Origin of the sequence: Flavobacterium sp., from assembly GCF_040402835.1 — a bacterium.
GTDB lineage: Bacteria > Bacteroidota > Bacteroidia > Flavobacteriales > Flavobacteriaceae > Flavobacterium.
On record NZ_JBBALW010000011.1, the window covers coordinates 1 to 88805 of the forward strand.

Sequence of the window (88805 nt, forward strand, 5' to 3'; positions counted from 1 at the left end):
TTAATTTATCTATTTTTGTCTAATAATCTGTATCGATTATTTAGGACTAGTCAATAGTATGATTATTTCTTAATCACTCTAACCGTTTTCATTGCATTTTCTGTTGTCACTTGAATAAAGTAAGCACCATTTGCATATCTAGACATATCTATTTGGGTTGTACTAGCATTTATTTCTTTGCTCATCAATTGTTGACCAACCATATTGAACACTTTCACACTAGTCATGTCTTGAGAATAAGAGATATTCAACAAGTTAATGACCGGGTTTGGATAATAATTGAATTTTGTCATATCAAAATCTTGATTAGCCAAAGTTGTTATAGTTACTGCCAAGCTTGTTGCACTTGTACAACCACCTATAGTTTGAGTAGCATAATAAGTAGTATTTGCCAGTAGCGTACTATTAGGCAATGGATTGACTCCAGCTGCTGCATTAGCACTTGTTGCATACCAAACCACATTAGTACCCGTTACCACTATAGAACTTAGCGTTAGTGTAGAAGATATCGATTGTGTCGCAGCTCCTGTTGGCGCTGATACCGCATTTACAGTTACTGAAACAGCTGTTCTAGGGCTTTCACAACCACCAGCTGTTTGAGAAACATAATACGTACCCGATGAAAGTGCTGCAGTTGAAACTAATGCTGTACCACCTGTAGCAACTGTATACCATTTAATTCCAGTTCCATTAGCAGTTAAACTAGCTACAGTCGCACTGTTACAGAATTGTTGTGAAGGACTACTAGACGGAGCAGCTGTTGCATTAGAAATTGCAAAAACTAGAAATCTCGATGGACTTTCGCAACCATTTGCAGTTTGAGATGCCCAGAAATAACCTTGAGTTAATGGCGTAGTTGAAGCCAATACAGTTCCTCCTGTTGAAACAGAGTACCATTTAATGTTAGTTCCAGTTACTGCAGTTGTCATACTGCTTACTGTAGCGCCACTTGTAGGACAGAATTGATAGAATTGAAGTCCTGTTGGTGCAGGAGTTAGATAAACCGTTACAGGTACAGTTGCGACTCTAGCACATCCTAATGGTGAAGTTGCTGTTGCGGTATAGGTAACTGCTGTAGATGAACTGCTCGTTTTAAAATAAACTGCTGACAAATTTTGCCCCGTATATGGAGTAGTAGCTGCAGCATCTGTATACAAATTAGTTGTTGGAGACCATACCATTGAGGCAACTTGGGTACCTGCTATAGAAACGTTATCAATTGCCCAGAACCAACCATAAGAAGAAGTGTATTTGAATCTTAATTGAACTGATGGTTGATTAAGTGCAGCAGCTGGTATAGGTAATATTGCATTTGTAAATGCAGCAACAGCTCCCTGAGTTCCAGTATAAGTTTGTAATGTTACCCAGGTAGTTCCACCATCTAAAGTATAATCAACAGTTGAATTATTTGTCGAATATAAGTAATGATAGAAACTAAGATTCGCGTCGGAGAAACCTACAGTACTAAATACAGGAGATTTTAATTCGGTTGAAGTAGATCCTCCAGAACCTTGTGCGTCACTATTTGACATGTAAAATTGAGAACTATCATTTGAAATGAAGGGACCATAAAAACCATAAACATATCCATTAGGTTGCATCGTCCAATCTGCTAATGCAGGAGTTCCACCAGTTGAATTATTTACAGTAGTCCAGTTATTTGGACCATTAAAGTTTTGAGTTAACAAAGTCATATTGTTTAATGTCCCACCTGCTGAAACTAAAGGCAAGATAGAATCCGCACAGGTTGAAGCAGAAGCAGGAGCTATAGTCAACACACTTGGAGTAGGATTAACAGTTACTGTTATACTTGCTGTTGTAGCACAAGGAGTTGCTCCTGATGTTTGAGCAGCAGCCAATGTATAAGTAGTGGTTGTTAATGGATTGAATACCCATCCATTTGTTAAATTACCTGTAACCGTAGTTGGAGTCCATACATAACTAGTGTAATTAGAACCACCTGTTGTTACCGTTACAGCAGCTGAATTAGATTCAGCACAAATAGTTGAAGGATTTCCACTTAAAGCTATTGAAGGCGGTGTAGTTACTGTTACAACTACTGGAACTCTAACTGAAGAACAAACTACTTGACCATTAATGGTAAACCTTGGTCTGTAAGTTGTAACTGTTCCGGTTGTAGCGGCTAACATTGTTGCTGGATCTAAATTGTCAGCTAAATAATATGCTGTAGAATTAAAGTTGACATTATCTACTTTCATAGTGGTTGGTACTGAAGTTGTAGCAGCAGGAACAGATGTTCTAGCTATAGAAACTAAGATATTTGAACTACCATCCCAATTGAATGTGGAAGCAGAACCCGTTCCAATTCCAAAAGTTAAATTGTTCACTGTATTTGCTACAGGTGTAAATCCAGTATCAGCAAGCGTACCTGCATATACCTGGCTCAATCCAGCAGCTATAAAAGCTGTAGTCATCACTGAAGCAGTAACGGGGGCTAACGAAACAGAGAATCCTTGATAGGTTTGACCAGAATCTGTAGGCTCAAATCCTAAACTTGTAATGTTACCAGCACCAATTCCGGCAGCTAGTAATTCATCTGCTTTAATAATGTATTGTGTTTTAGATCCTCCCCAGTAACCCGGCAAGAACGACTGACCTGAGTTTGCAGAGTTTGTAGCTCCTAAACCAACTGGTAAAGCACCTGCTACATACGTCTCAGCACCTGCATAATAAGTTGTAGTTGCTGTTATAGATGGTGTTACAAATGAAGTACCTGTTCCAAGAGCAGCACCACCTGAAGCATTCGCATACCATTTAATAGTTGTACCTGCAGAACCAGTAGCAACTGCCGTTGCAGTACCTGTTCCACAACGCAATCCTGGAGTTGAAGATAGTATTGAATTCGCAAATCCAATTGTTGTTGCATTTGTATATCCAGGAACCCCACTACAAGCAACCAATTTACATCTGTATTTGGTTGGAATAGTTGGAATAGTAGAGTACGTTAAAGTATTTGCTGAAGTGATATCTACCCATGTAGCGCCACCATCAGTAGAATTTTGCCATTGGAAAACCATACCATCTGTAATTCCAGTAAAGCTTGTGCTAAAGTTAACGGTTTGACCGGTACAAATAGTAGTTGCACTAGCATTCGTAGTTAAACCGGCAGGAATTGTATTTCCAAGAACAGCCATCGATACTTGAGCAGAACCTGCAGCATTAGAACAACCAGTAGTTTGGTTCACATAAGTAATAGAATAAGTAGTTGTAGCAGCTGGTGCAACAGATAAGTTAAATACGTTTGTACCAGGATTTACAAATCCTGTAGCAGCCGGAATTAAAACACTATTTGCATACCAACTTGTAGTATAATTTGAAGGTGGAGCAAAACGCCATGCTTCAGGTGTTGTAATAGTAGAAGTAAATGCTTGACGACCTGGAGCTACGGCACCTATGGTTTTAGTAGCATCTTGAAGTCCAACAGTAGAAGCCGCTGTACCTGTTTTAGATACAATAGCAATATCAACCGTTCCTAGCGTTTCGTATAAACGAGCTTGAGCTGTGAAACCAAGTGCACTATCAGAACAACAAGGATCCACTTTACTATATTCAATTACGAAAATTCTATTTGGAGCATATCCTTGCGTCCAATAAGTTAATGTACTTGATGAAGAGCCAGCGGTTCCACTACCAAAATATTGATCGGCAGCCATCAATGCAATTACATTTCCTGGATTTAATGCATTTGGAAATACACCACCTGTGGTATTAAAACTATATTGACCTAAATTACCTGCTGCTGTGGTATAACCTGGAGGTGTACCAAACATTAATAATCCATTGGTTCCTGCAGAAATTGTACTAAAACTTGTTCCAAAGAAATTAAAATTAAATCCAATTGGAAGTCCAGACCAACCACCATCATCAAGAGTTCCTCCCGATAGCGGAACGTTTGGCACTCCATTTGTACAAACAACAACCGCATTAGTTGGTGCTAAATATTCTAAATAAGGCACTGAAGTTACAGCAAAATTACCTGCAACTAATCCGGAACCAATAGTAGCACTGGTACCTGGGCAAACTCCCTGAGCAGTTGTAGTAACTGTTGCAGATGGTAAAGCATAAACCCCAATTGATATATTAGTTACTGCAGTACACGTTCCTTTAGTAGCTGTTAATCTGAAATCAGAAGTTTGACTTAAAGTTGAAGTTACCGAAGTTCCTCCAGTTGCAGGTGCAACTGTTGCAGGTGCAGTTAAAGAAGTCCAAGAATAGGTTATTGAAGCATCTGTTGGTGAAGCTGAAAGTGTTACTGGACTACCAGTCCCACAAAATGAAGTAGCAGTAGTTACTATAGCTGTTGGCGCTGTAGTAATAGTAACCATAGTTCTTAAACCTTCACATGACCCATTATCAAGACCAACCCATATATTTCCAGAACAAACTGGGGCACTAAAAGTAGGACCTGTGTATAAAAGAGTACCTCCACTTACGGCATCATACCATTTGAAAGTACCAGAACCACCTGAGGCAGTAACTGTAACTGTACCACCTAAATTAATACTAACCGCGGCTGTGGTAACTGAAGGAGCGCTTGGCGAAGGTGTAATTGTAATATTTTCAATTCCAGTAACGGTAAGACCATTTTTAGTAATTGAGATATTTCCAGAAGTTCCTGGTCCAGCATAACCTGTAATAGTGGTAGCATTCACAACGGTGAAAGACAATACCGCAGTACCTCCAATTTTCACAGAAGTTACTCCTGAAAAATTAGTACCTGTTATAGAGAAAAAACCTGAGTTAGCACAAAGTACAGTAGGTATTACCCCTGCTATAGTTGGTGCACCAGTACCCCAAGCATAAAAATTTCCACTTGCATAAACTACAGGGCCAGGAGCAACAACACTTGTTGTAGCGTTACCAGTTGCGGCTAAAGCACCTGATGCACCGACTCCAGCACTTCGAACATTCCAAGCACCATTTAATGAGGAAGCCTCGACTACAAAAGTTTGATCTTGTGAAGATATTAATGCATCAAGAGAATTATAATTTAATTTTACTGTTGAATTAGTACCTCCAGTAAGTAAAGCTGAAGATGTCGGTGTTCCTAAAGTTGAAGCAGTATCAATTTTAAAAGCACGAGATCCTAAAGCAATTCCGGTACCCCCAGCAACTGTATTTCCTGGAGTACCTACTTCTGTAACTTTTACAGTTAATATATCGGTACCAGCAGTAACTGCAGTAGAACCAGATCCACCAGTAAAAGTGGTAACCGTTCCGCTAAAAGGGAAATTAAAAGTAGAACCCGTAATTCCTCCTCCTCTACCCGTTAAGGTCATAGAGCCATTTTTAATAAATGTATTAGAAGTTCCAAATGTAGAAGCCGTAGATCCAGCATATCCATTCCAAGTAAATAAAAGATTGTATCCGCCTAAATCTAATATGTTACCCGGAGTATTAGCACTCGCGGTTAAAGATAGTGGAGCAGTTCCAAATAAAGTAAGATTATTAGTTAAGTTTAAGCCATTTCCAGAACCTGATAGAGAAAGTGTATTCATTTTTCTATTGGTCGGTATCGATGCATCATCAGTCGCAACAACAGCTGTAACCGCTGGAGCAAAAAAGTTTAATGTTAAGTTATACAAAGCAATACGAGCAGTAGGAGCTGTTGCAAGAGTGGTAAAGGTACCACCTACCGAATTTCCAGAAGTTGTACCCACTCCAACTGTTGGCGCAGCAGCATAACCAAAACCAGCATTGGTCATGGTAAAACTTGTAATTTGACCATTGCTTCCTAAATTAGCAGTGGCAGAAGGCCAACATCCCGTAGGGAAAGCCAGAGTTGCAGTACCTGCTGAAAAAGTCAACGTTGGAGGCACTGAATAAGTAGCTGATGTTGCTGTATTTAAATACACAGAAACCACTTTACCTTGATTCATTGTTATCGTAAAGTTAGTAGTTGCTAATGCTGTACCGGAGATCAATGTACCACCTGTTAAAACAACTGTAGGTGCAATAGTATATCCAGAACCCGCATTGGTTACAAGATTTAAAGTTGGTGGCCCAGCAAAACCTACTAAAGGCACCCCAGTATAGTTAAGCCCACCATTGATAGTAGAAATATTACCAACACCTGAAGAAGCTTGTACATCCGTAGAAGCAATGCTTGCTCCTTGATCACTATTGATAGTTAAACCACCTGTTATAGCAGTAGCGCCACTTTTTTGAGTTGTAAAACTTGTAGGACCAGCAATTAGTTGAAACAAAACTGCGGTTGCAGTAGCACCAGATCCTGTTCCAGCTAAGTTACCCACACTAAAAGCTATTGAAGGAGCTGTTGAAAAACCAGAACCCGCTTGTGTTAAATTCAAGCTTCTTACTGTACCAGTAACTGAATCAAAATTAACAGAAGCTTTGGCAACAGGTCCTAAATAACGAAACTGACCCACAGTACCAGAAGTGTGCACTGGCATTGTAGTTGTAGCAGTGGCTAAAATGGCTTGATACACATTTTCTCCATAGAAATATTGAGTAGTAAGTGATAATGTTCCATTATAAGGAACATTAGTTCCTAAAGTTCCTGAAGTTCCTATCCATATTAATGTAGGACCACTTGTAGTAAAAGTAGTCGCTGCAGTAGAAGTTGGCGGAGTAGCATTAAATGTTCCTGCTGTAGTACATAAGTAAACATTGTTTCCACTTACGTATCTTGTTCCTAGTATGGCAACTAGTAAATCAGCATATTGAACAACTGCTTGCCCAAAAACAACTGGAGCTGCAGTGTAAAGAGAACCCATATTCGTTACTGCTACGCTTGCCACTTGTAAATTTAAGGCTTGACCGTAAATTTGGGCTGTGTTGTCAATTTTTACTTTACCGTTCGTATTTAGAGATCCCGCAGTAATTGTAAAACCAGCAGTTACCGTTAAATTTTGGGAAGTAGCAATAGAATTGCTCCCTAAATTTTGAAAAACTAAAGATCTAATAATTCCTCGAGTTCCATCACCTTCAAAAAAACCCGTTCCACTTAATGTAGAACCTGAGCCATTAAAATTCAAAGTACCAAGAGCAAAATTAGCATATCCATTATTTTGGAAATTACCTCCTATGTTTGTAGTTGTTCCTGCAGAGGCAGTAGTATAAGCTAAATATTTACCTCCTGAATTTATTGTTAAATTACCACCAACTGTAAGAGCGTTAGCTGTTGCATTCCATTGAACAGTTCCTGAAATATTCAAAGTTGAAACAGACACAGCCTGATCTACAGTAACTATAGAACCTGAAGGAATTGTTGCTATTAATTCAGGTAAAACTCCACCCACCCATGTTGCAGGGTTACTCCATAAACCTCCAATTGCTGTTGCAGTTCCAGATAAACCTTCTCTAATTTGAACATTATCAACAAAAACATCATAACTTCCATAGGTAGAGACCATTTGCAATCCTATTCTTGCGTTAGCAACCCTAAACGAAGCAGGTATCGCAACAGTTCTAGAAGCCCATGCACCTGAAGTTGTTGAAGATAAAGCTCCAAAACTTGTCCAAGTAACTCCTCCGTCAAGTGAACCAACTACTGTAACGGAAGTTGAATTGGCTGCATAACTAAATGAACATGAAAATACCGGGGCAATAGAAGCCGATAAATCTATTGCTGGAGAATATACTATTCTGGTTACCGTTCCTGATGTATTCCCATCATAAAACCATAACGATTTTGTACCGTCTGGAGGAGTTGTTGGAGAACCTCCATAAGGAGAACAACCTGTTGGGTAAGAAGAACTAGACAACCAAGTTGTACCAGCACTCCATGTAGATTGAGACCAGTCATGACTTCCTCCTAAACATGCTACTGGAACAACATCTACAGTCATTCTTTTTTGACCCCAACCCGCTGGCGCATTAGGCCCAGCATTTGTAGCAGGTGTAGTAATATTTCCGTTTAAGTACCAAGATCCTTCAAAAGACTCTGTAAAATAAGTCTGTCCTTGAACAGAAAAATTTGCAAAAAATGCAAATGCAATTAGCAGCAAAAGGCTCTTAAAAGAGGTGCTTTTTTTAGCGGCTAAATTTTCATTTCTAGTGTTTGATTCCTGTGAAAACAAGCCTCGAACAAAATTGTAATTTTGATTCATATTTAGTTATTATAGGTTAGGGTAATTTTATTGCTAATAAATTGTTAAATAATTATTGATAAAAATAAGAAAAAAAACAAAACAACAACTTTTTAAATTGTTTTTTTTTTAATTATTTGGTAATTTTAACATCCAAAGATGAAATACAGCAGGAAACAGCTCCTAAAAAAATAGGAAAGGAAAAATTGATTGTGAAAAAAATCCCGTTTGATAATTCAAACGGGATTTTTAATTTATGCTTGACCAGCAGGTCCAAAATTCAAGGGAATTGAGGGTTGCTCGGTGTCTTTTATTTCGCCGTGGGCAACTTCAAAACGGTGGACATTTTCTGCCAATGCTTTTACTAATCTTTTAGCGTGTTGTGGCGTCAAAACTATTCTTGACTTCACTTTTGCCTTAGGAGTTCCAGGCATTATACAGACAAAATCCAATACAAATTCTGATGCCGAATGATTGATAATGGCTAAGTTGGAATAAATTCCTTCGGCCATATTTTCATCTAATTCAATGTTGATTTGTCCTTGTTGCTCACTCATTGTAAATATACTTTAATTGTTTTCGCTTAATTGTTTTATCAAATTAACGACAAAACAATTAAACGATTAAACAATGAATTAATAATTGTATTCTTCTTTACTTGTCATCATATCATTGAATTCTTCTTTTGAACCTACAATGGTGTGATCGTATTCTCTCATACCTGTACCGGCTGGGATTCTATGACCTACAATTACATTTTCTTTCAATCCTTCTAAGTAATCAATTTTACCAGCTACTGCCGCTTCGTTTAATACTTTTGTAGTTTCTTGGAAAGATGCTGCAGAAATGAATGATTTCGTTTGAAGTGACGCTCTTGTGATACCTTGTAAAACTGGTGTTGCAGTTGCTGTGATTACGTCACGTGCTACAACCAAATTCTTGTCATTACGTTTCAATAGTGAGTTTTCATCACGCAATTCACGAGGAGAAACAATTTGTCCTGCTTTTAGGTTTTGAGAATCCCCTGCATCTTCAACCACTTTCATACCGTATAATTTATCATTTTCAACGATAAAGTCTTTTGTATGTATTAATTGGTCTTCTAAGAATAAGGTATCTCCTGGATCTTGAACTCTAACTTTACGCATCATTTGACGTATTACTACTTCAAAGTGTTTGTCGTTGATTTTTACCCCTTGCAAACGATATACTTCCTGAATTTCATTAACCAAATACTGTTGAACAGCTGCTGGCCCTTTAATTCTTAAAATGTCTTCTGGGGTAATTGCTCCGTCAGACAATGGCACACCTGCGCGTACAAAGTCATTTTCTTGAACTAAGATTTGGCTTGAAAGTTTAACTAAATACTTCTTAACCTCTCCGAATTTAGATTCGATAACAATTTCACGGTTTCCTCTTTTCACTTTTCCGAAAGTAACCACTCCGTCAATTTCTGAAACTACTGCTGGATTCGATGGATTACGAGCTTCTAACAACTCTGTAATTCTTGGTAAACCTCCTGTGATATCTCCAGATTTTGAAGAACGACGTGGAATTTTTACTAAAATCTTACCTGCTTTAATTTTCTCACCGTTGTCAACCATCAAGTGGGCACCAACTGGTAAGTTATACGAACGGATTAATTCGTTGTCTTTACCGTAAATCAATAAAGTTGGAATTAATTTTTTGTTTCTTCCTTCAGAAATTACTTTTTCTTGGAAACCAGTTTGCTCATCGATTTCAACCATGAACGATTGTCCTTGTTCTAAATCTTCGTAAGCAATTTTACCAGTAAATTCAGAAATAATAACTCCATTATAGGGATCCCATTTACAGATAGTATCTCCCTTAGCAACTTCTTGACCGTCTTTTACATAAATGCTTGAACCGTAAGGAATATTATTGGTAGCTAACAGAATACCTGTTTTAACATCTATTAATTTTAATTCAGTAGAACGAGAGATTACAATATCAACAGCTTGTCCGTCTGCATCTTCTCCTTTAACCGTTTTTAAATCTTCTATTTCTAAACGACCGTTGAATTTTGCAGGAATGCTTGATTCTTCAGAAATACCACCCGCAACCCCACCAACGTGGAATGTACGAAGTGTTAACTGTGTACCTGGCTCTCCAATAGATTGTGCGGCAATTACACCAACAGCTTCACCTCTTTGTGTCATTTTTCCAGTAGCTAAGTTTCTACCGTAACATTTAGCACAAATTCCTTTAGTAGCTTCACAAACTAATGGCGAACGAACCTCTACTTTCTCGATTGGAGAAGCTTCAATTAAACGCATAGTTGCTTCTACAATTTGTTGTCCACCGTAAACTATAACTTCATTTGTTAGAGGATTTATAACATCTTGCAAAGCAACACGTCCTAAAATTCTTTCTCCTAAAGTTTCTACTATTTCCTCATTCTTTTTCAATGCTGAAACTTCAACACCTCTAAGCGTTCCACAGTCTTCAATATTTACGATAACGTCTTGAGAAACGTCGTGTAGTCTTCTTGTTAAGTACCCCGCATCGGCAGTTTTCAAAGCCGTATCTGCTAGTCCTTTACGCGCACCGTGAGTAGAAATGAAATATTCTAAAATCGATAGTCCTTCTTTAAAGTTAGAAAGAATTGGATTTTCAATAATTTCACCACCACCAGCGGTAGATTTTTTAGGCTTAGCCATCAATCCACGCATACCTGTTAACTGACGAATTTGCTCTTTAGAACCCCTTGCTCCAGAGTCAAGCATCATATACACCGAGTTGAAACCTTGTTGGTCTTCTCTGATGTTTTTCATTGCTAATTCTGTTAGTTGGGCATTTGCAGAAGTCCAAACATCAATAACTTGGTTGTAACGTTCGTTATTGGTAATAAGTCCCATATTATAATTGGCAGAGATACCGTCAACTTGTTCTCTGGCATCTGCAATTAATTTAGGTTTTTGTTCTGGTATTCTAATATCACCAAGAGAGAATGACAATCCACCGCTGAAGGCGAATTTGTAACCCATATCTTTCATATTATCTAAGAAGGCAGCCGTTGTAGGTACATTAGTCACACTTAATACGTGACCGATAATATCTCTAAGGTTTTTCTTAGTCAATACATCATTGATATATCCAGCTGCTTCCGGTACTACTTCATTAAATAATACACGACCAGCAGTTGTTTGAATAATTTTATATACTAATTCTCCAGCTTCATTGAAATCTTTTGCACGAATTTTCACACGAGCATTCAATTCTAATTTACCTTCGTTTAATGCAATATTTACTTCTTCCGCAGAATAAAAAGTTAAGTCTTGACCTAAAATTATGTGTTCTGGAGTCGAGATACGTTCTTTGGTCATATAATATAGACCCAAAACCATATCCTGAGAAGGTACAGTAATTGGCGCACCATTGGCAGGATTCAAGATATTATGAGAAGCCAACATTAATAACTGTGCTTCCAAAATAGCCTCTGGTCCTAACGGTAAGTGAACTGCCATTTGATCCCCATCAAAATCCGCATTAAATGCAGTACAAACTAAAGGGTGCAATTGAATTGCTTTTCCTTCTATTAATTTTGGTTGGAATGCTTGAATACCCAATCTGTGCAAAGTAGGAGCACGATTCAGTAAGATTGGATGTCCTTTAATTACATTTTCAAGGATGTCCCAAACTACAGGCTCTTTTTTGTCTATTATTTTCTTAGCTGATTTTACTGTTTTTACAATTCCTCTTTCTATCAATTTACGGATAACGAAAGGTTTGTATAGTTCGGCTGCCATATCTTTTGGGATACCACATTCAAACAATTTCAATTCAGGTCCAACAACAATTACCGAACGAGCAGAATAATCCACACGTTTTCCAAGTAAATTTTGACGGAAACGTCCTTGTTTACCTTTTAAAGAATCTGATAAAGATTTCAAAGGTCTGTTTGATTCTGTTTTAACAGCAGATGCTTTACGCGTATTATCGAAAAGTGAATCTACCGATTCTTGCAACATACGTTTTTCGTTTCTCAAGATAACTTCTGGAGCTTTAATCTCCATTAATCTTTTCAAACGGTTGTTCCGTATAATTACACGACGGTATAAATCATTTAAATCTGAAGTTGCAAAACGACCACCATCAAGTGGCACAAGCGGACGTAATTCTGGTGGAATAACAGGAACCACTTTCATAATCATCCATTCAGGACGGTTTTCACGGTTCAAGTTAGATTCACGAAAAGACTCTACTACTTGTAATCTTTTTAATGCTTCTGTTTTACGTTGTTTAGATGTTTCGTTGTTTGCTTTATGTCTTAAATCATAAGATAATTCATCAAGATTGATACGCGCTAACAAGTCCATAATACACTCTGCTCCCATTTTGGCAACAAATTTATTAGGGTCAAAATCATCTAAATATTGGTTATCGGCAGGCAAAGTATCTAAAATATTTAGATATTCTTCTTCTGTCAAAAAGTCTAATCTTTGTACTGATTCTCCTTCAGCATTTTGAGCAATACCAGCTTGGATTACTACGTATCTTTCGTAGTAAATAATCATATCTAATTTCTTAGATGGCAATCCAAGGATATATCCAATTTTGTTTGGTAGCGAACGGAAATACCAGATATGAGCAATTGGCACCACCAAATTGATGTGACCTACTCTATCTCTACGTACTTTTTTCTCAGTAACTTCAACCCCACAACGGTCACAAACAATCCCTTTATAACGGATTCTTTTGTATTTTCCACAAGCACATTCGAAATCCTTTACAGGTCCAAATATTCTTTCGCAGAAAAGTCCATCTCGTTCTGGTTTATGGGTTCTATAATTGATAGTTTCAGGCTTCAAAACCTCACCTCTTGACTCCGCCAAGATAGATTCTGGAGACGCTAAACCAATCGAAATTTTGTTAAACTTTTTAACTACAGGGTTATTATCTCTGTTGTTGTTATTTCTATTATTCATCATAGTCATAAAAATTTTAAGTTGTTGGTTGTTAGTTGTTGGTTGATAGTTTTGGATTTTTTACCAATAACCATCAACCGCCAACCATCAACTATATTATTCTTCCAAACGAATGTCTAATCCAAGACCTTTCAATTCATGCATTAATACATTGAAAGATTCTGGCAATCCTGGTTCTGGCATTGCTTCTCCTTTAACGATTGCTTCGTAAGTTTTAGCTCTACCTATTACATCATCTGATTTTACTGTCAAGATTTCTCTTAATGTGCTTGATGCGCCATACGCTTCCAATGCCCAAACTTCCATCTCTCCAAAACGCTGACCTCCAAATTGAGCTTTACCACCCAATGGTTGTTGTGTAATTAATGAGTACGGTCCGATTGAACGGGCGTGCATTTTATCATCAACCATGTGACCCAATTTCAACATATAGATAACTCCAACTGTTGCAGCTTGGTGAAAACGTTCTCCTGTTCCACCATCATAAAGATAGGTGTGACCGAATCGTGGAATTCCAGCTTCGTCAGTCAATTCATTAATTTGATCTAAAGTCGCACCGTCAAAAATTGGAGTAGCATATTTTCTGCCTAATTTTTGTCCAGCCCATCCTAATACCGTTTCATAAATTTGACCAATGTTCATACGTGAAGGTACACCAAGTGGGTTCAACACGATATCAACAGGCGTTCCATCTTCAAGGAAAGGCATGTCTTCATGACGAACGATACGAGCAACAATACCTTTGTTACCGTGACGTCCCGCCATTTTATCCCCAACTTTCAATTTACGTTTTTTAGCGATATAAACTTTAGCTAATTTCAAGATTCCAGCTGGTAATTCATCACCAACAGTAATTGTGAATTTCTCTCTTCTTAAACCACCTTGTAAATCGTTCAACTTAATTTTATAGTTATGGATCAAATCATTTACCATTTTATTGGTGTCATCATCAGAAACCCATTGTCCTTTATTTAAGTGAGCAAAATCTTCTACAGAATTCAACATTTTAAGAGAGTATTTTTTACCTTTTGGCAATACTTCTTCTCCTAAATCATTCATGACCCCTTGTGAGGTTTTTCCGTTTACAATATTGAAAAGTTTCTCAATTAATTTGTCTTTTAATTCAACAAATTTGGTTTCATATTCCATTTCCAAAGCAGCCAAAGCATCTTTATCTTGCGTACGTTTGCGTTTGTCTTTTACAGCTCTTGCAAACAATTTTTTATCTAAAACAACACCGTGTAATGAAGGTGACGCTTTCAATGAAGCATCTTTTACATCTCCTGCTTTGTCCCCGAAGATGGCACGAAGCAATTTCTCTTCTGGAGTAGGATCTGATTCTCCTTTAGGTGTAATTTTTCCAATTAGGATGTCGCCAGGTTTAACTTCGGCACCAATTCTAATCATACCATTTTCATCTAAATCTTTAGTAGCTTCTTCACTAACGTTTGGAATATCATTCGTTAATTCTTCGTTACCCAATTTAGTATCTCTAACTTCTAATGAATAATCATCAATATGTATAGAAGTAAAAATATCGTCACGAACTACTTTTTCAGAAATTACAATTGCATCCTCGAAGTTGTACCCTTTCCATGGCATAAATGCAACTTTAAGGTTTCTACCTAAAGCCAATTCACCATTTTGAGTTGCATATCCTTCAGACAATACTTGACCAAGAACTACTCTGTCCCCTTTTCTTACGATAGGTTTTAGGTTGATACTTGAACTTTGATTAGTTTTTCTGAATTTTATTAAATTGTATGTTTTTTCATCTTCTTCAAAACTAACCATACGTTCTGCATCAGAACGGTCATATTTGATTGTGATGATATTGGCATCAACATAAATTACCGTACCATCACCTTCAGCATTAATCAATACTCTAGAATCAGAGGCAACTTGGCGCTCTAAACCTGTACCAACAATTGGTGCTTCAGGACGTAATAACGGAACTGCTTGACGCATCATGTTAGATCCCATCAAGGCTCTATTCGCATCATCATGTTCCAAGAAAGGAATTAATGAAGCAGAAATTGAAGCAATTTGATTAGGAGCAACATCAGTATAATCCACTTTTGAGGGGTGAATAACTGGGAAGTCACCTTCTTGACGTGCAATAACGTTATCGGCAGTAATTTTTCCAGTTGCGTCCATTTGGATATTTGCCTGAGCAATCATTTTTCCTTCTTCTTCTTCTGCACTTAAATATACAGGAGTAGCGTTTAGATCAATTTTTCCGTCTTTTACTACACGGTAAGGCGTTTCGATGAAACCCATTCCGTTTACTTTTGCATAAACTCCAAGTGAAGAAATCAAACCAATGTTTGGTCCCTCAGGAGTTTCAATTGGACATAAACGTCCGTAATGCGTATAGTGAACGTCACGAACCTCAAACCCAGCTCTTTCTCTTGAAAGTCCACCTGGTCCTAGCGCAGATAATCTTCTTTTGTGTGTAATCTCAGCTAATGGATTGGTTTGATCCATAAATTGAGACAATTGGTTGGTACCAAAGAAAGAGTTAATAACCGATGATAATGTTTTGGCATTAATCAAATCAATTGGTGTGAACACCTCGTTATCTCTAACGTTCATTCTCTCTCTAATAGTTCTAGCCATACGCGCTAAACCTACACCGAATTGTTGAGAAAGTTGTTCACCAACAGTTCTAACACGACGGTTTGATAAGTGATCAATATCATCAATCTCAGCTTTAGAGTTGATTAATTCGATCAAATATTTCACGATAGTTATGATGTCCTCTTTGGTCAAGACTTGCTTTTCCATAGGGATATTTAAACCTAATTTTTTGTTCATTCTATAACGACCAACTTCACCTAAGTTATAACGTTGATCTGAAAAGAATAATTTATCAATAATACCACGAGCAGTTTCTTCATCAGGCGGTTCTGCGTTACGCAATTGTCTGTAGATGTGCTCAACAGCTTCTTTTTCAGAGTTTGTTGGATCTTTTTGTAACGTATTGTGAATAATAGAATAGTCAACTACATTAGTATCTTCTTTATGTAACAAAATAGATTTCACATTAGATTCAACGATTTCCTCAACATTTTCTTTGTCAAGAACAGTATCTCTGTCTAATATAATTTCATTTCGTTCGATAGAAACTACTTCACCAGTGTCTTCATCTACGAAATCTTCGTGCCATGTATTCAATACACGAGCAGCCAATTTTCTTCCAATATATTTTTTAAGGCCGGCTTTAGAAACCTTAATTTCTTCGGCGAGGTCAAATATTTCAAGAATGTCCTTATCTCTTTCAAAACCGATTGCACGGAAAAGAGTAGTAACAGGTAATTTTTTCTTTCTATCGATATAAGCATACATTACGCTATTGATATCCGTAGAAAATTCTATCCAAGAACCTTTGAAAGGGATTACTCTGGCAGAATACAATTTTGTTCCATTGGCATGGAAGGATTGACCAAAGAAAACACCTGGAGATCTGTGCAATTGAGAAACAACAACACGTTCGGCGCCATTTATTACAAAAGTACCGCTTGGCGTCATATAAGGAATTGTACCTAGATAAACATCTTGTACAATTGTTTCAAAATCTTCATGCTCTGGATCTGTGCAATACAGTTTTAACCTTGCTTTAAGGGGTACACTATAGGTAAGACCTCTTTCTATACATTCTTGAATGGTATAACGAGGTGGATCTACAAAATAATCTAGGAATTCCAATACAAAGTTATTTCTTGTATCTGTAATTGGGAAATTTTCCATGAAGGTGTTGTATAAACCTTCGTCGCCTCTTTCGTCAGTTTTAGTTTCTAATTGAAAGAAATCTTTAAACGACTTAACCTGAACATCTAGAAAATCTGGATAGTCAGGAATATTTTTTGTTGAGGCAAAATTCAATCTTTCAGTCTGATTTGTTATCATCAATGAACAAAATTTTGATTAAAAAAGTAATTTTTTGTGTAAAACACTATTTATTTTATAAAACAATAAATACTTTCTTTTTATAATCAATACCTCTTTAAAAATAATTTGAAAGTTTTACCCTTCTCCTTGATTTTCTTTCATCGTATTGATTTAAAAACCTTTTCGTATTTTATACTATTTTATACTATTTTATAATAAAATTTGTAATAATTTTATTATACGAAAAAGGGTTTAGGTCATTGGAACGAATCCAAGACCTAAACCTAATTCTCTAAAGCGAGTGAATTATTTTAATTCAACTTCAGCTCCAGCTTCTTCTAGTGCTTTCTTAAGACCTTCAGCTTCTTCTTTAGAAACTCCTTCCTTAACAGGACTTGGAGCACTATCAACTACGTCTTTAGCTTCTTTAAGACCTAAACCAGTAAGTTCTTTAACTAATTTTACAACTGCTAATTTAGAAGCACCTGCTGCTTTCAAAATAACTGTAAATTCAGTTTGAACTTCCTCAGCAGCAGCTTCGCCACCACCAGAAACTACTGCAGCTGCAGCAGCTGGTTCGATTCCATAATCGTCTTTTAATATTGTTGCTAAATCGTTAACTTCTTTTACAGTTAAGTTAACCAATTGTTCTGCGAATTGTTTCAAATCTGCCATTTTTTCTATCGTTTTAAAATGATTTGTAAAATATTATTGTTTATTATGCGCGTTTTTTTTCGTTATAAATTATACGTCAAGAGTTATACGTTTTGCAAAACTCTGAACTTTTAACTTTTAACTTTTTATGCTTCTAAAGCCTCTTCGCTTTTGGCGAATTGGTTTAAAAGAGCTGAAATAACTCTTTGAGCTGGAGATTGAAGTAATCCAATGATTTCTCCAATAACTTCTTCTTTAGATTTAAGCGATGCTAATGAATCTAATAAGTTATCTCCAATGTAAATTTCAGAATTAATATAAGCTCCTTTTAATACAGGCTTATCTGATTTTCTACGGAAATCTTTCATAATTTTTGCAGGAGCATTTGCTACATCTGCAAGAAAAATTGAAGTATTACCCGTTAATGTTTCAGATAATTCACCGTAGTTATTTACCGAAGCCTCCATTGCTTTTGCAAGCAAAGAGTTTTTTACTACTTCTAATTTAATACCTGCTTTATGGCAAGCTCTTCTTAGATTTGAAGTTACATCTGCATTTAAGCCTGAAATATCTGCTAAATAAACAATATTTGAACCAGCTAACTGTGCAGTTAAATTTTCAATCGCGATTGATTTTTCTTCTCTAGTCATACTAAAAGTTTTTTAACTACTTATACTGCTTTAGGATCCAATGCAATTGCAGGACTCATTGTGCTTGTAAGGTAAATACTTTTGATGTACGTTCCTTTAGCAGCAGTTGGCTTAAGTTTGATTAATGTTTGAATAATTTCGTGAGCGTTATCTACAATTTTATCAGCATCGAAAGAAATTTTTCCAATACCTGCATGTATGATACCAGTTTTATCAACTTTAAAGTCGATTTTACCCGCTTTCACTTCTTGAACTGCTTTTGCAACATCCATAGTTACCGTTCCAGTCTTAGGGTTAGGCATTAAACCACGGGGTCCTAAAATACGACCCAATGGACCTAATTTACCCATAACACTCGGCATTGTGATAATTACATCAACATCTGTCCAACCGTCTTTGATTTTTTGTAAATAATCGTCAAGACCTACATAGTCTGCACCAGCTGCTAAAGCTTCCGCTTCTTTATCTGGAGTAACCAATGCTAATACTTTAACGTCTTTACCAGTTCCGTGAGGCAATGTTACTACACCTCTTACCATTTGATTCGCTTTTCTTGGATCTACACCCAAACGTACTGCGATATCAACCGACTCATCAAATTTTGCAGAAGCAATTACTTTTATCAATGCCGCAGCATCTTTTAAAGAGTATAGTTTGTTCTTGTCAATTTTTGAAGCAGCCTCTTTTTGCTTTTTTGTCAATTTTGCCATGTCTTTTTTTAATTAAAAAGGAGCGTCTCCTGTTACAGTTATACCCATAGATCTAGCTGTTCCCGCGATCATGCTCATAGCAGACTCGATAGTGAATGCATTTAAATCAACCATTTTGTCTTCTGCGATAGTTCTAATCACGTCCCAAGTAACATTTGCTACTTTTTTACGATTAGGCTCTGCAGATCCAGACTTTAGCTTTGTAGCATCCATTAATTGGATAGCAGCAGGTGGTGTTTTAATAACAAAATCAAAAGATTTGTCTTTATACACTGTAATTTGCACTGGGCAAACTTTGCCGGCTTTATCTTGTGTTCTCGCATTGAACTGCTTACAGAACTCCATGATATTAACGCCCGCAGCACCTAAAGCAGGTCCAACCGGTGGCGACGGATTCGCAGCACCTCCCTTAACTTGTAGTTTTACTACTTTACTAATCTCTTTAGCCATTTTTTTAAAATTTAACACATCATCATTGGAAGCGATTAATGTGGTTTATTATAGTTGTAACAAAAATTATACTTTTTCAACTTGCATAAAACTCAATTCCAATGGGGTTTTTCTTCCGAAAATTTTAACCATTACTTCTAGTTTACGCTTTTCGTTATTGATTTTCTCAACAGTTCCATTGAAACCATTAAAAGGACCATCAATAACTTTGATTGTTTCACCAATATTGAACGGTATAGAATGAGTATCTGTTTTTACAGCTAACTCATCTACTTTACCTAACATTCTATTTACTTCGGAAAGTCTCAATGGCACAGGATCTCCACCCTTAACTTCTCCAAGGAATCCAATAACTCCAGAGATAGATTTTATAATATGTGGGATTTCGCCTGCAAGATTAGCTTCTATCATTACATAACCAGAAAAATAGACTTTGTCTTTAATGATTTTTTTTCCATCTTTGACAGTTACTACTTTTTCAGTAGGTACAAGAACCTGAGAAATATAGTCTCCCATTCCCAACCTGTTGATTTCGTTTTCGATGTAGGCTTTAACTTTGTTTTCTTGACCGCTTACCGCTCTAACAACATACCATTTTTTCACATTATTATCTGTCATCTCAGGGTATTTACGCTTTTATCCAATTAAAAAAACCTTCCAAAGATTTTGCAAAAATCTGGTCTACTCCCCAAGTTGCCATAGCAAATATAATAGAGAAAACTGCAACTACAATTGTAAGACGTTGTACTTCTGCCCATTCTGGCCAAGTTACGTTTAACTTTAATTCATCAAACGCTTCGTTTATATAATTAAAAACTTTTGTCATTGTACATATTTTTTTTAGTGGCACGGGCGGAGGGATTCGAACCCCCATCAACGGTTTTGGAGACCGCTATTCTACCCTTGAACTACGCCCGTATAAAAAAGTCAGTAGGATTATTAAATACCAACTGACTTTAATATTAATTAGACAATTACTCTACTATCTCAGTAACCTGACCTGCACCTACAGTTCTACCACCTTCACGGATAGCAAAACGAAGTCCTAAGCTTAAAGCGATAGGGCTTAACAAGGCAACGTTGATAGTTAAGTTATCTCCTGGCATAACCATCTCTACACCTGCTGGTAAAGTGATAACACCTGTTACATCCGTTGTACGAACGTAAAATTGTGGACGATAATTATTGTGAAATGGAGTATGACGTCCACCTTCTTCTTTTTTCAAAATATAAACCTCTGCTTTGAATACAGCGTGTGGTTTTACTGAACCTGGCTTAATAATAACCATACCTCTTTTGATATCCGCTTTATCTATACCTCTTAACAATAAACCTACGTTGTCTCCAGCTTCTCCTCTATCAAGGATTTTACGGAACATTTCAACTCCTGTAATAGTAGAAGTTAATTTTTCAGCTCCCATTCCAATGATTTCAACTGGATCACCTGTATTAGCAATACCTGTTTCAATACGACCTGTAGCAACAGTTCCACGACCAGTAATGGTAAATGAATCTTCTACAGGCATCAAGAATGGTTTTGCAATATCACGAACTGGTTCTTCAATCCAGCTATCAACAGCGGCCATTAATTCAATAATTTTTGGCGTCCAAACTGGATCGTTATTCAATCCACCTAAAGCTGAACCTTGAATTACAGGGCAATTATCTCCATCATATTCGTAGAAAGACAATAATTCTCTAATTTCCATTTCAACTAATTCCAATAATTCTTCATCGTCAACCATATCCACTTTATTCATGAATACTACCATTCTAGGAATACCAACTTGGCGACCTAAAAGGATGTGTTCCCGTGTTTGTGGCATTGGTCCGTCTGTAGCAGCTACAACAAGAATAGCACCATCCATTTGAGCAGCACCAGTAACCATGTTCTTTACGTAATCCGCGTGACCAGGACAGTCAACGTGAGCGTAATGACGATTAGCAGTTTCGTACTCAACGTGAGATGTATTAATTGTAATACCTCTTTCTTTTTCTTCTGGAGCATTATCGATTTGATCAAACGATTTTGCTTGACAGTAACCTGCATCAGACAATACTTTAGTAATTGCCGCAGTTAATGTAGTTTTTCCGTGATCCACGTGACCAATTGTACCTATATTAAGGTGGGGTTTGTTACGGTTAAAATTTTCTTTTGCCATTTTACTTAATTTTTAATCTTAGTTATATATTCGTGTTCAAATTATACTTTTTTGAGCCAACTACGGGAATTGAACCCGTGACCTCTTCCTTACCAAGGAAGCACTCTACCTCTGAGCTAAGTCGGCAGAGAATTTATTTGTAAATTTTTGACTTCAGATTTTGAATCATCTGGAATCAGAAATCTAAAATTTCTTCTTGTGGGGAGAGCAGGATTCGAACCTGCGAAGTTCACACAGCAGATTTACAGTCTGCCCTCGTTGGCCGCTTGAGTATCTCCCCAATTATTTATGATTTTAGATTTTTGATATTTTGATTGCTACCTAAAACCTTCATTAATTAACCTAAAACCCTTCTTTTTTTAATACAAATAAAGTCGGAAATTTATTCAAAATCTCCCCTATTTATAGAGCCGGTGGAGGGACTCGAACCCACGACCTGCTGATTACAAATCAGCTGCTCTAGCCAACTGAGCTACACTGGCGTTAAATATAAAAAAAGCCCGCTATTTCTAACGGACTGCAAATGTATATTAATTTGTTTTTTAATCAAAACATTTTTACCACTATTTTTAAATTATATATGATGTTTTACTTTTTCTTTCCTTTTTGTTAACAATCGCTCCAAAGATTCGGATGATTGCTCCATTGCCTCCTCAAATGTTTTGCATTGTTTTTTTACCATAAACTCGTCTCCAGGAACTAGCATTTTAATTTCAACAATCTTGTTCTCTTTCTCACTGGTTTTTTCAACTTTTAGAAAAACATCAGACGAAACAACTTTGTCATAATACTTCTCCAACCTGTCCATTCTTTCTTGAATAAAACCTACTAATTTTCCGTCAACATTAAAGTTAACTGCATGAACATTTACCTTCATAATCAAATTTTTATTGGTTAAACACTATTTATTTTTTATTTCTTGGATGCGCATCTCCATAAACTTTTTTCAGCTCGTACAAACTGCTTTGCGTATATATTTGAGTCGATGCTAGACTTGAATGCCCTAACAATTCTTTAACCGAATTCAAATCAGCTCCATTGTTTAAAAGATGCGTTGCAAAAGTATGTCTAAGAATATGCGGACTCTTTTTTACCTTCTCGGAAACAGTACTAAAGTAGTGATTTATTAAACGATATACTAAAGAATCATTCATTTTAACACCTTTTAACGTTAAGAAAAAATACTCATTATCGGTAATTCGTTCTAAATAAGCCCGTTCCGTTAAATACAATTTAAATTGATTTGTTATTATTGGCAATAAAGGCAAAATTCTTTCCTTATTTCTCTTTCCCAAAACCTTTAAAGTAGCGTTTGAAAGATCGATATTTATCATTTTTAGATGAATTAATTCCGTTCTTCGAATTCCTGTTGAATAAAACAAGTCAATAATCAGTTTGTCTCGAACGCCCTCAAATCCGTCAGGGTATTTTATTTGATGCAAAACTTCGTCTAATTCTTTTTCAGAAAAAGGTATTTGAAGTGTTTTTGGTGTTTTTAATGATTTGTGTTTTAATAAAGGACTACCTCCTATTTGCTTGGTTTTTAATAGAAATTTATAATATGATTTTAAGGACGCTATTTTTCTATTTACGGAAGTGTTGGAAATTCCATTATTAACCAAAGCAACAATCCAACTTCGGATCAAACTGTAATTGACTTCCTCTAAATCGCCCAAATCAAATTCGGTTTTTATGAAAGCTTCAAAAGTAATGACATCATTTACATAAGCAATTACCGTATGTGGCGAAAACTTTTTCTCTAATTGCAAATAATCTTGAAATGCCGCTTTGCTATTTTCCATAAAAAAACCGTTAGCATCAAAGTTATAAAACTTAAATGACTAACGGTAGTATTTGTTGAAGTTATTTACTAACTCTCTAAACCATCTTTCATGTTTTGAATGTAGGCCGCTTTTTGGATTTTCATTCTGTTTGTAACAGAAGGCTTAATAAAAGCTGTACGTGAACGTAATTGACGAACAGTTCCTGTTTTATCAAATTTTCTTTTGTAACGTTTTAACGCCCTATCGATATTTTCTCCGTCTTTAATTGGTATAATTAACATAATATAGACACCCCCTTTCTTTAAGTCTGCAAAAGTAATTATTAATTATGAATTATGAGTTATGAATTGTGTTTTTTTTTTGAGATGAAAGATTATAGACGAAGAGATGAAAGACAAAAAAAAAGCCAAGATACAATTTCTTGATTCTTGGCTCTTTTATCTATTATCTATTATCTATAAGTCTAATATCTATCAGTCTTTTATCTATAAGTCTCTTATCTCCTAGTCTATTTCAATATATTCCTCGCAATAACTACTTTTTGAATTTCTGTTGTTCCTTCGCCAATAGTACATAATTTAGAATCTCTATAGAATTTTTCTACTGGATAATCCTTTGTATAACCGTAACCGCCGTGAATTTGAACCGCTTCATTAGACACTTTTACACAAACTTCCGAAGAATACATTTTTGCCATTGCGCCCAATGTAGTAACCGGACGGTGTTGCTCTTTTAAAAACGCTGCTTTATGCAATAACAATTCTGAAGCTTCAATTTCTGTAGCCATATCAGCCAACTTAAATGAAATTCCTTGAAAACTACTAATTGGTTGCCCAAATTGATGTCTTTCTTTTGAATATTTCAATGCCGCTTCATACGCACCTTTTGCAATTCCTAATGACAAGGCGCCAATTGAGATTCTTCCACCGTCTAAAATTTTCATTGCTTGAATAAAACCTTGTCCAACATCCCCTAATCTATTGGCATCTGGAATACGACACGTATCAAAAATCAATTCTGCTGTTTCGCTGGCGCGCATTCCTAATTTATTTTCTTTTTTTCCTGACGTAAATCCAGGCGTTCCTTTTTCAATAACAAAAGCTGTCATTCCTTTAGAATCTCCTTTTTCGCCAGTTCGAACAATTACAACCGCAATATCTCCTGAAATAGCGTGGGTAATAAAGTTTTTCGCACCATTTAAAATCCAAGAATCACCGTCTTTTACCGCGGTTGTATTCATTCCACCAGCGTCAGAACCTGTATTGTGCTCGGTTAAACCCCAAGCGCCAATATGTTCTGCTGTAGCTAATTTAGGAATCCATCGTTTCTTTTGTTCTTCATTTCCAAAAGTCAAAATATGATTGGTACAAAGTGAATTATGAGCTGCAACAGAAAGACCGATTGAAGGATCTACTTTAGAAATTTCCTCAACTATTGTAATATATTCATGGTAACTTAAACCCGAACCACCCAATTCTTCAGGAACTAAAATACCCATAAAGCCCATTTCCCCTAATTTTTTAAATAAAGGAATTGGAAATATTTGTGCTTCGTCCCATTCCATTATAAAAGGGCGTATGTTTATTTCCGCAAAATCTCGGATAGATTGCGCAATCATTGCTTGCGTTTCGCTGTAATCAAAATTCATAAAAATTGTTTTTTATTTTAAAAATACAAATATAAACCAATAATATTTATTTTATCATCGGGAAAACCGTTTATTTTTATCAAATCCGCATTTTCTTTAAAATCGCCATTCATACTTCTATAGGTGACAATTGCTTTCGCCAAAGCGTATTTAAAATAAGGGAAAAGCATTAACTCTTTAATAGTTGCATTATTAATATCAACCTTTCTTACTTTAGGAAGTGCGGCAACTTTAAAATTTTTATTCAAATTTTCTATAACTTCTGGCGATAATCCCCAAACATCATTCATTTGCTCCATACTTACAAAACCTCCTAAAAGGTCTTTCAGCTTCAAAATTCTATCTGACAATGCAGAACCAATTCCATATACTTTAATCAAATCTTCTTTTGTGGCAAGATTTATATCTAAAATTATGATTTTTACTTTCCTCTTTTCAAATGGAATATAATTGGATTTATACTCTTTTTTATTGATAACCCAATCCGGAAATTTAAAATAAGGCGACATCGTATTTAACAATGAATCCGATACTTTCGTGACCTTTTGAAAATCTTCAACCGAATTTACATACTTATTTGTTTTTCTGAAATTCAAAAGCCTATCAATTTCAGCAACTGACATTCCTAATTTATAGCCTTTGAAATCAGTAATAAAATTGGGGTTAAATGGATATATTTTTGGAATATAATCCCTTTTAATTTGCTTTAAAGAGTCAATTTCTGTTTGAAAAGCAAGCCATTCTTGTTTTTCTTTGCTGTTATTTATTACTGTTTTAAAATCAATAAAGAAATAGACCAATTGGAGAGTTACACAAAGCAACACTAACAAAATAATCCCACTTCTTTGTGATTTAGTAAATTGGAAGTAGGATTTAAAAGTCATAATTTTGAATGGTTTATAGGTCGAAAACAGAACTCCGTTTTGCACGAATTAAATCTTTAAGCCGCCACCAAAATGCCAAAGTGAGATACACTCCAAACCATAATCCGGCGGTTACAAATGATATATAAATAAAAAATAATCTCACACTATTGGCACGCATCCCCAAGACATCTGCCAATCGGGAGGAAACGTGAAAACCGTATTTCTCAAAAAAATATTTAAGACGAAGTATGAGTTTCATTTACATTAAATTTATAAATCTCTACAAATTTAAAACAATAACTTCATATTTCCTCATTAATTAATGCCTCATTCTTTCAACAATTCAATTCCAATTGCGCATTCTAAGCACCTCCTTTTATTACAATACTCATTTTTAAGTTGTAATAAAGATTGGGATTCAAAAGCGTTTTTAGCTTTAATTCCAAACGAAGAAAACTTATCCATAACAGCGTTATTTTCAGGAGAAACTTGATTTAATAACGAAATTAAATTTTCTGAAATTTCCTTACCTTGGCTTTTTGAATAGGCAAATTGCAATGGAATAATTGTATTTATTATTAACAAATCGATGAATGCTTTCGATAATGCTTTCTTTTTTTTCGGACTTACTTTGTCAAATTGATAATGCATTTCCCAATATTCAGAAACCGAAACATTGAATATTTTATAAATGTTTTTCACCGAATCTTCCTCAATTATTTTAGAGAAAAGCTGTTGTTGCTGATTATAAACATTTGCTAATTGTGATAATCGAATGGTTGGAAAATTATCTGGTCGATGTTTGAAAAACTGCAACGGATTAATGTGAGCAGGTTCTAACTGGTATTTATGAATCAAATAATCAAAATTTGATTTAAGATTTTTGTAATAAACGTCTTCTTTTTCGATTTCTAATAATCCTGAAATTCCAAAAATCAAACTTTCTAAATTTTGTAAATCGTTACCTTCTTTTCTGATAATTGAAAACGGAATAGAATTTGCCGCTTTCAAAAAAGATTCTCCATTGGTATTCAATCCAAAGTTTTTTGCTAACAGGCAAAACAAAACCGCTTCCCAATCTTGTTTTGTGCTTTCTAAAAGTTCGTTTATAGGTTTTGATTTTCGTTCCAGTCGTTCAAAAAACAAACGCTCTTGCCAATTCAAAAGAATAAAGCTATCAATTGAAACCAATTGTTTTTCGCAATAAATCCAAGATTTTGGAGCGATTAAGGAATTGTAATTATTTAAAGTTTCCTTTGATACTAAATCTTTCAAAATCAAAACAGGGATTTCGGTATTGTTTTTTCTATAAATTTCGGAGTCGTGTTCCCAAACAACGTGAAGAATTACGCTATCATAATTTGAGTCACGCTCGTGATGGTGTACATACCAATCGGAAGATTTGAGGTGAATTTCAACATTTCCTGCCCATTTCTGGTTGTCGATTGTGATTTGAGAATTGAAAAAATCAGGTCCTGCCAATTGCAAATAAAGTCCTGCATTTTCTATGGTGAGTTTTTCTCCATTGGAAGTAGTCAAATTCGAAGTATCAAATTTTTTAAATTTCCAGAGATAATGGAGGAATTCTTCTTTCATTTTTTGGCGTATAAATTAAGACTTGTAAACTTTGTCTAATGTAGTCAAAAAACAAACACGTGAAACATAATTCATCATTAATGCCTGACAAAAAACTTATAAAATAGGGCAATCCCAACAAGTATAGTCCCTATGGGACATTTTTAAAGGATCACTTCTTATTATTTTACCAACATTTAACTCCTAACGGAGTATATCTCGTAGAGATTATATGTTGGTAAAAATAGTAGTGAAGTTTCTTTTTGTCCCGTAGGGACTATACATTTTTTTTAGGTCGGAAATGATAATTTATTTAATAAAAAAAGAAGTGGAATTACCGCAACAAATACAATTTGGCACAAGCCCGAGCATCCGACAACGCTTCGTGATGGTTCAGTTGGATTTTCATTTCACGACAACAATCACTAAGTTTTGTAGGTCTTAAACCTTTGGCTTTGTAAATTTTAACGGTACATTCCCAACGAGAACCAATGTTCAATTTATCGTAATCTAAACCGTAAAGTGCCATTGATTTGGAAAGCACATTTCTGTCAAAACTTTCATTATGAGCTACCACTACTCTATTTTGCAGTCGTTTTTGTATCTCGGGAAATACTTGAGCAAACGACTTTGCATTTACTGTATCGCGTGGATAAATTCCATGAACTTGAATGGTAAAAGGCGAATAGAGATTGTTTGGAGGTTTTATCAACGTAACAAATTCATCCACAATTATTCCGTTTTCCACGGTGACAATCCCCACAGAACAAGGGTGAAATGCAGTTGCTGTTTCGAAATCTATTGCAGTGAAGCTCATATAATTAAAGATTTCTGATATTAGATTTTTGAAATCAACGTTTAAAAAATAAAAGTAATATCGCCAATAGTTGTCAATATCACTTTTATTTACAATTTTGAATTATTTTATAGAACCAATAATATCGTATTTGGTAATAATATGGTGTTTTCCGTTTCCTAAATCCAATATTACCGCAGCATTTTCTCTGGTAAATAGTTTTGAAACTTCCTCAATAGGCGTTCCTAATTGTACAATTGGATAGGGTTTTCCCATCACTTCACGAATGGGTTTGTCGGCAGCATTTTTGTCGTGAACATAACTTTGAAACAAATCCGATTCATCAACGGAACCAACAAAACCTGTAACATCTATTACTGGAATTTGAGAAATTTTATATTTTCGCATTCGATCGATAGCGTGAGAAACCAATTCTTCGGTACGCACAATTATCAATTCTTTGTCGATGTGGTCTTTGATAACGTCTTCGGCTTTGGTTACTTCATCTTCAAGAAATCCACGTTCACGCATCCAATCGTCATTGAACATCTTGCCGATATAACGGCTTCCAGAATCGTGAAATAAAACTACGACTACATCTTCTGGTTTGAAGTGTTCCTTGAGTTGCAACAAGCCTTTTATTACTGCTCCCGCAGAATTTCCAACAAAAATTCCTTCTTCCAAAGCAATTTTCCGAGTGTAAACGGCAGCATCTTTATCGGTTACTTTTGTAAATCCGTCGATTATAGAAAAATCAACATTTTTTGGAAGTATGTCTTCTCCGATTCCTTCGGTGATGTAGGAATAAATTTCATTTTCATCAAAAATTCCTGTTTCGTGGTATTTTTTAAAAACCGAACCATACGTATCAATTCCCCAAACTTTTACATTTGAATTTTGCTCTTTTAAATATTTTCCAATTCCTGAAATTGTTCCGCCAGTTCCTACTCCAACTACAAAATGAGTTACTTTTCCATCGGTTTGTTTCCAAATTTCTGGTCCTGTTTGCTCGTAATGTGCCAAGGCATTTGATGGATTATCGTATTGATTTACATACCAAGAATTTGGTGTTTCATCTCCCAATCTTTTTGAAACTGAATAATACGAACGAGGATCGGTTGGTTCCACATCGGTTGGACAAACGACTACTTTAGCGCCTACCGCTCTCAAAATATCCATTTTTTCTTTGGATTGTTTGTCGGTAATCACGCAAATTAATTTGTATCCTTTGATGATTGCGGCTAATGCCAATCCCATTCCGGTATTTCCTGAAGTTCCCTCAATGATGGTTCCGCCGGGCTGCAATCTTCCATCAGCTTCGGCATCTTCAACCATTTTTAGCGCCATTCTGTCTTTTGTAGAATTTCCTGGATTGAAAGTTTCAACTTTGGCAAGAACCAAAGCGTTGATTTCGGCAGTTACTTTATTCAATCTAACTAAGGGTGTGTTACCGATAGTTCCTAAGATGTTTTCTGAGTATTGCATTTAATTTTAATTTTTAGTGTTCCAATTTGATAGAACTTTTACAAAGATAGTACTTTGTTCTAAAATAGTTGTAGTTTTCTAAATTTGCGTGAGTGATGGCAGCGGAAATCCCACGCTTTTGGGCGTGGATAAAAGCGAACAGCACGACCGAGTTTAGCACAGATTGCTTTGCTTCGTTCCTCGCAACTCCTCGCAATGACGTGAACGAGGGCACGCCCAAAAGAAAATTTATTCAAAGAAATTCCATACCAATCCGAAGCGAATCATGAAGTCGTGGTACGGATTATTAGGAGCAGAATAGAAATTATTGCCTGACATTGCAGCGTTGAAATGTTCGGCTTTCAGGAAAATTCGGGTACGTTGAATTCTTGCATTTATAAAAAAATCGAGGTTTGGAAATGCTCCAATTTGAGTTTGGTTTTGCACGAAAAATTCTCCCAATATTGGATTGTAATCGTTGGCGTAGAATTTTGTGAAATAATTTAAGGTGATTCCTGTTTGCAAAAACATGGCTTTTTTGAAGAAATCATCCGAATAATATAATGTATTTCGTAGGACTAATTGCGGCACATTCAAAACATTATCCTTTTGATCTACTTTTTGATACAATGCGGTGTTGTCGAGAGCAAATTTTCTAAATTTTATTTCTTTGTTGATTTTAAAGGATACATAATTGATGGTTTTAGCGTATTGTTTTGGCGTAATCAACTGTAAATTAGCAGTATCGTCATTACTGAAATACAAATAATCATTTAAGGTGTTGAGTTGCAAAGTAGCATTTGCCCATTGCGTATTGGCTTCAACTTTGATGGTATTGCTCTTTTCGTTATTGAAATTGTTGTACCAATTGTAATTAATATAACTGCTTTGGTGCAAATTATAGACGTTATTTGGTAATTTATTATTGTTTTGATATTCAAAAGAAAGACTGTTTTTATCGTTGTATTGGTATTTTAAATTAGCACTGAAATCAAATAGTGATTGTTTTGTAATGGAACTTGAATACAAGAATTTCCCAGTCCATTTGTTTTTTCTGTATTCGTATTGCCCACCAAAATCATTGATTTTGTCATTGATGGCGTTTGGAATTGTTCCCGAAGTTAGATATAAAACTGAATTATAATAATAGTTGTATCTGAAATCATCGAGAAAAAATTGAAATTTACCTAAAATGGTGTTTTCATAGACAAGCCCAACTTTATTATACATTCGGTTGTAGCGCACTTGATCGTTGATGTTTCCAGTAACAAAAGAAGGTCCAAACCTATTGAAAGTGGTAACTACGCCAGTATTTGACGTAATGGAAGTTGGAATTGTCACTTGGTTGAACTCAAAATATTTACTTTCAAAATTAATTTGATGGGTTATATAAAGATTGTTATTCCCTTTGGTTGGATTAATTTGGAAATTATGGTCAAGAAATAATCGTTTTCCTACTAAAGTAGTTTTGGCATCTTTGAGATAAACACCCAAACGAGGACGTTCTTTGTAGGCAACATCGTTGCTTTCAAAATTTTCAGGGCTTGTGATTCCACCATTTTCATCATTGAGAATGTCTTGTGCGGTAAAATGAAAATTAGAATAATACCGTTTGTTTTTGGTATTGTAGCTTGTGGTAAATCTAAAATTCCCTGTGCTTGAAAGTTGGTTGATGTATTTTCCCAAAGAACGCAACCCTTTATAGGCCAAAGAAAAATTGAAACGTTCCGAAGTATTTAAAGTTACCAAAGCATCGATATTTTGACCCTGTTCCATAACGGTTTTGAAATACAATTCTGTGAATGGTGTGGCAACCGAGTAATATTTTATTTGATTGGGTAGCAAATAATTGAATTGCTTGGCAGTATAACCAAATTCTGGAAAGGATGTAGTTTTATTTAAACCATATTGTAAGGTAGTGTAGGTTTGCCCTTCGTTGGCAAAAGGCATTAACCCGAAAATATCTCTTCGCAGGTAGTTGTATTCGTATTCTTTTTTTATGGTAAGAGAAGTATCCACGAAAGTAGTGTCTCGCTCAAGTGTGATGATGCGGTATTGGGAAATGATAGCTTTAGCTTGGTCATTTTTATGGTCGATGATTAGGGAAGTTCTTTTTATTGTATCCGATTCGACTTTATTTTCTACTTGAGAAAAAAGAGAAAAAGAGATTAAAGAGATAAAAAGTAAATACCGAAATTTCATAAAATAATTTTTACAAATATACTATTATTAAATAACGTTGAAATAAAAATTGGCATAAAAAAACCCCGCTTAAAGCGGGGTTTTAAAACTAAGACATTAAATATTAATATCCTGCATTTTGTTGAATTCCAGAATTTGCATTTATTTCGTCTTGAGGAACAGGCAAAGCCCATTTGTAACTAGTTATTGGCAAATTAGTTGGATTAGCACCTGGAATATTCCAAGATGAAGATGCATAATCAGCAGGGTCTCTATCTAAAGAGGCACCCGCTAAAACACCTAAACGTTTCAAGTCAATAAAACGGAATCCTTCAAAAGATAATTCTTTTCTTCTTTCGTCAAGAATTCCTTTCCAAGCAGCTTGAGCATTAGCAAAAACTGGAGCTGGTTGAGCTGTTGGGAAACGAGCATCTAAAATAACTTTTAATGCTGTTCCTGCACCTGTTAAATCGCCTGCAGCAACCTTAGCTTCTGCAATGATGAAATACATTTCTGATAATCTGCTTACCATAAAGTCCGGATTAAATCCGTTAGATGCAGTTGTTGCAGCTTGTCCACCGTGTTTTTGAAGTACAATAATATCCGTGTTTTTTACATCTACAGACGTTGTATAATTAGGATCTATTAATGAACTTGTTGTTGGAGAAGTTGAAAAGTAAACATTAGTTTGTAGTCTGATGTCTCCCGGAGTTTCAGCAAGTTTGTTATATAACGCTCTACTCACTTCATAAAATGGAGAACCATTTCTTCTGTTAGTTACTGAACACCAACCGTTGTGAAGGTTTGAACCTTGAGTATTTTGTACTGTAGTTCTTTTTAGTCTAAAGATAACTTCTTTTCCAGCAGCTTCGTTGTGCGTATGAAATACAGCACTGTAGTCTGCTTGCGTATTCGCTAAAGTAATTCCAGAAGTATTAACAACCAAATTAGCATTAACCAAAGCATTCGTATAATCTCCTTTCAAGGCATAAGCACGCGCTTTCATAGCCAAAGCTAAAAATTTGGAAGGGAAATACGTTTTAGTAGTAGTATAAGCTGGTGCAGCATTCGTAGCATAGATTGCTAAAGCTTGATCTAAATCTGCGTGAATAGCTGCATAGAAAACACCATTAGTAGTTCTTTGTGGAGTTTCAGAAGTTGCAATAATTCTAGTAGCTAAAACACCCGCTAAAGCAGCATCATTTTTAGGATCTGGAGAAAAATAGGACATTATTTTCAAATGACAAACTGCTCTTAATACTAAAGCTTCTGCTTTTGTTCTGTTGATTAACTCTGTATCTGCTGCAGAAGTTGGTACTATAGTAGAAGAAAGTGTAATTACACGATTTATTCTCGCTAAGGCAGCATAGCTTCCAGACCAAATTGCGGTAGCTGATGCATCATCAGGTTGCAATGAAAAGATGTATTCTTGAGTTATACCTTGTCCACCATTATTGAAGCCCAAAGCAGCTTCATCGGTGAATATAGAGCTAAACACATACTCAGCTCTGTTGGTCATTAAGTTCATTCCAGAATTTAACAATCTAGCTAAATCGGAACTTTTAGTAATCGCTACATCCTCGGTTAAGGAACCGGGAGTGAAGGGTACTAATTCGTTGTCACAAGAAACGAAAAGTGACAAACACAATAACATTAATCCATATATTTTTTTCATAATATTTTTTAATTAAAATTTAACTTGTAAACCAAAAGTGTATAATTTTGGAGTTGGGTACTGATAAACATCGAGTGTTCTATCACTTTCTGGGTCAAAACCTTGCCATTTTGTAAAATTATACAAGTTTTCTCCTTGAAGTGTGAAAGATAGATCGGTAATAAATGTTTGTTTTAAAAACTTTTTAGGAACTTGATATCCTATTTGTATGTTTCTAAGACGAACAAAAGAAGCGTCTTTCAAGAAACGATCTGACAAATCTCCAGCACCAAAGTTAGTAGCTGTCAATGAAGGGACATCTGAAGTAGTATTCGTAGGTGTCCAAGCGTTTAGCATGTTAGCACTAACCACAAACTGACCAAGATTTCCAACTGAATATAAATTAGCCAAATCACTATCAATTCGTTTTACTTTGAATGCATAGGTGAATAAGGTAGAGGCAAAGAATCCTTTGTAATTAAAATCAAATCCAAAACCACCAGTATATTGAGGAATATAGTTAATACCAGCAGCTTTTTTATCAGCAGTTACAGGAGTTTCTGTTGGAGTTCCTGCAGCAGATTCAAACAATAAATTACCATTTACTGGATTAACTCCTAAATAGTGGTATAAAAATGGTTCGTTGATTGAACCCCCATTTTGTGTAATATAACTACCATTTAAAATCACTCCATTATTAGCTTTGATATTACTTACTTTGTTATCATTGTAAGCACCGTTAGCTTTTATAGTTAAAGAAATTTCGTTTTTTTGATCTCTAATTAAATCATAAGATAAATTCAATTCAAATCCTTTGTTGGTTACTGTAGCATCTGAATTTCTATTAATATTAGAAACACCAGAAGTAGGTGTAACTGGAGCGTTTAAGAATAAATCTTTTGTAGCTCTGTTGTAGTAATCAAAAGCACCTCTAAGTTTAGAATTGTTCAATTCAAAATCTACACCCACATTATATTGAGTAGTAGTTTCCCATTTTAAAGCAGGGTAACCAAAGTTGATGTTATAACCAACACCACCATTATAAGCATTGTTTGATACACTATAAATATCAGCAAATCCTGGAGGGTTTATTCCTGCATATATGGTACCATTAACAACTCTCTGGTTACCAACAGTTCCGTAAGAACCTCTTAGTTTCAAAGAATTAACAAAAGTTACGTTATCCATGAATGATTCTTCGTCTAGGTTCCATCTACCACCTACAGACCAAAAGTTACCCCATTGGTTATCCCCAATAAATCTTGAAGAACCGTCACGTCTTACTGAAGCTAAAAAACCATATTTTTTATTGTAATCGTAATCAACAGAACCAAAATAAGAAACTAAATCATTTCTTAATTGACTTACTGATATTAGAGGTACATAAAAATCATTTGTGCTTACATCCGCCGCAAATCCAGCACCCGTATTTGGAACGTATACTCCTGGTATCAATCCACGTTGTCTGATGTTGTTTGTGTTCAAACGAGAATGATTGTACTCGTAGTTAAGATAAGCATTGAAAGTGTGCTCACCAATTACTTTATTGTACGCTAATTGCGTTAAGTTGGTAAAATAAAATTCTCTTCTTGAGTTAACATCTTCAAAACCATTGTAATTTCCACCTGCCAAAGAAGAAACTCCTGGAGTAGAAGAAAACAATAAAGCATTGAAACAGTTTGGCCCTTCAGATTGGAAGAATCTATTTTGAATGTATTGCGTACTTGCTCTATTTCTTATAGTAAAATCTTTTGAAATTTTATAAGACATATCACCTGCTATATCAATACGCGCTTCATCAGTTAAGTTTTCGTAGGTTTGTAACTTATCTATCAACATGATAGGCGTAGCTAATAAACCAGGAGTATTGTTATAATAATCCAAAGCAGATTGAGAACCGGTATATACATCCGGAGACACATAAGGCGCACCCAAGAAAGCTCCAGTTACATAGTTTCTGTTGATAGCTCCACCACCTAAATTAGTAGCTTCATTGTTTTTAGAATATCCAAATGCAGTGTTCAACGTGTATTTGAATTTTTCATTTGAAGACTTACCGTTGATGTTATTTCTCAATGTAAAACGGCTTAAACCAGTAGTTTTAAGAATACCATCTTGTTTGAAATAACCGATAGAAGTATAAGAACTACTATTTTTTCCATTATTCTCAATACTTAAATTGTGAGATACAGAAGTTGAAGGTCTAAAGAAGTAGTTTACCCAATCCGTATTGATTGCAAAAGCATCAATTTGAGCATTTGTTAAAGTAGCACCTAAACCTGTACCTACAGTTTGCTCTAATTTCAATAATTGTTTAGAATTAGCATAGTCATATTTTGGGTTTTGCAAATATCCTACTCCATATTGAGAGTCATATTTAAAGGAAGTTTTAGCATCCCCAAATTTAGCTTGTTTCGTTTTAACTAAAATAACCCCATTAGAACCTCTATTTCCATATTCAGAAACTGCGGCAGCATCTTTCAAAACAGAAATTGTTTCAATGTCATTTGGGTTAATAGAACGAAAGTTGTCACTATTTGAAGGAAAACCATCTATTACATATAAAGGGTCTGTGTTTCCATTAATAGAACCCAAACCTCTAATAATAACAGTAGATTTAGCACCAGGCTGACCAGTGTTAGCAGAGATGTTCACCCCAGCCAATTGACCTTGAATGGTGTTTATGGCACTTGCATTCGGTCTGTTCCCAATTGTTTCAGAAGAAACGGTGGCTATCGCTGTTACTGCGGTTTTTTTAGTAACATTTCGATACCCTTGTGAAATTACAACGTCATCCAATTTTACTCCATCCTGCATTTTTACATTTACAGAATTTGAAGTACCTACTTTAGCAGTAGTTTCCGTCATTCCAACAAAAGAGAAAACTAGAACGTCTCCCGCTTTTGCTTTGATAGAATATTTTCCATCAACATCAGTTTGAGTTCCGGTTTTAGAACCTTGAACAACTACATTTGCACCTGGTAATGGGCCCGAATTGTCAGAAACCACACCTGTAACAGTTTTCTCTTGTGCAAAAGAAAGCTGCATTGATAACGCTATTAACAGCGTAAAAATCCATTTGAATTTAGATCTCATATTATTATTTTTAATTAGTTATTTCACAAAATTAATAACTATTTGTTAATATACCAAATTTTTTAAAAAATAAAATAAAAAAAACCCCGCATGTAGCGGGGTTAAATATAAAAGATAGAAATTATAATTTTATTTTCTCCAGAAAGGAGTAAAGGCATTGATTGCAAAAGCATCATTAGAGGTCATGTTTGGAACGTTTGCGGTATTAGCAACATATTCCGAAACAGGATAAATCAATCTGTAAGGTTTACGAGATTGTGTAGCTACTGTTGAAAGTGGTGTTAATGGGTAACCAGTACGAGTATAGTCAATATAAGACTCTATCGCATTTACTCCCATTAAAGCAATCCATTTTTGATACATAATAGCATGTAATTTTTGTGCTGTTGTGTATGCCGCTGAATAACCAAAGTTTGGTTTGGCATTGATTACAGTTAAATAAGTACCTATTGTAGCTACTTTTCTAGCAAAATCATCAGTTACAGCATCATTAAATGCAGTTTGAGCACTTCCAGTATACCATTGTGGGTATCTAACAGCAGCTTCAGCCTCTAAGAATTTAGATTCTGATAAAGACATCACAGAACCATTACAAGCAAAGTACTCTGCAAGTGTTTGGTTAGGCGCTTGTGCGTATGGGTTAAAGTTTCCGATTAAACCCAAACGACATGGCAAACCAGGTAAAGTACCTGTTGGCGAAGTAACATCAACTAAAGTAGCACCTTGTGTAACTGCACGTCTAAAACTTTGTCCTGAACCCGCAGTAAACAATCTCGCAGAACGAGGGTCAGTTACGTCTGGGTAAGATACACCAGAACCAGCAACTATTTCACGAGTTGCACCCACTGGCCAGTTCGTAGTTGCAGTTGATTGTAACGCTTTGTATGCGTGACCTGACATTGTAATAAACAGTCTATTTCCTTGAGTAGTACCAGCTGTTACGTAACAGTAAGTGTTAAAACCAGGTGTAGCTTGCGTATCTGTAGAGCTGTTATAACCCGGATTAATAGTTACATTAGCAGACAAAAATGATTCATTTTTAATAGCTTGTAACTTCGTATTTCTATACGCTATTACTGTTGCATCCGTTGCTTCAGACATTCTTAATAAAAGTCGTAGCTCAGTTGAGTTGGCAAATTGATTCCACATAGCCATATCACCACCTAACATAACATCAACACCAGAGATGTCTGCAGCATTAGCATTAGCAGCAGCTATTAAAGCTCTTGCTTGCTCTAAATTAGCCACTAAATCTTTGTAGATAGCAAAATCATCATCATAAGTTGGCGTAGTGTTTGCACTACCTTGCCAAGCTTGAGAATACGGACATTTTCCGTATAAATCTACGATTCTTTGCATGTAAAAAGCCTTACAGATTTTAGCAGCAGCTACATAATTATTGTATTTTCCATCCGGATTTGGATATTTAATGATGGCATCGAAGTTTTTAAGAGCACGGTAAGTACCGTCCCAAATTCCACTGTAGAAAGAGTTACTGATAACCAATTGTAATTCGTTATCGTATCCATTTCCATAAGATTGAACGTTACGTGTCCATGAGTTCATGAATACGTTTCCTAGAGTGTTCATGGTAGTAGCCTGAACCTTATAAATAGAAACCTGAGCACCTGGCAATAATTTTGCAGGTGTTGCTTGATCAAATGTAAGTTGATTTGGACTTGTATTTACATCCAAATAATCGTTACAAGAGAATAGTGTTATTGCCACTATAGACAATAAGAATTTTATCTTTTTCATACTATTAAAATTAAAAAGTTAAATTAATACTAGCTCCAAATGTTCTAGTTGTTGGATATTGTCCAACATTAGCATATCCTTGCGCATTTCCGCCAGAATAAGAAGCTTCTGGATCAAAATATCCATTGTTTGCTCCACCATTTTTAGGTTTTAAGAAAGTTCCATCCGCCAAGAATACAAAAGGATTACGAGCATTAATACCCAATCTGAAAGATTGTAAACCCAATTTGTCCGTTATTGTTTTTGGGAGAGAATAACTTAAAGAAATTTCTCGAATTTTCAAGGCAGCAGCATCAACCACGTTGGCTTCACCTGTAGTTCTATACGTTGTGGTGAAATAGTTTATTACACTTGCATAATTAGGTCCTAAGGCTGGAGTAGTATTGGCTACAAAACCTGTTCCTGAAGCTTGAACAGAATTTGGGACAACATATCCAAGTGTTCTATCGAAACCAGCAGTTTCAAAATCACCCCCTGTAAATAACAACAGTCTTTTAGCTTCCGAATAAGCAGAAGCACCAGTTCTATAATCACCAACTACAGTAAGTTTTATTCCTTTGTAATCAAATGAATTTGTAAAACCTATGATGTAATCTGGAGTACCTTTTCCTAATTTTTCAAAAGTAGATGTTTTTTGAGGAGTTCCGTTTGCATTGACCACGATGTTACCATTTGGATCTCTCACAAAAGCAGTACCTTTAATTAAAGGGAATTCTTCTCCAACTTCAGCAAAAATTCCTACTTCATTATTTGAGAGTAAGTTGACGCTAGTTGCACCAGCCGCTAAAGCAATAATTTTAGTTTTGGTAGTTGAGTAATTCGTTTTTACATCCCATTTGAAATCTTTAGTTTTAACGGGAGTGAAACCTAAATCAATTTCGAATCCTTTGTTTTCTAAATCTCCAATATTGGTTAGCACTGATGAGTTACCGGAAGCACTAGATGAAGTAGCTCTTGTTATCAAATCAGAAGTTTTGGATATAAAATAAGATGCTTCAAGATTAATTTTATCATTGAATAAACCCACTTGAGCACCAAATTCAGTAGTGGTTACAAACTCAGGACGAATATTTGGATCCGTTGGAGCAGAGTTGTAAGCTAATGAAGCTAAACTTCCGAAAGGAAAACCAGAGGAAAGTACTACTAAATCATTGGTTTGATATGCACCCACTGCATTTGTGTTACCTACTCTTGTGTAGGAAGCATTTACTTTCAAATAGTTCAATACATCATTTTTAAGACCGTCTAACGCTTTAGTTGGAACAAATGAAACCCCTACAGAAGGATAGAAATATGATTTTTTAACTGCTGAAAATTGCTCTACTCTTGAAGTAGCATTTAAAAATAAATAATTTTTGTAATCTAAATCAACGTTAACAAATCCCGCTACTCTTCTTGTTTGAACCAATCTGTTATCTAAAGTAGATGGGCTGTAAGGATTCAATACGTTAGTAATATGATAGAAACCAGGAACGTCTAAATTATCCCCTCCTTGAGAAGTAATTCTGAAAGTACGGTCTTGAATGTTATTACCCACATTGAATTTCAAGTTTAAATCTTGATTTAAATCATAATTGAAATTGAAGATTAAATCAGAATAGATATTTGAAGTAAAAGATTGATTAGCAGTGAAACTAGAAGCTGCATTCAATTGTCCTAAATCAGCTAAAGTATATACTGATTGACCATAGTAGCTATAACCTCCAAAGTCTACTACGTGGTTTTCATTAAACCAACCGTCGGCATGAGATTGAGAATTACTTGAGGTCAATTGAACGTTGGCGTTATAGTTAGCACTAATATGTTTATTGAATTCATAAGCTAAAGCTGCAGTAGCGTTAAAGAAGTCGGTTCTATCATCCTTTCTGTTCGTTTTAGCCATCCAGTAAGGATTTTGAGCATATACCGTCCAGTGTCCTTCGTTACCTGAATTAGCAAATCTAGAAACAGGAATGTTAATAGCTACTTGCAATAAATCATCTAATAAATCACTGCTTGTTTGAGAAATAGTTTGAGTAGCATAATTTACAGTACCATCAATTTTGAATTTACCTATACTTTTTCCAGCTCTTAAGTTGAAAGAAGTTTTAGCTAATTGATCTCCATCAACAACATACCCAGAGCTTCTTTTGTTCACTCCTAAAGTTAAGTAGGAGTTTATACCACCAAAATTTAAATCAAAACCAGTTTGCGTTGTAACGCCTGTTTGGTAGAATTGTTTGATATTGTCTTTAATAGGTTTCCAATCTGTCATAAAAATTTGACCATTCGCTTGAGGTAATCCAACTGGAACTTGTTGTCCAACGAATCTTGGGTCAGTAAACGCTGGTCCCCAAGAACCATTTTCTAAAGTTACGAATCCTGAACCGTTTCTTGGATCAGGGCTACCGTTAGCCAAATTAGGGAAATTAAACCCTGGGTCATTAGCCCAACCTTGTCCGTACTCTTGTTGTCTGTTGGCAACAAAATTTACGGATTCATAATCAACTGAAGAGTTTAACCCTACCGTTAATTTTTCTGTTTTGGAACCTTTTTTAGTGGTAACAATGATTACACCATTCACCCCTTGCGCACCATATAAAGCTGCTCCTTGAGCCCCTTTTATAACGTTTGCACTTTCAATAACATCCGGTGGAAGTAATTGTAAAATAGTAGCAGATGAAATTACATTGTCAATAACCACTAACGCTTCGTTATTACCTGTAATAGATCTAGAACCTCTTAAAACAATTTTAAGGGTTGGAGAAACGCCATTGGTTAAACTTGAAATTGTCAAACCAGAAACTTTACCAGCTAAAGCTGAAACAGCATTCGGGTTATTAGCCTGAGTTAACTCAGCACCACCAATTTGCTTTTGAGCGGATACTGTAGCGTCTTTGGTTCTTTTGATCCCCATCGCACCTACTATAACTTCATCTAATTTAACTCCATCCTGCATTTTTACATTTACAGTGTTTGAAGCACCTACTTTTGCAGTAGAATCAGTCATTCCAACAAAAGAGAAAACTAAAATGTCTCCCGATTTTGCTTTGATAGAATATTTTCCATCAACATCAGTTTGTGTTCCGGTTTTTGAACCTTGAACAACTACATTTGCACCTGGTAAAGGCCCTGAATTATCGGAAACCACACCTGTAACAGTTTTTTCTTGTGCAAAAGAAAGCTGCATTGATAACGCTATTAAAAGCGTAAAAATCCATTTGAACTTTGATCTCATATTGTTTTTATTTGAGTTAGTTATACTGCAAACTTCTTAATAATTTCTTAATAAAACAAACTTTATTCCATAAAATGTTATTTAACATGTGTTAAATTAATTAGACAAGACTTAAATTATTATCAAGCTATGGATAAAAAAAATGCAAATGTCGTATCTTTTATGTTGTATTTTTATACTTTTATCAAAATTAAATTAATGTTAAGGAGTCATTTTTTAGAAAATTGTATTGAAGCTGGGACAGACGAAGCGGGTCGCGGATGTCTTGCTGGTCCTGTTACTGCTGCTGCTGTTATTTTGCCGAAGCATTTTACCAATGTATTACTCAACGATTCCAAACTACTTTCAGAAAAAAATAGAGCCATTCTTAGATCTATAATAATATGTGAAGCACTTTCATTTTCTGTAACCCATTTAGAACCTTTACTTATTGACGAAATAAATATCTTAAACGCTTCGTTAAAAGCCATGCAAGAGAGCATTTTGAAGTTGAATGTCATTCCAAACCATATAATTGTAGATGGAAACCGCCCATTAATTTCAGAAGGAAGTCAAAAAAACGCCATCGGGAAAATTTTCACCAAAGAAGAACTACAATTTCTAAATTCTATTCCAAGTACTTCAATTATTAAAGGCGATTCAAAATTTATGAGCATTGCAGCAGCTTCTGTTTTAGCAAAAACCTATCGAGACGAATATATGGATAGGATTCATGAGGAATTCCCAATGTACAATTGGAAACAAAACAAAGGCTACCCCACCAAAGAACATCGGGAAGCAATTTTAAAATATGGAGTGACTAAATACCATCGGTTGACGTTCCGGTTAGCCCCCTAACCCCCGAAGGGGGAACACAGAAAGACTAAAAAAAATGTCGAAAGTCGAAAGTCGAAAGTCTTAATGTAAAAAGAAAAAAGATAATAGACTAAAAAATGTCGAAAGTCAAAGGTCGAAAGTGCGATTATCGTTTCAAATAATTTAAAATTTAAAATTCAAAATTTAAAATATTTTTTCCCTTGCGTTCTTTGCGGAAACTTTGTGCCCTTTGCGGTTAAAGAAGAGATAAAAAGATAATAGACGAAGAGATAAAAGACTTGGAAATCGACAATTCCACTTATTCAAAACTCATAACTCATAATTCATAACTCATAACTATCCTCGCGGTTAAATAAAACAACTTCCAAATAAAACTGAAAAATGTTTCAAGATTTTTTCTTTCACTTCTAGTTCGTCCACTTTTTCAACACCCAATTCTACGTTCAAAGAAGTAACTGCTTTTCCACGAATGCCACACGGAATAATATTGTCAAAATACCCCAAATCGGCATTGACATTTAATGCAAATCCATGCATCGTAACCCAACGAGAAGCACGAACTCCCAAGGCACAAATTTTTCTTGCAAATGGTGTTCCCACGCCGAGCCAAACCCCCGTTTCGCCTTCGCTTCTTGCACCTATTATATTATATTCGGCTAAAGTCAGGATGATTGCTTCTTCGAGATAGCGCAAATATTTGTGAATGTCTGTGAAAAAATTATCTAAGTCTAAAATAGGATACCCCACAATTTGACCTGGGCCGTGATAGGTAATATCGCCACCACGATTGATTTTGTAGAACGAAGTTCCTTTGGCTTCCAATTGTTTTTCGGATAATAGCAAATTTTCTAAAGAACCGCTTTTTCCTAAAGTATAAACGTGCGGATGTTCAACAAACAAAAAATAATTTGGGGTCGCCAAATCGATTTCCTCTCTCCTATTCTTGATTTTCAAATCCACAATTCCCTTGAATAATTCCTCCTGAAATTCCCATGTGGCTTTGTAATCTTTCAATCCTAAATCTTGAAATTGGATATTTTTGTTCATGTCATTGCGAGGAACGAGCAATCTTTCATCGTTCACTTATTTGTTAGCTGCAAAGATACGAAGATATTTATTTTTTGAAGCTTTTTCCAGCTTTCCGTTGCAATCCACAAAATTGCTTCGTGCCTCACAATTTTGAGGGATTTTCACTGCAATCTGGGCTAGGGCATTTTAGTTTTAAAGTATGATTTTATTTAAGAAGATATTTATTTTTATTGTTGTCCGCTTAAAAAATGTATAGTCCCTACGGGACAAAAATCCAACTTCATAACTGCTTATTTACCAACATATAATCTCTACGAGATATACTCCGATAGGAGTTAAATGTCGGTAGAAAAAAGAGTTGTTATTCGTGAAGATGTCCCGTAGGGACTATACTTGTTGAGATTATATGATTGTGTATTTTTTTTTAAGGTGCAAAGATGTAAAGGAACAAAGGTGCAAAGGCAAACTGGAATCCTGAAAGGTCTTTTTTGACCTTGTAGGTATTCTCCTAAATTTAAATCGAAATTATAAATTTTACTCTCAAGACGGAAAACCTAGCCCAGATGGAAGGGAAAATCCCGAGCTTTTTAGCGAGGATTTGGAATGACAGCTGGAATAAGCTCCAAAAAAAATTCTGAAATCTAAAAATCTGAAATCTACAATCTTTTATTATCTTTGCAATCTTAAAATCTGTATTCAATGGCATTATCCGAGCAAGAAATCCTTCGTAGAGAGGCACTTCAAGAATTACGCAATTTGGGAATTGACCCTTATCCTGCAAATGAGTTTGTAACTACCGCTTTTTCAAGCGAAATCTTAGCCGATTTCGAAAAATTTGAAGGTAAGGAAGTGGTTTTAGCAGGTCGTTTGATGGGGAAAAGAATTATGGGGAAGGCATCATTTGCTGAACTTAAGGATTCTGAAGGGCGTATTCAAATCTATGTTTCAAGAGATGATATTTCTACCGATGAGGAAAAAACAATGTACAATGTGGTTTTCAAAAAACTGCTTGACATTGGCGATTTTATTGGAATTCGCGGAACAGTTTTCAAAACACAAGTTGGGGAAATTTCGGTGCATATTTATGGATTGACAGTTTTGGCAAAAGCCTTAAAACCGCTACCAGTAGTAAAAACGGATGCTGACGGGAAAACGCACGATGCTTTTTCGGATCCTGAGCAAAGATACCGCCGTCGTTATGTGGATTTGACGGTGAACGACCACGTGAAAGAAACGTTTGTGAAAAGAACAAAATTGTTCAATGCGATGCGTTCTTTCTTCAATGAACAAGGTTATTTGGAAGTGGAAACTCCTGTTTTGCAACCTATTCCTGGTGGTGCTGCGGCACGTCCGTTTGTGACGCATCACAATTCGTTAGACATGCCATTGTATATGAGAATTGCGAATGAATTGTATTTGAAAAGATTAATTGTTGGGGGTTTTGAAGGGGTTTATGAGTTTTCTAAAAACTTCAGAAATGAAGGAATGGACCGAACGCACAATCCTGAATTTACGGCAATGGAAATATATGTAGCTTATAAAGACTACAATTGGATGATGAAATTCACCGAAAATTTATTGGAACATTGCGCCGTTGCTGTAAATGGAACTTCGGAAGCTATTTTTGGCGAACACAAAGTGAACTTCAAAGCGCCTTACGCAAGAGTTACGATGACGGATTCTATCAAGCATTTTACAGGTTTTGATATTTCTGGAAAATCAGAAACAGAGTTATTTGATGCGGCGAGAGGAATGGGAATTGACGTGGATGCCACAATGGGTAAAGGAAAATTGATTGACGAAATTTTTGGATCTAAATGCGAAGGAAATTATATTCAGCCTACTTTTATTACTGATTACCCTAAGGAAATGTCGCCTTTGTGCAAATCGCACCGTGACAATCCTGAATTGACCGAGCGTTTTGAATTGATGGTTTGCGGTAAGGAAGTGGCCAATGCCTATTCTGAATTGAACGACCCAATTGACCAACGAGAACGTTTTGAACACCAATTGAAATTAGCCGAAAAAGGAGATGATGAAGCCACAGAATTTATAGACGAAGATTTTCTTCGTGCTTTGGAATATGGAATGCCACCAACATCTGGATTGGGAATTGGAATGGATCGATTGATGATGTTTTTGACCAATAATTCTTCTATTCAAGAAGTGTTATTTTTTCCACAGATGCGTCCTGAGAAAAAACAAGTCCAAATTGAATTATTAGAAGAAGAAAAATTAATTATCGACTTATTAAAATCCAATGACAACAAAATGGATTTAGGGGTTTTGAAAATAAAATCAGATTTGAGCGGCAAAAAATGGGATGCAGCAATGAAAGGTTTGTCAAAACACGGATTGGTAAAAGTGTCATTAGTTGGCGATAGTAAAATAGTAGAATTAGCAATTTAAATAAATAAAAAATGAACCACAAAACAACCAAAATACTTGTAATCGCAATTGTTTGCTTATCAATCGCAAAAATCAACGCCCAAACATTAACTTGGGGTACCGCTTCTCCTTCTTTGAAAGAAACCGATGCGAAAATCAATTATACTTTAAATGCTAAATTGTATCAAACAAATTCTATTTACAACGATAAGATATTCAATAGAACTGTAATGTCAAATTCGTATTCATTAAGTAATTTGAACAAGGAAAAAACAAATGATTTTAGTGTAGGACAACCCGTTATGGGACTTGCTATGCAGACACATTTGGAAATGTTTCCAGAAAAAGGAACAAATAACATCATTTTTCTAGATGAATATAATAGTAAAACTAAGGAACGTGAATTGTATTGGCAACGCGTGAATTTGGAAACCAATGAGAGAACGAAACCTGCTTTGGTGACTTCAATGCCAACAAGAAACTCCACTTATTATATCTCTCAATCGCCAAATAAATTGTTTTATGCAGTTGTAAAACAATTTTCTTTCGATAAAAAATTGAATGAAAAAATCAATGTAACCCTTATAGATAAAGACTTAAAAGTGATTAAAGAAATTGCTTTTGAATCTCAATATTTGAATAAAACACAATCAGATCCAAAATTATTTGTTTCCAATCAAGGAACTGTATTTGTTGTAAAAGAAATTGATTTGGCGAAAATGAAACCTTTCAAAACAGTATATTTTTGGGATGGAAATGCGGCAACGATGCAAGAAACGAGCTTGAAATTTGAAAACGATTTTCAAATATATCAATACCAAGGTCATTTTGATGGGGATGATTTTTATATCCACGGATTGTAAACCAGAATTGGTTCAAAAGGAGTTCAAATGTACGGAGGAGGTCTTCCTGCTGCAGGAATTTATGCTGCACAATTCAATGGAAAAGGCCAAAAAAGGTATATTGAAGCGAATGAAGCAGGTGAAATTCCGGGTTTAAACTTAAAAGATTTCACTTTTGACGGATTAAAAACGTGGTTGTTTGCAGATAAAATGTTTTTACAACAAAAAAATAAACCGCCAGTTCCGGGAGCGCCAGGGAATTACAATTTTGAAAAAGACAACTTCTATTCCAATACCGCTTTTGTTTTTGGAAAATTAGACAATGAAACTGGTAAATTAGAATGGAAAAAAGAAATAAAATATGACGAACCAAATACTACAAATGACAATGGTACGTTCCTTTCGTATTTACCAATTATAAATAATAACCAACTTATTATTTTATATAATGACACTCAAAAAACAAAAATTGATCGCTATATAATGGACGATCGTTTTACAGGTTTTGACACTTATGACGCTAGTGGAAATTTAGTAACAACCACATTAATCCCAGAAACAGGATTGGAATTAAAGTACCGATATAACTATGGTTTTGATGAAAATTTTGATTTGGATACCACGGTTATCGTAAAAATTTCAGATAGAAAATACATTGTTAGAGCCAAATCTGGAAGCAATGAGAAATTTGGTTATTTAACTTTTTAATTTAAACGTAAAATGAAAAAAAACACCCTAATAATAGCCTTGTTTTTGAGTTTTGGAATCGTAAACGCACAAAATATTCAAAATATAAATGTGTCGTTTATACAAACGCTATTTCCTAAAAAAACATTGCCAGCAAATGTAAAAAATTACAATGTTAAGGTAACTACACCTTATCTAAAAGACGATAGTTCTTTCAGAAAAATTGCTGAAGACCAATACCAAGCTGATCTTAAAAATTTCCCAAACACAATTGCCGAAGCGAAGAAAAGGTTTGCGGAAGTTGAAATGGTAAACTATAATGTTAAACTTGAAGAAGCAAAAGAACGTTATAAATTGGAGTCGGATCAATTTAATAAAATGTCAACTTTAGAGCGATTGGCATTAATTGATAAAAAACCAACATTACAATATCCTCCAAAACCAGTTTATTATGATCCTCCAGTTCCAAGATTAGAATCAATAAACGTGGGTGATATTATTATTTATAATCCTGAAACTTTGGCAAAATCCTATATAAAATTAAATAGTTTTGGAGATGGAACGGACGGTATTCAAATTAAAATTGACTTTAAAGGTTTTGAATATGTAGAACCTGTTGCAACACTTGTAAATGTTGAAAATTACAATCCACAAACCAAGGAAAAATTTTACACCAAACAGACTCAATTTGTAACAAAATACCGACATCCAACGATGCTTCAAGTAAGTGTTGACGGCAAAAATCTATCGTCAGGGATTTTCCAAGGAACTAGTGAATTTGAAATAAAAACTACGAGTTCAAAACCGACTCGAATTTATATTGAAAGACAAGAAATAGAAACAATTATGTCCAATATCAACAACTATTTGAACGATCAATTCGGATATATAACTGCAAATCGGTATGCCATTTTATATTCTGTAAAAAATAGAAAAGGAGAATATGATGATGTTGAAAAAGCGAGAGATTTTGCAATCTCTGGTTATAAAAATTATACCCAACACCAAGAAGATGCAGTAAAAGACATTGCAAACGCTATCGCAATTTGGGAAAAAATGATGACAGAAGTCAATTACGATGACAGTAAAGCTAGAATTGACGAAAAAGTTGGAACCGTTATTTTGAAGAATTTGATTTTTGCCACAATCATGACTAATGAATTTGGCAAAGCCAATAAATATTTGACCGATTTCAAATCGCTACGTTTGAGTTATGACGACAAGCAATATGCTGATTCTTATGAAAAAATAGCCGCTGATTTAAAATCACGATTTGAGGGAAAATAAAAATTGACAAAAATCCTACATATATTAAAACTATAACAATTGTTAAAATATTTTTAAAGTGAGGTTTCTTTTCAAAATCTGTTATACTTTTATACAAAAAAAATGTATTATTGCATTATATTTAAATTTTTCATGAATATTTCGTCTTATAAATAAATTTTAAAAAAATATTTAAATCCAATTTTACTCAAAAATGAAAAAAAATTACTTTTTAATACTCCTTATTCTACTAATTTCCAACTCCTTTTATTCGCAATCAAAACAAGATGTAATTAATATTGTTGGCAGTTATGATTTATCAAAAATAAAAGAATTACAGACTGAATTAAAGCAAAAAACAACTTTAGAAAAGCAAAAAGCGGAGGCAAAAGCTAAAATTAATAATTGGCCTATTCGTGAAATTCATAAAGATGGTTCCATTAGTGAGCTAATGAAATTAACTCCTGATGGTTTTCCAATTTATTTTACCAATAACAATGCGAATGCAGCTAAATCTACACGAGCGAATCATTTAAATACCGGAGGATCTTTAGGTCTTGATCTTAATGGGCAGGGTATGGTTGCTAGAGTTTGGGATGGCGGCACCGTTAGAAGTACCCACAATTTATTTACAGGACGAGTTACAATAGTTGATGATCCAACTAGTACTACCTATGCTGCACATTCAACACATGTTACAGGAACAATTATAGCATCTAATGCTGCTGCTAATACAAAAGGTATGGCCTATTTAGCAACAGCAAGAACTTTTGAATGGACCAATGATAATTCAGAAGCGTTGTCTGAAGTTCAATTAGGAATGTTACTTTCTAATCATTCTTATGGAGTTCCTATTACTGGTTCAACTGGAACTGTTTTACCTGCATGGTATATCGGTTCTTATACACAAGATGCCAAAGATTGGGATGAAATTGCCTATGTTTCGCCTTATTATTTAGCAGTTGTATCCGCTGGTAACGATGGACTAAGCAATGCTAATCCGGACCCCCTTGCTTATGGTTATGACAAATTAGTAGGTAATAAAGTTTGTAAAAATAACATGGTGGTAGCCAATGCTCAAGATGCAGTTGTAGCAACAAACGGGACATTAACGAGTGTAGCAATAAACACGTCTAGCAGCCAAGGACCTAGTGATGATAATAGAGTTAAGCCCGATATTACTGGCAATGGTACATCCGTAACATCTGCTAATAGCACTAGTGATTCTTCAACCACAACTATGACGGGTACCTCAATGGCTGCCCCTAATATAACTGGTACACTTTTACTTTTGCAACAGCATTATAAAAACTTGACAACCAACTTTATGAAAGCTGCTACTCTAAAAGGACTCGCTTGCCACACTGCTGATGATGCCGGAAATGTAGGTCCTGATGCCGTTTATGGTTGGGGATTATTGAATGCAAAAAAAGCAGCTGAAACTATTACTGGAAACGGATTGACGTCTTGGATTTCAGAAGAGAATTTAAATCAAGGACAAACTACTACAATTGTTGTTAAAGCGAGCGGTACAGAACCATTGATTGCATCAATAACTTGGACAGATCCGTCTGGATTAGCAAATAATGGAACTCTTCCAGCTAATGATCCAACTCCAGCTTTAGTAAATGATTTAGATATAAGAATTAAGAAAAATGCGGTAACTTATTTTCCATGGAAATTAAATAGCTTCGCTTCTAGTGATGCAATTCAATCTGGTGATAATAATGTTGATAATGTAGAACAAGTCAAAATTGACAGTCCAACAAATAATGATTATACAATAACCATCACTCACAAAGGGATATTACAAACTGGAAAACAAAATTACTCATTAGTAATAACAGGTATTACATCTTCTTTTTCAATTATTCCAACTTCCTCTGATTTAACAATGTGTTCAAATCAAAATGCAGTTTATACCTATAATTACAAACAAAGTGGAAGTGGCACAACAACTTTTTCTCCAGTTGGATTACCTACTGGAGCAACGGCTACTTTTAACAACACTACATTGAGTGCTAATGGAACGATTACAATGACAATTTCTGGACTTTCTAATGTGGTTCCTGGAGAATACAATATAGGAATTATAGGAAATAATGGCACTGAAACTGAAACAAGATATAAATCATTAAAAATATACAATACTACTTTTCAAACAGTAAGTTTAACAGCCCCCACGAATTTACAAACAGGACTTTCTACCTCAGTAAATTTGATTTGGAATAGTCAATTTAATGCTGAAACGTATACAGTACAAGTAGCTACGGTTTCTAATTTTAGTACTACTTTATTTAACACTACAGTTTCTAATAATAGATTTACAGCAAGTGGATTGTCGCAAGATACTGTTTATTATTGGAGAGTAATACCTGTCAATCATTGCGGAACTGGAATATCAAGTAATGCAACGGTATACAATTTTAAAACTGGTGTGCTAGTATGTGGAAATGCAATTTTTACCGCAACTGATTTTTCACATGCTACTATAGCAGCTGTTGCAAATTCTAGTGCGTATGTACCTGTAACAATTACAGGAGGTTATGTTATTGGCGATATGAAAGTAAACCTTAATATAACTCATACTTACATTCAAGATATGACAATTTCTCTTGTCGGACCAGCAAGTATTGGAAGTCCAGTAGTAATTTTATTTAAAGAAGCTTGTGGAGATAATGATAATATAGCTTGTACTTTGGACGATACTGGAGGCGCTCCTGCTTGCTCGGGAATTCCCTCCGTTTTTGGAGTAATAGCACCTTATCAACAATTAAACACCCTGAATACTTTACCAGCAAATGGGGAATGGACATTACGAATTTCAGATCCATATAACGGCGATGGAGGCGTTGTGAATTCCTTCAGTGTTGATATTTGTTACATCACTAATTCATTAGGATTAGATACAAATAGTTTGTCAAATGTTACGGTTTACCCAAACCCAACTAAAGATATTTTATACATCAATATTCCCCAAGCGATTGGCACTTCTAAATTGAAACTATTTGATATTCAAGGAAGAGAAGTATTGGAAACAAAAACAAATAATACAACCGAAGTGTTAAATATTGGAAATTTACAAAGTGGAGTTTACATGCTTTCTATTGAAAATGAAGCCAATAAAACCATTAAGAAAGTTGTATTAAATAAATAATCATTGTAAAATAGTAATAAAAAAGGGAACTCAAATTGGGTTCCCTTTTTTATTATTGTCATAAATTTTTGTTGCAAATTAAACCTTTTAAAACACAAATGGTCTTATATTAAAATAAATTAAAAAATCGAAAATGAAAAAATTAATTGTGGCTGCATTTTTAGTTGTAGGATTTACAACATTTGCACAAGTTGAGAAAAAAGAAAATGATAAAAAAGACCCAATGGAGAAAATGTCTCCAGCTGAAAGAGGCGAAAAAGCATTAAAAAAAATGACTAAAGATTTGGGATTAACTGAATCTCAGCAAAAACAAATGAGTACATTACTTTCAGAGGCACAAGCTAAAAGAGAAACTAATGACAACAAGCCAACAAAAGAAGACCGTATGATGATGAAAGATAAAATCAGTAAAATTCTTACTCCAGAACAAAATGCTAAATGGGACAAAATCCAAGCAGAAAGGAAAGAGAAAATGAAAGAAAAAAGAGAAGAAAAAGGAGAAAAAACGGAAGATAAATAAGCAAATTTTTTTTTTAAAGAAAAAATATTTATATTTGAATTCATTTTAAATAAGTTCTCATGAAAAAAATAATTATTGCAGGTTTAATGATGCTTTGTTTTAGCGTAAATTTAAATGCTCAAATCAAGAAGAAAATTATCAATGCTAAGGAAGTTGTTATTGATACTCCTGAACAAGCTGCCAAAAAAGATGGCATTGCAATCTCTGAGTTTTTAGGTCTTAGTGAAACTTCAAAAATTGCCTTTATCGGACTTTTCGAAATGAAGCACCAAGTAATGCAAAACAAATCTGAAACTGTTGAAAGCAGAAAAGAAATGTCAAGGATTGTTGGTTTAAAAATTGAAGCAACAATAGACTCTAATCAACTTGAAAAATTAAAGGCAAATTCTGCACTTTACAATCAATTGTTAAGTACAGATGCCATAGAAACTAAAAAATAAGATTTTATATTCATAAAAAAGGGCTTTCAAATTTGAAAGCCCTTTTTTTATTATAAAGTTTCTGCAACCTTTTCAATTGCTCGGATTGTAAAATCCAAATCTTCATAGGTTAATGCATCGGTTATAAACCAACTTTCATAAGCCGATGGGGCTATATAAATTCCTTCGTTTAACAAGCCGTGAAAAAAATTCTTGAACGTTTCATTATCGCCTTTTGCAGCACTTTGAAAGTCAACAACAGGTGCCGCATCAAAATGAACCGAAATCATAGAACCAATTCTGTTAATTGTAAAAGCGATCCCATTCGAAGAAAGTGCTTTTTGAATTCCATTTTCCAAATAAATAGTTTTATCAGATAATCTTTGAAACACCGCTTCATCTTCATTTAACGCTTTTAACATTGCCAATCCAGCAGCCATTGCCAACGGATTTCCCGACAAAGTTCCCGCTTGATAAACTGGGCCTAAAGGCGCTAAGTAATTCATAATTTCTGCTCTCGCGGCAAATGCACCAACAGGCAATCCACCACCAATTACTTTTCCAAAAGTGACAATATCGGCTTTCACATTCAACAATTCTTGAACTCCACCTTTTGCCAAACGGAAACCCGTCATTACTTCATCAAAAATTAATAAAATAGAGTTGTCTGTGCAAATTTGGCGTAACGCTTCTAAAAACCCTTTATTGGGAGGAATACAACCCATATTACCAGCAACTGGTTCAATTATTATTGCCGCAATTTCATTTTTATTGGCTTCAGCAAGTGTTTTTACACTTTTAAAATCATTGTATTTTGCCAATAAAGTGTCTTTTGCCGTGCCTTCGGTAACGCCGGGACTATTTGGCGAACCAAAAGTTACGGCTCCACTTCCCGCTTGAATCAAAAAAGAATCGGAATGCCCGTGATAGCAACCAGCAAATTTGATTATTTTGTCTTTTTTAGTAAAACCTCTCGCCAATCGAATGGCGCTCATACAAGCTTCTGTTCCTGAATTTACAAAACGGATTTTATCAATTCCAGGCACCATTTTTATTGCTAATGCCGCAATTTGAGTTTCCATTTCTGTGGGCATTCCAAACGAAGTTCCCAATTTTGCTTTTTCAATAACAGCAGCTACAACAGGCGGAAAAGCGTGTCCCAAAATCATTGGTCCCCAAGAATTTATATAATCTATAAATCGGTTTCCATCTTCATCAAATACATACGCACCCTTTGCACTTTTTGCGAAAATCGGTGTTCCCCCAACGGCTTTAAACGCGCGAACAGGCGAATTTACGCCTCCCGGTATTACTTGTTCTGCTTCTGCAAATAATTTACTGCTTCTTTGATACAACATTTTTATTTAATATTTGTGAAGTTATTTATTCGACAATTAAACTCTGACCAATGGAAAGTGGATTGTCGGAAATATTATTTTTCTTTTTTAAATCGTCTATTGACACATTGAATTTCTTGGAAATCGAATACAATGTATCGCCTTTTATAACTTGATATTCCTTCAAATTTGAATTGGTTTCAACTGATTTTATAACATAATCGTTACCCAAAACCTCAGCATCATATTGGTCTAAATGATAGCGTTCAATAATGGCAATTAATTTTTCAGGATATTTTGGATCTGTGGCATAACCAGCAGCTTTCAACCCTTTTGCCCATCCTTTATAATCGTCTCTATCTAATTTAAACAAAGGCTCATACCATTTTCTACCTTTTAAAAAAAGTGCGTGATCGTTATAAGATTCGCTTCCTTGATTGTATTTTCTGAAACATTCTTGAGCGCTATCATCGTCATATTTTACTGATGGTCCTGTCCAATCTTGATGACATTTAATCCCAAAATGATTGTTCGCCAAAGAACTCAATGGTCCGGTTCCTGCGCCTGATTCTAAAATTCCTTGCCCAAGGCAAATGCTAGATGGAATTCCAAATTGTTTCATATTATTTTTTGCAATGTCCTTATATTGAAAAATATACGCCAAAACAATTTCGGTGGTAACTTTTACTCTTGTTGTGGCTTCAAGAATTTCAGTTTTTGATGAATTTCCTTCAGAAGAAATACTTTCAGAAGTAGAATTTTCGGTAGATGTTTTGACAATAACATTTGTGTGAGTTCTAGACTTACCTGATTTTGAGGTTTGAATTACAACTCTTTTAGAACTGCAACTTGACACTAAAAATACCACAAAAAGCAGGGACAATTTTCTAATCATTATATAGCAATTAAGGGTAAATTTTTATTTTTAAGTTTTCTATTCATTCCTTCAATTCCTTGAAGTCCGCCGGTGTGAATGGCTAGTATTTTAGACCCTTTCGGGAAATAGCCTTTATGAATTAAATCTACAATTCCGAACATCATTTTGCCTGTATAAATTGGATCTAATGGAATATTGGTTTTTTTATAAAAATCATTTATAAAACGGATTAATGCTTCATTTATTTTTGCGTAACCCCCAAAATGATAATCCGATTGTTCTTCCCAATTTGAATACTTTACAAATTTACGAATATCATCTGACAAAAAATCACCTTTTAGGGCTGGAAAACCAATTATTTTTTGGTTGGGTTTTGCCGAATTGATTAATCCGGAAATCGTTCCGCCTGTTCCAATTGCACAACAAATATGAGTAAAATCAGTGTCTTCGGGTGTTAATATCTCTTGACAACCTTTCACGGCAAGCATATTTGTTCCTCCTTCTGGCACTAAATAAAAATCACCATGATGTTTTTTTAATTTTTCAATAAATGAAGTCGATGTTTTCTCTTTATAGGCTTCTCTATTTATAAATTCAAATTTCATTCCACAATTTTGAGCAAAAGTCAATGTGGGATTTTCTGAAATTTTAGATTCTAATTCATCACCACGAATTATACCAATAGTTTCGAGGCTATTTTCCTTTCCAGCATACGCAACAGCGGCAATATGATTAGAAAAAGCACCGCCAAAAGTGATTAATTTCGATTTTCCTTCTGCTTTTGCTTGAAGCAAATTGTATTTTAATTTTCTGAATTTATTCCCTGAAATAAAAGGATGAATCAAGTCTTCACGTTTTATATGCAAAGTGATTTCGTTTGGAAATGGAAGATTTATTTGTTGGTTGAAAACCTTAAATTTCATTTATAATGCAATTTATTACAAAGGTAAGTCATATCAACTAAAAACATATTTATTTTAATAGAAACAATAGTAAAACAAACAATTGATAAATTATAAAAATTCAAATTTCTCTTTTATTAAATATTTCGTAACGATACTTTACTTTAACTTTAAAGTTTATAAATTTGTAGGTATGAAGGAAACCAATAATGAAGAAAAATTAATAGAAGGTGAAGATTTCTATTTAACACCCGAAGGTTATAAATGCTTTACCGAAAAACATCATTTAAAGCGAGGATATTGCTGCAAAAGTGGCTGTCGGCATTGTCCTTATAATGGCTCTTTAACTCCAAAAGGGAAAATCAGAAAAAATTACGAATAATAAATCACGGTTCAAAACGTACTAAAATGAAAGATACTATTTCAAGCAGCTCAATTCCATCTATAACTGAAAGTGGAACTTTTCAAGAACAAATACAAGAAGGAATTCCGACTGTTTTGCCACAACCAAAAAGGTTTGAAACAGAAATAAATCACGCTCCAAAACGAAAAGAAATATTATCGGCAGAAGAGAAAAAGTTAGCGCTTCGCAATGCTTTACGGTATTTTGAACCCAAAGATCATGCAGTTTTAGTTAAGGAATTTTCCGAGGAATTAGAAACGTACGGAAGGATTTATATGTACCGTTTGCGTCCCGATTATAAAATGTATGCCCGTCCAATTTCAGAATATCCAGGAAAAAGTGAGCAAGCAAAAGCCATTATGTTGATGATTCAAAATAATTTGGATTATGCCGTAGCCCAACATCCGCATGAATTAATTACTTATGGTGGAAATGGTGCCGTTTTTCAAAATTGGGCACAATACCGCCTGACGATGAAATATTTAGCTGAAATGACTGACGAGCAAACATTGACGATGTATTCTGGGCATCCAATGGGGTTGTTTCCTTCTCACAAAGAAGCACCTCGTGTGGTGGTTACTAACGGAATGGTAATTCCAAATTACTCAAAACCTGATGATTGGGAAAAATTTAATGCATTAGGTGTTTCACAATATGGGCAAATGACAGCTGGAAGTTACATGTATATTGGACCTCAAGGAATTGTTCACGGAACTACAATTACGGTTTTGAATGGTTTTAGAAAAATTAAAAAAAGTCCTTCTGGAGGTTTATTTGTAACATCTGGTTTGGGTGGAATGAGCGGTGCGCAACCAAAAGCAGGAAATATATCCGGTTGCATAACAGTTTGTGCCGAAGTAAATCCTAAAATTACGCACCTTCGACACAATCAAGGTTGGGTAAATGAAATCATTGAAGATTTATATGAATTGGTCAAAAGAGTTACTTTGGCGAAAGCCAATAAAGAAATAGTTTCCATTGCCTATCTCGGTAACAGCGTTGAAGTTTGGGAGAAATTTGATGAAGAAAACATCCATATAGATTTGGGAAGCGATCAAACTTCCTTGCACAATCCTTGGGCTGGCGGGTATTATCCAGCAGGAATTTCCTTTGAAGCTGCCAACGAAATGATGGCTAACAATCCCGAACTATTCAAAGAAAAAGTGCAAGAATCGTTACGAAGACATGCTGCGGCAATCAACAAACACAATGCAAAAGGAACGTATTTCTTTGATTATGGAAATGCTTTTTTATTGGAAGCTTCTCGCGCTGGTGCAGAAGTAATGGCGCAAAATGGAATTGATTTCAAATATTCGAGTTATGTGCAAGATATTATGGGTCCCATGTGTTTTGATTATGGATTTGGTCCTTTTAGATGGGTTTGCGCCTCTGGAAAACCAGAAGATTTAGCCAAAACAGATGCTATTGCTTGTCAAGTTTTAGAGGAAATGATACAACATTCTCCAATAGAAATTCAGCAACAAATGGCGGATAATATTCATTGGATAAAAGGAGCGCAGGAAAATAAATTGGTCGTTGGTTCTCAAGCTCGAATTTTATATGCAGATGCCGAAGGACGTGTGAAAATTGCCGAAGCTTTCAACCAAGCAATTGCAAAAGGGGAAATTGAAACTGTCATTTTAGGGCGAGATCATCATGATGTATCAGGCACCGATTCGCCTTATCGTGAAACCTCAAATATTTATGACGGTTCCCGATTTACAGCAGATATGGCGATACAAAATGTTATTGGCGATAGCTTTCGTGGTGCCACTTGGGTTTCTATTCACAATGGCGGCGGCGTAGGTTGGGGCGAAGTAATTAACGGTGGATTTGGTATGGTTCTTGATGGTAGTAAAGAGGCTTCAAAGCGCTTACAATCAATGCTTTTTTGGGATGTCAACAACGGAATTTCAAGACGAAGTTGGGCACGAAACGAAGGTGCTATTTTCGCAATTAAAAGAGCAATGGCTGCCGAGCCATTATTAAAAGTCACACTACCGAATCTTGTTGATGATTCTTTATTATAGTTGAAACAACAAACAACAAATAAATATTAAATTTATAAATTCAAATGATTATGAAAGCAATTAAAATTATCTCAGTGTTTATGATTCTAATTATGAGTTCTTGCAGCTCAGTTAGAGTAAATTCAGATTATGACAAAAATGTAGATTTCAGTCAATATAAAACCTATGCTTTTCAAAAAAGCGGTGTTGACAAAGTGCAAATTTCGGACTTAGATAAAAAAAGAATTCTTAGGGCTATTGATGTTGAAATGACCAAAAAAGGAATTACAAAAAGCGAAACACCCGATTTATTAGTTACTATTTTTACTAAGGAAAGAGAACAAATAGATGTAAACCAATACAATACAAGTTGGGGATATGGCTGGGGATTCGGGTGGAATCCTTATTCATGGGGTGGACAAACCTATGTAACTTCATCAACCGAAGGTACGCTTTACATCGATTTAATAGATGCTAAGAAAAAAGAGCTTGTTTGGCAAGGTGAGGGCGAAGGCTACTTGACAAAAGTTAGAAATGAAAAAGAAGCTAGAATTAATGAATTTGTTTCAAAAATTTTAGCGCAGTTTCCACCCGAAAAATAGTTAAATTTTTTATTTTTCATTGAAAATCTTCTAATTAGCAAAAACAATTTATTAACCTCCCAACTCGGGGGGTTTTTTTTATTACAAAAAATCAAAAAAATAGTTATTATAATTATGAAGTAATCCAATCGAAAAGGTATAATGAAACAGTAAATATAATTTAGTTTGATTTTTATTAGACTAATTAGAAATAATAAAAGGTATTAAGTATCGTAAAAATTTAGATGCAAATAAATGATTTTCAAATATTTACATGAATAAATAAACTATTTAACACTGTAAAGCATTTAAAAATAAGAATGTTGAAACACAAAACAATATTAATTTTGTTAAATAAATAAACTATGATTAGTTGAACTATAAATATGGTGTAAAAAATATGGAATTAAATAAATTCAGTAAAACCGTAACGCAAGACCCTACACAACCTGCATCACAAGCAATGTTATATGGCATTGGCTTGACCGACAAAGAATTAGCTCAACCTTTTATTGGAATTGCTTCGATGGGTTATGACGGAAATACCTGTAATATGCATCTAAATCACCTTGCATCCTACATAAAAGTCGAAGTAAATGCGGCTGAAATGGTAGGTTTAATATTTAATACTATTGGAATTAGTGACGGAATTACAAATGGAACTGATGGAATGCGGTATTCGTTAGTGAGCCGAGAAATTATTGCCGACAGCATTGAAAGTGTTGTTGCTGGTCATTATTATGACGCCGTGATTGCAGTTCCAGGTTGCGATAAAAATATGCCAGGTGCCATAATTGCAATGGGGCGATTAAATCGTCCTTCGATTATGGTTTATGGAGGCACTATTGCTCCTGGTAAATATCGAGGAAAAGACCTTAACATTGTTTCTGCATTTGAAGCTTTGGGAGAAAAAATTGCAGGAAAAATATCCGAAGAAGAATTCAAAGGAATCATTAAAAATTCTTGTCCTGGTGCTGGTGCGTGTGGCGGAATGTACACTGCAAACACTATGGCAATTGCAATTGAAGCTCTTGGAATGAGCCTCCCCTACTCAAGTTCAAACCCTGCTGTGAGTAACGAAAAAATTGAGGAATGCAAACAGGCAGCTCATTATATAAAATTACTTTTAGAAAAAAATATTTGCCCCAAAGACATTATGACTTTCGACGCTTTTGAAAATGCAATTACGACATTAATTGCTCTTGGAGGAAGCACGAATGCCGTTCTACATATTATTGCTATGGCAAAAAGCATTGGAGTTAAAATTACGCAGGACGACTTCCAGAGAATTAGTGATACCACTCCATTAATTGCAGATTTTAAACCGGGAGGTAATTATCTAATGCAAAATCTTCACGAAAAAGGGGGTATTCCAATGGTGTTGAAATACCTTTTAAGCAAAGGAATGCTTCACGGAAATTGTATGACGGTTACTGGGAAAACAATAGCAGAAAACTTAAAAGATATTGTGGACATCAATTTTGATGATCAAAATATAATTCGTCCAATTGAAAATCCGATTAAGAAAACAGGGCATCTTCAAATATTATATGGGAATTTGGCTGTCAAAGGCTCTGTAGCAAAAATAACTGGAAAAGAAGGTGAAAAATTTACAGGACCAGCAAAAGTTTTTGATGGTGAAAAAGAACTCATTCAAGGAATTGAAGACCAAAAAATTAAAGCTGGAGATGTAATTGTTATTCGATATGTTGGTCCAAAAGGTGGTCCGGGAATGCCTGAAATGTTAAAACCAACTTCTGCAATTATTGGAGCAGGATTAGGAAAAAGTGTTGCTCTTATTACAGATGGAAGATTCAGCGGTGGAACTCACGGGTTTGTAGTTGGTCATATTACTCCTGAAGCGTATGACGGAGGAACAATTGCACTTGTAAAAGACGAAGATATCATTGAAATTGATGCTGTAAACAACACAATTCACCTTGCAATTTCTGATGCAGAATTGGAAAAAAGAAGACAATTGTTTGTTACACCACCATTAAAAGTAACCAACGGTGTTTTATATAAATATACGCGATTGGTAAAAGACGCATCGGAAGGTTGCGTAACCGACGAAGCATAGAAAATTTAAAGTAAAATCCAATTACCAGATTAATAAAATATTTTACATATAAATATGAATAATTCCACAAACACATTATCGCAAACATTGCCGCCTTTAGAGACTAAGAGACTCACGACAACTGGAAGTTTAGCAGTTATTGATGCTTTACTATCTGAATCCGTTGATACAATATTTGGTTATCCGGGTGGAGCAATTATGCCCATTTACGATGCACTTTACGACTTTAAAGACAAACTAAATCACATTCTCGTTCGTCACGAACAAGGGGCAATTCACGCAGCGCAAGGATATGCAAGAGTGAGTGGAAAAACAGGAATTGTATTTGCAACAAGTGGTCCCGGCGCTACCAATTTGGTTACTGGATTGGCGGATGCATTGATAGATTCAACCCCTTTAGTTTGTATTACAGGGCAGGTTTTTGCTCATTTATTAGGTACCGATGCTTTTCAAGAAACGGATATTATCAATATTACGATGCCGATTACGAAATGGAATTACCAAATTACAGACGCTTCTGAAATACCTGAAATTTTAGCGAAGGCTTTTTATATAGCAAAAACGGGTCGTCCAGGTCCAGTTTTAATTGACATTACAAAAAACGCACAATTGCAAATGTTTGAATATATTGGTTACAGACCCTGCATTCACATCCGTAGTTACCGACCAGAATCAATTGTTCGAATGGAATATATCGAAAAAGCTGCGACTATAATCAACAATGCAAAAAAACCATTTGTGATTTTTGGTCAAGGGGTTATACTTGGAAATGCTGAAAAAGAATTTACAAATTTCATTGAAAAAGCTGGACTTCCCGCTGCTTGGACGATAATGGGAATGAGTGCTATGCCAACAGATCATCCACTTGGAGTTGGAATGTTAGGAATGCACGGAAATTATGGCCCAAATGTTTTGACTAACGAATGTGATGTTTTAATTGCCGTTGGAATGCGATTTGACGACCGAGTTACCGGGCGTTTGGATAAATATGCAAAACAAGCACAAATTATTCATTTGGATATTGATCCTGCTGAAATTGATAAAAATGTGCAAACTACAGTTCCAGTTTGGGGAAATTGTAAGGAAACGTTACCCCTACTAACTGAATTATTGGATACAAAAACACATCCTGAATGGATGAATGAATTTGAAATTAGAAAAGAAAAAGAAACTTCATTATTAATTACCAAAGAACTAAATCCAACAGAAGGCGGATTGACGATGGGAGAAGTGATGAATGTTTTGAATGAATTAACCGATGGAAATGCCGTAATTGTTACCGATGTTGGGCAACACCAAATGGTAGCTTGCCGTTATACAAAACAAAATATATCACGCAGTAATATTACGAGTGGTGGTTTAGGAACTATGGGATTTGCACTTCCTGCTGCTATTGGAGCAAAATTTGGCGCTCCCGAAAGACACGTTGTTGCAATTATGGGCGATGGTGGTGCGCAAATGAACATCCAAGAATTGGGAACGATTATGCAATTTAAACCCAATGTTAAAATTCTGATTTTGAATAATAGTTTTCTTGGAATGGTGCGCCAATGGCAAGAATTATTCCACGAAAAAAGATATTCCTTCACTGATATTCAAAGCCCCAATTTTGTAAAAGTAGCCAATGCTTATGGAATTGATGGAAAACAAATTTCAAAAAGGGAAGAATTAAGAGCTAGTTTGAAAGAAATGCTAGACCATCCAAATTCGTTTTTATTAGAAGTAGCAGTACTTCACGAAGACAATGTGTTTCCGATGGTACCGCAAGGAAAAGGAGTTGCAGAAATTGTATTAAGCAAAGAAGAAATTTAGGATTACCCAATTTATAAGGAAATCTAAAAAATATTAAAATGAAAAAAGAATATACATTATCGGTTTACACAGAAAATCAAGTTGGTTTACTCAACAAAATCGCGATTATTTTTTCGAGACGAAAAATCAATTTAGAGAGTTTGAATTCTTCACCAAGTGAAATTGACAAAATCTACAGATTCACGATTGTAATTATTGAAACAGAAAACGTTGTCAATAATATTGTGCGTCAATTAGAGAAAATTGTAGATGTTTTCAAGGTTTATGCTAATACCAATGAAGAAATCGTTTGGCAACAAATGGCAATGTACAAAGTGCCAACTTCCATCATTATGAAAGAGGTAAAAGTAGAGCGTTTACTGCGGGAATATGGAGCAAAAGCTGTTGTAATACGTGAAGATTATACTGTTTTTGAAGCGACTGGTCAGGACGACGAAATTAACAACTTACTTACCGAATTAGGTAAATATGGCTTAATAGAATTTGTACGAAGTTCGAGAATCGCCATCATAAAATCGAGTGAAGGCGTTCATAAAAAGGTTTTGGATATGGAAAAAAATGATCCCACTAAAAAACCAATTAACAACGAATTTTTGAATCATAAAAGCATGATTTTTCAAATGTAAAAATAAAAAAAAAATAAACACTAACCGCTTAAAGCCTATTGCATATAGCCTAAAGCAAAAATTTAAAAAAAATGTCAAATTATTTCAATTCACTTCCTCACCGACTAAAGGTTCAAGAATTAGGAAAATGTGATTTAATGTTAAGTAGCGAATTTTCTGATGGCGTGAACTATCTAGTTGGTAAAAAGATTGTCATCATTGGATGTGGCGCTCAAGGATTGGCTCAAGGTCAAAATATGAGAGACAGCGGACTTACAGTGGCTTACGCTTTGAGAAAAGAAGCCATTGAGGGCAATCGTGCCTCTTATCAAAATGCTGTAGCAAATGGTTTTGAAGTCGGAACTTTTGAAGAAATAATCCCATCTGCGGATTTAGTTTCTAATTTGGCGCCCGACAAACAACATACTTCTGTTGTCAATAAAATTATTCCTTTGATGAAAAAAGGCTCTTGCTTGTCTTATTCTCACGGTTTTAATATTGTAGAAGAAGGAATTCAAATCCGAAAAGACATTACCGTTGTTATGATTGCGCCAAAATCACCAGCTTCGGAAGTTCGTGCTGAATATTTGCGTGGTTTTGGAGTGCCGACACTTATTGCTGTTCACTCGGATAATGATCCAAATGGCGATGGTTTGCAAATTGCAAAAGCCTATTGCGTTGGAACTGGCGGTCACAAAGCAGGGGTTTTACTGTCTTCTTTTGTAGCGGAAGTAAAATCAGATTTAATGGGTGAACAAACCATTCTATGTGGATTATTGCAAACAGGATCTATCCTAAGTTTCAATAAAATGGTAGAAAAAGGAATTGAAGCTTCGTATGCGTCAAAATTGGTTCAATACGGTTGGGAAACAGTTACCGAAGCCTTGAAAATTGGTGGAATTACCAATATGATGGATCGTTTATCCAATCCTGCTAAAATCGAAGCATTCAAATTATCTGAAGAATTAAAAGACATAATGCGTCCTTTATTCGTGAAACACATGGACGATATTTTGTCTGGAGAATTTTCAAAAACAATGATGGAAGATTGGGCTGAAAACGATAAAAATTTATTGACTTGGAGAGCCGCAACTGGCGAAACAGATTTTGAAAAAACAGCAGCAGGAGCAGTAGAAATATCCGAACAAGACTATTTTGACAATGCTACTTTATTAGTTGCATTTGTAAAATCAGGCGTTGAATTGGCTTATGAAACGATGACTTTATCTGGAATCAAAAATGAATCTGCCTATTACGAATCTTTGCACGAAGCGCCGCTAATTGCAAATACGATTGCGCGTAAGAAATTATATGAAATGAATCGGGTAATTTCTGACACTGCAGAATACGGATGTTATTTATTTGATCACGCTTGTAAACCACTTTTGGCTGATTTTATGAGCAAAGTTAACACGAATTTAATCGGGAATAACTATAATGATTCCGCAAATGGAAGCGTTGATAATTTTGAATTGGTTAAAGTAAATGCAGCGATTCGAAACCATTCTATTGAAATTTGTGGAGCAGAACTTCGCGAGATAATGACTGCAATGAAAAAAATTGTTGAATAACAAATTTACCATCCTTTTGGATAAAAAATATGAATGTATTTGAAGAAGTAATGCAAGCCCAAATTCAGTTAGACGGAGTAGTTTTTCCTACTCCGCTAACTGAAAACAGAAATCTATCCGAAGAATTTCAAGCAACTGTTCTTTTAAAAAGAGAAGACTTGCAAGTGGTGCGTTCCTATAAAATTCGAGGTGCATACAATAAAATCAGCACTCTTTCTGATGCCGATAAAACCCAAGAAATTGTTTGTGCAAGTGCGGGAAATCACGCACAAGGTGTTGCGTATTCTTGTCATTTACTAAAAATAAAGGGCAAGATTTATATGCCTAAAACCACACCGAAACAAAAGATAAAACAAGTTCAATTGTTCGGAAAAGAGTTTGTTGAAATTGTACTTACTGGCGATACTTTTGACGATGCCTATACGAAAGCATTTGATTATGCATCTGAAAATAACCTTCCTTTTATTCCGCCTTTTGATGACATAAAAGTAATTGCGGGACAAGGAACTGTAGGTTTAGAAATTTTGGATGTTGCTACAATTGCTATTGATTATATATTTGTACCCGTTGGTGGTGGTGGTTTAATTTCTGGTCTTTCTACCGTTTTCAAAAAGTTAAGTCCAAATACAAAAATAATTGGTATTGAACCTGAAGGTGCGCCATCAATGAAAACTGCCTTGGCAGACGGAACGAATACGAGATTAGAAAATATTGATAAATTTGTAGATGGTGCTGCCGTGAAGCAAGTTGGTTCGCTGAATTTTGAAATTTGTAAAAATAATATTGACGATGTAATCCTTGTTCCTGAAGGAAAGGTGTGTACAACAATTTTACGATTGTACAATGAAGAAGCAATGGTTGTAGAACCTGCGGGCGCATTGAGCATTGCGGCTTTGGATTTTTACAAAGATAAAATCAAAGATAAGACTGTGGTTTGTATTGTCAGCGGAAGTAATAATGACATTGAAAGAACGGCAGAAATCAAAGAGCGTTCTTTACTCTATGAAGGCTTAATGCATTATTTTATGATTCAATTTCCACAACGACCAGGTGCTTTGAAGGAATTTGTAAATGATATTTTAGGTCCTGAAGATGATATTACCTATTTCCAATTCAAGCAGAAAAACAGTCGGGAATCGGGACCAGTTATTGTTGGTTTGGAACTCAAAAACAGAACCGATGTTTTGGCTATCAAAACGAGAATGAACAGCAAAGGATTTCAATTCAATTATTTGAATGACAAAGAGGAATTATTTGCGCAATTAATTGGTTAGAAAAAAATTACTCCTTACTCCAACTACCCTAGCCCTGATGGAAATGGAAAGCCCGGAACTTGAAAAAGTAGTTTTTCCTAACGTAAAAAAGCGACCGAAGGAAGCTCTTTTTATGGCCTGGAAAAACACTTTTTCAAGTGAGGACTTGCAATGTACAGCGGGGATTAGCTCCTAATAATTTAAAAAAATAGGGCAAAAACTAAGAAATTGACAATTTATATTGGACATTACCTTAAAAAAATAGTACTTTTACAGTTACCTATTCGGTTTAATTATGAAAGCACCATTTGAAAGTAATCCACTTATTGAGCGGCTTCCGTCGCATTTAAAACAATTTATAAAACCTCAAGAATATTCTGATTATACACCAATAAACCAAGCGGTATGGCGGTATGTGATGCGAAAAAACGTAAGTTATTTATCAAAAGTAGCTCACGAATCGTATTTAAATGGATTAAAAAAGACTGGCCTTGAAATAGAAAACATCCCAAATATGTATGGGATGAATCGTATTCTGAAAGAAATTGGATGGGCTGCTGTAGCCGTTGATGGGTTTATTCCGCCGAATGCTTTTATGGAATTTCAGGCTTACAATGTGTTAGTAATTGCCTCAGATATTCGTCAATTGGAACATATCGAATATACGCCAGCACCTGATATTATTCATGAGGGAGCTGGTCACGCACCAATTATTGCCAACCCAGAATATGCTGAATATTTACGTCGTTTTGGAGAAATCGGATGTAAAGCAATTTCGTCTGCATTTGATTATGAAATGTATGAAGCAATTAGGTTACTATCTATTGTAAAAGAAGCGGAAAATACGCCGCAATCGGTTATAGATGCTGCAGAAAAAAGTGTAAATGACCTTCAAAATAACTCGGGAGAAATGTCAGAAATGGCACAAATCAGAAATTTGCATTGGTGGACTGTAGAATATGGTTTAATAGGAACCGTTGAAAATCCTAAAATTTACGGCGCTGGTTTGTTGTCTTCCATAGGCGAAAGTGCTTTATGCATGACTAATAAAGTTAAGAAAATTCCCTATGATATTGCTGCTGCAAATCAAAGTTTCGACATTACCAAACCCCAACCTCAACTTTATGTAACTCCAGATTTCGCCTATTTGAGTTATGTTTTGGAAGAATTTGCTAATAAAATGGCTTTACGAACAGGTGGGTTGTCTGGAATTATAAAACTGATTCACTCGAAGTCAAACGGAACAATTGAATTAAGTACAGGACTTCAAATTTCGGGAGTTTTTTCGAACATTATTGAATTTGGCGGAAAGCCAGTTTATATTCAAACGCAAGGAAAAACTGCTTTAGCGAATAGAGAAAAAGAATTGGTTGGGCACGGAACTAATCATCATTCTGAGGGTTTTGGAAGTCCAATTGGAAAATTAAAAGGAATAAATCTCGCTATTGAAGACATGAGTCCAAAAGACTTAAAAGCGTATGGAATTTACGAGGGAGAAAATGTTACACTAGAATTTGAGGGTGAAATAACCGTTTCAGGAAAAATTATTACGGGTTCAAGAAACCTTCAAGGGGCAATTATTATTATAAGTTTTGAAAATTGTACGGTAACTCATAATAAGCAGACTCTTTTTAGTCCAGAATGGGGACGCTACGATATGGCAGTAGGAAAAAAAATTGTTTCTGCTTTTTCTGGCCCTGCAGATTGCAACAGTTTTGATTTGATTACACATTTGCCAAACAGTAAGACCATTAAAGCAATCATATCACCTGAAAGAGCAGAATTGGAATCTTTTTACAAAGAAATTCGTTCGATGCGAGAAGGGAAAATTGATGCGGATAAAGCATTTGGAATATTTAAAAATGTAAGTCATAAATATTCTAACGATTGGCTTTTACCACTCGAAATTGCTGAGATTTTGCACAGTGAAAAAGCAACTTCTTCGTTGGAAATTGTCTTAAATCATCTTGAAAAATTGAAATTAAAAAAACCCGAAGTTAGTAATCTAATAGAAAATGGATTAAAATTATTCATTTATTAAAACTATTTTTGAAAACGCTTCAACGCTTCTTTTGTAAATAGAGATAAAACTAATTTGCCACTAATTGCGGCTCGTTCTTTGAGGAGTTCGTCCCAATTTTCAGTATTTTTCCAAAGGATTTTTTTTAAAGCAGTTAGAGCTTCTGGGTTATAATTAGCAAGATTTTGTGCTAATGCGAAAACTGCTTTATCAAGATCATCATTACTTTCATAAACTGACGAATATAAACCTTTATTTTGAGCCCATTGAGCACTAAAAAAAGACGTTGCGTCTAATGATAATTGTGAAAATGCTGCCAAACCAATTTTCCGTTCTATTGCTGGTGCAACTACAAAAGGACCAATACCAATAGTTAATTCACTTAATTTTATTGATGCAAATTGTGATGCCAAACAATAATCTGAGGCAGCTGCAATTCCAACTCCGCCGCCAACTGCTTTTCCTTGTATCCTTCCAATGATTATTTTCGGACATTTTCTAATGGCATTGATAACATTAGCAAAGCCAGAGAAAAATAACACTCCCGTTTCTTCATCATTTATTGCACATAATTCTTGAAAACTAGCACCTGCACAAAAAGTTTTGTCACCATCACTTTTTAAAATCACTACTTTCACAGCTTCATTATTACCAATCTTTTCAATTGTTTGAGACAAAGTAATTAATAAATCTGAAGGTAATGAATTCTGTTCTGGATGATAAAATGAAATGGTTGCAATTCCATTTTTAATATCTTGTTTTATGTATGATGCTGTCATTTATACTAATTAATATGCTTTTTTTAGAAATAAATCAAGCAAATTATTGAATTCGTTATATTTACATCAAATGTAGAATTTATTTCAAAGTAAAGTAACTATTGTTACAAATTTATTCATTTCCACATTTTACTTTGCGAAGTTATAAATCGACTTCAATCTTAAAACAAAATAGAATTGACGCAATAAAAGGTGGTGGATGGCAAAGTTTACAGAGAAAATTGTAGCTAAAATTTCATAAAAGGAAATTCACTTTTTAGCTTATTTATTTTTGATTTTAATTGATTCAAGAATTTCAAATGGCTTTCAGAATTGGGATTAAAAGGCAGATGAGACAACCCTTTTTGGATTGTTTCGACAGCTTCAATTGTTGGAAATGCATTTTCAGAAATTGTTGCTTCACAAAATCGTTTCCAAATATAATCAATAGCTACTTGAGATGGATGCAACATGTCTTCAGCATAAAACCGATAATCTCGAAGTTCGTCCATCATAATTTCGTAGGAAGGAAAATACCCTTTTGTCAAATGTCGAAGGTCAAAAGTCGAATGTAAAGCGGAAATTAAATTTGCTTTACTTCGTTGATTTTCTACAAAACCATCTTTGATGTGGCGAACTGGTGAAATAGTAAAAATAATAGCACAATTTGGATTTATTTTTTCGATTAAACCAATTGTATTTTGAATCGATTTTTCAATAGTTGCAACTGATAAAATTTCCTTGTCAAATTGATTTTGCTGCAATTTATGGCAATTGGCAACTACTTTTTCAGTTTGTTTATTGCGATAAACCCAGGAAGTTCCATAAGTAATAATTATATGTGAAGCTTCTGTTATTTGTTTATTTGTGGTTTTTATAAATTCGTTTACTACTTGTAGAAACTCTTCCTTATTTGCATTGCTTACATCTGAATGAACATCGAAACAATGCCAGCGTTCATTATGAAAAAAAATATCTTCTTCAGTAAAAAAATTCAAGTTTAAGGATTTCGAAATTATTTTTTCGATTGCTAAAGGATGAAATAAAATTCCAAAAGGATTACAAGTATTTTGAAACTTAAAATAAGCAAATTTTTCTGCGATATTTACAGCAAAACAAGAGCCTAAAGATACAATTTTTGATGAATAATCGATTGGAAAATTCGATTTTGAAATGGGTGCTTTAGTTGTAAAATTCATAAATATAAGTTGTTAAAATAACCATTCTTTTTATAGAGGCTGTCTTTCTTTACAGTATAGCAATAATACAAATTTACTTGATTTAAACTTGAATTAAATTGATTATTTGGGCTTTGACTTAAAAAAGTCTTAAAAAAAATATTTTACAGAATTCAGATGAATTTTTAATTATATTTGTGAAACAAATTATTAAAAGAGTATAAATAAACAAACAAATTAACAGAAATGAAACATTTACTTACAACAATTATCGCAGTGGGTTTTGCTTTTACAGGAGTTCAAGCGCAAGAAAAAGAAGCAGTTAAAGCTCCTCAAGAAAAGACAATGTCTAAAGAAGACAAAGCGGCAGCAAAAGCCAAAAAAGAGTCGGATTTATTAGAAGCGTTTAAAACAGCTGGAGTTACTGACGAAGAACAACAAAAAGTTAGAGTAATAATGGAAGAAAATTCTGCTTTTGGAAAAACTTTAAAAGCGGATGCTTCACTTTCAGATGAGGATAGAAAAGCTAAGAATAAAGAATATTATAATGTTTCAAACGGAAAACTAAAAGAACTATTAGGAGCAGAGAAATACAAATCTTTCAAAGATGTTCAAAAAGCACAAAAAGAAGCAGCTAAAGCAAACTAATTTTTAGCAAAGTTCCTTATGCACAAAAACCCTTTCAAAAATTAATTTGAAAGGGTATCACTTTTAATATAATTTCAATATTTCTATTTTATAAAATCAATTGCTTTCGCCAAAGCTTCTGGGATTCCAGCGGTATTTTTTCCTCCAGCAGTTGCAAAGAACGGTTGTCCTCCTCCGCCACCTTGAATGAATTTACCTAATTCACGAACTACATTTCCAGCGTTTAATGCTTTTTCAGCAACTAATTCTTTCGATATATAACAGCTAATCGTTGGTTTTCCTTCTTCGGCTGTAGCCAAAACTACAAATACATTAGTTCCTAAAGTTCCTAATTCATAAGCCAAATCCTTAGCGCCATTTGGATCTAAATCTACTTGTTTTGCTAAGAATTGAATTCCGTTTATTTGTTGGATTTCAGCTGTTAACGCAGCTTTCATAAATTTGACTTTGTCTTTTACAAAAACCTCGATTTGTTTCGAAAGTTTTGCGTTATCGTCTTGCAAAGACTGAACTGCTTTCAAAATATCTTGTGGGTTTTTCAACGCTTCTTTTACTTCATTCAACGTATTTTCATTAGAAGCAAAATGCGTTTTTACGGCATCACTTGTAATGGCTTCGATACGACGAATTCCCGCAGCAACTGCACCTTCAGAAACAATTTTGAAATGCCAGATTTCGGCTGTATTATTCACGTGGATTCCACCACACAATTCCATGCTTTCACCAAATTTAATTGCGCGAACTTCATCTCCATATTTCTCTCCAAAAAGCGCCATTGCTCCTTCTGAAACTGCTTGTGCAAATGGAATGTTTCTGCGTTCAATTAAGGGCAATTGCTCTTGAATTCTTGCGTTTACAAAATCTTCCACTTGTTGCAATTCGGTTTCCGTCATTTTTGCAAAATGCGAAAAGTCAAAACGCAAATAATTTGGATTTACCAATGACCCTTTTTGTTCTACATGGGTTCCCAAAATACTTCTCAAAGCTTGGTGCATCAAGTGCGTTGCCGAGTGATTTCTTGATGACAAACTTCTTAAATCTTGGTTTACTTTGGCTACAAAACTGGCATTTACATTTTCAGGCAACTTTTTAGCCAAATGCAAAATCAAGTTGTTTTCTTTCTTAGTATCTATAATGTCGATAACTCCCTCTCCTTTGGAGAGGGTTGGGGTGAGGATTCCTTTGTCACCAACTTGTCCTCCACCTTCAGGATAAAAAGGGGTGTTGTTTAAAACTATTTGGAACAAAACACCGTCTTTTTTACTGTCAATTTTACGAAAACGAGTGATTTTCACTTCATTTTCGGCTAAATCGTACCCTACAAATGATTCTGTATTTCCTTCTGCCAATAAAGTCCAATCTTCTGTTGAAACTTCTGATGCAGCGCGAGAACGTGTTTTTTGTTCGAGCATCGCTTTATCAAAACCAGCTTCGTCCAATTCAAGTCCTCTTTCTCTTAATATCAATGCCGTTAAATCGATTGGAAAACCAAAAGTATCGTATAATTCAAATGCTTTTTGTCCTGAAATCCCCCTAACCCCCGAAGGGGGAACAGAATCTGATTCAATTATTACATTTTCTAACAATTGTAATCCTTGATCTAAAGTTCTAAGAAAAGAATTTTCTTCTTCTCGAATTACATTCATAACCAAGTTTTTCTGGGCAATAATTTCTGGAAACGAACTTCCCATTTGGTTACTCAAGGTTTCTACTAATTGAAATATAAAAGCTTCTTTAGAATTCAAAAATGTAAATCCGTAACGAATCGCACGACGCAGAATTCTACGAATTACATATCCAGCACCTGTATTTGAAGGCAATTGTCCATCGGCAATTGCAAAAGCGACGGCACGAACGTGATCGGCAATAACGCGAATGGCGATATTGATTTTTTCCTGTTCAAGGGACAAGTCTTGACTTTTCCGTACAAAAGTTGCTCCAGTAATTTTTTCAATATGTTGAATAATTGGCGTAAAAACATCCGTGTCATAATTGGATTGAACTCCTTGCAAAACCATACACAAACGTTCAAAACCCATTCCTGTATCCACGTGTTGTGCTGGTAATTTTTCAAGAGAACCGTCGGCTTTACGGTTGAATTCCATGAAAACGTTGTTCCAAATTTCCACCACATGCGGATGGTCGTTGTTGACTAAATCTTTACCAGAAATTTTTGCTTTTTCTTCGGCTGAACGAATGTCAACGTGAATTTCTGAACAAGGACCACAAGGACCTTGCTCGCCCATTTCCCAGAAATTGTCTTTTTTGTTTCCAAGGATAATTCGGTCTTCGGAAATTAAGGTTTTCCAAATATCATAAGCTTCTTGGTCGAAAGGAACATTTTCCTCTGAATTTCCTTCAAAAACAGAAACGTAGAGAATGTCTTTTGGTATTTTGTAGACTTCGGTTAATAATTCCCAAGCCCAATGAATCGCTTCTTTTTTGAAATAATCACCAAAAGACCAGTTACCGAGCATTTCGAACATGGTATGGTGGTAGGTATCAATTCCGACTTCCTCTAAATCATTATGTTTTCCTGAAACACGAAGACATTTTTGGGTATCGGCAATTCGGGCACTTTTTGGGATTGCATTACCCAAAAAATATTCTTTGAACTGCGCCATTCCTGAGTTATTGAACATCAAGGTGGGATCATCTTTTAGGACGATTGGCGCGGATGGAACTATTAAATGTCCTTTGCTTTCAAAAAAATCTAAAAATTGTTTTCTTACGTCTTGTGATTTCATTGTTATTGTTTATTCGGTTATTTGGTTAATCGGTTATTTGGTTTTCGTATGAACGAATACCCAAATCAACGGATTAACGTTTTTGCCCCAGATTGCAGTGGAAAGCTTCGAGATTTTGAAATTTATTTTTTCTTGAGCTGGCAGAGCGACCAAAGGAAGCTCCTGCTGGCTCGTAGAAAAAAAGATTTCAAAACGAGAACTTGCAACGGAAAGCTGGAATAGGCACATAAAATAGTGTTAAAAAAAGCGGGGAACTACTGAAACATTTACTAAATTTGTTTTTCCAACGCTTTGTAAATTTATAAAACTTATTTTTACAAAGTGCAAAAATAGCATATTTTTAAAACATGGCGAAGGTAAAGTATTATTACGACACAGAAAGTTTGGCCTATAAAATTATTACCCCTTTAAAAAGAAGGAGTTTTGCTTATTTTATGCTGTTTTTGTTGGCTTCGTCTTTATTTGGATTTTTGGCTTTTGTGGCTTTATTGAACACTCCTTTTCTTAAAACACCAAAAGATAAGTTTCAAGCTCGAGAAATTGAGAATTTAAAGATTAGATATGGGATTTTGAACCGAAAAATGGACCAAGTGGATGAAGTTTTAAATTCGATTGAAGACCGAGATAATAATTTGTATCGTGCCTATTTTAACTCTTCTCCGATATCTGAAGAAGACAGAAAGGCAGTTTTTGGAACAGAAAATCGGTATAAGAATTTAGAAGGTTACGACAATTCAAAATTGGTAATCAACACTACAAAAAGGGTTGATGTGCTTTCGAAAGAGCTTGTGGTTCAGTCGAAATCATTGGATGAAATTTTGAAATTGGCAAAAAGTAAGGAAAAATTATTGGCTGCTATTCCGGCAATTCAACCTGTGAGAAATGAGAATTTGAAGCGAATGGCTTCGGGTTTTGGGTATAGAAGTGATCCGTTTACGAAAGCAAGAAAATTTCATGAAGGAATGGATTTTACTGCCAAAATGGGAACTCCAGTATTTGCCTCAGGCGATGGTGTTGTAGCGAGAGCGGACAATGCAGCATCAGGATTTGGAAATCACATTGTAATTCGGCATGGTTTTGGTTACGAAACGTTGTATGCGCATTTGAGTAAATATAAAGCACGCGTTGGTCAACATGTAAAACGGGGCGATATTATAGGTTATGTGGGAAGCACAGGGCGTTCGGAAGCGCCACATTTGCATTATGAGGTTCATAAAAATGGTGAAGTAGTGAATCCTTTGAATTTTTATTATGGAAATATTTCAGCGGCAGAATATGTTGCTATTTCAAAAATTGCGAATCAAGAAAATCAATCTTTAGACTAATGCATATAGAGTTATCGGCGGACAAAAGGTACTACAGCATTGGCGAATTGGCCAAAGCATTTGATGTAAATGCATCATTAATCCGTTTTTGGGACAAGGAATTTGACATTTTGAAACCCAAGAAAAACGCAAAAGGGAATAGGATGTTTACACCAGAAGATGTTTCTAATTTGAAATTGATATTTCATTTGGTCAAAGAACGCGGATTTACATTGGAAGGTGCCAAAACCCATTTGAAAGAAGGTCAGAAAAAAACCTTGGATAAATATGAAATTATCAGCAAATTGGAAAGTATAAAAATGCAATTGAATGCGATTAAATTAGAATTATAGGCCCCCTAACCCCCGAAGGGGGAAATAGAAATAAACAAATAAATAGTAAACTTTAAATTAAACAAAAATGGATTTTAAAAAATTATTACCTTGGATTATTGCAGTAGTTGTTATCATTGGGATATACAGCTGGGTTAAAGGAATTAACAATACAGCCGTGACTTACGAGCAAGATATTAACGAATCTTGGGGTAATGTTCAAACGTCTTATCAACGAAGAAATGATTTGATTGGAAATTTAGTAAACACTGTAAAAGGTGCTGCAGATTTTGAAAAAAGTACTTTGACTGCCGTTATTGAAGCACGTGCCAAAGCAACTGCGGTAACTATTGACCCAAGAAATATTACACCTGCACAATTGACAGAATTCAACAAAGCGCAATCGGGGGTAAGTTCTTCTTTGTCTCGTTTATTAGTTTCTGTTGAGAAATATCCTGACTTGAAAGCCAACGAGAATTTCTTGAAATTGCAAGATGAATTGGCGAGTACAGAAAACCAAATTTTGACCGCAAGAACGCGTTTCAATGAAGCGGTGAAACCATATAATACACACATTAAAACATTCCCAAATTCTATATTTGCAGGGATGTTTGGATTCAAAGAAAAACCTTATTTCGAAGCTGCTGTTGGTGCTGAAAAACCAGTTGAAGTAAAATTCTAATGCTCCCCAACCCCTCCAAAGGAAGGGCTTTAAAAAGGAATTTAAAAAATATATCTATGTCAAAAGAAGTTTTTTTAACCAATGAAGAAGAACAAGAAATTGTTGCTGCTATAAGTATGGCGGAAAAAGAAACTTCTGGCGAGATTAGAGTTCATATAGAAAAAACAACTTCCAAAGTTCCTTATGAAAGGGCTTTGGAAGTTTTTGAAGAATTAAAAATGCACCATACCGAACTCAAAAATGGAGTTTTGATTTATTTGGCTGTATCCGATAAGACATTCGCAATTTGTGGAGATAAAGGAATTAACGATGTGGTTCCAACTGATTTTTGGGATGCTACTAAAGAAGCGATGATAAACCATTTTAAAAATGGAAATTTCAAAGAAGGCCTAATTGATGGCATTCAGAAAGCAGGAACCCAATTGAAAACTTATTTTCCTTGGCAAGAAGGCGATACCAATGAATTGTCAAACGAAATATCTAAAGGATAATGAAATCAAATGTAAAAAATTCCTTTTTAGTTTTGTTTGCCTCTTTGCTGTTTACACAAATAGGTTTTGCACAATTCAACATTCCTGAAATTCCAAGTGAGCAAACCTCCGTTTACGATTATGCCAATGTTTTGAGTGCAACTGAAAAAGCACAATTAGAAGAAAAATTGATTCGGTATTCCGATTCTACTACCACACAAATTGTTGTGATTACCATTGAAAGTCTGAAAGGCGAAGACGTGAGTATGCTTGCCACAAAATGGGGGCAAACTTGGGGAATTGGCGGTACAGCAAAAGATGATAATGGTGTAATAATTTTATTGGCTAAAGCCGAGAAGAAAATTGCAATCAACCCAGGTTATGGTGTTGAAGACCGATTGACAGCGGGAATTGGCGGAGAAATCATTAGAAATATAATTGTTCCCGAATTCAAAGCTGGGAGTTTTTACAATGGTTTGGATAAAGGAACGACCGCTATAATTGATGTTTTTAAAGGAAAATATAAGGGAAAAAGAAAAGAAAATAAAAATGAAGGTATTCCCCCTTTTATAATTATATTTATTGTAGTATTTCTATTATTCCTAATTTCTAGAAGAAAAAATAACGGTGGAAATTCAGGTAATTCAAGCGGCGGCCCAAGCTTATTAGATATTATTATCTTGAGTAGCTTAGCGGGCGGACGAGGTTCTGGTGGATTTGGTGGTGGCTCTTCTGGAGGCGGCGGTGGATTTGGTGGTGGCTTCGGCGGCGGTGGATTTTCTGGGGGTGGATCAAGCGGTGGTTGGTAAAATATTTTTGAAACTACCGAACAAAAAAAGAGCCTTGATTGCTCAAGACTCCTTTCCCCTAAAAAACTAAAACTAACTAAAAAACTATCTTTAAAAAAATATGGATTTCCCCAAATTTATATTTTCGTGATTGATATACCCGTTTGATTCTTCACTGTTTATAATTGTGCTAGCAATTGCATCTCCAACATAATTGGTTCCGTAATTTCTTATGGCATTCAAATCAGGTGTTACGATGTTAAATTCTAATGCTTTTTCGACGGCTTTTTTAATACTTTCTGACTCAGCAAAAAGCCCAAAATGATCCAATAACATTGATGCACTCAAAATTGCAGCGATTGGATTGGCAATATCTTTTCCTTTTGCTTGTGGATACGAACCGTGAATTGGTTCAAACATTGCGCTTTTATCACCCACAGATGCCGAAGCCAATAATCCTATCGAACCACCAATTACACTGCCTTCATCCGAGATAATATCTCCAAATAAATTTTCGGTAAGGATAACATCAAATTGTTTTGGGTTCAAAATCATTTGCATTGCTGCATTATCAACAAATAGAAAATCAAGTGCTACTTCAGGATATTCTTTAGCAATATTTGTCACTACTCGACGCCACAATCTTGAAGTTTCCAAAACATTTGCTTTGTCAACAAGTGTGACTTTTTTTCTTCTTGTCAATGCTGATTTAAATGCCAAATGTGCAATTCGTTCAATTTCCATTTGAGAATATTCACACAAATCAGACGCTACAGTTCCGTCATCGCTTAATTTTTTCTCACCAAAATAAATTCCACCAGTCAGTTCCCGATAAATAACCATGTCTGTTCCTTCAATGATGTAGCGTTTCAATGGCGATTTGTCAATCAATGTTTCGTATGCTTTTATTGGGCGAATATTCGCATACAAACCCAACACTTTTCTCAATTTGAGTAATCCTTGTTCAGGACGCACTTTTGCATCCGGATTGTTATCATATTTTGGATCGCCAATGGCACCAAACAAAACAGCATCTGAACTTTCACAAATTGCAATTGTTGCATCTGGCAAAGGATTTCCCGTTTTATCAATTGCAATTGCGCCCACTAAAGCTTCTTCAAAATCAAATGTATGTCCAAATCTTTTTCCGATAGCTTTCAGTACTTTTACGGCTTGATTTGTAACTTCTGGACCAATTCCGTCTCCCGTTAATAATGCGATTTTCAATTTCATAACGTCCCTATTTTACACTTGAAATGCTGTTATTTTCCCTTTTTCAAAGGCTTCAATTTTATCTTTAATATTGATTAAAAAATCAATATCGTCAAATCCATTTATCATACAAATTTTCTTGTAGGCATCTATTTCGAATTCGGCAATCAAAGCAGAATTTTCAACTGCAATGGTTTGCTCTTCTAAATTGACACATAAATTCGTACTTGGATTTTCTTGAATTTTAGTTGTAATTTCTTTCAAAAATTCTGGCGAAACTAATATTGGTAACAACCCATTATTCAGAGCATTTCCTTTGAAAATATCTGCAAAATAACTTGACACAATTACTTTAAATCCATAATCGGATAAAGCCCAAGCGGCGTGTTCCCGGCTACTTCCACAACCAAAATTATCACCCGCAACTAAAATACTACCAGAATATTTTTTATTATTTAATGCAAATGAAGTTATAATTTCACCCTTATCGTCAAATCTCCAATCTCTAAATAAGTTGTTTCCAAAACCAATTTTATCTGTTACTTTCAAGAATCTTGCAGGAATAATTTGATCGGTATCTATGTTTTCAATTGGTAATGGAACCGCCGTTGTAACTAATTTTATAAACTTTTCCATATTAATTTAAGTGTAAAGTAATATCAATTATTTTCCCTTCAATTGCCGTTGCTGCAGCCACAAGCGGACTTGCCAAAAGCGTTCTTGAACCTTGCCCTTGTCGTCCTTCAAAATTTCTATTGGACGTGGAAACGCAATATTCTCCCGCAGGAATTTTGTCGTCATTCATAGCCAAACACGCAGAACAACCCGGTTGACGAATTTCAAAACCAGCTGCTTCAAATATTGCTGTTAGCCCTTCAGCATGGATTTGCTTGGCCACTTGTTGTGAACCAGGAACGATTAAAGCAACCACATTCTTCGCTTTCTGTTTTCCTTTTATATAATTGGCAACCACTCTAAAATCTTCAATTCTGGAATTGGTGCAACTTCCAATAAAAACGTAATTTATTGGTTTGTTCAACAACTGTTCGCCTTGTTCAAAGCCCATATATTCTAATGATTTTTCAAAAGAAGCGTCATTCAAAACAGGAATAGTTCCATTGATTTTTATACCCATTCCAGGATTTGTTCCATAGGTTAACATTGGAGCGATATCGGCTGCATCAAAATCATATTCTTTATCAAAAACAGCCCCTTCATCGGTTGGAAGTGTTTTCCAATAGGCGATTTTCGCTTCTAATTCTGCACCTTGAGGAGCGAATTTTTTTCCTATTACATATTCATAAGTCGTTTCGTCGGGGGCAATCATACCTCCGCGAGCACCCATTTCAATGCTCATATTACAAACAGTCATTCGACCTTCCATACTCATTTCCTCAAATACATTTCCTGCATATTCACAGAAATAACCCGTGCCAGAATTCGTTCCGATTTTTGAAATTATATATAAAATAACATCTTTGGCGAGAACGCCTTTTGCTAATTTTCCATTTACATTGACGCGCAAACTTTTCGGTTTTTCAAGCAACAAACACTGACTTGCAAAAACTTGTGCCACTTGGCTTGTGCCGATTCCAAAAGCGATTGTTCCAAAAGCACCGTGCGTAGAAGTGTGACTGTCGCCGCAAACTATCGTCATTCCGGGTTGTGTTATTCCTAATTCAGGTGCAATTACGTGCACAATTCCTTGATATTCGTGACCTAATCCGTATAATTCTATTCCGTTTTTAGCGCAATTTTTCGTCAACATTTCAATCTGATTTCGTGATAAATCGTCTACAATAGGCAAATGTTGGTTTATGGTAGCTACATTATGATCGGCTGTAGCCACAATTTGATTGGGTCTAAAAACAGGAATATTACGCTCTTCCAATTCGGCGAAAGCCTGTGGACTCGTAACTTCGTGAATCAAATGCTTATCTATATATAAAACTTGAGGTCCGTTTGGCACATTGGTAACCACGTGACTGTCCCAAACTTTATCGAATAGTGTTTTTTTATTCATTTAAACTAAAATTCCAATATTACTTATTTTTATAATTTGATGTACATCGCCATCAATAACTTCTTTTTTTCTGTCAGCAAATTTCACAAACTCATTATAGACAATGTCCAATTGCAATTTTGTCAATTCGTAACCAATTTTTTTAGCTCTATATGCCAACGCTGCCCGTCCGCTTCTAGCCGTTAAAATGATAGCAGATTCGGTGACTCCAACATCTCTTGGATCCATAATTTCATACGTAGAACTGTTTTTTATCATTCCATCTTGGTGAATCCCAGAACTGTGCGCAAAGGCATTGGCTCCTACAATTGCCTTATTCGGCTGCACAAACATTCCCATGCTTTCAGAAACCATTCGGCTGGTATCGTATAATAATTTGGCGTTGATATTGGTATCCAAACCTAAATCTGGGTGTTGGCGCAAAATCATCACCACTTCTTCCAAAGCCGTATTTCCGGCTCTCTCCCCTATTCCATTAATGGTACATTCAATTTGACGTGCTCCATTTATTACCCCTGCGATTGAATTGGCAGTAGCCATTCCCAAATCATTGTGACAATGACAAGAAAGGATTGCTTTTTCAATTCCAATAACATTTTCTTTTAAATATTTAATTTTAGCGCCGTATTCTTCTGGAAGACAATAACCCGTTGTGTCTGGGATATTTAACACTGTAGCACCTGCTTTTATTGCCTCGCTACAAACTAATGCAAGGAATTCATTGTCAGTTCTTCCAGCGTCTTCGGCATAAAATTCAACATCATCAACGAAAGTTTTGGCAAATGCAACGGCTTCGGCAGCTCGATCAATGATTTCGTTTCTTGAAGCGTTAAATTTATATTTTATATGAGAATCAGAAGTTCCAATTCCTGTATGAATTCTAGGTTTTAATGCAAATTTTAGTGCTTGAGCAGCCACTTCGATATCGTTTTTTACAGCTCTTGTTAGCGCACAAACGGTGGCATTTTTTACAATTTTAGAAATTGCAACAACAGAATTAAAATCTCCTGGACTTGAAACTGGAAAACCTGCTTCTATAACATCAACACCCAATTCGTCCAAACGCTCCGCAATGACTAGCTTTTGCTCCGTATTTAATCCACATCCCGGGACTTGTTCTCCGTCACGCAAAGTGGTGTCAAATATTTGTACTTTTTGATTATTCATGTTGATATTTAATCTTAATTTTATTATCTCGTTACGAATGTATATATTGTGATTGTTTATGAATGTATTTGTTTGGATTCATCTACAGTATTAAACAAAAAAATATAACTATTAAATATCTCATTACCAATTAATTAAAAGTACTTTTTTTACGATGGCAAACGCTTCAAAAGATAATTTATTTGTTCTAATTTGTTCTCTTTCTAAATCAGAAAAAAGGCAATTTAAACTTTACGTAAACCGATTAGGGGTAAATGTAGATGCTAAATTTTTATTGCTTTTCAATCTTTTGGATAAAATGAATGACTATAATGAAGAGGATATTTTGAAAAGTAAGATTGTTACCAAATTGCAATTGTCGAATTTAAAAGCGCATTTATACAAACAGATTTTGGTGAGTTTAAGGCTGAATCCTGTCAATCAAAATATTCGGATTCAAATTAGAGAACAATTAGATTTTGCTACCATTTTATATCATAAAGGATTGTACAAGCAAAGTTTGAAAATTTTAGACAAAACCAAATTAGTTGCATTAGAACACGAAGAAAAAAATATTGCCTTTGAAATTGTTGAATTAGAAAAAGTTATTGAGTCGCAATACATCACCCGAAGTATTGAAGACCGTGCCGATGAACTTTCTATCCAAGCAAAAGAATTGAGTCAGCAAAATGTAATTGCGAGTAAGCTTTCCAATATTTCACTACAATTGTATAGCATTATGCTCAAATCGGGTTATGCCAAAAGCGATTTGGAAATGCAAGAAATAACGGATTATTTCAATAATAGAATGCCTGAATATCAAATTGACGAACTTGGATTCCGAGAAAAATTATGGCTTTACAAAGCACATTTGTGGCACAGCTTTTTGATTCAGGATTTTCTTTCTTGTTATAAATATGCAAGCAAATGGGTTAATTTATTCAATGATACTCCACAAATGATTTATCTAAACCCCGTTTGGTACATCAAAGGAAACAGCTATTTATTGGAATGTTTGTATCTGATAAAACACAAATCGTACTCTAAAGATATTTTACAACAATTAGAACAAACCGTTTCCAGAGAAGAATTTCCTAAAAATGACAATACTACTTCCTTATATTTCTTATGTTATTACAGCAGTAAATTCAATTTACACTTTTTAGAAGGCGATTTTGAGGGTGGAAAATACTTGGTTGACGAAGTGCTGAAAAACTTAAAAATCAATGAAGACAGAATAGATGAACACCACGTAATGGTGTTTTATTACAAAATTGCAAGTCTATATTTTGGCGCTGGAGACAATAGAAAATGCATCGAATATTTAAAGAAAATTATCGACAATAAAAACTTGTCAATGCGGGAAGATTTGATGTGTTTTGCACGGGTTTTGAGTTTGGTTGCCCATTATGAATGCGGAATGGATTATCATTTGGAAGTACAATTAAAAAGTACCTACAAATTTCTAATCAAGATGAATGACTTGCATGAGGTGCAACGAGAAATGATTAAATTCTTGAAAAATTTAGGGTCAATTTTTCCGCATCAATTGAAAGGAGAATTCAAAAAACTACATACCCGCTTGAAGACATTTGAAAATCATCCATATGAGAAACGTGCCTTTCTGTATTTGGATATTATTTCTTGGTTGGAAAGCAAAATTGAAAACAAAACCGTGGCTTCGATTATTCAGGAGAAAGCAAAGAAGTTATTGCGCTAAAAAAAACCTCAATTTCTTGAGGCTTATAGCTTATTTTTCTCTGATGTAAATATCGATTGGAACTCCTGAGAAATCCCAGTTTTCACGGATTTTATTTTCTAAGAAACGCTTGTAGGCTTCTTTTACATATTGTGGCAAATTGGCAAAAAACACAAACTGAGGCGTTGGCGTAGGCAATTGCATACAATATTTAATTTTCACATATTTCCCTTTCAAAGCTGGTGGTGGGTAGCCTTCAATGACTTTCAACATATAATCATTGAATTTTGAAGTTGGAATTCTTTGTTTTCTATTTTCAAAAACTTGAACCGTAGCTTCCAATGCTTTTAGCAAACGTTGCTTGGTCAATGCAGAAACAAAAAGAATTGGCACATCGACAAATGGCATCAATTCCTCTCGGATTTTAGCTTCGTAATCCCGTGTTGACAACGTATCTTTTTCTACCAAATCCCATTTGTTTACAAGGATTACAACACCTTTACGGTTTTTTTCGGCTAACCAAAATATACTTTGATCTTGTCCTTCAAATCCACGGGTGGCATCAATAATTAAGATACAAATATCGGCGTGTTCAATGGCACGAACCGAACGCATCACCGAATAAAATTCTAAATCTTCTTTTACTTTTGCCTTACGACGAATTCCTGCGGTATCAACCAAGTTGAATTCAAAACCAAAACGGTCAAATTTTGTGTCAATTGCATCCCGCGTTGTTCCCGCTATGTCAGTAACAATATATCTTTCCTTACCAATTAAGGCATTTATGAAACTTGATTTTCCAGCATTTGGACGACCCACAACTGCGAAACGTGGCAATTCTAATTCTTCTTGTGTTGGCTCTGGTTTTATTGGGAAAGCATCAATTAAGGCATCCAATAAATCTCCTGTTCCACTTCCTGAAATACTTGCAAAAGTGTAATATTCTCCCAATCCAAGGTTATAAAACTCGATGGCATCTTTTTCACGCATAGAATTATCAACCTTATTAACGGCTAATAAAACAGGTTTTGTAACCTTACGCAATAATCTCGCAACGGCATCATCCATTGGTGTTATGCCTTCTTCTACATCGACTACAAAAATAATTACGTCGGCTTCGTCAATTGCTAATTCGACTTGTTTGCGGATTTCAGCTTCAAAAACGTCGTCAGAACCACGCACATATCCACCGGTATCAATTACAGAAAATTCCTTTCCATTCCATTCGCTTTTTCCGTAGTTTCTATCACGAGTTACGCCCGAAACAGAATCTACGATTGCTTCTCTTCTTTGTATCAATCGATTAAAAAGCGTCGATTTTCCTACGTTTGGTCTTCCTACAATGGCAACAATGTTATTCATTTTTATGATTTTTGAGTTTAGATTTAAGATTTAAGATTTTGGGAAACCAAAACCATTATACTCTTAAAATCAAACTATAAGGTATTTTAATTTTTTGCAAAGGTACTCTTTTAGTTAACAGTATTCCGTATTGAGTATTCAGTAATTGCAACGGCTGTAAACTGCCAACTAAAAACTGAGTGCTGAACACTAATGATTATATCCGAATCTTTTCAACATATTGGCGTTGCTTCTCCAGTTTTTATTTACTTTAACATACAATTCAATATGGATTTGTTTTCCAAAAAACTTCTCTAAATCGGCACGAGAATCAACACCAACTTTCTTAAGTGCAGCTCCTTTATGACCAATAATAATTCCTTTTTGGGTTTCGCGTTCCACCATAATCAGGGAACGAATTCGGATGATATTTTCGTCTTCAAAAAATTCCTCCGTCACGATTTCAACGGCATAGGGAATTTCCTTGCTGTAATTCAAGAGGATTTTCTCACGGATGGTTTCATTTACGAAAAATCGCTCTGGTTTATCGGTCAATTGGTCTTTTGGATAATAGGCTGGCGATTCAGGTAACAATTCGATTATTCTTCCAAATACCTCAGGAACATTGAAATTCTGCAATGCCGAAATTGGAAAAATCTCTGCATTAGGAACTTTTGCAGCCCAAAAAGCGACTTGTTCTTCTAATTTATCTTGGTTTGATAAATCAATTTTATTCAATAAAAGTAAAACAGGAATGGTGGCGTGGATGATTTTATTGAAAAACGATTCGTCTTTTAAATCTTGTTCGCCAATTTCTACCATATATATAAGGACGTCTGCGTCTTCAAATGCCGATTTCACGAAGTTCATCATCGATTCCTGCATTTCATACGCAGGTTTGATGATTCCTGGTGTATCGGATAAAATCATTTGGAAATCTTCTCCATTTACAATTCCAAGAATTCTGTGGCGTGTAGTTTGCGCTTTGGAAGTGATAATCGACAATCTTTCGCCTACGAAGGCGTTCATTAGTGTCGATTTTCCAACATTTGGATTCCCTATAATATTTACAAAACCTGCTTTGTGTGACATTTACTGCTTTTTAATTTTTGCAAAGGTAAACATATCAGCCCAATAGATGAAATAAAACATTTTTTTAAATTTTTGTTGCAATTTCCAATTTTGGTTGTATATTTGCATTCGAAACATCGCGGGATAGAGCAGTAGGCAGCTCGTCGGGCTCATAACCCGAAGGTCACAGGTTCGAGTCCTGTTCCCGCTACTAAGTCGTACCAAAAACCTCTAAAGAAATTTAGAGGTTTTTTTATCTTCAAAAAACAATAAAAATTCCTCATAATCTTCCAGCAAATTATTCGATATCTTCTGGAAAGGCTTCTAAATAAGCCAGTCAGAAATGAGTGGCTTATTTTATGAAATTAAATTAGTTAAAGGTTCTCCCGAAGTGTCGGGATTGTTCCCGCTACTAAAATAAAAAACAGCTAAAATTACTTTTAGCCGTTTTTTTATTTAAATACTCGGAAATTTACCTTTTCAAAGAAAAATGCGATTTGAAAACTTTACTAGTTCCAACTGTTGGATAGTTTTCCTTATAATCAACAGTAAACCAATAATCTGTTGAAGCTAATGGCCTACCGTTATAAGTTCCGTCCCATCCAGGACCTGTAGGGCTAATTTGTTTGATTAATTTTCCATACCTGTCAAATATAAATACTTTAGCCGATGCATCTAATCCTACTATGTTCCATGTATCATGAAATCCATCTTCATTTGGCGTGAAATAGGTTGGATAACCTATGATATTTACCAGTTTTGTCAAATTTGTACATCCATTAGCATCTGTTACAGTTACTATATGTGATCCTGGATCTACATTGGTAAATATATTCGATGTTTGTGTTGGTCCGTTGTCTATTGAATATAAATAGGTTGCATTTGGTGGAGTGACAGTAACTTCAATCGTTGCATTATCACTAAAGGCTACTGTTTGAGTAGTATCAATAGTCAACCCAGGATAAGAATCAACAACTATTGCAGAGGTCATCACCGAAACACATCCTGTTGTGGTATTAGTAACCAGTACAGAATATGTTCCCGATTCGTCTGCCTCATAGGTATTATTAACTGCTCCACTAATAATCACTCCATTAAAATACCATACAAAATCATAGGTAGCATTGCTTAATTGGGTATTTAAAATATAAGTTTGATAGGCTACGTTACTTACTTTATCCACACAAATAATACCGTCTGTTATTAGTGGTGCCGGTGCCGGATTTACTGTAACTGTGATGTTCAAAGGTATTCCTGAACATCCGTTTGCGGTTGGTATAACTGTATATATTGCTGTTCCTAAATTGGGTACTGCTGTCAAAATATCATTTATCACAACCCCAGTTCCTGCTTGCGCACCCGTTACATTTATTTGTGAAACTGTCCATGCAAATGTGGTGGCTGCTATACTTGGAAATAAGGAAATACTAGGAGATTGTCCACTACAAATTGTAGAGGCTGATGATCCAAATACCTCTGGGGTAGGATTTACGGTTATTGTAACCGTTATTGGCACTCCTGAACAACCATTAAATTTTGGTGTTATAGTATACCGCACTGTTCCTTGGCTACTGCCTACAGTAGTTAATGTCTGTGCTATTATAGCACCACTTCCTGAGGATGCTCCAAAAATACCTGTTTGAATAACCGTCCATGAAAACGTAGTTCCTGCCACGGTACTTGTTAATGTAATGTTTGTAATTCCTGATGAGCAAATGGTAGTTACTGCTGCATTTGCAGTCGCAACTGGTATTGGATTTACTCTTACGATTACTAACGTTGGAACTCCCGGACAGCCACCAACCAATGGCGTAACAGCATACACTGCTTCTCCAATGTTGTTACTAGTTGTCGTTAATGCTTGGGCTATTACGTTGCCACTTCCATTACTTGCTCCTGTAACATTCGTTTGAACTACATTCCAATTGAATACAGTGCCCACTACGTTACTTGTCAACACTATTGGGGTTACGCTTCCTGAACAAACCGATTGTAATATGGTTGATGCCGTTACTACTGGAATTGGATTTACCGTTATTGTAATTCTAGTCGCTGGTCCTTGACATGCTCCTACATTAGCAGTTATTGAATAGGTTACAGATCCAGGAATTACTCCTGTTGCAATAAGATTTTGCGATATAATAGCGCCACTTCCTGCACTAGCACCTATAACACCTGATTGTGTTACAGTCCAATTAAAAGTTGCGGTTGTTACGTTACTTGAAAGTGAAATTCCTGTTGCTTGTCCTGAACAAACACTTGGTGAGGATACAATAGAATTTACCAGTGGAATTGGAACTACTGTTACCGTTACGGTGCCGGATTGCAATTGGCTACAAGCTGGAGTTCCTGATGCAATTACACTGACTAATTGATAGGTGGTTGTGACTGTTAAATTTCCTGTTGGTACTGAAGCCACTCCAAAATTATTTAATACCACTGTTTGATTTACTCCGGAGTTAATGGTATACGTAACCGTTGCATTGGGTGTTCCTACAATATTTACAACGCTAGAAGTACCGAAACAAATTGTGCTATTTCCAGAGATTATTGCTGTTGGTAACGGATTTACTGTTACTGTTGCAGTTATTGGTAATCCAGTACAGCCACTGCCTGAAGGGGTAATAGTATAAACTACAGTTCCAGGAGTAGCTGCTGTTGCGGTTAATGTTTGTGCGATAGTAGCTCCACTTCCTGAAGTTGCTCCTGAAACATTATTTTGAACTGATGTCCAAGCATAGGAAGTTCCAATAGCATTACTAGTTAGTATTATATTAGTTGTATCCAATGAACAAATAGTAACCGCAGATGGTGAAGCTATAACCACCGGAATTGGATTGATAATAATAGTAGTTGTAGCTTGTACTTGTGAACATCCAGTGCTTGCAGCTATGGTATACGTTATAGTGTAATTTCCTGCCGTGCTGGTGCTTGGCGTTATGGCTCCTGTTGTAGCGTCTATCGTTAATCCTACTGTTGAACTGTATGTTCCTGCTGTATAGGCGGCTGTTCCTGTTAATGTAACGGCTTGACCGGTGGTTAATGTAGTGCAAAATGGCGTTCCTGCGTAGCTGATTGTTGCTGTTGGGGTTGCCGTGATTACAATATTTGTTGTTGTTGAAATACTGCTACATCCGCCTGTGGCCGGAATGGTATAGGTTATAGTGTAACTTCCTGCCGTGCTGGTGCTTGGAGTTATTGCTCCTGTGGTAGCATCTAATGTTAATCCAGCAGTAGAACTGTAAACTCCTCCTG

General features: G+C 35.2%; 63 protein-coding genes and 5 tRNA genes. 25 read left to right on the forward strand and 43 right to left on the reverse strand.

Going from position 1 to position 88805, the window contains the following annotated elements; all coding sequences use genetic code 11:
• Positions 1 to 62 precede the first annotated feature (62 nt).
• From AC9UEH_RS05245 to AC9UEH_RS05385, 29 genes are all read right to left on the reverse strand, one after another.
• A complete protein-coding gene (locus AC9UEH_RS05245; RefSeq protein WP_509529229.1) occupies positions 63 to 8093 on the reverse strand; it encodes an Ig-like domain-containing protein in 8031 nt (2676 codons plus the stop codon).
• 233 nt (positions 8094 to 8326) lie between these two features.
• Positions 8327 to 8629: a DUF3467 domain-containing protein gene (locus tag AC9UEH_RS05250; RefSeq protein ID WP_509529232.1), complete on the reverse strand. Its 303-nt coding sequence runs from the start codon at positions 8627 to 8629 to the stop codon at positions 8327 to 8329.
• Between the two features lie 78 nt (positions 8630 to 8707).
• Complete coding sequence (rpoC, locus tag AC9UEH_RS05255) at positions 8708 to 13024, reverse strand: DNA-directed RNA polymerase subunit beta' (protein WP_509529234.1); 4317 nt, start codon at positions 13022 to 13024, stop codon at positions 8708 to 8710.
• A 93-nt stretch (positions 13025 to 13117) separates the two neighbouring features.
• Positions 13118 to 16930, reverse strand: coding sequence for a DNA-directed RNA polymerase subunit beta (gene rpoB, locus AC9UEH_RS05260; RefSeq protein WP_509529237.1), 3813 nt, complete (start codon positions 16928 to 16930; stop codon positions 13118 to 13120).
• 288 nt (positions 16931 to 17218) lie between these two features.
• Positions 17219 to 17587 carry a 50S ribosomal protein L7/L12 gene (gene rplL, locus AC9UEH_RS05265; RefSeq protein ID WP_509529239.1) on the reverse strand — a complete coding sequence of 123 codons (369 nt, stop codon included), beginning with the start codon at positions 17585 to 17587 and terminating at the stop codon, positions 17219 to 17221.
• A gap of 125 nt (positions 17588 to 17712) precedes the next feature.
• Positions 17713 to 18216 carry a 50S ribosomal protein L10 gene (gene rplJ, locus AC9UEH_RS05270; RefSeq protein ID WP_509529242.1) on the reverse strand — a complete coding sequence of 168 codons (504 nt, stop codon included), beginning with the start codon at positions 18214 to 18216 and terminating at the stop codon, positions 17713 to 17715.
• 20 nt (positions 18217 to 18236) lie between these two features.
• On the reverse strand, positions 18237 to 18926 hold the full coding sequence (rplA, locus tag AC9UEH_RS05275; protein ID WP_509529244.1) for a 50S ribosomal protein L1: 690 nt from the start codon (positions 18924 to 18926) through the stop codon (positions 18237 to 18239).
• 12 nt (positions 18927 to 18938) lie between these two features.
• Positions 18939 to 19376: a 50S ribosomal protein L11 gene (rplK, locus tag AC9UEH_RS05280; RefSeq protein WP_509529246.1), complete on the reverse strand. Its 438-nt coding sequence runs from the start codon at positions 19374 to 19376 to the stop codon at positions 18939 to 18941.
• A 66-nt stretch (positions 19377 to 19442) separates the two neighbouring features.
• Positions 19443 to 19994, reverse strand: a complete 552-nt coding sequence (gene nusG, locus AC9UEH_RS05285; protein WP_509529248.1) for a transcription termination/antitermination protein NusG — start codon at positions 19992 to 19994, stop codon at positions 19443 to 19445.
• Between the two features lie 10 nt (positions 19995 to 20004).
• Positions 20005 to 20202, reverse strand: coding sequence for a preprotein translocase subunit SecE (gene secE / locus AC9UEH_RS05290; protein WP_509529250.1), 198 nt, complete (start codon positions 20200 to 20202; stop codon positions 20005 to 20007).
• 18 nt (positions 20203 to 20220) lie between these two features.
• Positions 20221 to 20294 (reverse strand) — tRNA-Trp (locus AC9UEH_RS05295).
• 56 nt (positions 20295 to 20350) lie between these two features.
• A complete protein-coding gene (gene tuf / locus AC9UEH_RS05300; RefSeq protein WP_509529252.1) occupies positions 20351 to 21538 on the reverse strand; it encodes an elongation factor Tu in 1188 nt (395 codons plus the stop codon).
• Between the two features lie 54 nt (positions 21539 to 21592).
• Positions 21593 to 21664 (reverse strand) — tRNA-Thr (locus tag AC9UEH_RS05305).
• Positions 21665 to 21737: 73 nt separating this feature from the next.
• Positions 21738 to 21818, reverse strand: a tRNA-Tyr gene (locus AC9UEH_RS05310).
• A gap of 128 nt (positions 21819 to 21946) precedes the next feature.
• A tRNA-Thr gene (locus tag AC9UEH_RS05315) sits at positions 21947 to 22020 on the reverse strand.
• A gap of 92 nt (positions 22021 to 22112) precedes the next feature.
• Entirely contained in the window at positions 22113 to 22415 is a 303-nt protein-coding gene (hpf, locus tag AC9UEH_RS05320) for a ribosome hibernation-promoting factor, HPF/YfiA family (RefSeq protein WP_509529254.1), read from the reverse strand.
• Between the two features lie 28 nt (positions 22416 to 22443).
• On the reverse strand, positions 22444 to 23340 hold the full coding sequence (locus AC9UEH_RS05325) for a tyrosine-type recombinase/integrase (RefSeq protein WP_509529257.1): 897 nt from the start codon (positions 23338 to 23340) through the stop codon (positions 22444 to 22446).
• A 68-nt stretch (positions 23341 to 23408) separates the two neighbouring features.
• On the reverse strand, positions 23409 to 23603 hold the full coding sequence (gene rpsU / locus AC9UEH_RS05330; protein ID WP_509529259.1) for a 30S ribosomal protein S21: 195 nt from the start codon (positions 23601 to 23603) through the stop codon (positions 23409 to 23411).
• Positions 23604 to 23830: 227 nt separating this feature from the next.
• Entirely contained in the window at positions 23831 to 24970 is a 1140-nt protein-coding gene (locus AC9UEH_RS05335) for an acyl-CoA dehydrogenase family protein (protein ID WP_509529261.1), read from the reverse strand.
• A 17-nt stretch (positions 24971 to 24987) separates the two neighbouring features.
• A complete protein-coding gene (locus AC9UEH_RS05340) occupies positions 24988 to 25854 on the reverse strand; it encodes a ComEA family DNA-binding protein (protein ID WP_509529264.1) in 867 nt (288 codons plus the stop codon).
• 13 nt (positions 25855 to 25867) lie between these two features.
• Complete coding sequence (locus tag AC9UEH_RS05345; RefSeq protein ID WP_509529267.1) at positions 25868 to 26095, reverse strand: PspC domain-containing protein; 228 nt, start codon at positions 26093 to 26095, stop codon at positions 25868 to 25870.
• A gap of 68 nt (positions 26096 to 26163) precedes the next feature.
• Positions 26164 to 27432: a DUF2851 family protein gene (locus tag AC9UEH_RS05350; RefSeq protein WP_509529269.1), complete on the reverse strand. Its 1269-nt coding sequence runs from the start codon at positions 27430 to 27432 to the stop codon at positions 26164 to 26166.
• A 313-nt stretch (positions 27433 to 27745) separates the two neighbouring features.
• A complete protein-coding gene (locus AC9UEH_RS05355; RefSeq protein ID WP_509529272.1) occupies positions 27746 to 28228 on the reverse strand; it encodes a 3'-5' exonuclease in 483 nt (160 codons plus the stop codon).
• Between the two features lie 102 nt (positions 28229 to 28330).
• Complete coding sequence (locus AC9UEH_RS05360) at positions 28331 to 29692, reverse strand: pyridoxal-phosphate dependent enzyme (protein WP_509529274.1); 1362 nt, start codon at positions 29690 to 29692, stop codon at positions 28331 to 28333.
• Positions 29693 to 29920: 228 nt separating this feature from the next.
• Positions 29921 to 31873 (reverse strand): putative porin, encoded by a 1953-nt coding sequence (locus tag AC9UEH_RS05365; RefSeq protein ID WP_509529276.1) that lies wholly within the window; start codon positions 31871 to 31873, stop codon positions 29921 to 29923.
• Positions 31874 to 31976: 103 nt separating this feature from the next.
• Positions 31977 to 33527, reverse strand: coding sequence for a RagB/SusD family nutrient uptake outer membrane protein (locus tag AC9UEH_RS05370; RefSeq protein ID WP_509529279.1), 1551 nt, complete (start codon positions 33525 to 33527; stop codon positions 31977 to 31979).
• 12 nt (positions 33528 to 33539) lie between these two features.
• Entirely contained in the window at positions 33540 to 36602 is a 3063-nt protein-coding gene (locus tag AC9UEH_RS05375) for a SusC/RagA family TonB-linked outer membrane protein (protein WP_509529281.1), read from the reverse strand.
• 129 nt (positions 36603 to 36731) lie between these two features.
• Complete coding sequence (locus tag AC9UEH_RS05380; protein ID WP_509529283.1) at positions 36732 to 38360, reverse strand: SusD/RagB family nutrient-binding outer membrane lipoprotein; 1629 nt, start codon at positions 38358 to 38360, stop codon at positions 36732 to 36734.
• 10 nt (positions 38361 to 38370) lie between these two features.
• A complete protein-coding gene (locus tag AC9UEH_RS05385) occupies positions 38371 to 41577 on the reverse strand; it encodes a SusC/RagA family TonB-linked outer membrane protein (protein ID WP_509529285.1) in 3207 nt (1068 codons plus the stop codon).
• 198 nt (positions 41578 to 41775) lie between these two features.
• On the opposite strand from AC9UEH_RS05385, the gene rnhB reads away from it, so the two are divergent.
• Entirely contained in the window at positions 41776 to 42414 is a 639-nt protein-coding gene (rnhB, locus tag AC9UEH_RS05390) for a ribonuclease HII (protein WP_509529288.1), read from the forward strand.
• A gap of 327 nt (positions 42415 to 42741) precedes the next feature.
• On the opposite strand, the gene lipB is transcribed toward rnhB, so the two are convergent.
• Positions 42742 to 43440: a lipoyl(octanoyl) transferase LipB gene (lipB, locus tag AC9UEH_RS05395; RefSeq protein ID WP_509529290.1), complete on the reverse strand. Its 699-nt coding sequence runs from the start codon at positions 43438 to 43440 to the stop codon at positions 42742 to 42744.
• A 681-nt stretch (positions 43441 to 44121) separates the two neighbouring features.
• On the opposite strand from lipB, the gene lysS reads away from it, so the two are divergent.
• The 7 genes from lysS to AC9UEH_RS05430 all read left to right on the forward strand — a co-directional run bounded on the left by lysS (position 44122) and on the right by AC9UEH_RS05430 (position 52722).
• Entirely contained in the window at positions 44122 to 45831 is a 1710-nt protein-coding gene (lysS, locus tag AC9UEH_RS05400; RefSeq protein ID WP_509529292.1) for a lysine--tRNA ligase, read from the forward strand.
• Positions 45832 to 45842: 11 nt separating this feature from the next.
• Positions 45843 to 46673, forward strand: coding sequence for a hypothetical protein (locus AC9UEH_RS05405; protein WP_509529295.1), 831 nt, complete (start codon positions 45843 to 45845; stop codon positions 46671 to 46673).
• 27 nt (positions 46674 to 46700) lie between these two features.
• Entirely contained in the window at positions 46701 to 47360 is a 660-nt protein-coding gene (locus AC9UEH_RS05410; RefSeq protein WP_509529297.1) for a hypothetical protein, read from the forward strand.
• Between the two features lie 12 nt (positions 47361 to 47372).
• On the forward strand, positions 47373 to 48626 hold the full coding sequence (locus AC9UEH_RS05415) for a hypothetical protein (protein ID WP_509529299.1): 1254 nt from the start codon (positions 47373 to 47375) through the stop codon (positions 48624 to 48626).
• A 193-nt stretch (positions 48627 to 48819) separates the two neighbouring features.
• Positions 48820 to 51762 (forward strand): S8 family serine peptidase, encoded by a 2943-nt coding sequence (locus AC9UEH_RS05420; protein WP_509529301.1) that lies wholly within the window; start codon positions 48820 to 48822, stop codon positions 51760 to 51762.
• Between the two features lie 133 nt (positions 51763 to 51895).
• Positions 51896 to 52282, forward strand: a complete 387-nt coding sequence (locus AC9UEH_RS05425; RefSeq protein ID WP_509529303.1) for a hypothetical protein — start codon at positions 51896 to 51898, stop codon at positions 52280 to 52282.
• A gap of 59 nt (positions 52283 to 52341) precedes the next feature.
• Positions 52342 to 52722 (forward strand): hypothetical protein, encoded by a 381-nt coding sequence (locus AC9UEH_RS05430; RefSeq protein WP_509529306.1) that lies wholly within the window; start codon positions 52342 to 52344, stop codon positions 52720 to 52722.
• 50 nt (positions 52723 to 52772) lie between these two features.
• Here the strand turns inward: AC9UEH_RS05430 and hemL are convergent, their stop codons facing one another.
• Genes hemL through AC9UEH_RS05445 form a run of 3 tightly spaced genes read right to left on the reverse strand, consistent with a single transcriptional unit; the run spans position 52773 to position 55838 of the window.
• Complete coding sequence (gene hemL, locus AC9UEH_RS05435) at positions 52773 to 54059, reverse strand: glutamate-1-semialdehyde 2,1-aminomutase (RefSeq protein ID WP_509529308.1); 1287 nt, start codon at positions 54057 to 54059, stop codon at positions 52773 to 52775.
• A gap of 25 nt (positions 54060 to 54084) precedes the next feature.
• Entirely contained in the window at positions 54085 to 54933 is an 849-nt protein-coding gene (locus AC9UEH_RS05440) for a glucosaminidase domain-containing protein (RefSeq protein WP_509529311.1), read from the reverse strand.
• Positions 54933 to 55838 carry a 1-aminocyclopropane-1-carboxylate deaminase/D-cysteine desulfhydrase gene (locus AC9UEH_RS05445; protein WP_509529313.1) on the reverse strand — a complete coding sequence of 302 codons (906 nt, stop codon included), beginning with the start codon at positions 55836 to 55838 and terminating at the stop codon, positions 54933 to 54935. Before AC9UEH_RS05445 ends, AC9UEH_RS05440 begins: the two co-directional genes overlap by 1 nt.
• A 172-nt stretch (positions 55839 to 56010) precedes the next feature.
• Here AC9UEH_RS05445 and AC9UEH_RS05450 point away from each other — a divergent pair, with 172 nt between their 5' ends.
• From AC9UEH_RS05450 to AC9UEH_RS05490, 9 genes are all read left to right on the forward strand, one after another.
• Positions 56011 to 56199 carry a C1orf53 family protein gene (locus tag AC9UEH_RS05450; RefSeq protein ID WP_509529316.1) on the forward strand — a complete coding sequence of 63 codons (189 nt, stop codon included), beginning with the start codon at positions 56011 to 56013 and terminating at the stop codon, positions 56197 to 56199.
• A 26-nt stretch (positions 56200 to 56225) separates the two neighbouring features.
• Positions 56226 to 58250 carry a urocanate hydratase gene (gene hutU, locus AC9UEH_RS05455; protein WP_509529318.1) on the forward strand — a complete coding sequence of 675 codons (2025 nt, stop codon included), beginning with the start codon at positions 56226 to 56228 and terminating at the stop codon, positions 58248 to 58250.
• Between the two features lie 50 nt (positions 58251 to 58300).
• Positions 58301 to 58831, forward strand: a complete 531-nt coding sequence (locus tag AC9UEH_RS05460) for a DUF4136 domain-containing protein (RefSeq protein WP_509529321.1) — start codon at positions 58301 to 58303, stop codon at positions 58829 to 58831.
• Positions 58832 to 59210: 379 nt separating this feature from the next.
• Entirely contained in the window at positions 59211 to 60890 is a 1680-nt protein-coding gene (ilvD, locus tag AC9UEH_RS05465) for a dihydroxy-acid dehydratase (protein WP_509529324.1), read from the forward strand.
• 54 nt (positions 60891 to 60944) lie between these two features.
• Positions 60945 to 62702, forward strand: a complete 1758-nt coding sequence (ilvB, locus tag AC9UEH_RS05470; RefSeq protein ID WP_509529326.1) for a biosynthetic-type acetolactate synthase large subunit — start codon at positions 60945 to 60947, stop codon at positions 62700 to 62702.
• A gap of 38 nt (positions 62703 to 62740) precedes the next feature.
• Entirely contained in the window at positions 62741 to 63328 is a 588-nt protein-coding gene (ilvN, locus tag AC9UEH_RS05475; RefSeq protein WP_509529329.1) for an acetolactate synthase small subunit, read from the forward strand.
• A 71-nt stretch (positions 63329 to 63399) separates the two neighbouring features.
• On the forward strand, positions 63400 to 64878 hold the full coding sequence (gene ilvC, locus AC9UEH_RS05480) for a ketol-acid reductoisomerase (RefSeq protein WP_509529331.1): 1479 nt from the start codon (positions 63400 to 63402) through the stop codon (positions 64876 to 64878).
• Positions 64879 to 64907: 29 nt separating this feature from the next.
• Positions 64908 to 66152, forward strand: a complete 1245-nt coding sequence (ilvA, locus tag AC9UEH_RS05485) for a threonine ammonia-lyase IlvA (RefSeq protein WP_509529333.1) — start codon at positions 64908 to 64910, stop codon at positions 66150 to 66152.
• A gap of 274 nt (positions 66153 to 66426) precedes the next feature.
• The gene (locus AC9UEH_RS05490) at positions 66427 to 68172 is read left to right on the forward strand and encodes an aromatic amino acid hydroxylase (RefSeq protein WP_509529336.1); all 1746 of its coding nucleotides are present in this window, start codon (positions 66427 to 66429) and stop codon (positions 68170 to 68172) included.
• A gap of 2 nt (positions 68173 to 68174) precedes the next feature.
• Here the strand turns inward: AC9UEH_RS05490 and AC9UEH_RS05495 are convergent, their stop codons facing one another.
• Positions 68175 to 68930, reverse strand: a complete 756-nt coding sequence (locus AC9UEH_RS05495) for an enoyl-CoA hydratase/isomerase family protein (RefSeq protein ID WP_509529338.1) — start codon at positions 68928 to 68930, stop codon at positions 68175 to 68177.
• Positions 68931 to 69157: 227 nt separating this feature from the next.
• Positions 69158 to 70108, reverse strand: coding sequence for a GSCFA domain-containing protein (locus AC9UEH_RS05500; RefSeq protein ID WP_509529340.1), 951 nt, complete (start codon positions 70106 to 70108; stop codon positions 69158 to 69160).
• Positions 70109 to 70333: 225 nt separating this feature from the next.
• Here AC9UEH_RS05500 and AC9UEH_RS05505 point away from each other — a divergent pair, with 225 nt between their 5' ends.
• On the forward strand, positions 70334 to 70735 hold the full coding sequence (locus tag AC9UEH_RS05505; protein ID WP_509529342.1) for a hypothetical protein: 402 nt from the start codon (positions 70334 to 70336) through the stop codon (positions 70733 to 70735).
• Positions 70736 to 70818: 83 nt separating this feature from the next.
• On the opposite strand, the gene alaS is transcribed toward AC9UEH_RS05505, so the two are convergent.
• Positions 70819 to 73482 carry an alanine--tRNA ligase gene (gene alaS, locus AC9UEH_RS05510; RefSeq protein ID WP_509529344.1) on the reverse strand — a complete coding sequence of 888 codons (2664 nt, stop codon included), beginning with the start codon at positions 73480 to 73482 and terminating at the stop codon, positions 70819 to 70821.
• A gap of 347 nt (positions 73483 to 73829) precedes the next feature.
• On the opposite strand from alaS, the gene AC9UEH_RS05515 reads away from it, so the two are divergent.
• From AC9UEH_RS05515 to AC9UEH_RS05535, 5 genes are all read left to right on the forward strand, one after another.
• Complete coding sequence (locus tag AC9UEH_RS05515) at positions 73830 to 74807, forward strand: M23 family metallopeptidase (protein WP_509529347.1); 978 nt, start codon at positions 73830 to 73832, stop codon at positions 74805 to 74807.
• Complete coding sequence (locus tag AC9UEH_RS05520; protein ID WP_509529349.1) at positions 74807 to 75139, forward strand: MerR family transcriptional regulator; 333 nt, start codon at positions 74807 to 74809, stop codon at positions 75137 to 75139. The genes AC9UEH_RS05515 and AC9UEH_RS05520 overlap by 1 nt, the downstream gene beginning before the upstream one ends.
• A gap of 67 nt (positions 75140 to 75206) precedes the next feature.
• Complete coding sequence (locus AC9UEH_RS05525) at positions 75207 to 75800, forward strand: LemA family protein (protein WP_509529351.1); 594 nt, start codon at positions 75207 to 75209, stop codon at positions 75798 to 75800.
• 56 nt (positions 75801 to 75856) lie between these two features.
• Positions 75857 to 76291: a TPM domain-containing protein gene (locus AC9UEH_RS05530; RefSeq protein ID WP_509529353.1), complete on the forward strand. Its 435-nt coding sequence runs from the start codon at positions 75857 to 75859 to the stop codon at positions 76289 to 76291.
• The gene (locus AC9UEH_RS05535; RefSeq protein ID WP_509529355.1) at positions 76291 to 77079 is read left to right on the forward strand and encodes a TPM domain-containing protein; all 789 of its coding nucleotides are present in this window, start codon (positions 76291 to 76293) and stop codon (positions 77077 to 77079) included. The genes AC9UEH_RS05530 and AC9UEH_RS05535 overlap by 1 nt, the downstream gene beginning before the upstream one ends.
• A gap of 90 nt (positions 77080 to 77169) precedes the next feature.
• On the opposite strand, the gene leuB is transcribed toward AC9UEH_RS05535, so the two are convergent.
• Genes leuB through AC9UEH_RS05555 form a run of 4 tightly spaced genes read right to left on the reverse strand, consistent with a single transcriptional unit; the run spans position 77170 to position 81460 of the window.
• Entirely contained in the window at positions 77170 to 78291 is a 1122-nt protein-coding gene (gene leuB, locus AC9UEH_RS05540; protein WP_509529357.1) for a 3-isopropylmalate dehydrogenase, read from the reverse strand.
• Between the two features lie 12 nt (positions 78292 to 78303).
• Positions 78304 to 78906, reverse strand: coding sequence for a 3-isopropylmalate dehydratase small subunit (gene leuD / locus AC9UEH_RS05545; RefSeq protein ID WP_509529360.1), 603 nt, complete (start codon positions 78904 to 78906; stop codon positions 78304 to 78306).
• A 1-nt stretch (position 78907) separates the two neighbouring features.
• Positions 78908 to 80293, reverse strand: coding sequence for a 3-isopropylmalate dehydratase large subunit (gene leuC, locus AC9UEH_RS05550; RefSeq protein WP_509529362.1), 1386 nt, complete (start codon positions 80291 to 80293; stop codon positions 78908 to 78910).
• Positions 80294 to 81460, reverse strand: a complete 1167-nt coding sequence (locus tag AC9UEH_RS05555) for a 2-isopropylmalate synthase (protein ID WP_509529364.1) — start codon at positions 81458 to 81460, stop codon at positions 80294 to 80296.
• A gap of 154 nt (positions 81461 to 81614) precedes the next feature.
• On the opposite strand from AC9UEH_RS05555, the gene AC9UEH_RS05560 reads away from it, so the two are divergent.
• Complete coding sequence (locus AC9UEH_RS05560) at positions 81615 to 83159, forward strand: hypothetical protein (RefSeq protein ID WP_509529366.1); 1545 nt, start codon at positions 81615 to 81617, stop codon at positions 83157 to 83159.
• 30 nt (positions 83160 to 83189) lie between these two features.
• Here AC9UEH_RS05560 and der read toward each other — a convergent pair whose 3' ends face one another.
• Complete coding sequence (gene der, locus AC9UEH_RS05565) at positions 83190 to 84500, reverse strand: ribosome biogenesis GTPase Der (RefSeq protein ID WP_509529369.1); 1311 nt, start codon at positions 84498 to 84500, stop codon at positions 83190 to 83192.
• 189 nt (positions 84501 to 84689) lie between these two features.
• Positions 84690 to 85571 carry a GTPase Era gene (era, locus tag AC9UEH_RS05570; RefSeq protein ID WP_509529371.1) on the reverse strand — a complete coding sequence of 294 codons (882 nt, stop codon included), beginning with the start codon at positions 85569 to 85571 and terminating at the stop codon, positions 84690 to 84692.
• A 117-nt stretch (positions 85572 to 85688) separates the two neighbouring features.
• Here era and AC9UEH_RS05575 point away from each other — a divergent pair.
• Positions 85689 to 85761 (forward strand) — tRNA-Met (locus tag AC9UEH_RS05575).
• Between the two features lie 261 nt (positions 85762 to 86022).
• Here the strand turns inward: AC9UEH_RS05575 and AC9UEH_RS05580 are convergent.
• Positions 86023 to 88805 (reverse strand): PKD-like domain-containing protein (locus AC9UEH_RS05580; RefSeq protein WP_509529373.1); only part of this gene is annotated, 2783 nt, incomplete at its 5' end.

What these genes read in the sequence shown, in the direction of transcription:
- AC9UEH_RS05245 (WP_509529229.1), bottom strand. Translation starts at nt 8,093, where the DNA reads ATGAATCAAAATTACAATTTTGTTCGAGGCTTGTTTTCACAGGAATCA.
- AC9UEH_RS05250 (WP_509529232.1), bottom strand. Translation starts at nt 8,629, where the DNA reads ATGAGTGAGCAACAAGGACAAATCAACATTGAATTAGATGAAAATATG.
- rpoC (WP_509529234.1), bottom strand. Translation starts at nt 13,024, where the DNA reads ATGATGAATAATAGAAATAACAACAACAGAGATAATAACCCTGTAGTT.
- rpoB (WP_509529237.1), bottom strand. Translation starts at nt 16,930, where the DNA reads ATGATAACAAATCAGACTGAAAGATTGAATTTTGCCTCAACAAAAAAT.
- rplL (WP_509529239.1), bottom strand. Translation starts at nt 17,587, where the DNA reads ATGGCAGATTTGAAACAATTCGCAGAACAATTGGTTAACTTAACTGTA.
- rplJ (WP_509529242.1), bottom strand. Translation starts at nt 18,216, where the DNA reads ATGACTAGAGAAGAAAAATCAATCGCGATTGAAAATTTAACTGCACAG.
- rplA (WP_509529244.1), bottom strand. Translation starts at nt 18,926, where the DNA reads ATGGCAAAATTGACAAAAAAGCAAAAAGAGGCTGCTTCAAAAATTGAC.
- rplK (WP_509529246.1), bottom strand. Translation starts at nt 19,376, where the DNA reads ATGGCTAAAGAGATTAGTAAAGTAGTAAAACTACAAGTTAAGGGAGGT.
- nusG (WP_509529248.1), bottom strand. Translation starts at nt 19,994, where the DNA reads ATGACAGATAATAATGTGAAAAAATGGTATGTTGTTAGAGCGGTAAGC.
- secE (WP_509529250.1), bottom strand. Translation starts at nt 20,202, where the DNA reads ATGACAAAAGTTTTTAATTATATAAACGAAGCGTTTGATGAATTAAAG.
- tuf (WP_509529252.1), bottom strand. Translation starts at nt 21,538, where the DNA reads ATGGCAAAAGAAAATTTTAACCGTAACAAACCCCACCTTAATATAGGT.
- hpf (WP_509529254.1), bottom strand. Translation starts at nt 22,415, where the DNA reads ATGAAGGTAAATGTTCATGCAGTTAACTTTAATGTTGACGGAAAATTA.
- AC9UEH_RS05325 (WP_509529257.1), bottom strand. Translation starts at nt 23,340, where the DNA reads ATGGAAAATAGCAAAGCGGCATTTCAAGATTATTTGCAATTAGAGAAA.
- rpsU (WP_509529259.1), bottom strand. Translation starts at nt 23,603, where the DNA reads ATGTTAATTATACCAATTAAAGACGGAGAAAATATCGATAGGGCGTTA.
- AC9UEH_RS05335 (WP_509529261.1), bottom strand. Translation starts at nt 24,970, where the DNA reads ATGAATTTTGATTACAGCGAAACGCAAGCAATGATTGCGCAATCTATC.
- AC9UEH_RS05340 (WP_509529264.1), bottom strand. Translation starts at nt 25,854, where the DNA reads ATGACTTTTAAATCCTACTTCCAATTTACTAAATCACAAAGAAGTGGG.
- AC9UEH_RS05345 (WP_509529267.1), bottom strand. Translation starts at nt 26,095, where the DNA reads ATGAAACTCATACTTCGTCTTAAATATTTTTTTGAGAAATACGGTTTT.
- AC9UEH_RS05350 (WP_509529269.1), bottom strand. Translation starts at nt 27,432, where the DNA reads ATGAAAGAAGAATTCCTCCATTATCTCTGGAAATTTAAAAAATTTGAT.
- AC9UEH_RS05355 (WP_509529272.1), bottom strand. Translation starts at nt 28,228, where the DNA reads ATGAGCTTCACTGCAATAGATTTCGAAACAGCAACTGCATTTCACCCT.
- AC9UEH_RS05360 (WP_509529274.1), bottom strand. Translation starts at nt 29,692, where the DNA reads ATGCAATACTCAGAAAACATCTTAGGAACTATCGGTAACACACCCTTA.
- AC9UEH_RS05365 (WP_509529276.1), bottom strand. Translation starts at nt 31,873, where the DNA reads ATGAAATTTCGGTATTTACTTTTTATCTCTTTAATCTCTTTTTCTCTT.
- AC9UEH_RS05370 (WP_509529279.1), bottom strand. Translation starts at nt 33,527, where the DNA reads ATGAAAAAAATATATGGATTAATGTTATTGTGTTTGTCACTTTTCGTT.
- AC9UEH_RS05375 (WP_509529281.1), bottom strand. Translation starts at nt 36,602, where the DNA reads ATGAGATCTAAATTCAAATGGATTTTTACGCTGTTAATAGCGTTATCA.
- AC9UEH_RS05380 (WP_509529283.1), bottom strand. Translation starts at nt 38,360, where the DNA reads ATGAAAAAGATAAAATTCTTATTGTCTATAGTGGCAATAACACTATTC.
- AC9UEH_RS05385 (WP_509529285.1), bottom strand. Translation starts at nt 41,577, where the DNA reads ATGAGATCAAAGTTCAAATGGATTTTTACGCTTTTAATAGCGTTATCA.
- rnhB (WP_509529288.1), top strand. Translation starts at nt 41,776, where the DNA reads ATGTTAAGGAGTCATTTTTTAGAAAATTGTATTGAAGCTGGGACAGAC.
- lipB (WP_509529290.1), bottom strand. Translation starts at nt 43,440, where the DNA reads ATGAACAAAAATATCCAATTTCAAGATTTAGGATTGAAAGATTACAAA.
- lysS (WP_509529292.1), top strand. Translation starts at nt 44,122, where the DNA reads ATGGCATTATCCGAGCAAGAAATCCTTCGTAGAGAGGCACTTCAAGAA.
- AC9UEH_RS05405 (WP_509529295.1), top strand. Translation starts at nt 45,843, where the DNA reads ATGAACCACAAAACAACCAAAATACTTGTAATCGCAATTGTTTGCTTA.
- AC9UEH_RS05410 (WP_509529297.1), top strand. Translation starts at nt 46,701, where the DNA reads ATGTACGGAGGAGGTCTTCCTGCTGCAGGAATTTATGCTGCACAATTC.
- AC9UEH_RS05415 (WP_509529299.1), top strand. Translation starts at nt 47,373, where the DNA reads ATGAAAAAAAACACCCTAATAATAGCCTTGTTTTTGAGTTTTGGAATC.
- AC9UEH_RS05420 (WP_509529301.1), top strand. Translation starts at nt 48,820, where the DNA reads ATGAAAAAAAATTACTTTTTAATACTCCTTATTCTACTAATTTCCAAC.
- AC9UEH_RS05425 (WP_509529303.1), top strand. Translation starts at nt 51,896, where the DNA reads ATGAAAAAATTAATTGTGGCTGCATTTTTAGTTGTAGGATTTACAACA.
- AC9UEH_RS05430 (WP_509529306.1), top strand. Translation starts at nt 52,342, where the DNA reads ATGAAAAAAATAATTATTGCAGGTTTAATGATGCTTTGTTTTAGCGTA.
- hemL (WP_509529308.1), bottom strand. Translation starts at nt 54,059, where the DNA reads ATGTTGTATCAAAGAAGCAGTAAATTATTTGCAGAAGCAGAACAAGTA.
- AC9UEH_RS05440 (WP_509529311.1), bottom strand. Translation starts at nt 54,933, where the DNA reads ATGATTAGAAAATTGTCCCTGCTTTTTGTGGTATTTTTAGTGTCAAGT.
- AC9UEH_RS05445 (WP_509529313.1), bottom strand. Translation starts at nt 55,838, where the DNA reads ATGAAATTTAAGGTTTTCAACCAACAAATAAATCTTCCATTTCCAAAC.
- AC9UEH_RS05450 (WP_509529316.1), top strand. Translation starts at nt 56,011, where the DNA reads ATGAAGGAAACCAATAATGAAGAAAAATTAATAGAAGGTGAAGATTTC.
- hutU (WP_509529318.1), top strand. Translation starts at nt 56,226, where the DNA reads ATGAAAGATACTATTTCAAGCAGCTCAATTCCATCTATAACTGAAAGT.
- AC9UEH_RS05460 (WP_509529321.1), top strand. Translation starts at nt 58,301, where the DNA reads ATGAAAGCAATTAAAATTATCTCAGTGTTTATGATTCTAATTATGAGT.
- ilvD (WP_509529324.1), top strand. Translation starts at nt 59,211, where the DNA reads ATGGAATTAAATAAATTCAGTAAAACCGTAACGCAAGACCCTACACAA.
- ilvB (WP_509529326.1), top strand. Translation starts at nt 60,945, where the DNA reads ATGAATAATTCCACAAACACATTATCGCAAACATTGCCGCCTTTAGAG.
- ilvN (WP_509529329.1), top strand. Translation starts at nt 62,741, where the DNA reads ATGAAAAAAGAATATACATTATCGGTTTACACAGAAAATCAAGTTGGT.
- ilvC (WP_509529331.1), top strand. Translation starts at nt 63,400, where the DNA reads ATGTCAAATTATTTCAATTCACTTCCTCACCGACTAAAGGTTCAAGAA.
- ilvA (WP_509529333.1), top strand. Translation starts at nt 64,908, where the DNA reads ATGAATGTATTTGAAGAAGTAATGCAAGCCCAAATTCAGTTAGACGGA.
- AC9UEH_RS05490 (WP_509529336.1), top strand. Translation starts at nt 66,427, where the DNA reads ATGAAAGCACCATTTGAAAGTAATCCACTTATTGAGCGGCTTCCGTCG.
- AC9UEH_RS05495 (WP_509529338.1), bottom strand. Translation starts at nt 68,930, where the DNA reads ATGACAGCATCATACATAAAACAAGATATTAAAAATGGAATTGCAACC.
- AC9UEH_RS05500 (WP_509529340.1), bottom strand. Translation starts at nt 70,108, where the DNA reads ATGAATTTTACAACTAAAGCACCCATTTCAAAATCGAATTTTCCAATC.
- AC9UEH_RS05505 (WP_509529342.1), top strand. Translation starts at nt 70,334, where the DNA reads ATGAAACATTTACTTACAACAATTATCGCAGTGGGTTTTGCTTTTACA.
- alaS (WP_509529344.1), bottom strand. Translation starts at nt 73,482, where the DNA reads ATGAAATCACAAGACGTAAGAAAACAATTTTTAGATTTTTTTGAAAGC.
- AC9UEH_RS05515 (WP_509529347.1), top strand. Translation starts at nt 73,830, where the DNA reads ATGGCGAAGGTAAAGTATTATTACGACACAGAAAGTTTGGCCTATAAA.
- AC9UEH_RS05520 (WP_509529349.1), top strand. Translation starts at nt 74,807, where the DNA reads ATGCATATAGAGTTATCGGCGGACAAAAGGTACTACAGCATTGGCGAA.
- AC9UEH_RS05525 (WP_509529351.1), top strand. Translation starts at nt 75,207, where the DNA reads ATGGATTTTAAAAAATTATTACCTTGGATTATTGCAGTAGTTGTTATC.
- AC9UEH_RS05530 (WP_509529353.1), top strand. Translation starts at nt 75,857, where the DNA reads ATGTCAAAAGAAGTTTTTTTAACCAATGAAGAAGAACAAGAAATTGTT.
- AC9UEH_RS05535 (WP_509529355.1), top strand. Translation starts at nt 76,291, where the DNA reads ATGAAATCAAATGTAAAAAATTCCTTTTTAGTTTTGTTTGCCTCTTTG.
- leuB (WP_509529357.1), bottom strand. Translation starts at nt 78,291, where the DNA reads ATGAAATTGAAAATCGCATTATTAACGGGAGACGGAATTGGTCCAGAA.
- leuD (WP_509529360.1), bottom strand. Translation starts at nt 78,906, where the DNA reads ATGGAAAAGTTTATAAAATTAGTTACAACGGCGGTTCCATTACCAATT.
- leuC (WP_509529362.1), bottom strand. Translation starts at nt 80,293, where the DNA reads ATGAATAAAAAAACACTATTCGATAAAGTTTGGGACAGTCACGTGGTT.
- AC9UEH_RS05555 (WP_509529364.1), bottom strand. Translation starts at nt 81,460, where the DNA reads ATGAATAATCAAAAAGTACAAATATTTGACACCACTTTGCGTGACGGA.
- AC9UEH_RS05560 (WP_509529366.1), top strand. Translation starts at nt 81,615, where the DNA reads ATGGCAAACGCTTCAAAAGATAATTTATTTGTTCTAATTTGTTCTCTT.
- der (WP_509529369.1), bottom strand. Translation starts at nt 84,500, where the DNA reads ATGAATAACATTGTTGCCATTGTAGGAAGACCAAACGTAGGAAAATCG.
- era (WP_509529371.1), bottom strand. Translation starts at nt 85,571, where the DNA reads ATGTCACACAAAGCAGGTTTTGTAAATATTATAGGGAATCCAAATGTT.